This window comes from Micromonospora sp. NPDC051227 (assembly GCF_044455385.1).
Lineage (GTDB): Bacteria > Actinomycetota > Actinomycetes > Mycobacteriales > Micromonosporaceae > Micromonospora.
Genome location: NZ_JBITET010000008.1, coordinates 172,505 through 282,027, shown reverse-complemented (window position 1 = coordinate 282,027; position 109,523 = coordinate 172,505). Strand labels below are relative to the sequence as shown.

Here is a 109,523-nt window from a genome sequence, read left to right as displayed (position 1 = left end):
CCCCGGCGGGGGTGGAACGTGCGGATCGTCCGGCTCGCGGGCGGGACGGCGGGGTCATGGTCGGTGGCGGTCACAGCGACCCGAGCGTACGCGACGCCGCCGGCGGATCGGATGTGATGTGCGACCGGAAATGAGAGGATCCAACTGGTACGGCAGGTCGGGTGCTCCACCGCCCGACCCGGCCGCACGGCGTCGAGAGGGGGCATCGTGAGAGTGACCCGCGGCGTCGTGACCCTGTCGCTGGTGACCGTGCTGGCCGGCCCCCTGCTGGCCGCAGCGCCCGCCCTCGCCACGCCCGCTCTCGCCGCGCCTGAGCCTGCCGCCGTTGCGCTTGCGTCCCAGTCTGCCGTCGCCGTCTTTGCCGTGCCCGAGCAGCCTGCTGCCGTTCCTGCCGTGCCCGAGCAGGCTGCTGTCGTCCCGCCCGCGCCCGAGCAGGCTGTTGCCGTCGCGCCCGCGCCCGAGTGGGCTGTTGCGGTCGCGCCCGCGCCCGCGCAGGCTGTTGCCGTCGCGCCCGCGCCCGAGTGGGCCGTTGCTGTCGCGCCCGAGCAGGCTGTTGCTGTCGCGCCCGCGCCGCAGCCCGAAGGGCTGCCCGGCGGAGCGCCCCAACCGACTTCGGCGATGGACATCTTCGTCGAGGTGAGCCCCAGCACGGTGCAGCCCGGTTACCTGGTCGGCATCCGGGCCAGTTGTCGGGACAACTCGGTGGGCGCCACAGTGGTCTCCGACGCCTTCGGGGCGGTCGGCGTGCAGCCGCAGGGCGGGGTGCTCACCGCCGCGCCGATGGTCCGCGAGCGCACCCGCCCCGGCAACTACCGGGTCAAGCTGGAGTGCCGCGACGGCGAGACCGCCTCGACAATGCTTCAGGTCGTCAAGAAGATCCCCAACCAGCCGAGTCGGGGTCCGGCAACCGGGTTCGGTGGGAGCACCGGCGGGATGACCGGCAAACTGCTGCTGCCCGGCGGTGCGGCACTGATCATCACCGGGCTGGTCCTCGCCGTGATGGCGCTGCGCCGCCCCCGAGCCGCCGCGCGTCGCTGAGGCCCGTCATGGAGATCTTCCGCCCCACGCCGCCGCCGGCCGGTTCACGCCCGCCGGCGGCTGGCCGTCCCGCCTCGCCGCCGGACGCTGCCCGCCAGCCGTTCGCCGGTCGTCCCGCCTCGCCGCCGGACGCTGCCCGCCAGCCGTTCGCCGGTCGCCCCGCCTCGCCGCCCGATGACGTCCGGCTGCCCTTGGATGACGGTTGGCCGGGCTCCGACCGTCCGCCAAAGCCCCACCGTCCGCCGAAGCCCCACCGCCCGCCGAAGCCCCACCGCCCGCCGGATCCCGACCGCCCGTCGGTGGCCGCGCGGCCACCGACCGTCGTTGCCCCCCGGCGTAGTCGTCCCTCCGGTCGCAGCCCCTGGTCCGTACCGTTGGCAGTGGTGTTGGTGTTGGCAGGGGTCTTCGCCACCGGAGCCGGGCTGGCCCGTTCGGTCGGCCCGTTCGACCTGGCCCCGACCGGCGGCGACCGGCCGGCCCGCAGTGAGTCGGTCGGGTTGTCGGCCAGTCGCCCGGTGCGCCTCTCGGTGCCGGCGATCAAGGTGACCGCGCCGGTGGCGCCCGTCGGGCAGGCGCGGGACGGCTCGATCGCCGTACCGCCGTTGGAACGGCACAACGAAACCGGCTGGTACGACCGGGGTCCCACCCCCGGTGAGCCTGGCCCTGCGGTGATCGTCGGGCACGTGGACACGAAGACCGGCCCGTCGGTCTTCTACGACCTGGGCAAGCTGCACCCCGGCGACCTGATCGAGGTGGCCCGGGCGGACGAGTCGGTGGTGGTGTTCCGGGTCGACACCGTCGAACACTTCCCGAAGGACCAGCTGCCCGCCGAGCGGATCTACGGCCACGACGGGCCACCCGGGCTGCGGTTGATCACCTGCGGTGGGCAGTTCATCGGCGGCCGTACCGGCTACGCCGACAACGTCATCGCCTTCGCCACCCTCCAGTCGTCCCGCAAGTCCTGAGGCCGACCCGGCCGGGCTGGCGGGGCCGTCCGCCCGCCTGGTCGTCGGCCTGTCCGGTCGGCCGATCCTCGGCCGCTGCGGTTGATCGACTCGGGATCATTGAAGTCGCGGTATCGGACCGACCGGGACACCCCGGTTTCATTGAACCCGAGTGGATCAAGCCGGCGGGGGCGCGCCGGGCCAGCGTCGGCGAGGGGCGCCGGGCAGCGTCGGCGGCGGGCAACGGACAGCGGCGGCGGGCGCCGGGACAGCGTCGGCGTCAGCCCAGGAAGGCCAGGAGTTGGCGGGTGGTCTCGTCGGGGGCTTCCTCCGGAATGAAGTGCCCGACCGGGACCGGCTCGCCGCGTACGTCGTCGGCCCACTCGCGCCAGATCGCGAGCGGGTCGTCGTAGAGCTTCGCGACCTGGCCGCGTTGGCTCCAGAGAAACAGCACCGGGCAGGTGATCTTCCGGTTCCCGCGATCCGCCTCGTCCTGCTGGTAGTCCAGCGTCGAGGCGGCCCGGAACTCCTCGCAGATCGCGTGCACGGTCGCGGGGTCGCTGAACTGCTTGACGTACGCCGCCCGGACCTCGGCGGGGAAGGCGTCCTGCACCTCGGGCCAGGTGTCGAGCATGAAGTCGACGAGCACCGCGGGCGCCGCGTCGATGAACCGCTCGGGCACCGGCGCGGGCGCCGCCAGGAAGGACCAGACCCAGTAGGAGAGGCTGAACGTCCGGTCGGCGCGGTCGTAGACGTCTCCGATGGGCACCACGTCCATCACGGCCAGCCGCGTGACGGCGTCCGGCTCGTCCAGCGCGAGCCGGTACGCGCAGCGCGCCCCGCGATCGTGGCCGACGAGGCGGAACTGCTCATGGCCCAGACTCCGCATCACCGCGACCTGGTCCCGGGCGATGGCTCGCATGCTGTACGGCTCGTGATCCGGACTGCTCGGAGGCTTACCGCTGTCGCCCCAACCCCGCAGGTCGGTGGCGACGACTGTGTAGTGCTCGGCGAGCCGTGGCGCGACCTGATGCCACATGAGGTGCGTCTCGGGGATGCCGTGCAGCAGCAGAACCGGCGGCCCGCTTCCGCCGCGGCGTCCGTGGATCGTCGCGCCGGGCGTGTCGATGTCGAACTCTTCGAAGCCGTCGAACATGGCCGGACCCCGCACCTTCCTGGGACCGCTCGGCGTGAACGGCCTGTGCCGGCGGGCAGGGCGACTGGTGGCCGGCTGCCGCTCGGGCCGCTTCGACGCTATCAACGGAAACGCCCGGCCCGCCGGCATTTGGCTGAGGCGCGGTGCGGCCCGGCCCCGCGGTGGTGATCGACACGGGATTCTTGATGTCGCGGTATCCCACGGACTCGGACACCCCGGTTTCATTGAACCGGAGTGGATCAAGCCGCGTGGATGGTCAGGGCTGGGGGACGTGCAGGGCCACCTCGAACTCCAGCAGGCTGGCACCGGCGGAGACCGGGGGACGGGGCTTGTCGCCGGGGGCGGCGGCGTGGGCGGCGCGCGACGGGCCGGCGGCCCACGCCTGGTACGCCTCTTCGCTCTCCCACTTCGTGTAGACGAAGTAGCGGGTCTCGCCGGCCACCGGGCGGAGCAGTTCGAAGCCGAGGAAGCCGGGGGAGCTCTCCACCGCGCCGGCCCGGGCGGCGAACCGCTTCTCCAACTCCGCGCCGCTGCCGGCCGGGACCTCGATTGCGTTGATCTTCACGACTGCCATCTGCCCACCCTAGCCACTCAGAACGCCTCGACCGCCGGGACCAGGTCCACGTCGACAACGATCGGCGCGTGGTCGGAGGGGCCCTTGCCCTTGCGGGCCTCCCGGTCCACGTACGCGGAGCGGACCGCTCGGGCGAACGGCGCGGAGGCGTACACCAGGTCGATTCTCATGCCTTTGTTCTGGTGGAACATGCCGGCCCGGTAGTCCCAGTAGGTGAAGGGGTGCGGGCCCTTCATCGGGGTGGGCACGACGTCGCTGAGGCCCAGGTCGCGCAGCGCCGCGAGGGCTGCCCGCTCGGCCGGGGTGACGTGCGTGGAGTGGGTGAAGACCGCCGGGTCCCAGACGTCGGCGTCGGTCGGGGCGACGTTGAAGTCGCCGCAGACCGCCAGCGGCAACCCACCGGCCAGTTCGGCGTCCAGTGCGTCGCGCAGCGCCGCGAACCAGGCCAACTTGTACGCGTAGTGCGGGTCGTCCGGCGTCCGGCCGTTGGGCACGTACACCGACCAGACCCGCACCCCGTCGCAGGTGGCGGAGATGGCCCGGGCCTCCGGCTCGGGGAAGCCGGGTTCACCGGCGAACCCGACCCGGACGTCGCCCAGCCCGACCCGGGACAGGATGGCCACCCCGTTCCACCGGCCGTCACTGTGGCTGGCCACGGTGTAGCCCAGCGCGCCCACCTCGGTCGCCGGGAAGGCGCCGTCCGGGCATTTCGTCTCCTGCAGGCAGACGACGTCCGGCCCGGTGTCGGCCAGCCACTCGAGCAGCCGGGGTAGGCGGGCCTTCACCGAGTTGACGTTCCAGGTCGCCAGGCGCATGCCCCCAGCCTGCCGCATCCGCCGCCGGGACGCCGGGTCAGCTGCCCGGGGTGTCGCCGGGACGGGTCTGTTCGGCCAGGAACCGTTCCAGTTCGGCGCCGAGTTCGTCGGCCGTGGGCAGTGGGCCGGCGTCCGGGGCGAGAAGGCTCTTCTCGCCCCGACCTCGGGCGAACGCGTCGTACTGCTCCTCCAGGGCCTGGACCAGGGCCGCGGCGTCCTCGGTCTGCGCGACCTGCCGGTCGATCTCCACCCGGACCACCTCGGCGGCCGAGCGCAGCCCGTCGCCGGGCAGCAGTAGCCCGGTGCTGCGTGACACCGAGGTGAGCAGCACCTCGGCGGCGGCCGGGTATTCGGTCTGCGCCACGTAGTGCGGCACGTGGGCGGCGAAGCCCAGCGCGTCGCGGCCCTGCTCGCCGAGGCGGAACTCCAGCAGGTGACCGACGCTGCCGGGCACCTGGACGCGTTGTAACCAGGGCTCGTAGCCGGCGATCAGCTCGGGGCGGGTGGCGTGCGCGGTCACCCCGGTGGGCCGGGTGTGCGGGACCGCCATCGGAATCGAATTGAGCCCCACTGTGAGCCGGACGTCCAGCCGGGCGGCGAGCCCGGCGACGGCGGCCACGAAACGCTCCCACTGAAGGTCCGGTTCGGGGCCGGTGAGCAGCAGGAACGGGGTCTCGTCGTCGTCGTGCAGCAGGTGCAGCTCCAGCTTGGGCGCGTCAACGCTCTCCCAGTGGTCCTCGACGAAGGTCATCACCGGTCGTCGCGATCGGTAGTCGAAGAGCTGGTCGACGTCGAACGTGGCGATCGGCCGACCCTCCAGCGAGGTGAGTAGCTGCTCACGCGCCAGTCGGCTGGCGTTTCCGGCGTCCACGAACCCGGTGAGGGCCTGGATCAGGACCGGCTGCCCGAGGTCGGGCAGATCGTCGGTGAGCTGGTAGAGCTCGTGTGGGTCGAGCACCGGTGCGGACCTCCCTGAAATGTGCCTGCGGGGTGCCTCGCGACGGAGGGCACCCGTTCGGGCAACGTACCCGCCATCCTGGTGCATTCCTGCGTCGGGCGATCCGTTGGCCGGGTGGTGGGCGTGACCAGACTAATCGGCTGTTTACGCCATCAGGTCGAGCCTCCTGGCCGATCGACCGAGGGACGGTTCGGCCCAAAGGCCGAGTTTGTCGATCATGTCAGACTCGGCGGTGGAATGTGCCGTCCTGTCCGGGCCGTGCCGGTCCGCGTGTGGCGCCAGGTTCATCCGGTACGCGAGGTCCGTTCCCCGGGCGGGTCACCCCGCCCAGGTCGTCCAGCAGTACGGCTCCGATCTGTGTCGAGCGCCACGTGATCACCGTGCGTGATCAGGGTTTCCGCCTGCCTAGCCTCGGTTGATGCGTGACGACGGCACCCTCGACGACCCGTACGCCCCGAGCAGGCCCACTGCCGATACGGAGGATGGCACCTCAACCGAACGGACAACCACCGCGAGCCGGCTCCGGGCGTACGCCCGGGACCTGACCGGTCGACGCCGGGCACAGCTGGCGCTGGCCACCGGTGTGGTGTGCTGTCTCGGTCTGACCGCCGTCGTCCAGGTTCGTAACGACGACGCCGACGCCGCGACCCGGAGTGGATCGCTCTCCAGTGCCGAGTTGGCGCAGCGCGCCGAGCAGCAGCGCGCCTCCCGTTCCCTCGACCGCACGCCTGCCCCGAGCACCTCCGCCGCCGCCCAGTCCGCCGCGGCGAGCCCCGCCGACCCGGACACCAGCGCGCGGGCACGCACTGTCGCCCCCGCTCGCCCGACCGACCCGGCGCCCGTCGCCGGGCTGGACGAGGACCAGATGGAGAACGCCGAGGCGATCGTCAGTACCGGCCGCAAGATGGGTGTGCCGCGCCGGGGTCTGGTGATCGCGGTGGCCACCGCCATGCAGGAGAGCAATCTCTACAACGTGGCCAGCGGCGTACTGCCCGAGTCGCAGGACTATCCGCACCAGGGCGTCGGCTGGGACCACGACTCGGTCGGGTTGTTCCAACAGCGTTCCAGCAGCGGCTGGGGCCCGGTGGAGCGGCTGATGGACCCCGAGTTCGCCACCCGGCAGTTCCTCAGCGCGCTGGAGCAGGTGCCCGGCTGGCAGCGGATGCGGCTCACCGACGCCGCCCAGGCGGTGCAGGTCTCCGCGTACCCCGAGCACTACCAGCAGCACGAGTGGCGGGCCACCCGGGTCGTTGACGCCATCGTGCCGGCGGGGCGGTAACCTACCGCCCACTATGGACGGTCAGGGTTGAGGCTGTCGCATCCCGGGTACATGTGTTGCGGGTTCGGGGTACACATGACTACGGGACCACCGACAGGAGGACGTTATGTCACTGATGCAGCGGATCAGCGCGTTTCTGAAATCACCGAAGGGGCAGCAGTTGGTCGACCGGGGCCGGCGCGAGATGGCCAAGCCGGGCAACCAGCAGAAGCTGAAGGGGTTGGCAGCTCGGTTCTCCAACCGCCGCCGCTGACCGCTCCATCGGCCGCCCTGTCCACCGTTTCCACCCCTGGGGAGACCTGGTGACCGACACCCCGCCCGTCGGCGGTCAGCCCGCCGCACCTACTCCGCAGCCGTCCGTCGACGTGCCGGCCGGGCCGGTTGACGCCCCCGAGGGTCCGCCGGCCCGGCTCTGGGACCGGATGCGTGACGACCCGCAGTACGCGCCGGAGCACCTTGCCCTGGAGGCGGTGCGCCGCCTCGGGCCGGAAGCCGTGCAGTGGGCCGCCCGTGCCCGGGCCGAGCAGCCCGGGGTTTCCGCCGACGTCCTGGCCGACCAGGCGGCCCGCAAGTTCGTCAACCTGGCCCGACTGTCCGGCGCGGTCTCCGGCGCGGCCGGGCTGCCCGGCGCCGTGATCGACGTGGGCGTGCTGGCATGGACCCAGGCGCGCATGGTGCTGCACATCGCCGCCGCGTACGACGTCGACCCCCTGCACAATGACCGCGCCACCGACCTGCTGGTGCTCCAGCGGGTGCACAAGGTCGCCGAGAGCGCCCGGCTGGCGCTCGGCGTGGCCGCCGGCCGGGAACGCGCCGACGCGCTCTTCGGCCTGGGCGGTCAGCGTCCGCTCGGTCGGGTCATGCTGCAACTCGGCATCCGGCTGGCCCAGATGGCCGGCGTCCGGGCCGCGAAGCGGATGGTCGCCAAGATCGTCCCCGGTGCGGCAATCGTGCTCGGCACCTGGGCCAACTCGTCGGCTACAAAAGACCTCGCCCAGCGATCCCGGGCCCTCTACGGCTCCCGCGGCGACGCCGTCCCGGAGCCGCGCCAACCCTGACGGCCCGTCCGGGGTCGTCAGCCGGCCAGGCCGGAGGAGCGCCAGGTCACCTCAGCGATGCGGCCCTGGCCGGTGGCGTTGGGGTGGAACCAGTCCAGCGGGTTGAGCAGGTCCAGGGTGAACCGGACCTTGTGCAACGCGCCGCCGTCGTGCCGGCACCGTGCCCCGTACGCCCGGCAGGCCGCCTTCAACTCGGCGTTGTACGCGTCGATCCGGTCCCGGACGGCGGCCCGGCGCGCCCGGTCGGCCGGTGCGGTCGAGGTCGCGTCGGCCAGCAGGGCCGGGCAGATTCCCCGCCGCCACGCGCGGGTCGCCCGGGCGTCGTCGTGCCCGACCTCCCAGAGCCGGTACAGGTCGGGAATGCTCACCACCAGCACCCGGGCCTTCGGCCGGCCGGTCCGCAGGACCCGCAGCCCCCGGTCGACGTCGGCCCGGAACCGGGCCACCGGCGTCATCGCGTCCACCCCACCCCGACAGACGTCGTTGGCACCGATCAGCACTGTGACGTAGTCGGGGCGGTCGCGTACCGCCGCCTGGGCCTGACCCGCCAGGGCGTCCGCTCGGGCGCCGGGACGGGCATGGTTGTAGGTCCGGTCGCGGATCGCCGCATTCTGTTCGAGCAGTCGCCGGTAGTGGCTCTGCACCCGCAGCCCGTCCCCGGTCGACCAGGAGTTGCGTTCGCAGGAGGTGAGCACCAGGCAGGAGGCGAAGCCGGTGCTGATCGAGTCGCCGAGGGCGGCGATGCCGCCCGGCCCGCTCGACGGCGGGGCACTCGTGGTGGGGCGGGGTTCCGCGGAGTTGCCGCCCTCGCAGGCCAGCGCTACCAGCGCCGCGAGACAGGCCAGTGCGGCGACCCAGCGTCGAGGCATGACGTCTCCCGTTCCCGCAGCACAGAGCGACAGCTCGGTAACTCTATGCGCAGGATGTGGCTTGCCGGGAAGTTGCTGTCGGCTATGCGGCAGAGTGCCGACGCGGAAGCCGTCGGGGTGCTATGCGTCCCGCCACGGTGCCCGCTGACCGTGCAGCCACCAGTGCAACGCCCGGGTGATCCGGGGGAGCACCAGATAGGTCATCAGCGGGGTCAGGCAGAGCGTCATCAGCAGCACCCGGGCCGCCAGTGGCACCGCGTCGAGAAAGCGGCTCGTCAGCAGGGTGGCGGTCAGGCTCAGGGGGAAGAACGCCAGCCAGATCGTCACCGCCTGCTTCCAGCGGGGCGGCGACGCGGGCGGGGCCGACTCCACCGGGTCCACCGAGTGCTCCAGCGGCCTGTCGAACCAGCCCTCGATCCCGGTACGCCGCTCGACCCGGGTGTGCTCGACGATGCCCTGCGCCGAGCTGAGCCACCAGTGCCGCTGCGGCGACTCCTCCCACCGGCGCAGCGTCTCGGCGTCGGCGAAGCGGTAGAGCATGTGCCACTCCGGCGAACCGGGGCCGCTCTGCACCCATCCGGCGCCGAGGAAGCCGGGGAACGCCTCGGCCAGCGCGGTACCGGCCCGCATCCACGCCACCATCTCGCTGGCCCGGCCGGGGTCGACGCGGCGGGCGATGGAGACGGTCACCGGCACGGCGAGGGTCATTGACATGCGCCCATCCTGCGGTCGACGGGGCCGCGGCGCGAACGGATGTGCCGGAGCACACCGACGCGTGCGGGTGCGCGGGCGCGGGGTACCGGTTAATCCGGCCGATCGGGGGTAGGTCGGTGGGTATGACGAGATCGCAGCCCCGGCGCGCCCGTGGCACGGTCGGCCACGCGAACAGCGCGCTGAACCTTCGGCTCACCCTTGCCAGCTTCGGGCTGGTGATCATGGTGCTCTTCGCGGTGCTGGCATTCTGGGCCGGCATCGCCTGGCTCGGCGTACTCTGCGCGATCTTCGCCGTGGTCGCCGTGGTCGACCTGGTCGTGATCCAGCGCCGCCGCGCCGCCCGCCGCCGCGAGGAGCCGGGCGTACGACACTCGTTGTTCGAGTGACAGGAGGACGGAATGCCCCACATCGCCACCACCAACCCCGCCACCGGACAGGTGCTCAAGACCTATGAGGCGATGTCCACCGAGCAACTCGACGACGCCATCGAGCGCACCGACCTCGCGTTCCGCCAGCTGCGGGCGACGACCGTCGACCAGCGCGCCCAGTGGATGAACGCCGCGGCCGACCTGCTGGACGCCGAGCGCGACGAAATCGCCCGGATCATGACCACGGAGATGGGCAAGACGTACGCCTCGGCGCAGGCCGAGGTGACCAAGTGCGCCACCGCCGCCCGCTTCTACGCCGACAAGGCCCCCGCGTTCCTCGCCGACGAGCCCGCCGACGCCGCCGCCGTGAAGGCCACCCAGGCGTTCATCCGCTACCAGCCGATCGGCGTGGTGCTCGCGGTGATGCCGTGGAACTTCCCGCTCTGGCAGGTGATGCGCTTCGCCGCCCCGGCACTGATGGCCGGCAACACCGGCCTGCTCAAGCACGCCTCGAACGTGCCACAGACCGCGCTGCTGCTGGAGGACGTGTTCCGGCGAGCAGGCTTCCCCGAGGGGGCCTTCACCACAGTGCTGGTCGACTCGGAGGCGGTCGACCACATCCTCAGCGACCCCCGGGTACGCGCCGCGACGCTCACCGGCAGCGAGCCCGCCGGCCGGTCCATCGCCCAGATCGCCGGCCGGGAGCTGAAGAAGACAGTCCTCGAACTCGGCGGCAGCGACCCCTTCGTGGTGATGCCCTCAGCCGACGTGGACCGCGCCGCAGAGGTGGCCACCACCGCCCGCTGCCAGAACAACGGCCAGTCCTGCATCGCCGCGAAGCGGTTCATCGTGCACACCGACGTGTTCGACGCCTTCGCCGAGAAGTTCGCCGCCAACATGGCCGCGCTGCGCGTCGGCGACCCGATGGACCCGAACACCGACGTCGGGCCGCTGGCCAGCGAGCGTGGCCGCGACGAGGTGCACGCGCAGGTCCGCGACGCGGCGGACAACGGCGCGACGGTGCTCTGCGGCGGCGAGCCGCCGAGCGGCGACGGCTGGTTCTACCCGCCGACAGTGGTCACCGACCTCACCCCGCGGATGCGGATGTGGTCGGAGGAGGTCTTCGGCCCGGTGGCCGGTCTGTTCCGGGTCTCGTCGTACGAGGAGGCCATCGAGGTCGCCAACGGCACCAGCTTCGGGCTCGGCTCGAACGCCTGGACCCGGGACCCCGCCGAGCAGGAGCGCTTCGCCACCGACCTGGACGCCGGCAACGTCTTCATCAACGGGATGACCACCTCGTACCCCGAGTTGCCGTTCGGCGGTGTGAAGAACTCCGGTTACGGGCGGGAACTGTCGGCGCTGGGCATGCGGGAGTTCTGCAACACCAAGACCGTCTGGGTGGGCGAGGGTGCCGCCTCGGCCGGCGCCGGCGCACACGCCGAGTAGTTCGGGGCGCGGCACGCGTCAGCCGGCGTCGTCGTGGGTAGGAAGTGTGCCCATGACGTCGTTCGGGTTCCACGCCTCACATGAGCAGATCGGTCCACGCGCCCTGTTGGAGGCGGTGATCCACGCCGAGCGGGCCGGTTTCGACGCCGCCATGTGCTCCGACCACTTCTCCCCGTGGAGCGCCCGGCAGGGCGAGTCCGGCTTCGCCTGGTCCTGGCTGGGCTCGGCGTTGCAGGCCACCGGCATGCCGTTCGGCGTGGTCAACGCGCCCGGCCAGAGGTACCACCCGGCGATCATCGCGCAGGCGATCGGCACCCTCGGCGCGATGTATCCGGGCCGGTTCTGGGCGGCCCTGGGCACCGGCGAGGCCAGCAACGAGCACATCACCGGCGACCCGTGGCCGCGCAAGGACGTACGCAGCGCCCGGCTGCGCGAGTGCGTGGACGTGATCCGGGCCCTGCTGGCCGGCGAGGAGGTCAGCCACGACGGCCTGGTCCGGGTGGATCGGGCCCGGCTGTGGACCCGCCCCGAGCAGCCGCCCGCGCTGGTCGGTGCCGCCGTCAGCGTGGCCACCGCCCGCTGGTGCGCCGAATGGGCGGACGGGCTGATCACCGTGAACGCCCCGGTGGCCCACCTGCGCGAGATGATCGACGCGTACCGGGACGCGGGCGGGCGGGGGCCGCTGCATCTCCAGGTGCACGTCTCCTGGGCGCCGGAGCAGGCCCAGGCCGAGGCCATCGCCCACGACCAGTGGCGCAGCAACGTCTTCGCCCCGCCGGTCTGCTGGGACCTGGAGACGGTCGAACACTTCGACGTGGTCTCCGCCGACGTACCGGCGCAGCGGGTCGCCGAGGTGGTTAACGTGTCGGCGGACCTGGGTCGGCACGTCGGCTGGCTGGAGGAGTACGTGCAGCTCGGCTTCGACCAGATCGCCCTGCACCACGTCGGGCAGGAGCAGCGCGGCTTCATCGACGCGTTCGGTGCGGAGGTGTTGCCGAAGCTGCGCCCGGGCGGCTGATCGAACAGGCGTACCCCTAGGCTCGTACCCCATGGAAAGCCTGTTTCCGGTCGTCGTCTTCCTGGCGATCGCCACCCTGGGTGCCGCGTTGGCCCGCCGACTCGGCCTGCTCGCGCCGATCGTGCTGGTTGTTCTCGGCCTGGGGCTCTCGTTCGTGCCGGGCTTCCCACAGGTGGAACTCGACCCGGAGTTGGTGCTGGTCGGCATCCTGCCGCCGCTGCTCTACGTGGCCGCGCTGGAGACCTCGGTGCCGGCGTTCAAGAACAACATCCGGCCGATCCTGCTGCTGGCGGTCGGCCTGGTGTTGTTTACCGCGTTCGTGGTCGGGCTGGTGCTGCACCTGCTGTTGCCGCAGCTACCGTTCGCGATCTGCCTTGCCCTCGGAGCGGTGGTCGCCCCACCGGACGCCGTGGCCGCCACGGCCGTCGCCCGCCGGGTCGGGCTGCCCCGCCGGGTCGTCACCATCCTGGAGGGCGAGAGCCTGGTCAACGACGCCACCGCGCTGGTGCTGCTGCGGGTCGCGACGATGGCCACCGTCGGCTCGGCCGCCGGCGCCGACAAGATCGCCATCGAGGTGCTGCGGTCCACCGGCGGCGGCATCCTGATCGGGGCGCTCGGGGCGCTGGTGTTCGGCTTCCTGCATCGGCGGATCACCGACCCGTTGCTGGACAACGCGCTGTCACTGATCATCCCGTTCGCTGTGGTGTTCACCGCCGAACACCTGCACGCCTCCGGGGTGGTCGCGGTGGTCGTCACCGGGCTGGTGCTCGGGCACAAGCTGCCCCAGCTGCTGTCGGCGGCGTCCAGGTTGCAGGTCGGCGCATTCTGGCGGCTGGTCCGTTTCCTGCTGGAGGGCCTGGTCTTCCTGCTGGTCGGGCTCCAGCTGCGGGAGGTGCTGCGGGATCTCGACGAGCCGATCGGCTCGCTCATCCTGATCACCTTCGCGCTGCTCGCCACCGTCTTCCTGACCCGGTTCGTCTGGCTCTTCCCGGCCACCTACCTGGCCCGGTTGGTCCCCCGGGTCCGCCGCCGTGACGAGCGCCCGTCACCGAAGTTCCCGATCATCATCGGGTGGGCCGGCATGCGGGGCGTGGTCACCCTGGCCGCCGCGCTGGCCCTTCCACTGACCCTGGCCGGCGACGAGCCGTACCCCAGGGCTTTGTTCATCTGGCTGGCCTTCGCTGTGATCGTCTTCACCCTGGTCGGCCAGGGCGCCACCCTGCCGCTCGTCGCCCGCCGGTTGAAGCTGCCACAGGACGACCCGGTGCAGGACGCGCTCTCCGCGGCCGGGGTGCAGCAGCAGGCCAGCAAGGCCGCCCAGGACCGCCTCGACGAGTTGGCCGACAGCGCCCCGGATGCTGTAGTGGACCGGCTGCGTCGGGCGGTCGAGGACCGCACCAACATGGCGTGGGAACGGCTCGGTGGCACCGAGCGGGAGACCCCGTCGCAGGCGTACGGTCGGCTGCGGCAGGAGATGATCGACGCCGAGCGGGATGTGTTCCGGGCGGCCCGGGACTCCGGTCGGATTCCTGAGGAAGTGCTGGTGCGGGCCTACCGTGACCTGGACCTGGAAGAGTCGTTGCTGCGAGAGGTTGAGAAGTGAGCTGTCAGCACCTGACCGAGGCCGGTGCCGCCGAGCCGCGTACCCCCGACGAGTGCGCGGACTGCGTCGCCATCGGTGACACCTACTGGGTGCACCTGCGCACCTGCCTGAGCTGCGGGCAGGTCGGCTGCTGTGACTCGTCGCCGAACCAGCACGCGAGCAAGCACTTCGCGTCCACCGGCCACCCGGTGATCCGCTCGGCGCAACCGGGCGAGGCCTGGCGCTGGTGCTTCGTCGACGAGGAGATCGGCTGAGCGTTGGCCGACGTTGGGTCGGCGCGCCGGGGCAGGGCGGTCGTCACTGCGCCCGGCTCAGCGGCTGATGCCGTCGACGAGACGTTCGGTGGCGAGGCAGGAGACGAGGCATCGTTCCTTTGCGTCGCCGCTCAGCCTGGCGGTCCAGTCGGTGAGGCCGCCGTCGCCGATCTCCAGGCTGCCGCCCAGGGCGGTGATCCGCAGGGCGCACCCCGTGTAGTAGCCGCGACCGCGAGATCGTTCCGGTTCGTCCACCAGCGGCACCACGTCCCCGGCGAGCGCCGGTCGGACGGTGTCGGCCAGCCGCTCCCGGATGACCCGATCGTCGAAGGCGGTGACGTGCAGCCGAGGCGCGGCCGCCGGTGCCAACTCGGCGAGCACGGCCCGCCAGTAGCTGAGGTGCCGGACCAGCAGCCGGGCCTGCGTGCCGCCCGAGCCAGTGTCCCGGGCGCTGGAGACCAGGGCGAAGAGCCGGAAGTGCGCCGACGCGTCGCCGCCGAAATCCTGCGCCCGCAGCACCCGATGGGCGGCGGCCAGGTGCACCTCGCTCTGTCGGCGGCGACGCACGGCCGCCTCGATGGCGAGGGCGTTGGTGGGGTCGCTCAGCACCTCGCTGGCGCGCATCGTGGTGACGACCCTGTTCTGGCTGACCGGCGCGACCGCCGAGCAGGTGCCGACCGGTACGACCGGCGACAGCTCCACACCGGCGACGTCGGCGGGTAGTAGCTGCCACATCCTGGCCTCCACCTGTGCGAGCACGCGCGGATCGGCGCGGGCCGGGCGGACGAAGCGGTCCTCGCCCCAGCGGCGTAGCACCTCGGGTGGGCGCACGGCCGCCGCCCGGTCGCGGGCCAGGCCCAGCAGCAGAGTACGCAGGTCCGCGCCGGACAGCCCGGCCAACGCGGTCCGCGTCCCGGCCGGCATCGCCGCCCACACCCGACGCTCCGCGCCCGGCAGTTCGTCGCCATCCATGGCGTCACCATGGCTCACTCGGGGCGACCGATCCATCGGTTTTGCGGTGTGCCCGGTGATTCGTTCACGTCATCAGCTCGACAGTGCCAGCCGCAGGCCCTCGCCCACTCGTCCCGAACGGCCTCCGGCGGGCCAGCGGCACCCCATCAAGTGATCATGGAAGCCCTGGTGGCGGCCGTACTCCCGTCTATGCTTCACCGACGTGCGAGCGTCAACGGGGGACGGACATGATTGACACGGTCATCTTCGATGTTGGCGGGACCATTCTCGACGAGTCCCACGAGTTCGCCGCCTGGGCCGACTGGCTCGGCGTGCCCCGGCACACGTTCTCGGCGGTCTTCGGTGCGGTGATCGCCCGGGGTCTGGACTATCAGGAGACGTTCCGGGTCTTCCGGCCCGACTTCGATCTCGCCATCGAGCTCGAGCGTCGGGCGGCTGCCGGCCAGCCGGAGTCGTTCGCCGAGGAGGATCTCTACCCGGACGCGCGGGGGTGCCTGGAGTCCTTGAAGGACCAGGGCCTGTTCGTGGGCCTGGCCGGTAACCAGCCAGCTCATGCGGAGGCGACTCTGCGCGATCTCGACCTTCCGGTGGACGTGATCGGCACGTCGCACGGGTGGGGTGTTGCGAAGCCGTCACCGGTGTTCTTCGAGCGGGTCGTCGCCGCGGGCGGTGGCGTCGCGTCGTCGATCCTGTACGTCGGCGACCGGCCCGACAACGACGTGCGTCCGGCCCTGGAGGCGGGCATGAAGACGTGCCTGATCCGACGCGGTCCGTGGGGGCACATCCTCGATCCCTCCACAGTGGCCGTGCGGTGCCTGTTCCGGATCGACTCGCTGGACGAACTCCCGAGCCTGGTGGCGGAGCACAACGCGGCCGGCGGTTGACCCGCCGGCCGCGCTGATCGTGCGGTCCCCGTGACCGCCCGGGAAGGGCGGCCACCAGGACGTCGGTCAGGTCAGCGAGCAGGCCGCTCCATTGACAGTGACCAGGCCGGGGCTCGGGTTGGCGCCGCCGCCTGTCGTCGCGTTGAAGCCGAACGTCACAGTGCCGCCGGGTGCGATCTTGGCGTTGTACGACTCGTTGCGCGCGGTCACCGTCGCTCCCGACTGGGCGACCTTCGCCAGCCACGCCTCGCGTACCCGCTGGTCACCGGTGAACGCGAAGCGCACGCTCCAGCCGTTGATGGCCGCGGTGCCCGTGTTCTGGATGGTCAGCTGCCCGGTGAACCCGGTGCCGCCCTGCCAGGCGCCGTAGTTGGTGTAGCGGGCCGTGCAGGTGGTGGCCGGCACCGCGCCGGCGTCACCCTGGTCGGCCAGGAACGAGGAGATCCAGGCCAGCGCCGAGTTCCAGTTGATCGCCACCTCGTTGGTCGAGTACGAGTTGATGTCGTCGACGTAGCAGAACATCGGCTCGCAGCCGGCGAGCAGTTGCGCCACGAACGGGTCCTGGAGGGCCGCGTTCGGGCCACCGGCGAGGGAACCGGCGGGCGGTCGGGGCAGGTTCGGGTCGAGCTGGTGGCCGAAGATCCGGCTGTGCTGGTTCTGCGCGGCGTGCTCTCCCCACCCGGTGACGTAGGAGATGTTCAGGGCGTTGCGACCGAGGATGTAGTCCATGGCCTGCACGGCGCCGTCGCGGTAGACGGGGTTGCGAGTCAGGTCGAACGCGGTGGCCAGCACCACGGCGTTGTTGATGACGTTGCTGTTGCCGCCCCAGAAGTAGCTGTTGGCGTCACCGGGCATCGGCAGCCCGTACGCCTGCCGGCGCAGCTCGGCGAGGTAGGTGTCGGCGGCGGCGGTGACCGAGGCGCGGACCCGGGCCAGGTCGGCGGCGGGTAGCCCGTTCGGCACGGTGGCCAGGTCGAGGCGGCCCAGCGCGGCCACGCTCTGCCAGCCGAAGCCCCGGGCGTCGAACACGTTTCCGGTGTGGTGCGGTGACGCGGTCAGGTCGGCCAGGTAGTTCTGCGCCCCGGTGGTCAGGTACAGCTCGGCCGCCGCCCAGTAGAACTCGTCGGTGACGTTGCTGTCGTCGTACGCGCCGCCGCCGGTGCCGTCGGTCGGGCTGGCGTACACCGCCGGGTGGGCCTTGGCCGCGGCGTAGGCGGTCTTCGCGGCAGTGCCGCAGCGGGTCGCGAACGCCGCGTCGTAGGGGGCGAAGAGCCGGGCGCACTGGGCGGCGGTGGCGGCCAGGTTGAGGGTGGCCGCGGTCGACGGCGGGTGCAGCTCGCGCGGCTGCGGGTCGTCCTGCGGGGCGAGGGGCAGCCCGGTCCAGTTCTGATCGTGGATCTTGTGGTGGACCATGCCGGCGAGCGGCTTGCCGGCGGGCACCTGCATGCGCAGCAGGAACTCCAGTTCCCAGCGCGCCTCGTCGAGGATGTCCGGCACCCCGTTGTCGCGCTCGGGCACCCGCAGCGTGCCGTCGGCGAGTTCCGCGCCGCCGTTGGCGGTGGCCGCCGTCTTGGTCCGCTCGAAGGTGTTCAGCAGTTGGTAGGTGGCGATGCCGCCGTTGACCACGTACTTGCCGTGGTCGCCGGCGTCGTACCAACCGCCGCGCACGTCCAGGGAGTAGTCGCAGACACCCGGCTGGCAGGGCACGTTGGTGTCGCCCTGGTTGGGTGCGACACCGAGGTGGCCGGCGGGTCGGGCGTACTCGTCGCCGATCAGGTCACCGTCGATGGCGATGCCGCTGCGCTGGGCATAGAAGAACTGCAACGAGTCGGAGCGCAGCTGGTCGTAGAGGGTGCCGGAGATGTCGAACGGGTGGCTTGTCTCGCCGTCCACGGTGAGCGTGAGCCCGCTGCCGGGGGTGCGGTAGCTGGAGAAGTCGACCGTCTGCACGTTCTGCCCGGAGGCGGCGTCGACACCGCGAGCGGTGGTGGTGCCACTGGCCACGACGGCGCCGGCGGCGTTGCGCAGCTGCCAGGGCAATGCTTCGGTGGCCTCGGTGACGACAGTGGCGTTCTTCGGGCCGCCGGGAAGGTAGCCGACCTGGTTGACGCGCACCCGTGGCCCGGTGTCCGGCTCGTACGGCTCGGGCGGCTCGCCGCCGCGCAGCGAGACGTCGTCCAGGCAGATGGTCTGCGCCTGGGCGGAACCGCCGACCTGGAAGATCAGTTGGGCGCTGGGGTTGTCGTCCGGGACGGTGAAGGTCTGCTCGACCCGCTGGAGGGTGCCGGTCGCTGTGGCGTCCACGGCCGCGTACGTGGTGTACGGGGCGCTGCCGAGCTGCAACACGGCCTTGACCGCGGCGCCGGGAGTTGCGGAGACCGCGAAGCCGAGGGTGTATTCGGCGCCGGCGATCAGCGGCACGCCGTCCTGGCCGATGCCGGCGTCCCACGGGTTGGCCAGCCCGCCCGCGACTGTGGTGCAGAGCTGGCCGTCGGTGACCGCCAGCGCGCCGGTGCCGAAGGAGAACCAGGGGCTCACCCCGGCGCTGAAGTCGCCGTTGTCGATCTGCTCGGGGGCGTCCGGTGGTGGGTCGGCGTGGGCCGCGCCGGCGCCCGCGCCGGTGAGGGCCAGAGTGGTCGCCGCAGCCAACAGGAGGCGGCGTCGGGATGGCGTCACGGGGAGTCCTTCCGGGACGGAAAGTGGGACGTTGGTGGTGGCACTGTGATGCGGAGGTGACCTGGGAGCGCTCCCAGGTATCGGCTCGATGTTTCCAGTGCCGGTACGCCATGTCAATTGATCTGGTTGGATGGGTTTCAGCATCCGACGAGGGCGGTCAGCCCGAGCGGCGCCCCCGACGCGCCGCCACCCGGACGTGAGATTGGCCGCGCCACGCGCCGTCGTCCTGATCTCCTAGAGACAACTGCGCCCTTCTCCTGGCAGGCTGCCTCCCATGACCCTGAAGCTGCGTTCCGTGGGAACGAGCGACCGTGGGCTGATCCGCAGCGGAAACCAGGACGCCCTGCACGCCGGCAACTGGCTCGTCGCCGTCGCCGACGGTATGGGCGGGATGGCCGCCGGCGACCTGGCCAGCGCCCTCACCATCGACGCGGTCGCCCCGCTGGACGTGGAGACACCCGAGGACGCCCTGGTGGCCGCGCTCGAGGGCGGCATCGCGCTGGCCACCTCCCGGATCCGACAGGCGGTCGCCGAGGATCCCGAGCGTCAGGGCATGGGCACCACGCTGACCGCCCTGCTCTTCGCCCGTACCGGCAGCTGCCTGGCCCTCGCGCACGTCGGCGACTCCCGGGCCTACCTGTTCCGCGAGGGAGTGCTCAAGCAGGTCACCCGGGACGACACGTTCGTCCAGATGCTGGTGGATCAGGGCGTGATCACCGCGGACCAGGCCAGCAGCCACCCGCGCCGCGCCGTGGTCACCCAGGCGTTGCAGGGCGACGAGGTCTCCCCGTCGTACGCGACGATGGTGCCCCGGGCCGGCGATCGGTGGCTGCTGTGCAGCGACGGCCTCTCCAACGTGGTCCGTCCGGACACCCTCAGCGAGGTGCTCAGCGGCTATCCGGACCGGGGCGCCTGCGCCGGCAAGCTGATCGACCTGGCCCTGCACGCCGGCGCGCCGGACAACGTCACAGTCGTGGTGGCCGACGTCGTCGAGGAGTAGGCCGGCGCTCAGCGCCGACGTGGCGTGGCGTGCCGGGTGGGTGTCGCCGTTCCCGGATCCTCCGGCCACGGGTGCCGGGGATAGCGCCCGCGCAGCTCGGAGCGGACCTGCGGATAGCCGGTACGCCAGAACGACGCCAGGTCGGCGGTGACCGCCACCGGGCGTCCGGCGGGGGAGAGCAGGTGCAGCAGCACCGGCACCCGACCGTCGGCGATGCGGGGCGCCGCCGGCCAGCCGAACGTCTCCTGGAGCTTCACGGCGAGCACCGGCGCGGCCGGGTCGCCGTAGTCCAGCCGGATCCGAGAACCACTCGGCACCTCGATCCGCTCCGGGGCCAGCTCGTCGAGGCGGGCGGCCTGCGCCCAGGGCAGCAGTCGACGCAGCGCCGACGGCACGTCCACCCGCGCCAGGTCGGCCCGGCGTCGCGCGGCGGCCAGTTCCGGGCCCAGCCAGCTCGGCGCGGCGTCGAGCAACGAGTCGTCGCCGACCTCCGGCCATGGCTCGCCCAGGTGGTGTCGGAGGAACGCGAGCCGCTCGCGCAGCGCCCGAGCAGCTGGCGTCCACGGCAACAGCCCCAGCCCGTCCTGACGCAGGCCGGTCAGCAGCGCGGCGGCCACCTCCGCCCGGTCCGGCCGGTCCAGCCGCCGCTGGACCAGCTCGATCGCGCCCAGCCGGGTCACCTCCCGGGCCACCACGTCCCCGTCGGACCAGCCGACCTCACGGCCCGTGCGTAGCAACGGGCCGGCCGCCTCCCGGGCCGTCGCCTCGTCCACCGGGGAGGCCCGGCGGATGCGGGCCGACGGCGCGCCGGGGGTGCGGTCCGCGACCGCCACCGCCAGCCAGTCGGACCCGGTCAGCCCCGAGCCGGCCGCCAGCTCCGCGGCGGTCCCGCCGGTCATCAGGTACGCCGAACCGCCCGGCCGCCGCACCCGTGCCAACCGTTCCGGGTACGCCAGACCGACGAGCAGCCCGGCGGCGAGATCGTCGCTCAGTCCACCCGAGCCGGTGCGGCCGGCGGCGTCGGCGCGGCCCTTCGGCGGGGCGCCGGGCGGCAGCGCGGCCCGCAGCCGGCGTACCTCGGTGCGCCAGCGGGCGGTCGCGCCCGTGTCCACACCGGTGCGCAGCCGACGCCAGCCGGCGACCAGATCGTCACCGGGGCTGGCCGCGCTCTCCTCGGCGAGCAGGGCGACCACCTCGGCGGCCCGGTCGGCGCCGACCCGGCCGGCGCCGTCGAGCAGCGCCCGGGCCAGCCGTGGGTGCGCCCCGGCGGCGGCGATCGACCGCCCCCGCGCCGTGATCCGACCGTCGGCGTCGACAGCGCCCAGGGTCTCCAGGGTGTCCCGGGCCACCGTCATCGCGGCTGCCGGCGGCGCGTCGGGCAGCGCGAGCCCGACGCCGTCCGGTGCGCCCCAGGCGGCCAGCTCCAACGCGAAGCCGGTCAGGTCGGCGGTGGCGATCTCCGGCTCGGCACGGGCGGGCAGCCGCTCGTGGGTCGCCGCCGACCAGCAGCGGTAGACGTACCCGGGGGCCTCCCGGCCGGCCCGGCCGGCCCGCTGGGTGGCGGCGGCCCGGGAGACCGGCACGGTGACCAGCGCGCCCAACCCACGGGCCAAGTCGATCCGGGGCACCCGGGACAGCCCGGCGTCCACCACGATCCGCACACCCGGGACGGTCAGACTGGTCTCGGCCAGCGCGGTGGCCAGCACCACCCGTCGTCGGTCCGCGCGACGCAGAGCGGCGTCCTGCTCGGTGCCGCGTTGACGGCCGTGCAGCGGCAGCAGCGCGACCGCGTCCCGCAGGTCGGCCAGCCGGCCGGTGACCGCCGCGATCTCGCCGGCCCCGGGCAGGAAGACGAGCACGTCGCCCTCGTGCTCGCGTAGCGCCCGCCGGACGGTGGCGGCCACGTGGTCGAGCAGGGCCCGGTCCACCGGCCCGGCCCCGGGCGGGGCGATCGGGCGGGCCGGGGGCACCCAGATCCGCTCTACGGGGTGCAACGCCGAGTCGGCCCGTACCACAGGGGCCGGGGCCGGCCCGCCCAGTAGCGCGGCGAACCGGTCGGTGTCCGGGGTCGCCGACATCGCCAGCAGCCACAGGTCCGGCCGGAGGGTGGCGCGCGCCTCCACTGTGAAGGCCAGCGCGAGATCGGCGTCGAGTTGGCGTTCGTGGCACTCGTCGAGCAGCACGGCACCAGTGCCGGGCAGCTCCGGGTCGTGGTGCAGCCGGCGGACCAGCAGGCCGGTGGTGACCACCTCGATCCGGGTGGCCCGGCCGACCCGGCGCTCGCCGCGCACCGCGTAGCCGACCCGCTCACCGACCCGCTCGCCGAGCAGCTCGGCCATGCGCCGGGCAGCGGCACGGGCCGCCACCCGGCGGGGTTGGGCGATCACCACCCGACCGGTCACCCGGTCGGCCACGGCCAGCGGCGCGAGGGTCGTCTTGCCGGTGCCCGGCGGGGCCACCAGCACACCGGCGCCGGCCGCGTCGAGAGCCGCGACCAGCGCCGGCAGCACCGGACGGACCGGCAGGTCAACTGTTACGTCGGAGAGCACGGCCCAGTCTCGCACCGGGACGGGTGCGTCAGGAGCGACGGACCTCGCCGACGCCGAGCACGAAGGCCCGCCAGGCCGGCGCACCGAAGGCGAGCACCGGGCCGGAGCGGTCCTTGCTGTCCCGGACGGCGACCTGACCGTCGACTGTCGCGACCTCCACGCAGTTGCCGTTGCCGCTGCTGCGCGTGCTGGTGCGCCAATCCGCTCGGGTCAGGTCGTACGCCGTCATCCGCGGTACCTCTCGTCTGCGTCGGCGTGCCGCAGAAGCGGTCACGCAAAGTTACGAGAAGCATGCTCAAGACGGGTCAACGACGCCGTCGGATCGAGCGCCATCCGGCACAGCTCCTCGTGCAGAAGGCTATACCCGAGCACATGATCGGCTTCCTCCAGAGCCAGCCCCATCGTGAGGTTATCCAGGTAAACCACTGACGCGTCGGCGGCATCGGCGAAGTTGAGGATCACGTACGGGGTGCTCATGGCCGGATGCCCGCCAGCCGTGAAGGGAAGTACCTGAATTGTCACGTTGGGTAGTTGAGCGATCCGACCCATGTGGACGAGTTGCTCGGCCATAACTGCGGCGCCGCCAACCGGGCGCAGGAGCACCGCCTCGTTGAGGATCACCGACAGGTCGACCGGGTCCTCGCGGCGCAGCACCTCCTGTCGGCGCAGTCGGGCGGCGACCTTGCGCTCCAGGCCGTCCTCGCCGGCGGTGCGCCGGAAGATCTCCCGGGCGTACGCCTCGGTCTGCAACAGCCCGGGCACCGACTCGGCCTCGTACGTGCGCAGCGCCGCCGCCTCGGCCTCCAGGCCGACGTAGAACTCGAACCACTCGGGAAGCACGTCGCTGTAGTTCTGCCACCAGCCGCGCTGCTGCGCCCCCCGGGCGATCTCGATCAGCGCCTCGGCATCCGAACCGGTCACCTGGTACAGCGCGAGAGCGGCCCGGACGTCGCGCGGTTTGATGCCGATCTGCGCGGTCTCGATCCGGGAGAGGTTGCTCTTCGACATGTCGAGCTGACGGGCGGCCACATCGAGGGTCATGCCCGCCCGTTCCCGAAGTTGGCGGAGTTCCCGGGCGATGCGGCGGCGCCGCACGGTAGGGCTGGCGGCGGGCCGGATGGCGGGAGTGGCGGTCACCGTCCGAGTCTGCCACGACAAGATCCGCAGGTCGCACATGCACGGAGTGCAACTTTCAAATCTGGGAGTTGCGTTGCAGTAGCTGTCGGTGCATCCTTTCCCGGTCGCGATCACTGTGGACACACCTGTGCGGGAGGACCGTTGCTCATCGCCGACGAGTTCTTCCTGATCGCACACAACGACAGTCGCGGCAAGGCCAAACTGCACCCGGCGGCGACCGGGCTCGGCCTGGCCGGCGGGCTCCTCGGCGAGCTGATCCTTTATGGACACATCACCGTCACGGCCGGGCAGATCACCGTCATCGACCGGCGTCCGCCGGCCGACGCCCTGGCGCACACGGTGCTGGACCAGTTGGTCGGTGAGCCCCAGCACCGGGAGCTGCGCACCTGGCTGAGCTTCCTGGCGCAGAGCGCCACGACCTCGGTGGGGGAGCGGTTGGCCCGCGCCGGGGTGCTGCGCCGCCAGGAGAGTCGCCGGCTGCTGCGTACCACGGTCAGCTACCTGCCGATCGACCTCAACGCGGTGGCCTGGCCGGCCACCCGGCTACGGGCCCTGCTGGACCGGCCGGAACCGCCGGGCGTGCCGGACGCCCTGCTGCTCGGCCTGGTCGTGGCCGCGGGGCTGACCCGCGAGGTGCTGTGGAGCGCCGGCCCCCGCGCGCACCACCGGTTGAACGTCCTCATCCCCGCGCTGCCGGCGCCACTCAAGGAACTCGTCGGGCACACCGAGGCCGCCGTCGGCGCCGCCGTGCTGCGCGGCGTCCCCTGATCCCCCGGTAACCCCCAACCCTCCCCTCGACAATCGGAGTAGTCGTATGCCCCCGACATCGACAGTCGACCGACCCAGCAACGTCTCCGAAGCCCTGGCCCGAGGCCGTCTCGGCATCCCCTCGGTGATCTTCTTCGTCCTCTCCGCCGCCGCGCCGCTGACCGTGGTGGCCGGCGTCGTCACCACCGGCTACGGCGTCATCGGGGTGACCGGCATCCCGCTGGCCTTCCTGCTGATCGCCGCTGTGCTCGCGCTCTTCTCGGTGGGTTACGTGGCGATGTCCCGCCGGGTGGAGAACGCCGGCGCCTTCTACGCCTACGTCTCCCGTGGCCTCGGCCGACCGGCCGGCGTGGGCGCCGCCTGGGTCGCGCTGATCGCGTACAACGCGTTGCAGGTCGGGCTGTACGGCACCATCGGCGTGGCGGCCGAGCCGGTGCTCGACCGGCTCTTCGGCGGGCACCCGCACTGGGCCGTCGTGGCCCTGGTGGCGTGGGCGTTGGTCGGCCTGCTCGGCCTGCTCCGGGTCGACCTCAACGGCATGGTCCTGGCCGCGCTGCTGGTCGCCGAGATCGTGGTGGTCCTCGTCTTCGATCTGGGACAGCTCGGCAACCCGGCCGAGGGTGGGGTCAGCTTCGCCCCGTTCTCACCGGACAACCTCTTCGTGCCGGGGGTCGGCGCGGTGCTGGTGCTCGCCGTCCTCGGCTTCGTCGGCTTCGAGTCGGCGGTGGTCTTCAGCGAGGAGAGCAAGGACCCGAAGCGGACGGTGCCGCTGGCCACCTACCTCTCGGTGGCGATCATCGCCGGGCTGTACGCGCTGTCGTCATGGACCATGACCGTCGCGGTCGGGCAGGACCAGATCGTCGCCGAGGCCGGCGAGCAGAGCGTCGGGCTCATCTTCAACCTGGCCGCCGCGCACCTCGGCGACACCGCGGTCACCATCGGGCAGGTGCTCTTCCTGACCTCGGTGCTCGCCGCGATGATCTCGTTCCACAACACCACGGCCCGCTACACCTTCGCGCTCGGTCGGGAGCGGGTGCTGCCGGCGGTGTTCGGGCAGACCTCGGCCCGTACCGGGGCGCCGCGGGCCGCCTCGGTGGCGCAGAGCGTCCTCGGACTGCTGGTCATCCTGCTGTACGCGGTCAACGGCTGGGATCCGGTGGTCCAGCTCTTCTTCTGGGTCGGCACCACCGGCGGCTTCGGTGTCCTGCTGCTGATCGCCACCACCTCGGTGGCGGTGATCGCCTACTTCGCCCGCTCCGCCGGGGGCGAGAACCTCTGGCGACGGGCCATCGCGCCCGGCCTGGCCACCATCGCGCTCTTCGTGATCATCTGGTTGGCCGTGTCGAACTTCGCCAACCTGCTCGGCGTCGCGCCGGACTCGACGCTGCGCTGGGCGCTGCCCGCCGCGTACCCGGTGGCCGCCCTGCTGGGCATCGGTTGGGCCCTGCTGCTGCGCAGCAACCGCCCGGACACGTACGCCCGGATCGGCCTGGGGGCGGCGAGCGCCGCGGCCGCCGTCAAGCCGGAGGCGCCGGCCGCCGTGGAGGTGACCCGATGAGCGTGGTCATCGAGCAACTCGGGCCGGAGGAGACCACCCTCGTGGCGGGTCGGATCGCCGAGGCGTTCACCGTCCTGGAGGTGACGTACTGGCTGGTCCCCGACCCGAGCAAGCGGGAGGCGGTACTGGCCGGAGACTTCGAGATCCTGGTCGGGCACGCGATGCGGCACGGCATCGTCCACGCCACAGCGGACCGGGCCTCGGTCGCGGTCTGGTTTCCGTCTGTCGGCCAGCCGGCGCCGCCGCCGGCGGACTACGACGCCCGACTGGCCGCCGCGTGCGGCGAGTGGACCGACCGGTTCCAGCACCTCGACGAGCTGTTCGCGGCGAACCACCCGCATCCGGACCACCACCACCTCGCGTTCCTGGCGACCCGGCCAGACCGGCAGGGGCAGGGCTTGGGAAGCGCGCTGATGCGCCACCACCACGCCTGGCTGGACGCCAACGGGATGCCGGCGTACCTGGAGGCGAGCAGCCCGCGCAGCCGGGACCTGTACGCGAAGCACGGCTACCTGGCCGGCGAGCCGTTCCGGGTGCCCGACGGAACGCCGTTCTGGCCGATGTGGCGCGAGCCGGTCGGGCACTGAGCCGGTCGGGTCGACGCGACGAACACGCCCTGTGGTCGCACTGTAACGCACACGTGACAATCGGACAGCACGGAGGGCCGGGTCAATGGACCCGGCCCTCCGTGCGTCAACCGGTCAGTACGTGCCGTCGAGCTGGCCGCGCAGCTTGGTCAGCGCGCGGGTCAGCAGCCGCGAGACGTGCATCTGCGAGACGCCGATCTGGTCGGCGATCTGCGACTGGGTCAGGTTGCCGTAGAAGCGCAGCGTGAGGATCTTCTGCTCGCGCTCGTCGAGGGTGGCCAGCGCCGGGCCGAGGGCGACCCGCAGCTCGGCCAGCTCGAACTCGCTGTCCTCGCCGCCGAGCATGTCGCCCAGCTCGGTGGCGCGCTCGCCGTCGCCGGTCGGGGTGGACAGCGACACCGCGTTGTACGCGCGGGCACCCTCCAGGCCCTCCAGCACCTCTTCCTCGGTGAGCTTGAGGTGCGCGGCGATGTCGGCGACCGTCGGCGAGCGGCCGAGGGTCTGCAGGAGCGAGCTGTTGGCGTCGGAGATGGCCAGCCGCAGCTCCTGGAGCCGGCGGGGCACCCGGATGTCCCAGGTGCGGTCCCGGAAGTGCCGCTTGAGCTCGCCGATGATGGTGGGGATCGCGTAACCGGCGAAGTCGACACCGCGCTCGGGGTCGAACTTGTCGATGGCCTTGATCAGGCCGATCGCGGCGGTCTGCGCCAGGTCGTCGTTCGGCTCGCCGCGCCCGCTGTAGCGGTGGGCCAGGTGGTTGGCGAGCGGCAGCCAGGCCTCGATCGCCCGGTCCCGCAGAGCGGCGCGCGACGGGTGGTTGGCGGGCAGCGCCGCCATCGCGTTGAGCAGGTCGGCGGCGCTGTCGGTGAGAGCGCGCGGGTCGAGCTTGGTGGTGGCCTTGACGGCGGCGCTCGGCTGCTCGGTGATCGTTGGCGCGGTCATGGGTGGTCCTCCCTGCACCTCGTCCGCTGACGAAAAAGACGTGACGCTTTGGTTTAGCTTCGAATGGGCTGTTCGGGAGTCACCTTAACCTGATCGTCTCCCCGAAATCTAGCCGAAAGGTTGATGTACTTAAGGCGTGTTCGATCACAAAAGGGGCAAGTGGCGCGGAAGTTGGGGTGGCTGTGAGGATCCTTACCCGCTTTTTCGGCTGCGGACCGCTGCCCGGTCGTCGGGTTAACCCGGCCGATCGGCCCCCGCGCCGCGTCGGCTGGTCAACAGGAAATCCGACAAGTCGGCAGGAGTGTCGACTATCCGTCCTTGTCCCGCTGGTGGGACCGGCCGTAGCGTCGCGTGTACACACCCGGTTCGGAGGCACCGTGCTCGATCCAGCCGCTCCCCAGCTTGTCGTGAACAGTCGCACCATCTACTTCAGCTGGCTGCCGGCGGACCCCGACGCGGTCGCCGCGCTGGTCCCTCCGGGGCTCTGCCCCCGCCCCGACCGGCAGGTCTTCCTCAACCAGTACATCGTCGACGATGAGACGCAGACCTCCGGCTTCGGCGCGTACTCGCTGACCTACCTCGGCATCTCGCTGCTGGGCGTCGACGCGCCGGGCGGCCTCAACGCCGGTGGCTGGTGGACCCACTACGTGGCCTCCAGCCGGCGGGTCCGCGAGTACGCCCTCGCCCGTGGTGCCCCGGTGCTCGCCGGGCGCACCCGGATCGACGTCAACGGCGAGGACCTGCTCTCCGAGACGGAGATCGACGGCACACCGTTGGTCCGGGCCCGGTGTCGGGTGGGGGAGACCGGTCACGTGATCAGCAGTGGGCACCACCGCTACTTCACCCGGCGCGACGGCCAACTGCTCAGCTCGGCCTACCCCTTCGTCGCCGAGCCGGTCGCCCCGTTCGAGATCGAGTCGGTGGAGTTCCTCCAGCCCGGGCACCCGATGTACGCGCTGCGCCCGGCCAACCCGCTGACCATCGGCTTCGGCTACTACTCACCGCGCTCGTCGTTCGCCTACCCCGGCGGGCTGAACGTGCACGCGGTCGCCGCGCCGGAGCCGGCCCGACCGCGTCACCAGGTGCCGGCCAGCCTCGCCCGCAGCGGCCTGCCATCCGGGTCGTAGACCAGCCGGTACACCGGCAGCGCCCAGGCCCGGGTGTACCACGGCAGCCGTTCGGGGCGGTGCGGGCGCAGCCGCCCGGGCGGCCGTTCTCCCACCTGGCCGTCGTCGTACCACTGCTGTAGCGCGTCGGCGGCGGCCGTGACGGCCGCGACGGCGTCCGCCGGGTCCAGCAGGTCGGCGTCGTCCGCGCCGTCCGGGTCCCGGTCCAGGTGCTCGCGCCACAGCCGCAGTCGCAGGTCCCGGGCGAAGCTCCGCGCGCCGTCGCCCCGCCCAGCGGGGTCGGTGGGCTCCCGCTGGTCGGGGGTGTCGTCGAGCACTGCGCAGGACAACTCGCTGTCGTGCGTCCAGGACCGCCGGTTGAAGTTGTCGCTGCCCACGCTGGCCCAGACGTCGTCGACCACGCAGATCTTCGCGTGCACGTAGACCGGGCCGCCTGCGTGGTTCTCCACGTCGAACACGTGCACCCGGTCCGGTGCGGCCCGCTCACACAGTGACAGCGCCTGCTCGCGCCCGACCATGTTCGGCGGCAACGCCAGCTTGCCGTCCACGTCCGGGTGACGGGGGACGACGGCGATCAGGTGCAGGTCCGGGTTGTCCCGCAGCGCGTGCGCGAACAGGTCCGCGACCTCGGTCGACCAGAGGTACTGATCCTCCAGGTAGATAAGCCGGCGGGCCCGGCGTACCGCCTTGGTGTAACCCCGGGCCACGGTCCGCTCCCCGTCCGGTGCGAACGAGTAGCGCGGGCGGACGGCGGGGTAGGTGCGCAGCACCTGGATCTGGTGCGGACCGCAGGGTGGCGGATCGGCCGGCTGTTCGGGCAGCGGGTCGGGGCGCAGGTCCGAGCCGCGCAGCCGGTCCCGCAGGTAGGCGATCGGGTTCTCCGAGTCCAGCGGCATCGGGTCGGTCCAGCGTTCGCGGAACAGGGTGTCCAACGCGCCGACCACCGGACCGCGCACCGCGAGCTGCACGTCGTGCCAGGGGGGATTGGGTCCGTACCGGGGGGACATCTGCACCGGTTGCGGGTCGCCGTGGTGCGCGGAGTCGTCGCGGCGGCTGTGGCACAGGTCGATCCCGCCGGCGAAGGCGACGTCCCGCTCGGGCGCGCCCTGGTGCCGCAGCACCACGAGCTTCTGATGGTGCGAGCCGCCGCGCCGAACCCGTTGGTCAAGCAGCACCTCGCCACCGGCGGCCGAGATCGTCTCGCTGAGGTCGCGGTTCTCCGCCTCGCTGTACGCCAGGACGTCGAGGTGCGAGCGCCAGATCAACCCCTTGACCACCACACCGCGCTGCGCGGCCTGCGAGAAGAGTTGGGCCACTGTCGGACCGTCCGGGCGCAGTCGCTGATCCGGGTCACCCCGCCAGTCGGTGAAGAACAGGTGGTCGCCGGGGCCCAGGGCCTCGACCTCGTCGACCAGCCGGTCGAAGTACGCGGCACCGTGAATCAACGGCTCGGCGAGGTTTCCCGTGGTCCATACGGGTATGCCAGAGACCGGGTTGGCGCGTTCCTCAGCGGTGAGGAACCAGTCCTGCAACGGCACCGTCCAGCCCCCCTGGAGGTCGGCAACGTCCTCACGGTAGGACCCCCGATGCGGGTCCGCACGCCAGGCCCCCAGACCGGTGACCTGGCCAACGCCATCGGAAGCGACGCGACAACAGCCGAGGAGGCCACACCATGCCCCGCGACACGACGAATCCCGTGACCGAGAACCGCGAGCCGGCGGTGGAGAGCGAACGGGGTGCGCTGGTAGCGGTGTTGGTGATGGTAATTCTGGGCGTTGCCGGGATTTTCGCGGTCTCCTGAGGCGGCGCCGACGCCCCCGGGGTGACCCGGAGGCGTCCGGCGCCGACCTCAGCGGTCGGCAGTGGTCAGGGCCGGGTGCCCTGGCCGCCGGTGTGCGGGAGCCGCTCGGTGGGGATCACGCCGAGGCGGCCGGCCTGGAAGTCCTCGAACGCCTTGAGCAGTTCGTCCCGGGTGTTCATCACGAATGGGCCGTACTGTGCCACCGGCTCCCGGATCGGCTGACCACCCATGATGTAGAGGTCCAGTGCCGGGGTGTTGCTGTCCTGCGCGGTGTCGGCGCTGAACCGCAGCGCGTCACCCGGGCCGTGCACCGCGAGCTGGCCGGTACGCACCGGCCGCCGGTCGGTGCCGACCGTGCCGCGACCGCCCAGCACGTACACCAGGGCGTTGAAGTCGGGCCGCCAGGGCAGGTCGACCTGCGCGCCCGGCTGGACGGTGACGTGCGTGATGGTGATCGGGGTGGAGGTCGAACCCGGGCCGCGGTGCCCGGCGACCTCGCCGGCGATGACCCGGATCAGCGCGCCGCCGTCGGGCGTGGTGAGCAGCGCCGACTCCCGACCCCTGATGTCCTGGTAGCGGGGCGGGTTCATCTTGGCCGAGCGGGGCAGGTTGACCCACAGTTGCGTGCCGTGGAAGAGCCCGCCGCTCATCACCAGGTGCTCCGGCGGCGCCTCGATGTGCAGCAGGCCGCTGCCCGCCGTCATCCACTGGGTGTCGCCGTCGGTGATGGTGCCGCCACCGCCGTTGGAGTCCTGGTGGTCGAAGACGCCGTCGATGATGTACGTGACGGTCTCGAAGCCGCGGTGCGGGTGCCACGGGGTGCCCTTGGGCTCGCCCGGCGCGTAGTCGACCTCGCCCATCTGGTCGAGGTGGATGAACGGATCCAGGTCGGTGGTCGACACCCCGGCGAAGGCGCGACGGACCGGGAAGCCCTCACCCTCGAAGCCGCTGGGCGCCGTGGTCACCGTGCGGACCGGGCGGATCGTGGCGGCCTCGTCGAGGCGGGGCAGGCGGGGCAGGACGAGAACGTTGTCGACGGTGATCGCGGGCATGTCGGGGCTCCTAGCGTGAGGCGGGGGTGGTCGAGCTGACCCGCGATGCCCGCAGGCGCTCGCCGAGCCGGTCGAAGACCCGGGTGAGGCAGGCGACCTCGGCATCGTCGAGGTCGTCCATGAGATGGGTACGCACCGACGCCAGATGGTGGGGTGCGGCTTCCCGCAGGGCGAGCAGCCCGGCGGCGGTGAGCACCGCCTCGCTGCCGCGCCGGTCGTCCGGGCAGGGCTCCTTGCTGACCAGGCCACGACGCTGCATGGAGGAGACCTGGTAGGTGAGGCGGCTGGGCGAGAAGATCAACCGGCTGGCCAGCTCGCCCATCCGTAGCCGCTGCCCGGGTGCCTCGGAGAGCAGGACCAGCACGTGGTAGTCGGCGAAGCTGAGGTCGCTGTCGACCCGCAGGTCCTCTTCCAACTGGGTGTAGAGACGCTGGCTGGCCTCGATGTAGGCGCGCCAGGCGGCCTCTCGGGTGCTGTCCAGGCTCTCGGTCATGTCCACGACGATAGCACTCTTTCAAAATTTAAATACCGTCGTTAAGCGTCGCCTGGGTCACTTCCCCACGACCTGACCGCTGGATCGTGCAGCTTTGAAGGAAACCCGCGCTAATCAGGCGGCGCGTAGGCCTCGGGTTGTGCCAGACTCCGGCCTCGTGGAACACGTGGAACTCTCCGCCGCCGACCTGTTGCTGCGCCCCTGGCGCGACGCGGACGCTCCGGCGGTGCGCGACGCCCTCCGGGACCCGGCGATCGCCCAGTGGAACCCGCAGGGCGGCGACCCGATCGACGACGAGGTCGCGCTGCTCTGGGTGCGTCGCCGGGCCGACTGGTCCACCGGTGGTCACGCCTCGATGGCGGTCACCGCGGCGGACGACGGCAAACTGCTCGGCTCGGTGTCGCTGCACCGCATCCACGACGGCGACGCGTCCATCGGCTACTGGACGGTGCCCGCGGCGAGGGGGCGTCAGGTGGCGGTCCGCGCCGTCGTCCGGCTCACCGACTGGGCGTTCGCGGATCTCGGGCTGCACAGGGTGGAGCTGTGTCACGCGGTGGCCAACCCGGCGTCCTGCCGGGTCGCCGACCGCGCCGGCTACCCGGCCGAGGGGACCCTGCGCGAGTCGTACCGGTACGGCGACGGCCGCCGCTACGACGAGCACCTGCACGCCCGCCTGGCCACCGACCGTTAGCCGGAGGTGGACCGGGGCCCGAACACGCTCCGGTCCCGGCCGCGAAGGTCGTCTCGAACCGTCACTCGGTGACCTTGCCGAGGAATGTCGCGAGGGCGGTCCTGACGCGCTCGATCCGCTCCGGCAGGGGCAGCGGCTCGGGCGCGGGGGGCCCTGCGTGCTTCTTCCCCCGTAGGTACAGCGAGCAGGCCAGGTCGGAGCACAGGTAGGTGCCCACGGAGTCGCCCTGCCGTCCGCTCGGGCCGGCCTTGGGGGCGGTCATCAGCGAGACGCCACCGCCGAGGTGGGTGGTCAGGCAGAACGAGCACATGCTGTGCCGCACGCGCCCCATCTGGTGCGTGGCGGCCCGCAGCACCACCCCGGCCAGCCTGCCGTCGGTCTCGGCGACCAGGTAGGCCCGCTGCGGCGCGGAGGGATCCCGCCAGCCGAGAAAGTCGAGGTCGTCCCACTGGCGCGTTTCAAGATCGTTCGGTACGGCCAGCCGCTTCGCCTCGCCCTTGCTGCAATTGACGAAGGACGCGCGGATGACAGATTCGGTCAGGACCAACATAGGTAGTAGCCTAGCTCTCTTAGGCAAGCGATTATTACGGCTAGGTTTGGAGTGTGCCGCATGGCACGTGCCGGGGTGACCATCGAGCGCCTGACGCTGGCCGCGGCCGAGCTGGCCGACGAGGTGGGCGTCGAGAACGTCACTGTTGCCGCGCTCGCGCGCCAGTTCGGGGTGAAGGACGCCAGCCTGTACTTCCACCTCAGGAACGCCCACGAACTGCGGGTCAGGATCGCTCTGCTGGCACTGGCGGAGCTGGCCGACCGGGTCGCCGCCGCGCTCGCCGGCCGGGCCGGCAAGGACGCGCTGGTGGCGTTCGCCAACGCGTACCGCGACTACGCGCGAGAGCACCCGGGCCGCTACGCGGCCATGCAGACCGACCTCGATCCGGAGACGGCCGCCGCGAGCGCGGGCGTCCGGCACGCCGAGATGACCCGGGCGATCCTGCGCGGCTACCGGCTCTGCGAGCCCGACCAGACCGACGCGGTGCGAATGATGCACAGCACGTTCCACGGGTTCGTGAGCCTGGAGAAGACCGGCGGCTTCCGCCACACCCCGCGTCTCACCGACGACTCCTGGTCGCGCGCCCTGGACGCCCTCGACGCCGTCCTCACCAACTGGCCGTCGCGCTGAGCTGCCGCAGAGCCACGGCATAGGCTCGGTGGCGTGGATGATCTGGAGCTGGCCGACTGGCGGGAGCGGGTGGCCCGGCTGTACCTGTCCGACGTCGACCTGGCCGGCTTCCGCGCCGGCCGCGACGAACTCTTCGCCACCCACCCGCAGAGCCCGATACCGGTGGCGGAGCGCCCCGACTTCGTCGGGGTGCGCTACTTCCCGCCCAACCCCGACGCCGTGGTCGAGGCGCCCCTGCGGTCGGCCAGCGGTGAGCTGCGCATCGACACCGGTGGCCCGGACGGGGTGGTCGCGTACCGGCGGGTCGCGGTGGCCGAGACGCCGTGGGGGCCGCTGACCCTGTGGTGGATCGAGGCGTACGGGGGCGGACTGTTCGTTCCGCTGCGCGACGGCACCAGCGGGCGGGAGAGCTACGGCGGAGGCCGGTACCTCACCGACACGGTGAAGGGCACCTTCGGCCGGGGCGTCGAGCTGCTGCCCGGCGACCGGGTCCGGCTGGACGCCAACTACCTCTACAACCCGAGCTGCGCCTACGACGACCGCTGGGCCTGCCCGCTGGCGCCACCCGAGAACCGGGTCGAGGTCGAGATCCGCGCCGGCGAGCTGACGTACCACGACTGAACGGCCGCCGCCCCGGCGTGTTGCCGGGACGGCGGTCGATCGTCGCTCAGCGGGCGTTCGCCGCCGAGCCGGACATCTGCATCCGACCGAGCAGCTGCCGCGCCTGGTCGGCGAGCTGCGCGTCGACGGTCACCGCGTACTGGCCGGCGCGCAATGAGCTGGCCGAGGTGAAGTCGCGCTGGCCGCCCGTCATGGCGTGCGCGACCGCGCCGAACACGGCACCCCAGATCGCACCGATGACCAGCCCGACCAGGATCACCGCCAGCCAGTTGCCGACGGTGAAGATGCCGAACAACAGGCCGATGAAGAGCCCGAACCAGGCTCCGGTACCGGCGCCGAGCAGACCGGCTCGACCGGTGGTCATTCGCCCGAGCACCGTCTCCACCAGGGTGAGGTTGGTGCCGACGATGGCGCTGTGCTCCACCGGAAAGCGGTTGTCGGCCAGGTAGTCGACGACCCGCTGCGCGGTCGGATAGTCCGGGTACGAGCCGATCGTCACGGTCGGCGGGCCGGCCTCCGGCCCGTGGCCGTCCCCGGCCGGTGTCGACAGGCGGCCGGCCGGCCCGGATGGAAGCAGGTCGCCACCCTGTGTGCCGGACCGCCAGGCGGCGGTCGGCCCCGAAGCTGACGTCATGAGCATCCTCCCTCGTCAGCTCGCCGGGTTCCCGTCCAGGCCGACCGGTAACGCGGTCTGGACCGTCGGACAGGAGGGGAATGGGCGCGGACTGCCCGGGTAGGCAGTCAGGTGGAGAGCGGACAGATCAGCGACTACGGTTTCCTCGCCGACGGCCGCAGCGCGGCGTTGGTGGACGCCTCGGGCTCGGTGAACTGGTGGTGCCCGGGCCGGTTCGACGCCCCGTCGGTCTTCGGGCGGCTGCTCGACGACAGCGCCGGACACTGGTCGATCCAGCCCGAGGGCGACTACCGCGTCGAACGCTGCTACGTCGAGGACACCCTGGTGTTGCGGACGGTCTTCCGCACCGCCCAGGGGGAGGTCGCCCTGACCGACGCGCTCGCCTTCGAGCCCGGCTCGCGCGGTCACGACATCGGTCTGCACTCGCCGCAGGTGCTGGTCCGTTCGGTGGAGGGGCTGTCCGGTTCGGTGCCGATGCGGGTGCACTACCGGCCGCGCTTCGAGTACGGCCGCACCATCGCGTACCTGATCGAGCGGGAGGACATGCTGGAGGCCATCGCCGGCGCCGCCCGACTCACCCTGCGCGGCAGCGAGCGGTTGACCGCCGGCGACGGCGAGGCCACCGGGACGTTCACCGCCCGCGCCGGCACCAAACACACCTTCACCCTCGGGTACGCCCCGACCTACGACGCCCCGCTGCCGGAGGTGCCGGACGCCGACCAGACCATCGCCGACACCGTCGACGGCTGGCGGTCCTGGACGGCCGAGCACCCGTACGACGGGCTCTACGCCGAGGAGGTGCGGCGCAGCCGGCTGGTGGTCCAGGGCATGACGTACCGGCCCAGCGGAGCGGTGGTGGCCTCGGTGACCACCTCGCTGCCGGAGGAACTCGGCGGGGATCGCAACTACGACTACCGCTACGTCTGGGTGCGCGACTTCAGCCTGACCCTGCGGGCGCTGTGGCGGACGGCGTGCCTCGACGAGGTGCAGCGACAGTTCTCCTGGTTGGGTCGGGCGATGGGCCGCGTCGACGACAAGCCGGTGCCCATCATGTACGGGGTGCTGGGGGAGCGGGATCTCACCGAGCACCGCCTGGAACAGCTCGGCGGCTACCGCGACAGCCCACCGGTGGTGATCGGCAACGACGCGTGGCAGCAGCGGCAGACCGACATCTTCGGCGAGGCGTTGGATGCCGCCTGGTTGATGCGTGACAAGCTGGAGCCGATGGGCCTGGAGGTGCAGCACGTGCTCCGGGTGCTCGCCGACCAGGCCGAGCGGGACTGGTCGTTGCCCGACGCGGGCATGTGGGAGGAGCGCGGCACCCAGCACCACCACGTGTCCTCGAAGGTGCAGTGCTGGGTCGCCCTGGATCGGGCGGTGCGCTTCGGTGACAAGCTCGGCGAGCCGCAGGACGTGGCCCGCTGGGCTGCCGCCCGCGACGCGGTGCGCGCGGAGGTGCTCGAGCGGGGCTGGAACGAGCGGCTCCAGTCGTACACCGGGAGTTTTGAGACCGACGACCTGGACGCGTCGGTGTTGGTGATGCCGCTGGTCGGTTTCCTGCGGGCCGACGAACCGCGGATGCGCTCTACGATCCGCGCGGTGGAGCAGCGGCTCTCCCACGACGGCCTGCTGCGGCGCTGGGACGGCGACCCGGCGGGGTTTCTCATCTGCTCGTTCTGGCTGGTCTGTTGCCTGGCGCTGGCCGGGGAGCGGGACCGGGCGCACGAGCTGTTCCGGGGGTTGGCGGGTCGGGTCAACGACCTCGGCCTGTTCGCCGAGCAGATCGACCCGCTGACCGGGGAGCAGCTGGGCAACTTCCCCCAGGCGTTCTCCCACATCGGCCTGATCAACGCGGCCGGTGTGCTGACCGACGTCGAGCGGGACCCGACGCTGCGCCAGTGCGGTATGCCCCCGGCGTACTTCTCTCCGGTGCGCCAGTGAGCCGGACTTTCCGCCAGATCGTGACAACTTTCTATCTGGTGACGCGAAGTTCTATCGCCTTCCAGTGAAAGGCGTTAATGTCCGGGTAACACCGCGGTGCTCCTCCAGTCGGCGGGAGCGGCACCGAGATCCCCCGGACAGCTGGAGGTCTCGTGTCCCGCACTCTGCGTCGACGGCTCGTCAGCGCCACCACCCTGCTCACCGTCCTGGTCACCCTCTGCCTCGTCCCGCAGGCAAGCGTTCTACCGGCCGCCGCGTCCCCGGCCCAGGCCGCCGCCCTCGCCCCGCCCGCCACCATCGGTTTCGAGAAGGTCGCCCTCGACGGCGGCCTCTCCATGGGCGAACCGATCGAACTGGCCGTCGCACCCGACGGCAAGGTTTTCTACATCAACCGGGGCACCAGCAGCGCCGGTGGTCAGGTCCGCCTCTACAACCCGGCGACCAGGTCCACCACCGTGGCGCTGACCCTGCCACTGGACGCCCGCTTCGAGGACGGCCTGATCGGCATCACAGTGCACCCGAGCTTCGCGAGCAACCGCTGGGTCTACCTCTTCTACTCGCCCAAGGTCACTCCGTTGGTCAACCGGATCAGTCGGTTCACCTTCAACCCGTCCACGCTGCTGCTCGACCCGGGCAGCGAGGACGTGCTGATCGAGTGGCCCACCGAACGCGATCTCTGCTGCCACTCGGCCGGCTCGATGAGCTGGGACACCGCCGGCAACCTGTACTTCGCCGTCGGCGACAACACCAACTCCGGCGGCGACTCCGCCGGGATGGCCCCGATCGACGAGCGGACGAACCGCAACGCCCAGTACGACGCCCAGCGCACCTCGGGCAACACCAACGACCTGCGCGGCAAGATCAACCGGATCCACCCGGAGAACGACGGCAGCTACACCGTCCCCACCGGCAACCTCTTCGCCGCCGGCACCGCGCGAACGCGCCCGGAGATCTATGTGATGGGCGTGCGCAACCCGTACCGGATCTGGGTGGACCGCAAGGCCAACAACACCCTCTACTGGGGCGAGGTCGGCCCGGATGCCGGCACCGACCTCGCCAACCGTGGCCCGGCGGCCTACGACGAGTTCAACCGGGCCAACGGGCCCGGCAACTACGGCTGGCCGTACTGTGGCGGCCCCAATGTCGCCTACAACGACTGGGACTTCGCCACCGCCACCCCGCGTGGCTGGTTCCCCTGCGGCGGCTCGACCGGCCCGGTCAACAACTCACCCCGCAACACGGGCGTCCAGCAGCTTCCGCCGACGAAACCGGCGCTGGTATGGGAGCAGCACGGCGGCAGTGAGGACTGGCCGGCGCTGGACAACCCGGGTGGGTGCGGGTCGCCCAACCACGTCGAGGTCTACCACTACGACCCGAACCTCGTCTCGGACGTGAAGTGGCCGGCCTACTACGACAACAAGTGGCTGATCTCCGAGTACTGCCGCAACTGGATCAAGGAGGTCCAGTTCGACAACGGCAACCCGTCCACCGGGGCGCCGACCGTCATCGAGCCGGTGCTCGCCGGCATGAAACTCGTCCACCCGATCGACTGGCAGTTCGGCCCGGACGGCTCGCTCTACCTGCTGGAGTACGGCAGCGGCTACTTCTCCGGCGCGGTCGACGCCGGTCTCTACAAAATCAACTACGTCCAGGGTGGCCGGTCACCGGTAGCCAGGGCCACCGTCAACCGGGACAACGGACTCGCCCCTCTCTCGGTGACCTTCTCCAGCGCCGGCAGCTCGGACCCGGACGGCGACCCGCTGACGTACGCCTGGGACTTCACCAACAACGGCAGCACCGACTCGACCGCCGCGAACCCGTCCTTCACGTACTCCGCCAACGGCAGCTACAGCGCCCGGCTCACGGTCAACGACGGCACCGGTCGCAGCGCCACCACAGTGGTCTCGGTGGTGGTCGGCAACAACCGGCCGACGGTCACGTTGACCGGACTGCCCGCCGGCGGGCTCTTCGACTGGGGACAGGACCTGGCGGTGGGCGCCACGGCCAGCGACCCGCAGGACGGCACGCCGGCCTGCTCGGCGGTGGTCGTCCGGGCCGCGCTGGGCCACCAGGAGCACGCCCACGAGGAGGGGGAGGGGACGGGCTGCGGCGCGACCTTCAACACCGGCCCGGTGCACGCCGGCCCCGACTCGGTGCTGTTCTTCGTCCTGCGGGGCAGCTACACCGATCGCGGCGCGACCGGCTCGGCCGCACTCACCGGTGAGCAGGAGATCAGCCTCTACCCGAAACAGTGGCAGGCCGAGCACTTCGTCCAGCTCAACGGCCCCAAGGTGATCGACCAGGCGGCGGCCGAGGGTGGCAAGCGGCTGGGTGACGTCCAGAACGGCGAGAGCGTCCGGCACCACGCGGTGAGCCTCAAGGGGATCACCGGCGTCCGGGCCCGGGTCTCCTCTGGCGGCCCCGGCGGCACCCTCGCCTTCCGGTACGACTCACCCACCGGCACCGAGGTCGCCCGGATCGCGGTGCCGAACACCGGCGGCTGGGACAACTACACCGAGTTGAGCGCCACGGTGACCAGGCCAGACGACGGCACCCACGACCTGTACCTGGTCGTCACCGGCGGCAGCGGGGCATTGCTGGACGTGGACAGCTACACCTTCACCGGCCCGGGCGTCGGCACCGGCGGGGCGCGCACCGGTGAGGTGAAGGCCCTCGGCAAGTGCGCGGACATCGCCTCCAGCCAGACCGCGAACGGCACCAAGGTGCAGACCTGGACCTGCAACGGCACCGCCGCGCAGCGCTGGACCCTGCCCGGCGACGGTACGGTGCGTGGGCTCGCCAAGTGCCTGGACGTGAAGGCGAGCGGCACCACCGACGGCACCCTCGTGCAGCTCTACGACTGCAACGGCAGCGGGGCCCAGCAGTGGGCCGCCCAGCCGGACGGCAGCCTGCGCAACCCCCAGTCCGGACGTTGCCTGGACATCCCCAACTCGGACCTCACCGACGGCCGCCAACTGCGGATCTGGACCTGCAACGGCACCGGGGCGCAACGCTGGACCCTGCCGTGACCGCCCCCTGATCGGCTCGGCACCCGTACCCGAGCGTCGATGACGCACGGGGCCGGGCGGCGGAGGCGGAGCCCGGCCGTCCACCCACGTGCCCCGGGTGGGCGGCCGGGACTCGGGGGACAATGCCGGTATGCGGCTGGTGATCACGGCGGACACCCACGTACCGAAGCGGGCCCGGGACCTACCCGGGCCCCTCTGGGCGGCCATCGAGGCGGCCGATGTCGTGGTGCACGCCGGCGACTGGGTGGACGAGGCCCTGCTCGACGCCATGACCGCGCGATCGCGCCGACTGATCGGGGTGTACGGCAACAACGACGGCCCGGCGCTGCGCGCTCGGCTGCCGGAGGTGGCCCGGGTCGAGCTCGACGGCCTGCGGGTCGCGGTGGTGCACGAAACCGGGCCCCGGACCGGCCGGGAGAAGCGGTGCGCGGCCCGCTTTCCCGACGTCGAATTGCTGGTCTTCGGGCACTCGCACATTGCCTGGGACACCGAGGCGGTCGGTGGGCTGCGCCTGCTGAACCCCGGCTCACCCACCGACCGCCGCTCCCAACCCCACGCCACCTACCTCACCGCCGAGGTGCACGCCGGCACCCTCACCAAGGTCCGCCTGCACCGTCTGCCCCGCCCCTGACCCTGATCCTGACCCCGCCCCTCACCCGCGATCTTGCACTTGCTGTCGACGATTTGCGCCTCGCGCGCCCTTTGTCGCGACAGGAAGTGCAAGATCGCGTGGAGGGGGTCGGGGTTACTGGCCTCGGCCCGTTTCGGCTTGGAGCTCGTCGATGCGCTTGGACGCCTCGGCCTTGGTCAGGTCGTCCGGGAGGTCGGCGTGGGCTTCCCGGGCCAGCGTGCTCAGGTAGGACTCCTGGGCGGCGGTCGGCGGCTCGTCCCCGGTGACCCACTCGTCCGGGTCCTTGATCGCGGCGTTCTGGTCGGCTTGTTCGGTGCGGCGGTCGGTCATCATCATCACCCTTTCTTTCGAACAGGTGTGCCAGTACCCCGATCATCCGTGGTTCATGCCCGAACGCCGCCACCTACGATCATCGGATGACGGAGGACCGGTCGAACGTGGTGGTGGTCGGGGCGGGCATCGCCGGGGTGGCCTGTGCGGTCGAGTTGACCCGGGCCGGGGTGCCGGTGCAGGTCCGGGAGCGGGGGCACGTGTGCGGTGGCCGGATGGCCAGCAGACGATTCCAGGGTCGGCCCGCGGACATCGGCGCCGCCTACTTCACCGCCACCGACCCGGACTTCGCCGCACTGGTCGAGCAGTGGCGCGCCGCCGGGCTGGTCCGCGAATGGACCGACACCTTCCAGGCGTACGACCGGAGTGGCAACCGCGAGGTGCCCGGGCCGATGCGCTTCGCCGCCCCCCGTGGGCTGCGCTCGTTGGTCGAGCACCTGGCCGGCTCGGCACCGGTGACCGTCGACCGGCTGGTGCTCACAGTGGAACCCGGCCCGGTCGTCGACGGGCAGTCGTGTGCGGCGGTCGCCCTGGCCATGCCGGGCCCGCAGGCCGCCCTGCTGCTCGACCCGGCCCTGACCGACGCCACCCGGGTCGTACAGGCGCAACGCTGGTCGCCGTCGCTGGCCGCGGTGCTGCGCTTCCCGACCCGGCGCTGGCCGGACTTCCGGGGCGCGTTCGTCAACGAGCACCCGGTCCTCAACCTCGTCTGCGACGACGGCGACCGGCGCGGTGACGGCGCTCCGGTGCTGGTCGCGCACACCGTGCCGGAGTTCGCGGCCGGTCACCTGGCCCAACCCACCGGGGCCGGCCCGGCCATCGAGCAGGCCGTCCGGGACCTGCTGGGGCTGCCCGAGCAGGCCGTCGACGTGCACGTGCACCGTTGGACGTACGCGAAGCCGACCAGCCACGCCGGCGGCGCCACCCACCACCTCGACGCCGACGGAATCGGCCTGGCCGGCGACGCGTTCGGCAAGCCCCGGGTGCAGAGCGCCTGGCGCTCCGGGCGGGACCTCGGCCGTGCGCTGGCCGCCCGCCTGGCCTGAGCCACCCGCTCAGGCGTGTCGCCTGGCCTGAGCCACCCGCTCAGGCGTGTCCGGCTGCCGCCACGGGCCGAGCGTCGGCGTCCCGCTCGGCCGGGTCGGAGGTCCGCTCTCCCTCGCGGTCCAGCAGCTGCATGACCGGGGTAGCCGCGACGCCGTGCACCACGACGGAGACGAGCACCACCAGCCCGACGGTCGCCCAGAGCAGCTCGGCCTGCGGGAAGTCGGCCTTGGTGGTGGCGTACGCAAGGTAGTAGAACGAGCCGACGCCGCGGATGCCGAACAACGAGATGACCCAGTGCTCGGCCGGGCGTCCGGGAGCGCCGCGCAACGACAACCAGCCGATCAGCGGCCGCACCAGGAACACCAGCGCCAGCCCGACGGCGGCTGCCGGCCAGGTGAGCGGGCCCAGCAGACCACCCACGATCGCGCCGCCGAGCAGCAGCAACAGCACCAGGGTGAGCAGCCGTTCGACCTGCTCGGCGAAGTCGTGCAGCACCGAGTGGAACTCGTGGGTCCGCTCGGCGGCCCGGATGGCCCGGGCGGCCACGAACACGGCCAGGAAGCCGTACCCGCCGACCACCTCCACCAGCCCGTACGCCAGGAACGTGGCGGCCAGCGCCAGGAAGCCCTCGGCGTGCCGGGCCAACCGCAGCTCACTGGGCGCGCGGAAGAACAGCTTGCCGAGCAGCCAGCCGATGAGCAGGCCACCGCCGACGCCGACGCCCACCTTCCAGAGCACGTCCACGGTGAACCACTCGGCCAACCAGTCGCTCGGGGCGAGGCTGGTCGAGGCGATGGCGATGGCCGCGTAGACGAACGGGAACGCCAGCCCGTCGTTCAGGCCGGCCTCCGAGGTCAGCGCGAAGCGGACCTCGTCCTCGGAATCCTCCACGTCGGTCGGCTCGCCGACCTGCACGTCGGCGGCGAGCACCGGGTCGGTGGGCGCCAGCGCGGCGCCCAACAACAACGCGGCGGCCGGCACCAGCCCGGCCCACCACCAGCCGAGCACTGCCACCGCCGCGATGCACAGGGGCATCGCGATCGCCAGCAGCCGCCAGGTGGACGACCACCGCCGCCAACTCAACGGCCGGTCGATCTTCAGCCCGGCGCCCATCAGCGCGACGATCACCCCGATCTCGGTGAGGTGGGTGGTCAGCTCCGGGTGGGCCAGGGGGTCCGGCGACGGCAGCCCGACCGGCAGCAGGAACACCAGCATGCCGAGGGCGAGGAAGGCGATAGGCATGGACAGCGGGCGCCGCTCCAGCACCCGCGGCAGGATGCCGGCGAGCAGAGCGCCCAGACCCACCAGCGCGAACGCCACATCTACCGGCTCCACGGCACCACCCTTCAACCGCGCCCGCGGGGCGCGGGGCAGGTGGTGACAGTCCTTGCCCCGCAAGGTCTCCGGCTATGCGCGTCCGCGCCGGTGGACCGGAGTGATGCTCATCGCGGCCGAGTGAGCGGTGAGTCCGCCAGTTCGTTCAACAGCGCGGCCGGGTCGTCGTACACCGACACGGCACCCGCGCCGGCGAGCTCGCCGCGACTGGTGCCACCGCAGGTCAAGCCCACACACGGAATGTTCAGCTTCCCGGCCGCGGCGACGTCCCACACCGAGTCGCCGACGAAGACCACCCGCTCGGCGGCCAACCCGGACTGATCCAGTGCGGCGACCAGGATGTCCGGTGCCGGCTTGCTCTGCTGGGCGTCCGCGGAGGAGGTGACCGTGTCGATCACGTCATCGGCGGCCAGCGCCCGACGAAGCGCGCCCACCTCGGGTTCCGAGGCGGAGGTGGCCAGCACGACCCGCAACCCCCGCTCGGCGCAGGCACGCAACAGGTCGGCCGCCCGGGGTAGTGGCGTGAGCCGTTCCCAGTACTCGGCGTAGAGGGTGTCGTGCGCGTCGCGCAGCTTCGAGTCGGCGTCGCGGTCCCGCTCCGGGCCGAGGAGATGATCCAGGAGCTTGTCCGATCCCATCCCGATCGAACGGTGCACCATCGCCATCGGCACCGGCTGATCGGTCTGGCGTAACGCCTCCCACCAGCTCACCGTGTGCAGGTAGGTGGTGTCGACCAGGGTGCCGTCGACATCGAAGAGGATTCCGGCGAGCCGGTCGGTAGCCATGGGTGTCCTCCTACCCCGTGCCGGGGGTGCTCTCACGGGTGCGGCGGCGTGAGGATCTCGAACCAGACGGTGGAGCCGCGCACCGACGGGTCGGTGCCCCAGGCGTCGCTGAGTTCCTCGATCAGGCCGAGGCCGCGCCCGCGACTGCTCAACGTGTCGGTACGGGCTCGGGTCACGGTGCCCCGGGTGCCGGAATCCGCGACCGAGACGAGCAGCCGCTCGGCGCTGAGGTCGATCTCCACCCGGGCGGCCGTGCCGGCGTGCAGCAACGCGTTGGTGGTCAGCTCGCTGGTGCAGAGCACCGCCGCCCCGATCACCGGCTCGGGCACCTGCCATTCGGTGAGCTGGCCGGTCAGCCAGTGCCGGACCCGGCTGGGGGCGGTCGGCTCGGCGGGAACCTCCATGCTCGCCGAACGACTCGGTTTCAGCGCGTGCTCGACGGCCAGCACGGCCACGTCGTCCTCCGTACCGCCCGGGACCGCCGCGGTGGCCACCGCGCAGAGCGCACGGGGGTCGCCGCTGCCGGCCTTGGCAATGGCGTCGCTCAGGGTGGCCAGCCCGGCGCTGAGGCTCTGCCGGCGACGCTCCACCACCCCGTCGCTGAACAGCAGCAGGGTGTCGCCGGGGCGGAACGGGACGGTCGTGGTGCCCCGCCGGCCGCCCAACCCCAGCGGCGGCCCGGGGGGGACGTCGACGTACTCGGCGTGGAACCGACCTTCCGGGCCGCCGCGGCGGATCACCGGCGCGGGGTGACCGGCGCTGGACAGGGTCAGCTCCCGCCGCTCCGCGTCGATCACCCCGAACGCCACGGTGACGAACAGCTCGTGGGTGCCGGCCTCCGCGCCGAGGCTGGTCACCAGCCGGTCCAGGCCGGCCAGGACCGCGTCGGGCGCCGGGTCGGCCAGGGCCAGCGCGCGCAGCGCGGCCCGGACCTGCCCCATCCGCGCGGCGGCCTGCACGTCGTGCCCGGCGACATCGCCCAGCACCACGCCGAGTGAGCCGTTGGGCAGCAGGAACGCGTCGTAGAAGTCACCGCCGGCCGCGTTGCCGTCCACGCCCGGGTCGTAGCGGGCCGCGATCCGCAACCGGGGCAGATCCGGCAGGTGCTCCGGCAACATGCTGCGCTGCAACAGTTGGGCCGTGCCGTGCTGAGTCTCGAACCGGCGGGCCCGCTCGGCGGCCTGGCCGATCAGCTCGGCCGAGGCGGCGAGCAACGCCCGTTCGGCGGGGGACCAGGTGTGCGGAACCTGGTAGCCGACCGCCAGCCCGCCGCGGACCACCGAGGTGCCCAGCGGCAGGGCCGCCATCGCGCGGACCTTCTGGTCGTGGCGGTCCACGGCGGTGTCCCGCAGCGGCTGCCCGTCGCGGGTGAACGACGGGGCGCTGGAGCGGGCCGCCTGCACCACCGGGGCCGACCAGTCCGCCGGCGCGCGCCGCCAGAGCGGGGGAAGCCTCTCGTCGGCCTCGTCCAACAACTCGCCACGGACCCGACGCACCATGCGCCAGCCGCCGCCGCCCTCGTCGACAGCGAACGAGGCCTGGTCGGGGTCGAACGTGCTGATCGCGTACCGCAGCGCCACCCGGGCCACGTCGTCGAGGGTGAGGGTGCCGGCGAGCGCCGCGGCCACCTCGCTGAGGCTCTGCAACTGCTCGGTGACGTGGGTGGTCTCGGCCGCGACCGTCAACACGCCGACGATCTGCCCGGCGCTGTCGCGCACCGGTGAGTAGCTCCGGGTGAAGACCGCCTGCTCCACCGTCGCGGAGTGCCCACGAACCAGCGGCAGGGTGGACTCCCTCTCCAGGAAGGGCTCGCCCTGCCGGTAGCAGCGCTCGATCACCGCGCCGACGCCGGGCAGCGCCCAGATCTCCGCGAACACCTCGGCGGCCGGACGACCGAGGGCGCTCGGGTGCTTGGTGCCCAGCAGCTCGGCGTAGCTGGCGTTGTAGAGCAGGACGAGGTCGTCGCCGTACGCCAGGGCCATCGGCATCGGCGAGGCGAGGACCAGCTCCACCACGGCTTGGAGGGCGACGTCCCAGTCGTCGGCCGGGCCCAGCGGCGTGTTGGCCCAGTCGTGGGCGAGCACGCCGACGGCCGGGCCGGACCCGGTGGGCGCGCCCGGGCCCGGAGTTGCTGGCGTGGGGACCCGCCCGACCGTTCCTGGCATGTTCGCAGCCTAGTCGGCCGACCGGAAAAGGCATCCGACCATGGCGGCGGGCCGTGGCCGAGTCCGTTGCCGTGGCCGTTCGGGCAGTTCAGGGCCCCTGTCCGGAGGTCTGTCGGGAAAAACGCCGTGCGCTGCGTGGACTGCTGGACCGGTTGCCGGGTATGCGCCCGGCGCAGTCCATGCGACAGGAGGGACATCATGCTGAAAACCCTCGCGGTCCGGCAGGCCGACATCGGCGATGCCATCGCCGACACCTGGAGGTCGGTGCTGCTCTTCATCCCGAAGGCAGTGGCCTTCATCGTCATCCTCGTGGTCGGCTGGCTCATCGCCAGAGCCGTCCTCAAGATCGTGGATACGGTGCTGGAACGGGTGCACTTCGACCAAGCGGTCGAACGTGGTGGCATCAAACGGGCCCTGGAGAGAACGAAGTACGACGCCAGCGACATCCTGGCCAGACTGGCGTACTACGCCGTACTGCTGTTCACGTTGCAGTTCGCCTTCGGAGTCTGGGGGCCCAACGCGATCAGTGACCTGATCAGCGGCGTAGTTTCCTGGCTGCCGCGAGCGTTCATCGCGATCGTCATCGTGGTGATCGCGGCCGCGATCGCCAACGCCGTCCGGGATCTGGTCACCGGGGCGCTGGGAGGGCTCTCGTACGGCAAGGTTCTGGCCGACCTGACGGCGATCTTCATCATCGCGCTCGGTGTGATCGCCGCACTGAACCAGGTGGGTATCGCCACCACGGTGACCACTCCGGTGCTGATCGCGGTGCTCGCCACGGTGGCCGGCATCCTGATCGTCGGCGTCGGCGGTGGTCTCGTGAAGCCGATGCAGAACCGCTGGGACGGCTGGTTGCAGCGGGCGGCGCAGGAGGCTCGGGCGGTGCAGCAGCAACGTCAGGCCGCGTCGGCCGGGCGTAGCGACGTGGAGCGGCAGATGGCCGACCGCGGGGGTGACCGCACCCAGGCCATGCCTCGGGTGGACGAAGCCCAGCAGTACCGCTCGTAGCGGGCGGAACGGGACGACGGGTGGGAGGGTGTTCCGCGTACGGCGCGGGGTGCCCTCCCTCCCGTGTCAGTGCCGGTCGAGTGCGCGAGCCAGCGCGCAGACCGCGACCAGCCGGGTGAGCAGCCACTCCGGGTGGCTCCAGTCCACCGGCCCGCTGGGCGGCGTCCACCCGTGCTCCAGGGCGGCGGCGCGCACCCCCTCGGCGTAGCCGGCGAGCGCCGCGGAGGTCAGCGGCGTGCGGTCCCCGTCGAGGCTGTCCCGGACGGCCGCCGCATGCTGGTCGACGAGGGCCAGCAGCCCCGGTCGCGCGGCGGCGGCGGCGAGCCCGACAGTGCCCACGGAGACGGTGAGGGCGGCCAGGGTGGACCGCGCCGAGTCGACGGCGGTACGGGAGGCGACCCGGTTGAACGGCACACGCATGGTGACCGAGGCTAACCGACCGGTGACAGTGTCGACCTCGGCCGCTCGGCGGATGTCGGCTGCCCCACTGGGGCGGTCGCCGCTGACCTGGGGGATTGATCCGGCACAGACGGGGCAGCAGAAGGACACCCCACTGATGACGGCACCCGGCACGGAGGCACGGATGGGACAGCAGGCGGACGGACCCGACGAGCGGCACCGGCGGCCGGACGGCGTCAGCGACGCTACGGTCGCCGCGCTCGGCAAGCTCAGCGAGGCGCTGGAGTGTGTGGAGCGGGCCCGGGGGCACCTCTACTCGGTGCACCAGTTGATCGGCCGTGCCGACCTGATGCTCGACGACGCGGTGGAGCAGTTTCGCGCCGCCGGGCATCCGCGTCTCGCCGACCGGATCGCCACGGAGCTGCGTGGCCGCAACGTCATCGCCGGACGGTGGACTTTTCAGATCGTCGAGGACTTCGACGACGGTTACCACGCGCTGTTCCGGGAGTTGGACCAGCAGGCCCGCGACGAGTTGGTGGGTGGGCGGCGCCACCTCTACGAGGCGGAGATGAAGGAACGCCGCCGTAGCCGGGGCCGGCCGGGCCACGAGGCCCGGCCGGGCGGCGCAGGCTAGTCGCTTGTCGCGTTGGCCGGGCGACGCCGTGCCGCGTCGTCAGCGATGATCACGGTGGCCACCATCAGCGCGACGCAGAGGCTGAACAGCCACGACTCGTCGGCGACGAGCCAGGCGGAAACGGGCGCCTGGAGCGCGGCGAGCAGGAAGCCGAGCCAGGCGAGCCGACGCTGACGCGTGGAGAGGATTCCGGAGCCTTGATGCATCCCGAAATTCTTACGCGAACCGGTTGGCTTGCCGTCCTCCGATCGGCCGATTCTGGATGAGCTGTCCGCTTTCTCGACCGTACGGACACGACTTCTTCGCGCCGAGGGCGATCGGGTGCCGGCAGCGCTAGGGTGCCTCTGCGGCAGGATGGTGCCTCGTGTCCACCCCGCCCGCGCGCCCCCGCGCCTCGCTGCTCCTGCTGGCCTACCTCGCGTTCGTCAGCCTCGGCCTGCCCGACGGCCTGCTCGGCGTCGGCTGGCCCTCGATCCGGGGCGACTTCGACGTACCGACCGAAGCGGTCGGCTGGGTGCTCACCGCCGGCACCGTCGGCTACCTCACCTCCAGCGTGCTGGCCGGCTTCACACTGGCCCGGATCGGCGTCGGCGCGCTGCTCGCCGTCAGCACCCTGCTGGCCAGCCTGGCGCTGACCGGCTACTCGGTGAGCCCCGTGCTGGCGGTGCTGGTGGGCTGTGCGCTGCTGCTCGGGCTCGGCTCCGGCGCGGTCGACTCCGGGCTCAACGCGTACGCCGCCGGGGCCTTCGGGCCCCGCCACATGAACTGGATGCACGCCTTCTTCGGCCTCGGCGTGGCCATCGGTCCACTGATCATGACCGGGGTGCTGAGCGCCGGGCTCGCCTGGCGCTGGGGGTACGGCATCGTGGCCGGCGCCCAACTCGTCCTTGCCATCGCGTTCGCGCTCACCGTGCGGGCCTGGCACCGCGCCCCGGCTGCCACCGCGCCCACCGAGGCGGGCGTCGCTGTTCCGGCCCCGCCCGCCGGGCCGGCACCGACCGTCCGGGTCCCGGTCCGGGACACGCTACGGCTGCCGGCGGTCTGGTCGGGGACGCTCGCCTTCGTGCTGTACGTGGCGATCGAGGTGTCCGCCGGGCTGTGGGCGTTCCTGCTGCTGACCGAGGGGCGCGGGCTCAGCGCGGCGCTGGCCGGCGGCTGCGTCTCCGCGTACTGGGGCAGCCTCTTCGTCGGCCGGGTCGTGCAGGGTCTGGTGGCCGAGCGCCTGGGGGCGGGCCTGGTGTTGCGCGTCAGCCTGGCCGGCATGGCCGTCGGCGCGGCGCTGATCGCCGTACCCGGGCCGGCCGTCCTGGCGGTGCTCGGCCTGGTCGTGGTCGGTTTCGCCGCCGCTCCGGTGTTTCCGCTGCTCACCCTCACCACCGCCGAACGGGTCGGCGCGAAGCACGCGGACCGGGCCATCGGGCTGCAGATCGGCGCTGCGGGCATCGGCGCGGCGCTCGTCCCGGCCGGGCTGGGCGTGCTGATCGGCCAGACGTCGGTGCAGGTGCTGGGCTCGGCCCTGCTGGCGCTCGCGCTGGTGCTGCTCGCGCTCTACGAGTGGGGTGCGCGCCGACCCAGCGCCGGGCCCCCCGCGCCGGTGGTGCCCGGCCAGGCCGGGAGCGAGGGTCAGACGTCCGGCCCGGTCCGGCCGGTGGTGGAAGGGCGGTAGGCGCGCTGCGGGTCGGTGGCCTCCCGGCTGTTGCCGCTCTGGGCCTGCCCCTCGCGGTCCGTCGCCGCCGGCCCGTGCCCGAACGCGGCTTCCTCGCCAGCGTCGTTACCCGTCACGTCGTCGGCCTGCCCGTCGAGGCTGGAGCCGGACACGGCGCGCTCCAGCTCCTCCAACGGAAGCCGCTCCTCGTCCCGCCACACCCTGATCTTGTCGTCCGTCATACCAACAGCCGTACCCGGGCACGATGATCGCAAACGGCGACCAGGCCCGGACACGGCGACGGCCGCCGGGATTCCGGCGGCCATCGGTGTCACTGCTCAGGGTCACGGCTGCGGACGGTCCACCTGTCCGCGCCAGGCGCCGGTCTCCTGACCACGCCGCTCGATGTAGGTCTTGAACCGTTCCAGGTCCCCCTTGGCCCGCCGGTCGACGATGCCGAGCTTGTCGCCGGCCTGCTCGACCACGCCGTGCGGCTCGAACTCGAGCTGAAGGGTGACCCGGGTCTTGTCCTGGTCCAACCGGTGGAAGGTCACCACACCGGCCTGCTGGGTGCCGTCGGTCGAGCGCCAGGCGACCCGCTCGTCGGGGAGCTGCTCGGTGATCTCGGCGTCGAACTCACGCTTCACCCCGGCGATGTCCACCGTCCAGTGGGTCATCGTGTCGGAGAGCTGCCGGACCTCCTGCACACCCTCCATGAACTGAGGGAACTCCTCGAACTGCGTCCACTGGTCGTACGCGGTGCGTACGGGCACGGAAACGTCCACATGTTCGGTAACGCCACTCATCGGGGAAACCTCCTTCAGCCGCGGGTGGATTGCCGGATCGGGGGCGATCCGCTCACCAGCGAGTTGTCTCGTTCTTGTTGCCCAGTGCCGCCCAGACCTCGGAGACCGTCTGGTAGACGGTGCCCTCGGGCAGCCGTTCCAGCGCCGCGACGATGTCGTCCGGCGCCTCGTTCTCCCGGGCGCTGGCAATGAGCACCAGACGGTCGCCCGGCAGCGCGCTCATCGAGATGAACCGGCCGAGCCGGCTGCGCTGCTCGACGTCCGTGGAGCTCATGCCCTGCGGGGTGCCGGTGCGCAGGTCGCCGGCCGGGGCGGTGGTCGTCTCCGGCTGGTCCTCGCCAGCCGATTCCGGCACCCGCGACTCGTCGACCCGAGAGCCACCGGTCCCCGGCCCCTGTACGAGGCCGCTGACCTCCTGACTCATCTGTTCGTCGATCCTCGGTCCGTGCTTGCTGTTCCCACGCTCCATGCCTTCTGCGCTACCCGGCACCCCACCCGATAAACCGGCACCGGGCCACGAACCGGCCCTCGGCCGGGCGGCGAACCGGACCCCGCGACCGATCGGGAACTCAGTCGCCAGCGGGCTTGCGGGGCGGGAGCACCGGCTCCTCCGGGTCCCGGTCGCCGGCCTGCAACTGCCGCCCGCGCTGCACCTCGGCGTTGATCTGCACCCCCAGCATCAGCGCCGAGTTGGACAGGTAGAGCCAGACCAGGAACGCGATGGCCGCCCCCAGGCTGCCGTAGGTGGTGTTGTACGAGGCGAAGTTGGCCACGTACAGGCCGAAGCCGAAGGAGGCCGCCGCCCAGGAGATCAGCGCCACCGCGCCGCCCGGGGTCAGCCAGCGGAACCGGGGCTGGCGCACGTTCGGCGCGATCCAGAACAGCAGGGACAGCAACGCCATCATGATCATGGCGAGAACCGGCCACTTCGCCACGCTCCACACCGTGCGGGCCAGACCACCGGCGTTGATCAGGTCCCCGACCGCATCGGTGACCGGCCCACTGACGATCAACGCGAAGGCGACCACCGCGAGCAGCACCAGCGAGATCGCCGCCAAGCCGATCTGCAACGGCCGGAGCTTCCAGACCGGCCGGCCCTCGGTCACGCCGTAGACGGCGTTCGAGGCCCTGGTGAACGCGCCGATGAAGCCCGAAGCGGACCACAGCGCGCCGAGCAGGCCGAAGCTCAGCAGCAGCTTGGGGTTGCTCTGGTCGAGCACCACGGTCCGGATCACCCCGACCACGCCGCCCTCGTCGTTGGTCAACACCGACCCGGCGCCCACCTGGTTGGCCAGGTCGGCCACCGTGTCCAGGGTCCGCTCCCCGTCGGAGACCAGACCGACCAGCGCCACCACCACGATGGCGGACGGAAAGAGCGCCAGCACGCCGTAGTAGGTCAGCGCGGCAGCCCAGTCGGAGCAGTTGTCGTTGACGAAGCCCTGCACGCTGCGGACCAGCACCCCGCGCCAGGTCCGCCAGCTCAGCTGCCGCATCCGCCGGGGAACCCCCGGGCGCGGTGTGCCGTCGAGCGTCGTACCCGGCTCCGTGGTCGTCATGCCCGCTCCCTGCGCCCCGGCCGCCGGATGACCGGTCGTCCGGTCTGGCCTGGACGCGGCGGTACCCGGATGGGGAAATCGACAAACCCACCCGCTGCCCGGCCGACGCCACTATGGTTTGCCGCCGCGTCACGCGGGAACGGTCACTGTGACCCTGTCGACACGGAGGAGGACGAGATGCCCGGGCGCGAGGACCTGCCCAGCACGCTGCGGCGCTCTCCGGATAAGGCGCAGCGCACCTGGGAGAAGACGCACGACTCGGCGGTCGAGACCTACGGCGAGGGGGAGCGGTCGCACCGCACCGCCTTCGCCGCCGTGAAGCATGAGTTCGAGAAGGTGGGCGACCACTGGGAGCCGAAGGGCCGCAAGGGCCCCAGCGACCAGCAGGCCGCCGGTGGCGGGCCCGAACGGCGGGCACCCACCGCTGGTGGGGTGGACGCCAACGCCACCAAGGACCACCTGATGTCGGTGGCCCGCAAACTCGACGTACCCGGCCGGTCCAGCATGACCAAGCCGGAGCTGGTCACGGCCATCGAGAAGGCCAACGACCGCGCCACCCGCAAGGCCCGCGGCGACTGACCGGCGCCGCACCGGAGCACAACCGACGCGGTACGGGCGGACGCGCCATCCCTGCGTCCGCCCGTACCGTTCACCAGTGCCCGCCGCCCGGCGCCTCGATGTGCACCGCCTTCGTAGCGGTGAACTCGTCCAGCAGTTCGGGGCCGTACCCGAAGCCCTGCCCGCTGGCCCGGCGCGGATGCGCGGCACCCCCGGGCGCACCCCCGAACACCGCGTTGACCTTGACCGTGCCCACCGGCAGCTCCCGCCACGCCCGCTGCGCGTGACTCATGGACGGGGTCAACACCGTTGCGGCCAGCCCGTACGGGGAGTCCGCCGCGCAGCGCAGCGCCTCGTCGAACGAGTCGACGACCACCACCGGGGCGACCGGCCCGAAGGTCTCCTCCCGGACCAGTGGCATGTCGTGGCGGCAGTCGGTGACGACTGTGGCCGGGTAGAACGCTCCCGTCCCGTCCGGCACCTCGCCGCCCACCCGCACCCGGGCGCCGTCCGCCACCGCGGCCGCCACCTGCCCGTGCACGTGCTCCCGGTGCCGCCGGTCGACCAGCGGGCCCAGCTCGGTGCCCGGGTCCCGGCCCGGCCCGACCCGCAGCGCTCCGGCGTGGCGTACCAGCGCGGCCACGAAGTCGTCGGCCACCTCACGGTGCACGTAGAGCCGCTCCACCGCCACGCAGATCTGACCGGCGTTGGCGAACGCGCCGAGCGCCGCCTGCTCCGCCGCCCACTCCGGGTCGATGCCCGCGTCCACGATCAACGGGTCACTACCGCCGTTCTCCAGGAGCACCTTCGCCCCGGTGTGGGCCGCGGCGGCGGCGATCGCCCGCCCGGTCGCTGTGGAACCCACGTGGGCCACCACGTCGACGTCCTGCGCCGCCAGTGCCGCACCCACCTCCGGGCCGCCGGTGAGCAGTGACAACACCCCGGCCGGCAGTGCCTGGTCCAGTGCTCGGGCCAGCAGCCAACCCGTCGCCGGTGTCCGTTCGCTCGGCTTGTAGAGCACCACGTTCCCGGTCACCACTGCCGCGCCGAGTAGTCCACAGGAGACCGCCACCGGGTCGTTCCAGGGGGTGATCGCCGCGACCACCCCGCGTGGCTGTGGGGTCAGGAAGTCCAGCGCGTCGGTTTCGCCGTTCAGCGTGCGCCCGCCGCGCAGCGGTGCCAGTTCCGCATACTGTCGCAGGGTGCCGATCCCCGCCTCGACGCCGCCGCGGGCGTCCGCCAACGGCTTGCCCATCTCCGCGGTGACCGCCGCCGCCAACTCCTCGGTGACCGCCTCGACCGCGTCCGCGGCCCGGTGCAGCGCCGCCGCCCGTTCCGCCGGCGCGGTCGCCGCCCACTGGGCCGCCGCGTTGCGGGCCGCCTGCGTCGCCTTGCCCACCTCGTCGGCCGTGGCCACCGGCACCGTGCTCACCGGCGCATCGTCCGCCGGATCACGCACGACCAGTTCGCCGCCGTCGCCGCCCGCACCCCACACCCCGCCCACCAGCTGCGCAACCGTGTACATGCGGCGCTGGATGCCCCGGCCTCGACGAGGCAAACGCGTTTCGCCCGGTTGCGCGCCGGGTAGGCGGATCCGATGACAACCACCGCCGCGCAGAGCGCGGACGCGGTCATCGTCGGAGCCGGACACAACGGCCTGGTTGCGGCCAACCTGCTGGCCGACGCCGGCTGGGACGTGGTGGTGCTGGAGGCGACAGCGGTGCCCGGCGGCGCGGTCCGCTCCGCCGAGGTCACCGCGCCCGGCTACCTGAGCGACCTCTACAGCTCGTTCTACCCCCTCGGGTACGCCTCACCGGTGCTGGGCGGCCTGGACCTGGGTCGGCACGGGCTGTCCTGGCGGCACTCGCCGGACGTGCTGGCGCACCTGCTGCCCGACGGTCGGGCCGCGGTGATCAATCGGGACCCGGACGTCACCGCCGCGTCGCTGGAGCAGTTCGCCCCCGGGGACGGCAAGCGGTGGCTCAACGCGTACACCGACTGGCTCGACGTGGCCGAGCCCATGCTGGAGGCGATCACCTCGCCGTTCCCGCCGGTACGCGGCGGGCTGGGCCTGCTGCGCCGGTTGCGCGTCGCCGGCGCGCTGCGACTCGCGCGGCGGCTCGTCGTGCCGGTCCGCAAACTTGGCGACGAACTCTTCGACGGCCCCGGTGGGCCGGCCCTGCTGGCCGGGTGTGCCCTGCACACCGACCTCTCCCCGGAGGAGGCCGGCTCCGGGGTGTACGGCTGGCTGCTGGCCATGCTCGGCCAGCAGGTCGGCTGGCCGGTGCCCGACGGCGGCGCGCAGCGGATCACCAACGCGCTGGTGGATCGGCTACAGGGGCGCGGCGGGACGATCATCTACGGCGCTCGGGCCGAGCGGGTGCTCACCGCCCGGGGCCGGGCCATGGGGGTCCGGACCGTCGGGGGCGCGCTGTGGCGGGCCCGGCGGGCGGTGCTCGCCGACGTCCCGGCGCCGGCGCTCTACCTCGACCTGGTCGGCGCGGCGGCGTTGCCGTTCAGGCTGGTGGAGGACCTGGCGCACTTCCGCTGGGACGGCTCCACGCTGAAGGTGGACTGGGCGCTCTCCGCGCCGGTGCCCTGGACGAACCGCCAGGTGGCCGGCGCGGGCACCGTGCACCTCGGCGCGGACCTGAACGGGCTCACCCACTACGCCAGCGAGTTGGCCCGCGGCGAGCTGCCCCGCGACCCGTTTCTGCTGCTCGGGCAGATGTCGGTGGCGGACCCGAGCCACTCCCCGCCGGGCACCGAGTCACTCTGGTCGTACACCCATCTGCCGTTCCGGCGGAACTGGCGGGCCGAGGAGGTCGCCGGGCACGTGCAGCGGATGGAGGACGTGCTGGAGGCGGCGGCACCGGGTTTCCGGAGCCTGATCGTGGGCCGCCACGTGGCCGGGCCGGCCGACCTGGAGAAGGGCAACCCGAGCCTGGTGGGTGGCACGCTCGGCGGCGGGACCGCCGCCGCGTACCAGCAGCTCTTCCTGCGCCCCATCCCTGGCCTGGGCCGGGCGGACACCCCGGTGGACCGGCTCTTTCTGGCCAGCGCGTCGGCGCACCCCGGCGGCGGTGTGCACGGCGCACCGGGCGCGAACGCGGCCCGCGCCGCGCTGGCCCGCGACCGCGCGCTCACCGGCCGCGCCTACGCCGCGGCCATCTCCACCGCCCATCGCGCCATCTACCCCGACTGAAGCCCACCCCCACCCTTGGGTCTCGGTGATCAAAAGGTTTGCGTCGTCAGCCTCGGCGGATCTGACGCAAACCTCTTGCTCAACCAGACGGGGTGGGGGCCGGGTTAGCGGGTGATGTTGCGGTGTTTGCTGCGGAGGCGGAAGGGCATGAGGGCGCTCTCCACCTTGGTCGCGGTGGTCATCTTGGAGACGCCGTCGCGCCGCTCCTCGAAGCGGATCGGCACCTCCAGGATGGTGTGCCCCAGCTTGGTGGCGAGGTAGTGCATCTCCACCTGGAAGCTGTAGCCGTTGGACTGCACCCGCTCCAGGTCGATGTCCCGCAGGGCTTCGACCTGCCAGATCTTGAAGCCGGCGGTGAGGTCCCGGATGCGTACCCGCAGCAGGGTGTGCACGTAGAGGTTGGCCCAGCCACTGAGCGCCCGGCGGTAGAGCGGCCAGTTCTCGTCAAGCTCGCCGCCGGGCACGTACCGGGAACCGATCACCACGCTGGCCTGGGTGGAGAGCAGCGCGCCGAGCATTCCCGGGAGCGCCTCGGGCGGGTGCGAGAGGTCGGCGTCCATCTGCGCCACGTACTCGGCGCCGCCCTCGATCGCCCGGGTCATCCCGTCCACGTACGCCCGGCCGAGGCCCTCCTTGCCGGCGCGGTGCACGACCTCGATCCGGTCGGGGTGCTCGATGGCCAGCTTGTCCGCCACCTCCCCGGTGCCGTCAGGGGAGTTGTCGTCGGCGACGAGGATGCGCAGCCCCGGCAGTGGCAGCGCGAGCAGCCGCTCGACCAGCGCCGGGAGGTTGCCCGCCTCGTTGTACGTGGGCACCACGACGGTCAGGCGTGCGTCGCGCCACGGCGTCGGCAACTGCACCGGCTTGATCATGTCGGTCATCCTCGGTTTGCGGACAAGGGTCATGGAAAGGGTATCTAGTTCCCGCATTCGGTCTGAGGGAGGCACCCCTTCCGGGCGCTGCGGGCCCTCGCCACCCATCGCGCGCAGGCGTCGAAGCCCTGATCAGAGGCTCGCGGTGGTCAGCGACGACGGCGAGCGACAGCGCTGAGGGCGAGCGCCGCGACGGCGAGCGCGACACCGGAGAGCGCTGGTTTGTGCGTGCCGACCCAGAGCGCCGCGGAACGGTCCCGCGCCTGTTCGCGGAACACGCCCGCCGTGCCCCGGTCCGTGTCCGCATCGCCGGGGTGATCCAGATTGTCCCGCCAGGTCGCCGGATCGATCTCCTCGCCGGTCTGCTGGCTGTCGTAGCCGTCGCGGGCCAGCTTGCGGTCCAGCAGGCCGGGGAACAGGGCGTCGCCCACCCGAGCCTGCCAGGTCGGGCCACCCACGTTCAGCTCCCTGGTGCCACGGTCGGCAGCCCAGACGATGGCCCGGGCGGCCAGCTCCGGAGTGAAGATCGGCGGCACCGGTTGCGGATGCCGGGGCAGCCGGGTGCGAACCCAGGAGAACTGCGGCGTGTTGACCGCGGGCAGCTGCACCATTGACAACTTCACCCCCGGGCAGTCGTGCAGCAGCTCGGCGCGCAGCGAGTCGTTGAACCCCTGGACGGCGTGCTTGCTCGCGCAGTACGCCGACTGCAGGGGGATCCCCCGGTAGGCCAACGCCGAGCCCACCTGCACGATCGTGCCCTGCCCGTGCGCGCGCATGTGCCGCAGCGCGGCGAGGGTGCCGTGCACCGTGCCCAGGTAGGTGACCTCGGTGACCCGACGGAACTCGCGCGCCGGAATCTCCCAGGCCGGCGCGAACACCGACGCCATCGCGTTGTTGATCCACACGTCGATGCCGCCCCAGCGGTGCACCACGTCGTCGGCGGCCTGCTGCACCGCGCCCGCGTCGGCCACGTCGACCCGGTACACCCGCACGTCGGTCGCGCCGCGCAGTCGGCATTCCCGCTCGGCGGCGACCAGACCCGCCTCTCCCCGGGCCAGCAGCGCCAGCCGGGCGCCGCGCGCCGCGTACGCGTGGGCGACGGCCCGACCGACGCCGGCGCTCGCCCCGGTCACCACCACGGTCCGGGTCACAGTCACCCCTTCTGCCGAGTGGCGATGTCGGAGAGTCGGGCCAGCGTCTCCCGGTTACGCCGGTGCAGCACCAGATCGTTGACCTTGTTGTGAACCCAGCGCAGCGGGCCGGCGGCGAAATCCTCCCCGATCCGGATGCGGGTGGCGTTCTCGCCGACCGGCTCCAGCGTGAAGGCCACGATCGCCTCGCCGGCCGGCCAGAGACCGGCCTTCAGCACGAGCCGGTGCGGCGGTTCGCAGAACAGCACGGTCGAGGCGTCCTGCAAGGAGAACGGCCACGGCCCGGCCTTGTGGTGCAGTTGGCTGCCTACCCGGGGCCAGGCGTCGTCCACGTCTCGCACGTGTGTCGTCCCGACCACCCAGTCGCTGTACGTCCATCCGTCCGCGAGCACGTCGAACACCTGCTGCGGGGAAGCCTCAATCACTTTCTCCACAATCGCCACCGGGATCTCATACCCGGAGCACGGCACGGGCTAACTGCTGACCTGGTTAGCTTCTCTGAGACGGCGGGTAAGGCCGACCCGGGGCATCGCTGGCGGCGCTGGCCCACCCCCTCCACGGCGACGTTTACTCCTCGGGGCGCAGGGAACCCGCCGGCTGTGCGACAGGACCAGGAGGATCCGTATCAGCGCAGGTCAGCCCAGGTGTACCCCGCTGCTGACCGCGCCGGTTCCGGGTCTGTCGCAAGTCCCCGAGCGGTGCTCTACGACGCGGTGCTGCTGGACCGCGACGGCACCCTGATCGAGGACGTGCCGTACAACGGCGACCCGGAGAAGGTGCGGCCGGTGCCGGGCGCGCGGGCGGCGCTGGACCGGCTGCGCGCGGCCGGGCTGCGGCTGGCGGTCGTCACGAACCAGTCGGGCCTGGCCCGGGGTTACTTCACCGGTGAGCAGATGCGGGCCGTGCACGCCCGCGTCGAGGAGCTGCTGGGCCGGTTCGACGCGTGGCTGGTCTGCCGGCACGACGACGCCGACGGCTGTGACTGCCGCAAGCCGGCGCCGGGCCTGGTGTACGCCGCCGCCCGGGAGCTGGGGACGACGCCGTCCCGCTGCGTACTCGTAGGCGACATCGGCCGGGACGTCGGCGCCGCCATGGCCGCCGGGGCCGCGGGGGTGCTGGTGCCCACCCCGATGACCCGGCCGGAGGAGGTCGCGGCCGCCGGGTGGGTGGCCACCGATCTGCCGGCGGCGGTGGCGGAGATCCTGCGCCGCCAACAGGCCGTGCAGCCCTCGACCCCGCCCACCGAACCGGTACGGACGGCGCTCGTCGTCCGCTCGGATTCGGCGGGTGACGTGCTGGTCACCGGCCCGGCGATCCGCGCCGTCGCGGCCGGAGCGGAGCGGGTGGTGCTGCTGTGCGGGCCGCGCGGCCGGGCCGCCGCCGACCTGTTGCCCGGCGTCGACGAGATCATCGAGCATCCGCTGCCGTGGATCGACCCCACGCCGGGGCCGGTCGACCCGGAGGCCATGCGGAGCCTGTCCGCGCAGCTGGGCGTGGTCGGCGCGGACCAGGCGGTGGTGTTCACCTCGTTCCACCAGTCCGCCCTGCCGCTGGCGCTGCTGTTGCGGATGGCGGGAATCGACCGGATCGCGGCGATCAGCGACGACTATCCGGGCTCGCTGCTGGACATCCGGCACCGGGTGCCGGTGGGCGTCCCCGAACCCGAACGTGCCCTCTCCCTGGCCGCCGCCGCCGGCCATCGGCTGCCCGACGGCGACGAGCCGGTCCTGCGGCTGCGCCGAGACGCCGTGCCGCCGCGCCCGGCCGACCTCGGCGATGCGGGTTACGTGGTGCTGCACCCCGGGTCGGCCGCGTCGAGCCGGGCCTGCCCGCCCGAGGTGGCCACCCGGATCGTCGGGGCGCTGGCCGACGCCGGGCACCGGGTGCTGGTCACCGGCGGCCCGGACGAGCGCGCGGTCACCGCCCGGGTCGCCGCGGCCGGCGGCACCGACCTGGGCGGCCGCACCGACCTGGCCGGGCTGGCCGCGATCGTCGCGGACGCCGGCGCGGTAGTGGTCGGCAACACCGGGCCCGCGCACCTGGCGGCCGCCGCCGGTGTGCCGGTGGTGAGTCTCTTCGCACCGACCGTTCCGTTCGGCCAGTGGGGGCCCTACCGGGTGCCGACCGTTCGGCTCGGCGACGCCGCCGCTGTGTGCCGGGACACCCGGGCGGCCAGTTGCCCGGTCCCCGGGCACCCCTGCCTCAGTGGCGTCGACCCGGGCGACGTGGTCGACGCGCTCCGGACCCTCGCCGTCAGCGGTGGTGGCGGCCGATGAACATCCTGCTCTGGCACGTGCACGGCTCCTGGACCACGTCGTTCGTGCACGGCAGCCACCGCTACCTGATTCCCACCACACCCGACCGCGGCCCGTACGGCCTCGGCCGGGCCCGCACCTACCCGTGGCCGGACAGCGCGGTCGAGGTCAGCCCGGAGGAGTTGCCGAGCGCGGACGTCGACCTGGTCATCCTGCAACGCCCCGAGGAGATCGACCGGGCCGAGCAGTGGCTTCGTCGTCGCCCCGGCCGCGACCTTCCTGCGATCTACGTGGAGCACAACACCCCCAAGGGCGACGTGCCGAACACCCGCCACCCGATGGCCGACCGCGACGACCTGCTCATCGCCCACGTCACCGGGTTCAACCAGATCTTCTGGGACACCGGCGCCACCCGCACCACAGTGGTCGACCACGGCATCGTCGCCCCCTCCGCCTCCTACAACGGCGAGCTGGACCGGCTCGCCGTGGTGATCAACGAGCCGGTTCGACGAGGTCGGGTCACCGGCACCGACCTGCTGCCCCAGTTCGCCGAGATCGCTCCTCTGGACGTGTTCGGCATGGGCGTCGCCGGCCTGGCCGACCACCTCGGGCTGCCCGCCGATCGGCTGACCAGCCACGACGACGTGCCCCAGGAGCGGATGCACACCGAACTGGCCCGGCGACGGGCGTACCTGCACCTGTGCCGGTGGACCTCCCTCGGGCTCAGCCTCATCGAGGCGATGGCGATCGGCATGCCGATCGTCGCGCTCGCCACCACCGAGGCGGTGATGGCGGTGCCCCCGGAGGCGGGGGCGCTCGCCACCCGGACCGACACCCTGCTCGACGCCGCCCGCCGGTTCATCGCCGAACCGGCTACCGCGCGGCAGGCCGGAGCGGCGGCGAGAACCGCCGCGCGCGACAGGTACGGCCTCGACCGTTTCCTCGCTGACTGGGACCGGCTGCTGGAGGAGGAAGTATGCGGATCGCGATGATCTCGGAGCACGCCAGCCCGCTCGCCGTCCTCGGAGGGGAGGATGCCGGCGGCCAGAACACGCACGTCGCGGAGCTGTCCGCCGCGCTCGCCGCCGCCGGGCACGAGGTGCGGGTCTACACCCGCCGCGACGCGCCCGACCTGCCGGTGACCGTCCGCAGCCCGGACGGGTACGACGTGGTGCACGTGCCGGCCGGCCCGGCCGAGCCGGTGGCCAAGGACGCGCTGCTGCCGCACATGCGGGAGTTCAGCAACTGGCTGATCGAGCGGTGGCGCGGCGGCGACTGGGTGCCCGAGGTGATCCACGCGCACTTCTGGATGAGCGGCCTGGCCGGGCTGACCGCCGGCCGGCAGACCGGGGTGCCGGTGGTGCAGACGTACCACGCGCTGGGCACTGTGAAGCGCCGCTACCAGGGTGTGCAGGACACCAGCCCGGCCCGACGGGTCTCCTACGAGCGGGAGCTGGGCCGCTCGGTGGACCGGATCGTCGCTCAGTGCCGCGACGAGGTGGGCGAACTGGTCCGGATGGGTGTGCCCCGGTCCCGGATGACAGTGGTGCCCTCCGGGGTCAACCTCGCCACCTTCGCCCCGCTCGGACCGGCCGCCGACCGGGAACCGGGACGGGCCCGCATCCTCACCGTGGGTCGGCTTGTCGAGCGCAAGGGCTTCCAGACCGTGATCCGCGCGATGGCGTTGGTTCCGGACGCCGAGTGCGTGGTCGTCGGCGGCCCGCCCGAGGGGCTGTTGGAGACCGACCCGTACGCCCGCCGGCTGCGGGCCCTCGCGGAGTCGTGCGGGGTGGCCGATCGGGTGCACCTGGTCGGCGCGGTGCCCCGGGAGGAGATGGGCCGCTGGTACCGCTCGGCGGACCTGCTGGTCGCGGCGCCCTGGTACGAGCCGTTCGGGTTGACCCCGCTGGAGGCGATGGCCTGTGGGGTGCCGGTCGTCGGCACGGCCGTGGGCGGCATCCGGGACACAGTGGTCGACGGGACGACCGGTGACCTCGTGCCAGCCCGGGACCCGCACGCGTTGGCCGCCGCGATCCAGGGGTTGCTCGACGACCGGATCAGGCGTTTCGCGTACGCGACGGCGGCGCGTGAGCGGGCCCGGGAGCGGTACTCCTGGGCGGCCACCGCCGAGCGGCTGGTCGAGGTCTACAGCCAGGTGGCCGCCGTGCGCCGGCCGACCCGGGTGGTGGCCTGATGCCGACGGGCAGCCTGCTCGACACCCACCTGACGAATCTCGCCGCGGCGCTGGTGCCGTACCGACGGTGTGAGCGACAGCTGGCGCGCTGGGGCGCGGACCTGGCCCGCCGGCTGGCTGGCGGGGGGCGTCTGCTGGTGGCCGGCAACGGCGGCAGTGCCGCCGAAGCCCAGCACCTCACCGCCGAGCTGGTGGGCAAGCTGCACGACGACCGACAGCCGCTGTCCGCGATTGCGCTGCACGCCGAGACGAGCGCGCTCACCGCCATCGCCAACGATTACGGCTACACCGACGTGTACGCCCGCCAGGTGCGCGCCCACGGCCGTCCGGGCGACATCCTGCTGTTGCTGAGCACCAGCGGAACCAGCCCCAACCTGATCGCCGCCGCGCAGGCGGCCCGCGACGTCGGGGTGAGCACCTGGGCGCTCACCGGCACCGCGCCCAACCCGCTCGCCGACGTCTGCGACGACGTGCTGGCCGTCGCGTCCCCGGACACCCAGGTCGTCCAGGAGCTGCACCTGGTGACCAGTCATCTGCTCTGCGAGTACCTCGAACAGGAGTTGCCCGCCGCGCTGGCGGCAGTCGCCGATCCGACCGTCGTCCACCCCGGGCCCGGGGAGCCCGCACCGGCCGGTCGGCTGCCTTCCGCGCCGGTACGCACCGGGGTCGAGGTGGTGCTCGACGGGGGGCCCGGACAGCAGGTCGACGCGTGAGCCGGCCAGCAGGTCGAGGCGTGAGGATGAGGAGGCAAGCGTGAGGGGACCGGTGGTGGTGCTCGGGGACACCCTGCTCGACCGGGATGTGGAAGGTGTGGTGAACCGGCTCTGCCCGGATTCCCCGGTGCCGGTGCTCGACGAGACCGTGGCCACCGACCGACCGGGGGGCGCCGGGTTGGCGGCGGTGTTCGCCGCCGCGCAGGGCGCCGAGGTGGTGCTGGTGACCGCGCTCGCCGACGACGCCGGCGGGGCCCGGCTGAGCGCGCTGCTCGCCGCCGCAGGCGTGCAGGTGTACCCACTGGCCCTCTCCGGCGCGACGCCGGAGAAGATCCGGTTGCGGGCCCGGGGGCGGGTTCTGCTGCGCCACGACCGGGGCGGCGCGTCCGGGGAGCCGGGTCAGCCCTCCGACGAGGTGCTCCGGGTGATCGCCGCGGCGTCGGCGGTGCTGGTCAGCGACTACGGCCGGGGGGTGGCCCGGCAGCCCGCGCTGCGCGACGCGTTGGCCGCCACCCGCGCACCGGTGGTGTGGGACCCGCATCCGCGCGGCCCGGCGGCCGTGCCCGGCGTACACCTGGCCACCCCGAACGAGTCCGAGGTGCGCGAGCTGGTCCCCGCGCTGCCCGGCGCCTCGCGACTGGCCACCGCCTCCCGGGGCGCCCAGGGGCTACGGCGGCGCTGGCGGGCCGGCGCGGTCGCGGTGACGCTGGGCGGCGACGGCGCGCTGCTCTGCCACGCCGGGTCGACGCCACTGGTGGTGCCGACGCCAGGTAGCGCCGAGGGGGACACCTGCGGTGCCGGGGACCGGTTCGCGGCGGCGGCCAGCCTCGCACTGGCCCAGGGCGCGCTTGTCTCCGAGGCGGTGCAGGTGGCGGTCGCCGAGGCGTCCGCGTACGTGGCCGGTGGGGGAGTGGCCACGGCGCTGCCTCCGCCGGCCCCTACGGTGCGGGCCAGGAGTGCGCCGGGGCCGCGAGCCCTCCAGCCGTCACCACGAGGTGGTGCGGTGGCCGACCGGGTTGGGGTCGCCGCTGTCGCCACGCTCCTGGGTGAGGTACGCGCCGCGGGTGGCACTGTGGTGGCGACCGGCGGTTGCTTCGACCTGCTGCACGCCGGGCACGTGGCCACCCTGGAGGCGGCCCGGCAGCTCGGCGACTGCCTGATCGTCTGCCTGAACTCCGACGCCAGCGTGGCCGGGTTGAAGGGGCCGGACCGGCCGGTGCAGTCCGAAGCTGACCGCAGCCGACTGCTGGCCGCCCTGAGCTGCGTCGACGCGGTCCTCATCTTCGACGAGTCGACCCCGGAGACGGCGCTGTCCTGGGTACGCCCCGACGTGTGGGTCAAGGGCGGCGACTACGCCACCGGCGGTGGGGACGCGAGCGTCACCCTGCCGGAGGCGGAGGTCCTGCGCCGCTGGGGTGGGAACACCGTGGTGGTGCCCTACCTGGACGGTCGTTCCACCACCGACCTGATCGTCCGCACGCTTGCGGAGCGGACCCGATGACCGCCACGCGGCCCGGCGCCGGGCCCACCGTCCTGGTCACCGGCGGCGCCAGCGGCCTCGGCGCCGCAGTGGTCGCCGCGGTGGCCGCCTCCGGTGGCCGACCGCTCGTGCTGGACCGGCAACCGCCGGCCGACGGGGTGTCCTGGACCGAGTGCGACCTGGCCGACACGCGAGCCGCCGAGGTGGCCACCCAGCACCTCGCCGAGCAGGCCGGTGGCCTGGACGCGGTGGTGACCGCCGCCGGCACGGACGTGCCGGGCCGACTCGCCGACCTGCCGGGGGAGACCTGGGACCGGATCGTCGCCGTCGACCTGCTGGCCACCGCGGCGGTGATCCGGGCCGCGCTGCCGTTCCTGCTGACCTCCCGAGGCCGCATCGTCACCGTCGCCTCAACCCTGGGCGTCAAGGCGGTCAGCGACGCCACCGCGTACTGCGCGGCGAAGTTCGGCGTGGTGGGGTTCACCCGAGCCCTCGCCGCCGAGCTGGCCGGTCAGGTCGGCGTCACCCTGCTCATTCCGGGTGGGATGCGCACCGCGTTCTTCGACGAACGTGACCCGCAGTACAAGCCGGGGCCGGACGCGAACCTCAACGAACCCGCCGACACCGCCGCCGCGATCATGTTCGCGCTCAACCAGCCGCCCGGTTGCGCGGTGCGCGAGATGGTGGTCTGCGCCGAGCAGGAAACCTCGTACCCGTGATCCTCGTGCTGCGCGCTCTCGGCGTCGGCGATCTGGTGACCGCGGTGCCCGCGCTGCGGGCGCTGCGGGCCGCGTACCCGTCGCGGGAGCTGGCGCTCGCCGCGCCCAACTGGCTGGCCCCGCTGGTCGACCTGGTCGGTGGCGTCGACCGGCTGGTGGACACCGCCGGGCTGGATCGCCCCCTCCGGGTGGGGTCTGCCCCGCGGGTCGCGGTCAACCTGCACGGGCGCGGCCCGCAGTCGCACCGGCTGCTCGCGGCCACGCGGCCCGGTCGGCTGCTCGCCTTCGCCAGCTCGGACGCCGGCTGCGCCGCCGGCCCCCGCTGGGCCGTCGACGAGCATGAGGTGGACCGGTGGTGCCGGCTGCTGTCCTGGTACGACATCCCGGCCGACCGCGCCGACCTCAGCCTGCGTCGGCCCGGGGTGGCGGGGCTGCCCAGCGGTGTCACGGTGCTGCACCCGGGCAGCAAGATCCCGGCCAAGCGGTGGCCCGCCGAGCGGTTCGCCGCGCTGGCCCGGGCACTGACCGACCAGGGGCACCGGGTGCTGCTCACCGGCTCGACCGACGAACGGGCGTTGGCGGCCCGGGTGGCCGAGGCGGCGGGCCTGAGCTCGGACGCCGTGCTGGCCGGCCGGACCGACCTCGGCGCGCTCGCCGCGCTGGTGGCCGACGCCCGGCTGGTGGTCAGTGGGGACACCGGGGTCGCCCACCTGGCCACCGGGTACGGCACCCCGTCGGTCGTCCTCTTCGGGCCGGTGCCGCCGGCGCACTGGGGGCCTCCACCGGATCGGCCACGGCACCGGGTGCTCTGGGCCGGCGAGGCGGATTGGCCCAAGTGGGACGGGGTAGGGAGCCACCCGACGATGGCGGCTCTGCGCCTTGACGAGGTGCTGGCCGCCGTGGCCGAGGTGGAGAGGGTGGTGCGGGTCTCCGGTGCGGTTGCGGCGTAGCGACCCGGGTCGACCGGGGTACGGACGGCGTCGGCGCGGACGGGGTTGGCTCTTCGTCGACCCGTCCGGGGCTCCGGTGCGGGATCCGGATGTCCTGGCCCGGCTGCGGGAGTTGGTCATCCCGCCGGCCTGGCAGGACGTGTGGATCGCGCCGCACCCGAACGGGCACATCCAGGCGATCGGGATCGACGCGGCCGGGCGCAAGCAGTACGTCTACCACCCGCGGTGGCGGGAGAAGCAGGACGAGGCGAAGTTCGACCACATGCTGGAGGTGGCCCGGCGGCTGCCGGCGCTGCGCGAGCGGGTGGGGCGCGACCTGGACGGCCGTGGACTGGGCCGGGACCGGGTGCTGGCGACGGTGACCCGACTGCTGGACATGGGGATGTTCCGGGTCGGCAGCGACCAGTACGCGAACGGCGACGACCCGACGTACGGGGTGGCCACCCTGCGCCCCGAGCATGCCCGATCCCGGCGCGGCTGCGTGGTGTTCGCGTTTCCGGCGAAGGGAGGCATCGAGCAGGTACGTCGGATCGAGGACCCGGAGCTGTGCCAGGTGCTGGTGAATCTGCGCCGTCGTCGGCGACGGGCGGAGCGGCTGTTCGGCTACTGGGACGGCCGGGAGTGGCGCGACGTGCGCAGCGACGAGGTCAACTGCTACCTGCGCGACGCCAGCGGTGGGGAGATGACGGCGAAGGACTTCCGCACCTGGCACGCCACAGTGCTCGCGGCCACCGAGTTGGCCACCGTCGGCCCGGCCCGCTCGGTGACCGCCCGGCGTAAGGCGGTGGTCGCCGTGATGCGTGAGGTGGCGGAGCTGTTGGGCAACACGCCGACGGTGGCTCGCGCGTCCTACGTGGACCCCCGGGTGGTCGACCTCTACCACGACGGGGTGGTGGCGTCGGTGGATCCGCGGGCGCCTCGCGAGGAGGCGGAGCAGGTCGTCCTGAAGCTGCTGGAGGGGGCCTGACCGGCCCCGTCGGCGGTTCTGGGGGGAAGCGCGACGGAGCCGGAGCCTCGGGCGTCAGCGGGATGCCACCGGGCGGCCGCCCGCCGCTCGCGCGGCGGGCGCCTCGCCACGGCCCCCGTTGGCGGCCCACCAGGTGATGGCCGGCCGCGTTGGTGTCAGTCTGCCGGCAGCGAGTTGACAGTGGACGCCTGGCGGTTGACGATCCGCGCCAAATCCGAGCCACTGTCACGGTGTTCCTGCGGGGTGGTGCCGAACGCGGCCCGGAATACCCGGCTGAAGTGAGCCTTGTCGGAAAAACCCCACCGCGCCGCCACGGTCTGCACGGGCTGCGTGCGCAGCGCCGGGTCGATCAGGTCGCGCCGGCACCGGGCCAGTCGCAGATCCCGGATGTACGACGCCACAGTGGCGTCCTCGGCCTCGAACAACCGGTGCAGGGACCGTACCGAGATGTGGTGGGCGTCGGCGACGACCTGCGGGCCGAGTGTCGCCTCGCCGAGGTGGCGGTGGATGTACGACTGCACCTGGGTGAGCAGCGCCCGGCGGCGGACCTCGTTGGGCACGGCGTCCTCGGCGACGAGGTGCCGGCCGAGCATGGTGGTGGCCAGGTCGAGCCCCACCGCGCCGAGCCGGCTGGCGTCGGCGGCATGGTACTGCTCGGGGTGCCCGGTGACCTGGAGCAGGAACTGCGCCAGCAGCGCCCCGATCCCCTCGCTGCCCGACATCCGGCCGCCGTAGAGCGCGGCCATCCGCTGCGGCGGTAGGGGCAGGGCGGCGTGCGGGATCATTGTGACGATCGAGGTGGCCTGGTCCCGGTCCGGCTCGGTGGCGTGGTGGCAGACGTCGTGCGGCCGGGACCCGTCGTAGAAGGTGAACTCGCCGGCCAGGATCTCGCTGCGGCGACCGTCCTGGCTGGACGCGCCGATGCCGCCGGTGGTGAGGGCGAGGATGTACAGCTCCGGGTCGGACTGACGGACCAGCTTCCGGGTCCGGGTGGCGTCCAGGGACGGGTATTCGTACTGCACCAGCTGGATCGGGCCGAGCGCTATGAAACTGGCGCGGGCGGCGAAGTCGTCGCTGTGCGCGGACTGGATGCGCAGCGGCGCCGAGGTGCGTGCGACCAGGTCCAGCCACATGCCGAACCGTTCGCCCGGTGGCAGGACTGTGGTGTCGATGATGTCTCTCGGCAGCATGGGGCTCCCTCAGCCCGCCCGGCGTTGGATCAGCGCCTCGACGCCGTCGAGGATCCGGTCCAGGCCGAAGACGAACTCGTCGTCGGGGTCGTCGTCCTGGTGGAGCACACCGGCGTTCAGCACCCGGTGCAGCGCGGGGAAGCGGGCCGGGTCGATGAGCCGGGCCACCAGCCGACCGTACGCCGGCATCATCTCGCTGGGCTCGACGCCGGCCGCCCGGCTGCCCTCGGCGACCTGCGAGGTGAGGGTGGCCTCGTTGCGGACGTACCCGGTGATCAGCAGGAGCACCGACATCTTTTCGCCCTCGCCGAGCGTGGTGCCGTCGAGGCAGCGCAGCCCGTCCTCCATCCAGCCGAGCTGCTGCGGGGTGATCGGTGGGCCGCTGATCGGCACGTGCAGCAGCCAGGACCGCCGCCGCAGCACCTCGTGCTCGGCCCAGGCCCACCGGGTGAGGCCGGCGCGCCAGTCGTCCTCCGACGCGGGTGGGCCGGGGGAGGGGCCGTACCCGGTGTCCACCATGAGCATCAGCAGCTCGTCCTTCGAGCCGACGTACCGGTAGAGGGCCATGGTCGCGGCGCCCAACTCCTTGGCCACCCGGCTCATCGAGACGGCCGCCAGGCCGTCGACGTCGGCCACGCGTACGGCGGCGTCCACGATGGCGGGCACGCTCATTCCCGGCCGGGGGCCCTTGGGTGGCCGCTCCCGCAGCCCCCACGCGCTTTCGATGGACGCCGGGAGTACGGGCCCGCTGTCGTCTGTCTTCGCCGCCACATTTCCTCCTTGCCCCGTCATCCTAGTTCTGCGTATGGTCTACGCATAAAAGCGTACGCCATACGCAGAAGGGGAACTGATCATGACGATCACCACCACACCGGCACCGCGGGCGGGCCGGCGGGAGTGGATCGGGCTCACGGTGCTGATGCTGCCGCTGCTCCTGGTCTCGATGGACGTGTCGGTGCTCTACTTCGCCGTCCCGTTCATCAGCGCGGAGCTGCGTCCCAGCGCCACTGAGCAGCTCTGGATCTTCGACATCTACGGCTTCGTGCTGGCCGGGCTGCTCATCACCATGGGTGCCCTGGGTGACCGGATCGGCCGACGCCGCCTCCTGTTGATCGGCGCCACCGCGTTCGGCGCGGCGTCGCTGCTGGCCGCGTACGCCGACAGCACCGCGACGCTGATCGCCGCGCGTGCCGTGCTCGGCGTCGGTGGGGCCACTCTGATGCCCTCGACGCTCGCCCTGGTGCGCAACATGTTCCACGACGCCAAGCAGCGCGGGACCGCCATCGGCATCTGGACCGCCACCCTCACCGGTGGCATCGCCATCGGCCCCGTGCTCAGCGGCATCCTGCTGGAGCACTTCTGGTGGGGCTCGATCTTCCTGATCAACATCCCGGCGATGCTGATGCTGCTCCTGCTCGTGCCGCTCCTGGTGCCCGAGTTCCGCAACCCGGCGACCGGGCGGTTCGACCTGATCAGCGCGGCACTGTCGCTTGGCGCGCTACTGCCGGTGATCTACGGCATCAAGGAGATGGCCCGCGACGGCCTCAGCCCGGTGCGGGTCCTTTCCATCGTCGGCGGTCTGCTGGTGGGGGCGATCTTCCTGCACCGGCAGCGGACCAGGGCGTACCCGATGGTCGACCTCGCGCTCTTCCGCCGTCGCGGCTTCGCCGGGTCGCTCGCGGTCAACCTGCTGGCGATGTTCGCCATCGTCGGCTTCGCCATCTTCACCACCCAGCACCTTCAACTGGTGCTCGGCCTGAGCCCGCTGCGGGCGGCGCTGTGGAGCCTCGTGCCGTCCCTCGCCGTGGGTGGAGTCGCGCCGGCCGCCGCCGCCCTGGCCCAGCGCGTCGAACGGGCGTACCTGATCGGTGCGGGGTTCGGCATCGCCGTGGTCGGCTTCGTGGTGTTGACCCGGGTCACCCCGGAGACGCCGCTGTGGCTGCTGCTCGTCGGCGCCAGTGTCTACGCGGGCGGCCTGGTGATGGTGATGTCCCTCGTCACCGAGCTGGTCCTCGGCGCGGCGCCACCCGAGCAGGCCGGTGTCGCGTCGGCGCTGACCGAGTCCAGCAGCGAGCTGGGCGGTGCGCTGGGAATGGCGATCCTGGGCAGCGTGGGCGCGGCGGTCTACCGCCGCGAGATCGTCGACGGCCTGCCGGCCGGGCTGCCCGCCGACACCACCGCCGCGGCCCAGGAGACCCTGGGCGGTGCGCTCGCGGTCGCCCAGGGGCTGCCGGCGGATCTGGCCGACGCGGTGCGGCACGCCGCCGCTGTCGCGTTCACCGACGGGCTGCACCTGGCCGCGTACGCCGCCATGGTGGTGATGCTGCTCGGCGCGGTCACCGCGCTTCTCGCGCTGCGCGGCGTCCGACCGGCCGACTCCACGACGCTGGCCGTCGAGCCGACCGGTCCGGCCGGTACCTCGTTGTCGTCGGTCAGTCGATGAGCACGTGCGCGAGCCGGTCGCGGAAGCGCCGCTCGGAGTCGCTGACCGACTCGCCGCCGATGCCCAGCAGCCCACCGCTGGACGCGGCGCCCACCACCTGCTCGGCGATCTTCACGAGCCAGTGCTTGTACGCGCCGGCCTCCCCCTCGTCGACCCGCGCCGCCAACAACGCGCCGGCCTGGCCGGCCCGCAGCAGCACGTCGTCGATGTACGCCCCGGGGTCGGCGGGCGCGATGGCCGGCAACTCCTCGCCGGTGTCCGGGTCACCGACCCGGGTGACGATCTCGCCGGCCACGGCGGCGACCAGCGGGCTGGCCGACTCCCGGCCGGCGGCGATGGTCTCCAGCCCGGCCGCGTTCTCCGCCATGGTCCGGCGGGTGCCGTCGGACTCGGCGGCGCTCGCCGCGGTCAGCACCGACTGCGGCAGGCCGACCAACAGCCCCCACTCCCCGTCGGAGAAACCGAAACCGGTGTACGCCGGCTGCTCGATCACGGCAATGCCCCTTCCGCCCTGCTCTGCTTTGTCAATCGGTGCTCTGCTTGCTCGATCCACCGGGCCCGAAAGCGGCACCCGGGTCAGGCTAGTCCAGGGTCAGCAGGCCCTGTTCGGACACCACGCGCACCGACAACGTCTTGTACCCGACCTCATCGAAGAGAACCGTCATCTTGTCCTCCTCGTACGACAGCACCAGGCCGGACCCCCACTCCGGGTGCCGCACCTGGCTGTGCACCGGGAACGGCCCGACCGCGCCCTGGTCGGCCACGCTGGTCCCGTTGTGGCAGTTGTCGCAGTGGCCGCAGACCTGCGTCATCTGCTCGCCGAAGTAGGCCAGCAACGTCTGCCCCCGGCAGGCGGTGGTCTCGGCGAAGGCCCGCATCATGTCGGTGCGGGACCGGGTCACCGTCTGCTGGCGCTCCGCCTCGGCCAGCGCCGCCGCGGCGGCGTCGGTCGGGGTGGGGGAGTAACGGGGCGCGCCGATGCGCTGCCGGGCGCGTGGCTCGGCCGCCCCGACCTGCTCCAACAGGGAGAGGTACTGGCCCAGCTTGCGCGGCCCGAGGCCGGAGGCCTCGCGCAGCTCGGTCTTGGTGGCCGGCTTCTTGCGCAGCAGCGCGGCCAGGTCGCGCAGCTCGTCGACGTCGGGCAGGCCGCCGCTGAAGAACCGTTGCAGGCCCACGTCCTCGGCCTGCCAGAGCAGCAGCACCCGGGCCGGTTGCCCGTCGCGGCCAGCCCGGCCGATCTCCTGGAAGTAGCTGTCCGGCGAGTCGGGCAGTGCCGTGTGCACCACCCAGGCGATGTTCGGCTTGTCGATGCCCATGCCGAACGCCGAGGTCGCCACCATGATCGGCACCTGGTCGGCGAGGAACGCCTCATGCAGTTCGTGGCGTGCGCCGGCCGCCATCCCACCGTGGTAGAACTGCGCCGGGTAGCCGGCGTCGGTCAACCGGGTGGCCAGCTCCTCGGCGGCACGGCGGGTGGGCACGTAGATGATCCCGGGTCGCTCATCGTCGCTCAGCAGCGCGATCAGTCGCCGCCACCGGTAGTCCTCGGTGGGGCAGTGCGCGACCTCGACGAACAGGTTCGGCCGGTCCAGCCCGGAGACCACCACCTCCGGGTCGCGCAGCCGCAGCCGGGCGATGATGTCGTCGCGTACCGGAGGGGAGGCGGTGGCGGTCAGCGCGACCACCGGCGGCCGACCGATGCCGTCGATGAGGTGCCCGAGCGCCAGGTAGTCGGGGCGGAAGTCGTGCCCCCACGCCGAGATGCAGTGCGCCTCGTCGATCGCCACCAGGGCCGGCTTCAGCTCGGCGACCTCGGCCATCCGGTCGGGATTGCTGAGCTGTTCCGGGGTGATGAAGAGGAACTCCGCCCGGCCCTCGCGGATCTCGGTGATCGCCTCGGCCTGCTGGCCGGGCGACTCGTTCGAGCTGATCCGCACCGCCCGCAGCTCCGGGCGTTGCCGCTCGTTGAGGGAGGCGATCTGGTCCTGCTGAAGGGCCAGCAGTGGCGAGATCACCACGGTGGGGCCGGGGATCAGGCTGGCCGGGATCTGGTAGATCGCCGACTTGCCGGCTCCGGTGGGCAACACCACCAGGGCGTCTCGCCGCTTCATCACGGCGCGCATGGCGGCCAGTTGGTTGGGCCGCAGCGCCTTCCAGCCGAAAAGGCTGCGGGCCGCGCGGCGCAACGTCATCGAGTGCGTGGACAGTTTCATCGAGGGCCGGAGGTACCCGAGCCCATGACCGCCGAAACGCGTTCGGGCGATCACAGGCAGGGCGCCGGCCATGCCCTCGACGGTCGGCTCGTTGATCGCCGCCTCAGCGCAGCCGAGGCAGGACCTCGCGCTGGTAGAGGTCGAACAGACCCTGGTAGTGCGGGCCGGTGTTGGCCACGTAGACCTCGTCGAAGCCGGCCTTGGCGTACTTGTCGATCATCTCCAGGTGGGCCTCGGCGCTGTTGCCGCAGACGAACGCCTCCTTCAGCATCTCCGGCTTGACCAACTCGGCGGCCTGCTCGAAGTGCCGCGGTGAGGGCAGCACCTGGGACAGCTCACCCGGCACGCCCGCGTTGGGCCAGCGCTCGTACGCGATGCGCAACCCATCCTCCTCGCTGTCCGCGTACGCCGCCTTGAAGCCGGCCTGGCACGGCTTGTCGCCGCCGCCGTTCTCGCGGAAGCGGCGGACCATCTCGCCGTCGGGCATGGTGCTCACGTAGCCGTCACCGATCCGCGCGGCCAGGTCGATGGACTTCGGCCCGAAGCCGGAGACGTAGATCGGCGGGGGAGCGTCGGGCAGCGTGTAGATCCGGGCCTGCTCCACTGTGTAGTGCTTGCCGTGGTGGCTGACGAAGCCGCCGCCCCACAGCGCGCGCAGCACCTCGACGGCCTCCTCCAGCATCTCCAGCCGGACGTCGGCCTGCGGCCAGGCGTCGCCGAAGATGTGCTCGTTGAGCGCCTCGCCGGTGCCGACGCCGAGCACGAACCGCCCACCGTGCAGCACCGCGCTGGTCGCCGCCGCCTGCGCGATCACGGCCGGGTGGATCCGCAGGGTCGGGCAGGTCACCGCCGTGGTCACCGGCAGCGAACAGACCTGGCTGAGCGCGCCGATCATCGACCAGACGAACGGGCTCTGGCCCTGTGCGTCCACCCACGGGTGGTAGTGGTCGGAGATCCACAGCGCCTCGAAGCCGGCCCGTTCGGCACCGCGCGCCTGCTCCAGCAACTCGGCTGGCGTGAACTCCTCACTGGACAGAAAATATCCGATCTTCATGGCCTACCCCTTCGGCACGCGGACCTGCTGATGGGGAGAGCCGTACCCCGGTCGTGGTCGACCACACCCGGCCCGTGGGCCCGGATCGGCACGGGTCGCTCAGCGTCGACCGAACATCGCCCGGATCGCGGCGAGGAGCAGCAGGGCGCCGACCACCAGGCCGAGCAGGCGTACGCCGGGGATGTCGGCCGGGCTTGTCGCGTCGGCCAGCAGGACGGGATCCATCCCCGCACTCTCCCCGGGGAGCGGGCCGCCAGGCAACTGTAAGGTTTATTGACTATTGAATCGCTCAGTGTGACCATGGCAGGACCGCCTGCCGGTGGCGGTGCGCCGAGGGCGCGCGAGAGATGGGGTACGGGGGCCGCATGAGCGAGCGCAACCAGCGGGTCGACGGGGGCGCACCGTCGCCGGTGATCGACATCGATCACTGCAAGGGGGCGGAGTGACCACGACCAACGGGCACCTCCCGGCGCTCGCCACCGCCGTCCTGCAACCCGGCTTCGTCGGCACCACCCCACCACCGTGGGTGTGCCGCTGGCTCGGCGAGGGTCTCGGCTCGGTGGTGCTCTTCGCCCGCAACGTCGTCGACACCGAGCAGGTGGCCGCGCTCACCGCGACGCTGCGCGCGGAACGGCCGGACGTCATAGTGGCGATCGACGAGGAGGCCGGCGACGTCACCCGGCTGGAGTCGGTGCACGGCAGCTCCCGGCCCGGCAACTTCGCCCTCGGCGCGGTCGACGACCCGGAGCTGACCGAAGCCGTCGCCCGGGACCTCGGCGCCGAGCTGGCCGCGGCGGGGATCACCCTGAACTACGCCCCGGACGCCGACGTCAACTCCAATCCGGCGAACCCGGTGATCGGCGTCCGTTCCTTCGGTGCCGACCCGGTGCTTGTCGCGCGGCACACCGCCGCCTGGGTTCGCGGGCTCCAGGCCGGCGGCGTCGCGGCCTGCGCCAAACACTTCCCCGGGCATGGCGACACCCGGGTCGACTCACACCACGACCTGCCCCGGATCGCCGCCGACCGGGACCGGCTGGACGCCTGCGAACTGGCCCCGTTCCGCGCCGCCGTGGCCGCCGGGGTGCAGGCGGTGATGACCGGTCACCTGCTGGTGCCCGCACTCGACCCACACCTGCCGGCGACGCTGAGTCAGCGCATCCTCGGCGGGTTGCTCCGCGACGAGCTGGGCTTCTCCGGCGTGGTGGTCACCGACGCGGTGGAGATGCGCGCCGTCGCCGACCGGTACGGCTTCGCCGGGGCTACGGTCCGCGCCCTCGCCGCCGGGGCCGACGCCATCTGCATCGGTGGCGAACGGGCCGACGAGCAGGCCGCCCGCGAGCTGCGCGACGCCATCGTGGCCGCCGTCGTCTCCGGTGAGCTGCCCGAGGAACGTCTCGCCGAGGCCGCCAAGCGCGTCGGTCAACTCGCCGCCTGGACGGTGGCCGCCCGCAGCGCCGGCTCGGCCGGAGCGCGCGCCGCCACCGACGTCGGGCTGGTCGCCGCCCGTCGGGCCGTCCGGGTCACCGCCGCCCCGGGCGCGACGGCCGCGCTGCCCCTGACCCACGCGGCACACGTCGTCGAGTTCGAGCCGCTGCGCAACATCGCCATCGGCGCCGAGACCCCGTGGGGCATCGGCGGTCCACTGACCGAGCTGCTGCCCGGCACCAGCACGGTCCGCTACGCCGAAGCCGACGTGCCGGCGGACCCGGGCGCCGGTGCCGGCAGCCGCCCCCTGGTCCTGGTCGTCCGTGACCAGCACCGGCACGACTGGATGCGCGCCGCCGTGCACCGCGCGTTGGCAGCCCGGCCGGACGCGGTCGTGGTCGAGTTGGGCGTGCCCGAGCTGGTCACCGGGGCGGTGCACCTGGCCACCCACGGCGCCACCCGGGCCAGTGGACAGGCTGCCGCCGAGGTGCTCACCGGGGCCCGCTGACGGACCGCCCTACGGGAGGTCGGCGACCAGGTCGGCGTACTCGGGGTGCTTGTCGATGAACGCGGACATGAAGGGGCACTGCGGCACCACTGTCGTGCCGCGGGCCCGGAGCTGGTCCAGGGTGCCGCGGACCAGCGTGCCGCCCACCCCCTTGCCCTGAAAGCCCCGGTCCACCTCGGTGTGGGTGAAGACCAGGACCTCCCCGCGCGGCAGGTACGCGGTGAAGCCGGCCAGCGCGTCGTCGACCAGGATCTCGAAGCGGCGCTTCGCCGGGTTGTCCTCGACCAGGGTGCTCATCCGGCCATTCTCCCCGCCTGCTCGGCCAGCGAGTCGAGTTCGCCGAGCAACCGGTCCACCTCGTCGGCCGTGTTGTAGTGGTAGATGCTGGCCCGCACCGCGCCGCCGCTGTCGCGTAGACCCATGAGCTGGAAGTACTCGTAGGCGTAGTAGTCGCCGACGGAGAGGCAGAACCCGGCGGCGCCCAACGCCTCCTGGGTGGCCGCCGGGGACATCCCGGCGACCCGGAACGACACCGTCGGGCAGCGCCGCGCCGGCGAGCCGTAGACGGTGATCGCCGGCCGCTGCGCCAGCCCGGCGACCAGCCGGTCCAGCAGTGCCTCCTCGTGCGCCTGGGCGGCGGCCAGCCCGGCCCGCAGCCGTGCCCGCCGGTCCCCGACCGCGTCCGGGTCCAGCCCCGCCAGGTGATCCACCGCGGCGGCCACGCCGGCCAGCAGCGGGAAGCTCGGCGTGCCGTACTCGAACCGGTCCGGCACCGCGTCGGAGGACGGCACCAGCTTCGCCGGGCGCAGCGCCGCCCACCGGGCCGGGTCCGCCACCATCGCCGCCAGGTGCGGGCCGGACCACTTGTACGCGCTGGTGACCAGCACGTCGGCACCGAGCGAGCCCAGGTCGGTCGGCCCGTGCGGCACCGAGTGCACCCCGTCGACGTAGACCAACGCGCCGACCGCGTGCGCGGTCTTGGCGATCGCCGCCACGTCCGGCATGGTGCCGATGGCGTTGCTGCCGGCGGTGACCGCGACCAACCGGGTCCGCTCACCCACCAGGTCCGCGTACTGGGCCGCGGGCAGCTCACCGGTGTGCCGGTCGACCTCGGCCCAGCGCACCGTCGCGCCGGCCGCCTCGGCGGCCTGCACCCACGGCCGTACGTTCGCGTCGTGGTCGAGCCGGGAGACCACCACCTCGTCACCCGGGCGCCAGGCCGCGCCGAGCGTGCGGGCCAGGGTGTACGTCAGCGCGGTAGCGCTCGGGCCGAGCACCACCCCGGCCGGGTCGGCGCCGAGCAGGTCGGCCACCGCCGAACGGGCCTCGGCCACCAGCTCCAACGACCGGCGACCCGCAACGTTGGCGGCGCTGCGATTGCCGACCGCCGACCGCATGGCGTCGGCGACCGCGTCGATCACACCGGCCGCGGTCTGGGTGCCCCCGGCGCCGTCGAAGTGGACGAAGCCCTCGGTCAGGGCGGGGTAGGCGGCCCGGGTGCGGGCGATGTCGAACGGCATGTCCGGGACCCTAGCCGGTGCTCCTCGTACCCTTTCCGGCCGCCAGGTGATCACCGTTCGGCGGCGACGTCGCGGATGTCTCGTACTCTTGGCGAGGTGACGAACCGACCCGCCACCATGCCCATTCCCTCCGTCCGCCGCGCCGCCGGTCTCTTCGCCGGTCTGGCGCTCGGCCTCGCCGTGCTCGCCGGGTGCAGCTCCCAGGGAGCCTCCACCGACTGCGGGCTGGACGCCTGCACCGTCACCTTCGAGCGGGGTGTCGACGCGAGCGCCACCATCCTGGGCGTCGAGGCCAAGCTGGTCGGCGCCGAGGGTGACCAGGTGACCGTCGAGGTCGCCGGCGAGCAGCTCACCCTGACCACCGGCCAGCAGGCCGCCGAGGCCGGGGGCTTCGCTGTCACCCTGGACAGCGTGACCGACCAGCAGGTCAAGATTCGCGTATCGCGCAACCCGGGCAGCTGACCTGGGCGGGCGGCGGTGGCCGACGTTTGGGAATCTTCCGAATCGGAGATTGTGACGCCATGTCACTCACCCGTAGCGCCGAAGCCACCGCCTCCCGAACGGCGGACAGCCGGTGGCTGGAACTCCTCGCCCGGGCCGGCTTCATCGGCTACGGCATCGTCCACCTCCTCTTCGCCTGGTTGGCGTTGCAGATCGCGTTCGACAGGTCAGCCGCCGACGGCGACCAGTCCGGCGCGCTGCGTACCCTCTCCGCACAGCCCCTCGGCAAGTTCCTGGTCATCGCCGTCGCTGTCGGCCTGCTCGCGATGGCTATCTGGCAGGCGCTGGAGGCGGCGGTCGGGCACCGCGCCGAGCGCGGCAAGGAGCGGGTCATGGAACGGCTCGCCTCGGCCGGCCGGACCATCGTCTACCTCTACTTCGCCTGGACCGCCTTCAAGGTCTTCAAGGATGCCGGGTCGAACAGCGCCGACCAGCAGGAGGCGTTGACCGGCAAGCTCATGACCTCCAGCGGGGGTCGCTGGCTGGTCGGCCTGGCCGGGCTGGTGCTCGCCGCGATCGGTGTCGGGCTGGTGATCTACGGGATCGTCAAGCGCTTCGAGAAGCACCTCAAGACCGGCGAGATGAGCCCGAAGACCCGCCAGCTCGCCCGCCGGCTGGGCATGGCCGGATACATCGCCAAGGGCGTCGCCTACGGCATCGCCGGTCTGCTGATCATCGTGGCGGCGGTGAAGTACGACCCGGAGAAGGCCCGTGGCCTGGACGCCGCGCTGCACACCCTGCGTGAGCAGTCCTACGGCACGTTCCTGCTGACCCTGGTGGCCCTCGGCATCGCCGCCTTCGGCGTCTTCTGCTTCCTCCAGTCCCGGTACCGCAAGGTCTGAGCTGGTCGATTCCCGGGCCGTCGGGCACTCTTGGGCCTTTGCCCGAGTGCCCGACGCCTGGTCGAAGGGGAGCACCGAAGCCGTGCAGAACTATCTCGAAACGGCCGTCGCCGCGCTCGTCGCGGCGGCGGTCGCCCTGTTCCTGGTTGAGGTCGTCCACCGGTTGACCCGGCGGTTCGGCCGCCGGTCACTGCTGTTGACCGAGTTGACCGACCACGCGCACCGCCCGTTCCAGGTCGCCGGAACGGTCCTGGCCGTGCAGTTCGCCGTCCGCTTCACCACCGGGTACGCGGTCGGCGAGAGCTGGCGGCAGTTGCTGCTGCACCTGCTCATCCTCGGCGTCATCGCCACAGTGGCCTGGCTGGTCGCCTGCCTCCTGGTCGTCGTGGAGGACACCGCGCTGGCCCGGTTCCGGGTCGACGTACCGGACAACCGGCACGCCCGTCGGGTACGGACCCAGGTGGTGATGCTGCGCCGCCTGACCATCGCTGTGATCGTCATCCTGACCGTGGGCGTGATGCTGATGACGTTCCCCAGCGTGCGGGGCATCGGTGCCGGTGTGCTGACCTCGGCCGGTGTGGTCGGTGTGGTGGCCGCGCTCGCCGCGCAGAGCCTGCTCGGCAACGTCTTCGCCGGCCTCCAGCTCGCCTTCAGCGACGCCGTCCGGCTTGACGACGTGGTCGTCGTCGAGGGGGAGTGGGGTCGCGTCGAGGAGCTGACCCTCAGCTACGTCGTGGTGCAGATCTGGGACGACCGCCGGTTGATCCTGCCCACCTCCTACTTCACCAGCAAGCCGTTCCAGAACTGGACCCGGACCGAGGCGGCGGTGCTCGGCACCGCCGAATTCGACGTCGACTGGGCGGTACCCGTGCAGACCATGCGCGAGGAGTTGCGCCGCCTCGTCGAGGGCACCGAGCTGTGGGACGGGCGGGTCTGCGTCCTCCAGGTCACCGACGCCACCGGCGGGACGGTGCGGTTGCGCGCACTGGTCAGCGCCGCTGACGCGGGCAGCCTGTGGGATCTGCGCTGCCTCGTGCGGGAGCACCTGGTCGCCTGGATCCGGGACAACCGCCCGACCGCGATGCCCCGGCTACGCACCGAGCTGGGCGACTCCAACAGCAACCTGTCCTGGCAGTGGGTGCAGCCGAGGCGACCGGCCCGCCGCCCGTCCGACACCGAGGCGCCCGACGACGCCCGTGTCTTCGGCGGCAGCAACGACGGCGACGCCCGCAGCGAAGCCTTCGTAGGCCCCGAAGAAACCCGCCCCTGAACCGCCCCGCTGGCCTTCATGATCACCGCAGTGGGGTGGGTGGATGGGGTCTGGGAGGTTTGGTTGCCGTTGGGTGGGGGATGTGCTGCCGGACGTCTCTGGCGTGATCGCGGCGGCTGGCCGCGTATTGGCGGCGCGGCGTCCGGACAACGGGGACGGTGAGCTGCTTGGCGCGCTTTAGGATTGACGAGCGGCGACTTCGGGCATACAGCGCGGTGATGAGGAAAGGAGGACAGCATGGCTGACGTGGCGAAAGCCCGCACATCCCAGAATGGGAGCGAGCCCTCCACCGCCGAGTTGGTGCAGCGGGCCACCGAGCAGGTCTCCCGTCTCGTACGGGACGAACTGGCGCTGGCCCGAGCGGAGTTGACCCAGAAGGGCAAGCACGCCGGCATTGGCATCGGGCTCTTCGGCGGCGGCGGCGCACTGGCGTTCTTCGGCCTGGGCGCGTTGGTCGCCACGGCGATCCTGCTGCTCGACCTGGTGTTGCCCGCCTGGGCCGCTGCGCTGATCGTGGCGGTGGCCTGCTTCCTGGTGGCCGGCATCCTCGCCCTGGTGGGCAAGAAGCAGGTCAGCCGTGCCGTCCCACCGGTGCCGGCGGCGACGGTCCGCAGCCTCCGGGCCGACATGGACACTGTCACCGCCGCGGTGAAGGACAGGGGGCGGCAATGACCGGCAACGGAACCGGCGACACGGAGGCTCTCCGCGAGGAGATCCGTCGCACCCGGGTCGAGTTGGGCGAGACGATGGAGGCGTTGGCCGCCAAGGCCGACGTCAAGGCGCGTCTCAAGGAGTCCGCCGAGCAGGCGAAGGAGCGGATGCGGGAGCAGGCGGCGCAGACCGTCGCTCGGGTCCGCGGGCAGGCCGCGCGTGGTGCCGGAATGGCCCGCGCGCAGGCGTACGAAAAGGGCGAGTTGGTACGCGCACAGGCGTACGACAAGGGCGAGTTGGTGCGCCGCAACCCGGTGCCGTGGGCGGTCGTCGCGGCCGGTGCGGTGGCCACCGTGGTGGTGCTGATGATCGTGCGGGGGAGGCGTAGGTGAGCAAGAGTATCGGCAGGGTCGCGTACCGGCCGGTCGGCGTGTTGATGGGTATCGCCGCCGGCGCGGTGGCCGGGGCGATCTTCCGGCAGGTCTGGAAGGTCACCGCGGGCGACGGTGAGGCGCCCAACGCGACCGACGAGGATCGCGGCTGGGGCGAGATCCTGGCCGCCGCGGCGTTGCAGGGGGCCATCTTCGCGGTCGTTCGGGCCGCCGTGGACCGGGGCGGCGCGGTCGGCGTCCGTCGGATGACCGGCAGCTGGCCGGACTGACCGCACAGCGACTTCAGCCCCCTTCCCGCATCGATGGGAAGGGGGCTTTCGCATGGCTTCGGACGCCGCCCAGCGGCACTGAGGCATCCGTCAGGTCACATGTCGGAGAAATTAGTCGGAGAGGTCGTGACAGACTTTTTGCGTACGTGATTTGCTGGTCCCCGCTGTTGCGAGATGGCGTGGGTTGAGAGAAGTCTCCTTCGTGGGGCTGCCTCAGGCGCCGCTGCTCAAAAACGGCCAATCGGCCGGACGGCGTGCACGGCCGCCAGTTTTTAGAGGGAGAAACACATGGCTCAGGGAACCGTGAAGTGGTTCAACGCTGACAAGGGCTTCGGCTTCATCACCGTCGATGGTGGGGGTGCCGACGTGTTCGTCCACTTCTCGGCCATCCAGTCCAGCGGCTACCGCTCGCTGGAGGAGAACCAGCGGGTGGAGTTCGAGATCGCTCAGGGTCAGAAGGGCCCGCAGGCTGAGCAGGTCCGTCCCATCTGAGTAGGACGGCCGGCCCCCGCCGGCCAGTGGGACGATCCGGCTCAAGGGTCGCGGTAAAGCCCCGCATCCCGGTTGGGATGCGGGGCTTTCGCCTGCTCGGGCTCCCCGGTGCGGCGTCCGGTCAGCGTCGACGCGAGCGCAGGCCGAGCCAGATCACCACCAGCCCCGCCGCCGCCACGAGCGGGCCGATCACCGCCCAGATCTTCTCGTCGGTCATCACGCTGCCGCTGACGTAGCCGAGGCCCTGGACCGTCCACACCGCACCGATCACCACGGCCAGCAGGCCGAGGGTGAGCGGAAGCCAGCCCCTCATCGCGTCCCCTCTCCGCCGCCCGAGGCGGCGCGCCGCAGACCAGCATCGCCGGCCGGGCGGCGCGACGCGAGCACCCCGGGCGCGCGGGTCACCACCGGTCGTGCACCTGCGGGCGGATCAGCTCGTCGTAGGTCTCGCGCACGGCTGCCAACTGCTCGTCGGTGAGCGGGGACAGGGCCGCCGCGGCGGCGTTGCGTCGGGCCTGGTCGGCGTCGCGGGCACCGGGGATGACCACTGTGACGCCCGCCTGGTCCAACACCCAGCGCAGCGCGAACTGCGCCATCGTGCGGTCCGCGTCGACAAGCGGGGCCAGCCGGCGTACGGCGGCCAGACCTCGGTCGAAGTCGACTCCGGAGAACGTCTCCCCGACGTCGAAGGCCGCGCCGTGCCGGTTGTAGTTGCGGTGGTCGTCGGCGGGGAACTCGGTGTGCTCGTCGTAGCGGCCGGAGAGCAGGCCGCTGGCGAGCGGCACGCGGGCGATGATGCCGACCCCGGCTGCCGCCGCGGCGGGCAGCACACGCTCCAGGGGCTTGTGGCGAACCGCGTTGAGGATGATCTGCACGCTGGCCACCCCCGGTCGGGCGATCGCGGTGAGGGCCTGGTCGCAGGTCTCGACGCTGACCCCGTACCCGGCGATGGCCTTCTCGGCGACGAGGGTGTCCAGGCCGTCGAAGACCTCGTCGGAGGAGAAGACCTCGGTGGGCGGGCAGTGCAGCTGGACCAGGTCCAGGGTGTCCATGCCCAGGTTGGCCCGGGAGCGGTCGGTCCACTGCCGGAAGTTGGCCAGGGTGTACGCCTCCGGCCGCTGCTCGACGCGGCGGCCCATCTTGGTGGCGACGGTCAGCCCGGCGTCGGGTCGGGTGCGCAGGAAGCGGCCGATGAGCTGCTCGCTGCGACCGTCGCCGTACACGTCGGCGGTGTCGAGGAAGGTGACCCCGGCGTCCACGGCGGCGGCGAGCACCGCCATGGCGTCGTCCTCGCTGACGGTGCCCCAGTCGGCGCCGAGTTGCCACGCGCCCAGGCCGACCGCGCCAACGGTCCGGCCGAGCCGGTTGAAGCTGCGCTGTTCCATGCCCCGAGCCTAGTGATCGGGTTGCCACCCTGCCACGCGGAGCCGTACCTTCAGCAGTACGGACGTACGGTTAGGGAGGCGACCATGTGGGACCCGACGACCTATCTGCGCTTCGGCGACGAGCGGTCCCGGCCGTTTCACGACCTCCTCGCCCGGGTTCCGGCCGAGCGACCCCGGACGGTTGTCGACCTCGGCTGCGGCCCCGGTCAGCTCACCGCCGTCCTCGCCGAGCGCTGGCCGACGAGTCGGGTGCTCGGCCTCGACTCCTCACCCGACATGATCGAGCGGGCCGAGGCCCTCGGCGCGCCCGTCGACTTCGCCGTCGCCGACCTGCGCGACTGGGGTCCGACCGGCGACGAGGACGTGGTGGTCAGCAACGCGGCGTTGCAGTGGGTCCCCGGCCACCAGGAGCTGCTGCGCCGCTGGGCCGCCGAGCTGCCCGCCGGCGCCTGGCTCGCCATGCAGGTCCCCGGCAACTTCGCCGCCGACTCGCACCGCGCCCTGCGGGAGGTCGCCAACCGGCCGACCTGGCGGGCCGACGTCGCGCCGCTGCTGCGCGCGGACCCGGTCGACGACCCGGCCGACTACGCGGCGCTGCTGACCGCCGCCGGCTGCGCGGTGGACGCCTGGGAGACTACCTACGTGCACCTGCTGCCGGCTCGACCCGCCGCCGAGCACCCGGTGCTGGCCTGGATGGAGGGCACCGCGCTGCGCCCGGTCCGGGCCGCACTGGACGCCGCCGGCTGGTCCGCCTTCCGGGCCGAGCTGGGAGTACGGCTCACCGCGGCGTACCCGGTGCGGCAGGGTCAGGTGTACTTCCCGTTCCGCCGCGTCTTCGTCGTCGCCCGCACCGGCGACCATGCCCAGGAGAACCCGTGACCGACCTGCCCACCTTCATCGCCGGCCTGCCCAAGGTGGAGCTGCACGTGCACCACGTCGGCTCCGCCTCGCCCCGGATCGTCGCCGAGTTGGCCGCCCGCCACGAGGGACGCACCCCCGTGCCGGCCGACCCGGACGCGCTGGCCGCCTACTTCGAGTTCCGCGACTTCGCGCACTTCATCGAGGTCTACCTGAGCGTCGTGGACCTCATCCGCGACCCGGAGGACGTCTGGATCCTCACCCACGAGGTCGCCCGGGAACTGGCCCGCCAACAGGTCCGGTACGCGGAGCTGACCATCACCCCGTACTCGCACGTCCGACGGGGCATTCCCGCGCCGGCGTTCTGCGAGGCCATCGAGGACGCCCGCAAGCGCGCCCTGGCCGACTTCGGCATCGAGCTGCGTTGGTGCTTCGACATCCCCGGCGAGGCGGGCCTGCCGGCGGCCGAGGAGACGCTGCGCATCGCGCTGGACGAGCGCCCGGACGGGTTGGTCAGTTTCGGTCTGGGTGGCCCGGAGATCGGCGTACCCCGACCGCAGTTCCGGCCCTACTTCGACCAGGCCCGCGCCGCCGGGCTGCGCTCGGTCCCGCACGCCGGGGAGACCACCGGGCCGCAGACCGTCTGGGACGCGCTGAACGAGTTGGGCGCCGAACGGATCGGGCACGGCATTTCCGCCGCCCAGGACCCGCAGCTGCTGGCGTACCTGGCCGAGCGGCAGATCGGGATGGAGATTTGCCCGACGTCCAACGTCCGTACCCGGGCGGTGGCCACCCTCGACGAGCACCCGTTGCCCCGACTGGTCGAGGCCGGGCTGCTGGTCACCATCAACTCCGACGACCCGCCGATGTTCGGCACCACCCTCAACGACGAGTACGCGGTGGCCGCCCGCCTGCTCGGCGTCGGTGCCGAGGGCCTGGCCGGGCTGGCCCGCAACGCGGTGACCGCGTCCTTCCTGGACGCTGCCGGCCAGCAGCGGATCCTCGCCGAGATCGACGCGTACCTCGCCACCGCCGGCTGAGCTGGTCGGCCGGGCTGGTCGGCCGCTCGGGTGTCGGCTGGGCTGGTCGGCCGGCTGGGCCGGTTGGTTGAGCAGGGCGCGCGGCGGGAGCGTGGGTGTGGGGGGACCTGTGACTCCCGCCGCGCGCGCGGCTCCACCGGCCGTGGGTGCGTGGTGCGCTCAGCCGGTGGAACTGGTGGGTTCGTGCTCTGATCCTGTCAGCCCGAGGCCGATCCAACGCGGTCGTTAACCGCGATCTAAGGAAGACTTGCGCCGGCGCACAGCCCGGGTTCGGCCGGGTCAGTCGTCGGTGGGGCGCTGGCGGGGCCAGCGACGTCCGGTGGCCTTCGTGTCCCGGGCGTCGCGGGCCATCCGGCCGACCAGGCCGAAGCGGCTGACCTGCCGGGGCGTCGCCTCCGGGTCGGCGAGCAGCATCACCACACTGGCCCCGCCCAGCCGGGCGCGGTCGATGCTCACCGAGCCGTTGGCCTGCAACGCGACCCGCTTGGCGATGTCCAGCCCGAGCCCGGTCGAGCCCTGGTCACTGGCGCCCCGGCGCAGCGCCCGGTCCGGGTTGGCGATGCCGGGGCCGGCGTCGTCGATCCGGATCGCCACGTAACCGTCGCGCCGGGACACCGCCACCTCGAACGCGGTGCCCTGCGGCGTGTAGCGGAAGACGTTGCCGATGACCGCGTCCAGTGCGGCGGCCAGTTCGGCCCGCGGCACCGGCGCCGGGATGCGCAGCTGGGCGCCGTTGACCCGGTGCGGCCGGTTCTGGTCGCCGGCCAACGCCGCCCAGAACACCATCCGGTCGCGGACCACCTCGCTGACGTCGCACATCGCCGGCCCGGCCTCGAGCGCCACCGTCTTACGGGTGGTCTTGATCAGCACGTCGATCTCACCCTCCAGGGTGACGATCGCCTGCCGGATACGCCGGATCCCGCGCAGCCGGTCCAACTCCGCCGGGCTGAACGAACCCACGCTGGTGTCGTCGGACTCCAACGCCTCCGCGTCCAACCGCAGAACCGTCAACGGGGTACGCAGACGATGTGACAGGTCGGCCACCAACTCCCGCTCGTCGGTGCGGGCGGCGTCCAACCGGTCCGCCATCCGGTTGAAGGCGTACCCGGCCTCGGCCAGCTCGCGCGGACCGGTCGGCTCGACGCGTACGCCGAGGTCGCCGTCGCCGACGGAGAGCGCGGCCTTGACCAGACCCCGGGTCGAGTCCACCGCGCGGGCAGCTACCCGGTCGACCACCAGCACCGCCGCGCCGGCCATCGCCGCGCCGACCGCGAACAGCAGCAGCCAGGTGCCGCCGGCGCCCTCGCCCAGCGTCGACTCCGGAAGGAACACCTCGACCACTGCCGTCCGGTCACCGAGGACGACCGGGTCGAGCCGGGCCACACCCCCGTCGACGTCGACGACCAACGACTGGCGCTCGGAGCGGGCCCGGTCCAGGTCGCTGCCGCTGGCCCGACCGGCGGACTCGTCCAGCCCCAACCCGTGCACCACGGGCCGGGTGGGTGCGCCCTCGGCGCTGGCCACCACGGCACGCTCGACGACCGCCGGGTCGGTGCTCACCGCCAGGGCGCCGGTCACCAGCGCGCTGCGCCGCGCCGCGTCGGCGATCGCCTCGTCCCGGCTCTGCTCCCGCAGGCTGAGCCCGAGCGGGATCAGGAACGCGAGCGCCACGAGACTGCACATGCCGGCCGTGAGCAGGGCCAGCGCCGTCCTCAGTCCGGTGCCACCAGCCGGAATCCGACCCCCCGCACGGTGCGCAGGTAGCGCGGCTTCGCCGCGGACTCGCCCATCTTTCTGCGGAGCCAGTACAGGTGAACGTCGATGGTCTGATCCTCGCCGACCGATGGCTGCCGCCATACCTCCTCCAAGAGTTCCCGGCGGGACACTACCCGCCCAGGTCGTGCGGCGAGATACGCCAACAGGTCGAATTCCTTGCGGGTCAGCGCCAGCGGCTCCCCGTCGAGCTGGGCGCTGCGCTCACCCACGTCCACCCGCAGCCCGCCGACGCTGTGCACCGCGGGCTGCACGGACCGACTGGCCCGGCCGGCCCGGCGCAGCACGGTGGTGATCCGGGCGTCCAGGTGCGCGCCGGTGAACGGCTTGACCATGTAGTCGTCGGCGCCGGCGCGCAGCAGCTTGACCACCGACTGCTCGTCGTCGCGTGCGGTGGCGATGATGATCGGAACGTCGGTGATGCCGCGCAGCATCCGCAGCGCGTCCGAACCGTCCAGGTCGGGTAGGCCGAGGTCGAGCACCACCAGGTCGGGTGTCTCCGCGGCGACCCGACGCAGGGCGTCCAACGCCGTACCCACGGCGTGCACGGCATGCCCCCGGTCGGTGAGGGACCGCAGCATCGCGCCGCGTACGACGTGATCGTCTTCGACCAGGAGCACGGAGGCCACGACAAGACCGTACTTGGCCTGGCAAGTTGATCGCGTTGCGGCGTGCCTGGCGACCGGGCAAGCTGGTACGACGATGTCGTTCACCCTGTTCGCCGATGCCCGCCTGGCGCTCGCCCGGGACAGCCTCGCCGGTCTCTCCACCGGCGACGCGCTCGGCGCGCAGTACTTCCTGCCGGGGCCCGCGCCCGTGGATCTCGCCGACGACGCGCTGCCGCCAGCGCCCTGGGAATGGACCGACGACACCGAGATGGCCTGCTCGGTCCTCGCCCAGTTGGCCGACTCCGGCGGCATCGACCGGGACCGGCTCGCCCTCTCCTTCGCCGAGCGATGTACCGAGCGGCGGGGCTACGGCGCGGGCGCGATGCTGATTCTGGAGCTGATCCGCACCGGCACCCCGTGGCCGCTGGCCGCCGCCTCCGCCTTCGACGGGCAGGGCTCCTGCGGCAACGGCGCGGCGATGCGGGTCGGCCCGCTGGGGGCTTACTTCGCCGACTCGACGGCGCGCGCCGCGGCACAGGCCCGCGCGTCCGCCGAGGTGACGCACGCGCACCCGGAGGGGATCGCCGGCGCGGTCGCCATCGCCGTCGCCGCCGCGCTGGCCGCCCGAGCCCGCCTCGACGGGCACCGGCCGACCCCGGAGCGGCTGCTCGCCGGGATCGCCGCCGCGCTCGACCCGGGCACCGAGGTGCACCGGGGCGTACACCGGGCCGCCGGGTTGCTCGGCCGGCCGTTGCCCCGGGTGGTGACGGCGCTCGGCAACGGCTCCCGGGTGACCGCCCAGGACACCGTCGGGTTCACCCTCTGGGTGGCCGCCACCCACCTCGACGACTATCCGGCGGCCATCGAGACCTGCGTACGGGCCGGTGGGGACGTGGACACCACGGCCGCCATCGCCGGAGCGGTGGTGGCGGCGCACACCGGCGTCGGCACCCCGGGCGGGGTGCCCGAAAAGTGGCTGGCCGCCCGCGAGCCGCTACCTACCTGGCTCCCCTGACCCCCGAAAGCTGCCCTGGCCAACCGGGCTGCCCTGCCTGCGCCTGCGCCTGCGCCTGCCCTGCGCTGCTCGGCGCCTGCGCCTGCGCCTGCCCTGCCCTGCGCTGCTCGGCGCCTGCGCCTGCGCACGATCAACTCGGCTTCCTGGAAATCGGGTCGTCCGGGCGGCGGGGATGCCGCGGTTTCCTGAAAGCCGAGTCGATCACCGCTAAATCGGGCTGTCCGTGCGGCGGAGATGCCACGGTTTCCGTGAACCCGAGTGGATCACCGCGATGCTGCGGGAACAGCGGGCTGCGGGTCGGCGGACCGCGGGTCAGCGGCCTGGGGGTCGGCGGACCGCGGGTCAGCGGGCTGCGGTTCGGCGGACCGCGGGTCGGCGGGTTGCGGGTCGGCGGGCGTCGGGTCTGGCGTTGCGGTGTCGTCTCCGCGGCCGGTTATCTCGGCCAGCGTCGCGGCCTCGTCCGGGCCGCCGGTCACCTCGGCGAGCGCGGTGGCCTCGCCCGGGTCGCGTCGGCGCCAACGGCTGACGAGCCAGCCGATCGCCGCGCCGCCGCCCAGCCCGGCGAGCAGGCCGGCGGCCAGCATCCCGTCGGCGCTGCCCTCGTCGGCGCCGTCCGCCGGGGCCGGCGGTGCGGCGTCCACACCGCTGTCCGCTGCGGCCGGTGCGCCGGCCGCCGGGCCGGCGTGCCCGCCGTGTGCGGCCGGACCCGCCGCGCCGGGCGCCGCCGGCAGCAGGGCGAGAGTCGGGGCCCGGTGCGGGCCGGCGGCGTCCGCCCACCGGACCACAGTGCCATCGGCGTACGTCTGGACGACCTCGAAGGTGAGCCGCTCGGCCTGCGGCATCGGCCCCATGGAGAGCGCCAGCCGAGCCGGCCCGGGGTCACTCTCACCGACCCGGACCCAGGTCACCGCGGTCGTGACAGTGCTCACCCCGGAGGAGTGGATACCGGCCACCGGCGTGTCCAGGGTGCGGGAGCTGATCCGGGGCGCCCAGCCGTTCACCGACATGGGGTAGACCTCGGCGATCGGCGCGTCGGCCGGCAGTCGGACCTCGATCTGGTTCGTCTTCGTGCCGGCCCGCTCCTCCGGAACGCTGAACTCCAGTCGTACCGCGTCGCCCTGCCGGGCCTCGGTCGGGGTGGTCGTCACGTCCGCCGCGTACGCCGTGCCAGGCCAGAGCAGCAGCCCAGCGGCGGTCACCGCGGTCGCCGCCACGATCCGCCGCAGACGGCCACCGCCGTACGTGCTCGCCATCTCGTGCCCCCATCCGTGTCGACGCGGCCGGCACCGGTTTCCGGCCACACCTTCTAGTTCGGCTGCGAGGCGCGAAAGGTTCAACGTCGGCGGTAAGGAGGTGCCCTTCCCGGTCGGAGGCGGGGCGACCGATAGCATCGGCAGGAGCCGAGGATCGGCACCGTTTCGTACCACTTGGAGGAGTCACCGTGTCCGCACCCCGTACCCCCGCCGTGGCCGACCCCGTCGTCGTCGCCGCCGGGACCACGGCGGCCGACGCGGTGGCCGCGGCCGGACTGCCCGCGAACGGCCCCAAGGCGATCGTCGTGGTCCGCGACCCGCAGGGCCAGCTGCGCGACCTGGACTGGACGCCGACCGAGGAGACCGTCGTCGAGCCGGTCAGCCTGGATTCGCCCGACGGGCTCAACGTGCTGCGCCACTCCACCGCGCACGTCCTCGCCCAGGCCGTGCAGGACATCTTCCCCGAGGCCAAGCTGGGCATCGGCCCGCCCATCGAGAACGGCTTCTACTACGACTTCGACGTCGACAAGCCGTTCCAGCCCGATGACCTCAGCAAGCTCGAGAAGCGCATGCAGGAGATCATCAAGTCCGGGCAGCGGTTCCGTCGCCGCCGCTTCGGCAGCCTGGACGAGGCACGCTCCGAGCTGGCCGACGAGCCGTTCAAGCTGGAGTTGATCGAGGTCAAGGGTGAGGGCCTGGACACCGACGAGGTGATGGAGGTCGGCGGCGGCGAGCTGACCATCTACGACAACCTCGACGCCAAGGAGGACAAGGTCTGCTGGTCGGACCTGTGCCGGGGTCCGCACCTGCCGACCACCCGACTGATCGGCGCGTTCAAGCTGATGCGCTCCGCCGCCGCGTACTGGCGGGGGTCGGAGAAGAACCCCCAACTACAGCGGGTGTACGGCACCGCGTGGCCGACCCGCGACGAGCTCAAGGCGTACCTGAAGCTGTTGGAGGAGGCCGCCCGGCGCGACCACCGCAAGCTCGGCGCGGACCTCGATCTGTTCAGCTTCCCCGACGAGATCGGCTCCGGCCTGGCGGTCTTCCACCCCAAGGGCGGCATCATCCGCCGCGAGATGGAGCACTACTCCCGCCAGCGGCACGAGGCGGCGGGGTACGAGTTCGTCAACACCCCGCACATCACCAAGGCGCAGTTGTTCCAGACCTCCGGTCACCTGCCGTACTACGCGGACACCATGTTCCCGCCCATGCAACTGGAGGGCGCGGACTACTACCTCAAGGCGATGAACTGCCCGATGCACAACCTGATCTTCAGGTCGCGCGGGCGGTCGTACCGGGAGTTGCCGCTGCGGATGTTCGAGTTCGGCACTGTCTACCGGTACGAGAAGTCCGGCGTGGTGCACGGCCTGACCCGGGTCCGTGGCCTGACGCAGGACGACTCGCACATCTACTGCACCCGTGAGCAGATGGCCGGCGAGCTGTCCACGCTGCTCAGCTTCGTGCTCGACCTGCTGCGCGACTACGGCTTGGACGACTTCTACCTGGAGCTGTCGACCCGGGACGACTCGCCCAAGTTCATCGGGGCCGACGAGGACTGGGCCGAGGCCACCGAGGCGCTGCGGACCGCCGCCGAGACCTGCGGCCTGGACCTGGTTCCCGACCCGGGCGGCGCGGCGTTCTACGGGCCGAAGATCTCCGTGCAGGCCCGTGACGCCATCGGCCGGACCTGGCAGATGTCCACCATCCAGGTCGACTTCAACCAGCCGGAGCGGTTCGCGTTGGAGTACCAGGCCGCCGACGGTAGCCGGCAGCGGCCCGTGATGATCCACCGTGCGCTGTTCGGGTCGATCGAGCGGTTCTTCGGGGTGCTCACCGAGCACTACGCGGGCGCCTTCCCGGCCTGGCTGGCGCCGGTGCAGGTGGTGGGCATCCCGATCCGCGAGGACCACACCGACTACCTGCACGGCTTCGTCGCGGCGCTGCGCGCCGAGGGCATCCGGGCCCAGGTGGACGCGGGTGACGACCGCATGCAGAAGAAGATCCGGACGGCGCAGCAGCAGAAGATCCCGTTCATGGTGATCGCCGGTGACGACGACGTGGCCGCCGGTACTGTCTCCTTCCGCTACCGCGACGGCTCCCAGCGCAACGGGGTGCCGGTCGCCGAGGCCGTGACCCACGTGCTGGACGTGGTCAGCTCACGGACAAACGTCGGCCCGTCCGCCGCCGCGGAGTAGTAGCGACGCGTGCCCGGCCGGCCGCGCCGGCCGGGCACGCACGGCTGTCAGATGCCGCAGTTGGGCGCTGACCAGCCTCCGACCGCCGCCACGTGGGTGTGGTCGTTGTGGTCGGGGTAGCCGGGGCCGAGGATCTGCCCGAAGCCGTGGTAGCGGGCCTGCTGCGCCAGCCGGCAGAACGACGGGGACCCGACCAGGTCGACCCCGTCGCCGTACAGGTGTCGGCTGTTCGACGCTCCGCCGACGGCGCTGTTGCAGGCGTAGCTGCGAAAGCTGCTGCTGATCGCGATGGACACGTCGCCGAGGGCGTGCCGCATTGCCTGGAGCTTCCACATCGAGACGAGCGCGTTGAACCGGGCGGTGCTCGCCGAGACGGCGCCGCCGGACCAGTCACTGTTGCACTTGTTCAGCTCGGGGTAGCTGAAGTTGGCCGGGGTGCAGTCGTCGTCCTGGAGGGCGTAGAGCCGGTTGAACGTCTGTGGGCCGGCGATGCCGTCCGCGGGCAGCCCGTACGCCTGCTGGAAGCGGATCACCGCCGACCGGGTGGCCGGGCCGTACGCGCCGTCGAGGGTGAGCACCGCGCCGTAGCCGGGGTAGCCGGCGACCCGGATCTGGAGTTGCCGGACATCCTCGCCGGACGCCCCCTGGGACAGGGTGCGTCCCCAGGTGTAGCAGCCGTCCGCCTGGGCCGCGCCGGCAGTGAGGGTGACGCCGGCCACTGTGGTGGCGGCGGTCAACGCCAGTGCCGCGAGGAACCTGCCGAGCCGTCGGAACATGTAGCCCTCCATCAATGCATGGAAGTACGTGAATGCATGGAAGTTTCACGCCTCGACTTTGATCCGTCAAGAACTTGCAGTCCCGGATTTCCCGAAGGCGGGTGTCGCGGCGTGCCCGCACGGCTCCGTAGGATCGGCTCGTGACAGGGGCGGAACGGCACACGGACAGTGACGGCATGGCGGACGGCCTGGAGCGGCTCTGGACGCCACACCGGATGACCTACATCTCCGGTGAGGACCGCCCGGCCGAGGGGTACGAGAAGCCCACCGGCTGCCCCTTCTGCCGAGGGCCGCAGCTGCCCCCGGAGGAGAGCCTGGTGGTGGCCCGGGGCGAACACGTCTTCGTGGTGCTCAACCTCTACCCGTACAACCCGGGGCACCTGCTGGTCTGCCCCTACCGGCACGTCGCCGACTACACCGACCTGGACGTGCCGGAGACCACCGAGCTGGCGTCGTACACCCAGACCGCCATGCGGGTGATCCGCAAGGTCAGCAACGCTCACGGCTTCAACCTGGGCATGAACCAGGGCGGGGTGGCCGGCGCCGGCATCGCCGCGCACCTGCACCAGCACGTCGTGCCGCGCTGGGGCGGCGACGCGAACTTCATGCCGGTGATCGGCCGCACCAAGGTCCTGCCGCAGCTGCTCGGCGACACCCGCGACCTGCTCGCCCGCGCCTGGCCGTCCTGACCGCCGCCCGCTGCGCCGCGCCGGTCGCGCGGCCTCCGCGCCGGTCCGGCTAGTCGGCGCGCAGCAGCGTGGTCAGCTCCGACCAGCTCTCCACCCGGCGTACGCGGGGCAGCAGCGCGGCGTGTGCGGCGACCTCGGCCTTTCGGGGCCGGAACAGGAAGCGGTGCGGCACCGAGTCGAGATAGCCGAGCACCTCCAGCTTGTCGTCCACGAAGTGGGTCAGGCCGAGGCGTCTGGCGATCGGCGCCTTGTCCGCTCGCGTGCGGCAGAAGTGCACCCGCTCGACCGCGATGCCGGTGCGGCCCGGAAAGTCGTGGTGGGCCAGCCACTCCCGGGTACGCCGCTCGGTGGCCTCCCCGCACTTGGACACCAGGTGCACCTCGTCGAACGCCGGGCCGAGCGCCGCGAGCGCGTCGAACGCCCCGACGACGGCCGGGGTGCGCAGGTAGTGAGCGCCGAAGAACGACGTGTCCGCGTCGTCGTCGGCCGGCTCGATGATGACTCCGCCGATGTCCACCCCGAGCCGTCGCATGGCATTGATCATGCCGCACCGTGACCGTCTCCATGCACCCGCGTGTCCGCCCGCGGATCTGCTGCGCCCCGGCCTGCCGAAGGTGGCACGATCGGCCGATGGCAGTCACGACACGGGTGTTGGGGCGTAGCGGCATCGAGGTCAGCGCCCTCGGCATGGGGTGCTGGGCGATCGGCGGGCCCTGGGCGGAGGGCACCCAGCCGCTGGGCTGGGGCGCGGTCGACGACGACGAGTCGGTGCGGGCGGTACGCCGGGCCCTCGACCTCGGCATCACCCTCTTCGACACCGCCGACACGTACGGGGCCGGGCACGGTGAGCGGGTGCTCGGTCGTGCGCTCGCCGGTCGCCGCGACGACGCCGTGATCGCCACCAAGTGGGGTTACACCTTCGACGAGGCCGGCCGGCAGGCCACCGGCGAGGACGCGTCGCCCGGGTACCTGCGCAGTGCAGTGACCGCCTCACTGCGCCGGCTGGACACCGATCGGATCGATCTCTATCAGCTGCACCTTGCCGACCTGTCGGTGCCGAGGGCGCAGGCGCTGATCGGGACCTGTGAGGACCTGGTGGCCGAGGGCCTGATCCGTGCGTACGGGTGGAGCACCGACCGCACCGACCGGGCGGCCGCGTTCGGTCAGGCCGCCGCCGGTGCCACCGCCGTGCAACACGCCCTGTCGGTGCTGCGTGACGCCCCCGAGCTGCTCGCCGTCTGCGACAAGTACGACCTGGCCAGCGTCAACCGAGGTCCACTCGGGATGGGGCTGCTCACCGGCAAGTACTCGGCCGGGTCGACACTGCCCCGCGACGACGTACGCGGGCTGGCCCCGGGCTGGTTGGAGTGGTTCCGGGGCGGCCGGCCGGCACCGGAGTGGCTGCGCCGGGTCGGTGCGGTCCGTGCCGCGCTCACCGCCGACGGGCGCACCCTCGCCCAGGGCGCGTTGGGCTGGATCTGGGCGCGTAGCGGCCGCACCATCCCGATCCCGGGCTGCCGTACGGTCGCCCAGGTCGAGGAGAACGCCGCCGCGCTGCACCGGGGCCCGCTGCCGGCCGACCAGTTCGTCGAGGTGGAGCGTCAGCTTGCCGCCGTCCGCACCGCGGCCCTCCGCGACGCCGACCGCCCCCACTGGCCCCGCCCCACCCACCCCACAGTCCACCCGTAACCCGCCCCGTCCCCACCCCGATCCCGCCCGCCCCTGCCCGCCCCCGCCCCCGCCCACCCGCCCCGCCCCGCCCCCGCCTGCCCCGCCCCGCCCCCGCCCGCCCCGCCCCGCCCCGAGCCTGCCCGGGTCGATCATGGAGTTGTGGTGCCCCGCGAATCGGGCATAGACCAATGTTCTGCCCACCACAACTCCATGATCGACAAGCGAAGCCACCCCAGCCCTCGGCGATCTTGCACTTCCTGCGGGGATTCATGCCGCAATAGCGACATGAGGGCAACAGAAAGTGCAAGATCGCTGGGGCTGGGGCTGGGGCTGGGGCTGGGGCTGGGGCTGGGGCTGGGCGGGGCGGGGGTTAGGGGAGTTGTTCCTTGCGGGTCTGGTCGGCCAGGTGGGCGGGCATGGGGTCGTGGCGGACGAAGTGACGGCGGAAGGTGCCGGTGCCGGCCGTCATGGAGCGCAGCTCGACGGCGTACCGAAGCAGCTCGGTGGCCGGCACTTCGGCGCGGACGAGGGTGCGGCCCTCGGTGTCCGGGTCCGGTTCGGTGCCGAGCACCCGGCCGCGCCGGCCGGACAGGTCGCCCAGCACCGTGCCCACCGAGCCGTCGGGCACCCGGATGGTGACCTCGTCGATCGGCTCCAGCAGGGCCGGCTGGCCACGCTCTGCGGCGTCGCGCAGCGCCAGCGCGCCGGCTGTCTGGAAGGCCGCGTCGGAGGAGTCGACGCTGTGCGACTTGCCGTCGACCAGGGTCACCCGCAGGTCCACGACCGGGTGCCCGGCGACCAGCCCGCGCTCCAGTTGGGCGCGGACGCCCTTCTCCACCGACGGGATGTAGTTGTGCGGCACCGCGCCGCCGACCACCCGGTCGACGAACTCGAAGCCGCTGCCACGGGGCAGCGGCTCGACGTCGATGTCGCAGACCGCGTACTGGCCGTGGCCGCCGGACTGCTTGACGTGGCGACCGTGCCCCTTCGCGGGCACGGTCAGGGTCTCGCGCAGCGACACCTTGACCGGCTCGGTGTCCAGCTCGACGCCGCCGGCACGCAGCCGGTCGAGCACCACGTCCGCGTGCGCCTCGCCCATGCACCAGAGCACCAGCTGGTGGGTCTCCGGGTTGCGCTCCAGCCGCAGGGTGGGGTCAGCGGCGACCAGGCGGGCGAGATTGCGGGCCAGGGCGTCCTCGTCGGCGCGGCTCCGGGCGACGATAGCCACCGGCAGCAGCGGCTCCGGCATCTCCCAGGGGGCGATCAGCAGCGGGTCGTCAGCGGTCGAGATGGTGTCGCCGGTCTCGGCGCTGCCCGACTTGGTGATCGCGCAGATGTCACCGGCGACGCAGAGCGACACCTCCCGCACTGTGGCGCCCAGCGGGGTGTAGATGTGCCCGACCCGCTCGTCGGCGTCGTGGTCGGGGTGCCCTCGTTCGGCCATGCCGTGCCCGGAGACGTGCACGGTCTGGTCGGGGCGCAGCGTGCCGGAGAAGACCCGGACCAGCGAGACCCGACCGACGTGGCGGTCGATGGTGGTCTTGACGACCTCGGCGACCAGCGGCCCGGCCGGGTCGCAGCTCAGAGGCGGACGCGGCGAGCCGTCCACGCCGGTCACTGCCGGCAGCTCGTGCTCCAGCGGCGACGGGAACGCGGCGGTCAGCACCTCCAGCAGCACGTCCAGCCCGACACCGGTCTGGGCGCAGACCGGCACCACCGGGTAGAAGTGGCCCCGGGCGACGGCCTTCTCCAGGTCGTCGATGAGCACCTCGTCGCTGATCTCCTCGCCGTCGAGGTAGCGGTCCATGAGGGTCTCGTCCTCGCTCTCGGCGATGATCCCCTCGATCAGCTCGTCGCGGGACTCGTCGATGGCCCGCTGGTGCTCCGGGTCCGGGTCGCGGACGTCGGCGGGCAGCCCGGCACTGTAGTCGAAGACCCGACGGGTGATCAGGCCGAGCAGCCCCTCGGTGGAGACCCCGTCGTCGCCGAGCATCGGCAGGTAGAGCGGCATCACGTTGTCACCGAAGAGGCGCTGGCAGAGCGCCACCGTCTCGTCGACGTCGGCGCGAGGCTGGTCCAGTCGGGCCACCGCGACCGCGCGGGGCATGTCGACGGCGGCGCACTCCTCCCAGAGCGCGACGGTGGCCGCGTCCATGCCGCCCGCGGCGGAGACCACGAAGAGCGCGGCGTCGGCGGCCCGCAGCCCGGCGCGCAGCTCACCGACGAAGTCGGCGTACCCGGGGGTGTCCAGCAGGTTGACCTTGATGCCGTTGTGCAGCAGCGGCGCGCAGGACAGGCTGACCGAGCGCTGCTGGCGTACGGCGGCGGGATCGTGGTCGCCGACAGTGGTGCCGTCGACCACGGTGCCGGCGCGGCCGATCGTGCCGGTCGCCGCGAGCAGGGCCTCGACCAGTGTGGTCTTGCCCGCCCCGGAGTGCCCGACGAGCACCACGTTGCGGACCCGCTCGGGCTCGGTCACCACCGGCGTGCCGCCGGTGGAACCCTTCTCGTGACTCTTCTGCGCCATGGGGCGCACCTCCCTCAGCCGGTGGTGGTGGCGACCGCCGCGCGAGGTGGAAGCGGCCCGGGGCGAGTGCGCGGCGATATCCTCCGGTGGTCTGCTGCACAGCGGGAACGGGACGGGCGGACGGGTGAGCTGGCTCACCTCCCGGCTCGATCTCACACCCGTTGCCGGGTAGGCACAAGCCTCCCCCGGGCGGGTCGGCGGTACCGTCCGTATCGCCGGAGCTGGGCGGACCGTTATCGTGGGGACCGCCATGGCGAAGATCTTCCAAGTGTCGGCCCGCGCGGGGATGACCCGCGTCGTAGAGCCGATTGCCCGCGCCCTGCTGCGCGCGGGCGTCACCCCCAATGCCGTCACCGTCGCGGGCACCGTTGGTGTGCTCGTCGGCGCGCTCGGCTTCGGTGCCCGCGGCCACCTGGTCGCCGGCGCGTTGATCGTCACCCTGTTCGCGCTCACCGACCTGCTCGACGGGACGATGGCCCGGATGAGCGGCGGCTCCACCAAGTTCGGCGCCTTCCTCGACTCAAGCATGGACCGGGTCGCCGACAGCGCCGTCTTCGGCGCTGTCGCGTACTGGTTGGCCACGCAGGGCGACCACTCCGGGGTGGCCGCCGCGTTGGTCTGCCTGGCCGTCGGAGGCCTCGTCTCCTACGTCAAGGCCCGCGCCGAAGGGCTCGGCATGACCTGCAACGTGGGCATCGCCGAACGCACCGAGCGGCTGCTGATCGTCGGGGTCGGCGGCATCCTCACCGGTGTCGGTGTCGATCCGGCCCTGGAGATCGCGCTCTGGCTGCTCGCCGCCGTGTCGATCTTCACGGTGGGGCAGCGGATGACGCACGTCTACCGTCAGGCCCAGCAGCTCCAGCCGGACGGCCAGGCGTGAGGCGCGTGCCGGCGACCCGCCGTCGGACGACCGGCGGCCGAGTCGCGTGAACCTCACCGAGCTGGGCTACCTCGCCGGTTGGCGGGTGGTCCGCGCGCTACCCCGGCCGTTGGTGGCGGCGGCGTTCCAGGCGGGCGCGGACCGCGCCCACCGCGCCGGCGGCGGGGGTACGGCCCGACTGCGCGCGAACCTGCGCCGGGTGGTCGGCCCGGAGCTGCCCGACGCCGAGTTGGACGATCTCGTCAAGCGCGGGTTGCGCTCGTACGCCCGGTACTGGATGGAGGCGTTCCGCCTGCCCGCCCTGAGCCGGTCGCAGATCCTGTCCGGTTTCCGGCTCGACGGCGCCGAGCTGCTCGCCGCCGACGTGGCCGCCGGTCGGGGCGCGGTGGTGGCCCTGCCGCACGCCGGTAACTGGGATGCCGCGGGCGCCTGGGTGGCGGCCACCGGTTGGCCGATCACCACTGTCATGGAGCGGCTCAAGCCGGAGGGCGTGTACGAGCGTTTCATGGCCTTCCGGGCGAGTCTGGGGATGGAGATCCTGCCGACCCACGGGGGGCCGCGTCCGGCGTTCGACGTGCTGCTGGACCGGCTGCGGGCCGGTGCGGTGGTGCCGTTGCTGGCCGACCGGGACCTCTCCGCCCGAGGGGTGGAGGTGGACTTCTTCGGCGGCAAGACCCGGATGCCCGCCGGGCCGGCGTTGCTCGCGCTGCACACCGGCGCGCCGCTCTACGTGGCCTCGCTCTGGTACGAACCGGATGCCGCCTGCGCGTCGCTGGCTGGTCCGTTGCCGGTGCCGGGCCCCGAGGCGGGGCCGCTGGACCAGCGGGTCCGGTCGCTGACCCAGCTGATCGCCGACGGTCTGGCGGCGGGTATCGCCCGGCATCCGGAAGACTGGCACATGTTGCAGCGGATGTGGCTGGACCAGGCGAGGTCGGGGGAGGGCGCGGCGCTGCCCTCGTCGGCCTCCGGCCCGGCCTGAGGAGGTGGGCTGACGGATGCGGATCGGCATCGTGTGCCCGTACTCCTTCGACGTGCCCGGTGGGGTGCAGAACCACGTCATGGACCTCGCCGAGGCGCTGATCGCGCTGGGCCACGAGGTCAGCGTGCTCGCGCCGGCCGACGAGGATTCGCCGCTGCCGGAGTACGTGGTGTCCGCGGGGCGGGCCGTTCCGCTTCCGTACAACGGTTCGGTGGCCCGGATCGCGTTCGGCCCGGTGTCGACCGCCCGGGTGCGGCGGTGGATCACCAACGGCGACTTCGACGTGCTGCACGTGCACGAGCCGCTCACGTTGAGCCTGTCGCTGCTGGCCGTGCTCTCCGCCCGTGGCCCGGTGGTGGCCACGTTCCACACCGCGATGACCCGTTCCCGGGTCCTCGCCGCCGCGCAGGGTGTGCTCCAGATCGTGTTGGAGCGGATCACGGCCCGGATCGCGGTGAGCGCGCTGGCCCGTAAGGTGCAGGTCGAGCACATGGACGGCGGTGCGGTGGAGATCCCCAACGGGGTGGCGGTGGCCAAGTTCGCCGACGCCGAGCCGTTGCCGGGTTGGCCGGGGGAGTGCGCGGCTGGCACCGGTGGGACGCTCGGCTTCCTGGGCCGGTTCACCGAAACACGCAAGGGCTTCCCGGTGCTGCGCGACGCGTTCGTGACGCTGGCCGCCACCCGGCCGGGTCTGCGGTTGCTCGTCGCCGGCCCGGGTGACCCCGACGACCTGTACGACCAGTTCCCCGCCGAACTGCACGAGCGGATCACGTTCCTCGGCCTGGTCAGCGAAGCGGACAAGGCGCGCATGCTGCGCAGTGTGCACCTCTACGTCGCACCGAACACCGGCGGCGAGTCGTTCGGCATGATCCTCACCGAGGCCCTGGCGGCGGGTACGACGGTCATCGCCAGTGACCTGGACGCGTTCCGGCGGGTGCTCGACGGTGGGCGGGCCGGTCGGCTCTTCCCCACGGGTGACCCGGAGGGGTTGCGTGATGTGCTCAGTGAGCTGCTGGACGACCCGGTCGGGCGGGCCACGCTGAGTGCCTGCGGCGATCAGGTGGTCGCGAATTTCGACTGGCCCGTGGTTGCTCGGCGCGTCCTGGAGGTATACGCAGCGGCGATCGAGGCAACCGACGGGCGGGTCATCGACCAGGAATGGGTGGGGCTGGGCTGAGCCGGTGTGACGGATGGTGCGGAGGTGACCGGAGGGACCGGTCCGCCCGCGCCCAATCGGACGAAACGGAGCAGCACTACGATGCCGCACATGTGGTGGGTGGTGGCCGCGAGCGTGGTCGTGGGGCTGGTCGCGGCGTACCTCATCTGGACCGCCGGCCGGGTGGAGCGGCTACAGGGCCGCGCGGAGCTGGCGGCCCGGGCCCTCGACGCCCACCTGCTGCGCCGCGCGGCGGCAGCTGCGGTCCTGGCTGAGCGGCGTTTCGGCGTCGAGCTGTACGCGGCGGCCCGGATCGCCCTGGACGCCAGCCCGGACGAGCGGGAGGCGGCGGAGAACGACCTGACCCGGCAGTTGCGCGGCGTCCAGTTGGACCCGGGCGACCCGGACTGCGTGGCGGTCATCGCCGCGAGTCGTCGGCTCGCGTTGTCCCGGCAGGTGCACACCGACCTGGTCCGGGACGCCCGCTCGGCGCGCAGCCGGCCGCTGGTGCGCCTGTTGCGGATGGGGCGGGGCCGGGAGTGGCCGCGCTACTTCGACATCGACGACCCGACTCTCGTCGTGCCGGCGGACGTCCCAGCCGCCTGACCTCCGACTGTCGCCGCCTGCTCCCGGACGGGTACGGGCGAGCCGGTGACCACTGCCACAGTGCAGGCCACCGGGGGTCTGATTGGCTGTCGGTGCGGCGTTGAACCGCGCGTAGCATTTTCGCTGCCACCCCCAGAGCATGTCCAAGGAGCGATGACCCGTGCCCGAAAACACCGCCTCGAACACCGGTACCGCCCCCGTCGTCGGCACCGCCCGCGTGAAGCGTGGCATGGCCGAGATGCTCAAGGGCGGCGTGATCATGGATGTCGTCAACGCCGAGCAGGCCAAGATCGCCGAGGACGCCGGCGCCGTCGCCGTGATGGCCCTGGAGCGGGTGCCCGCCGACATCCGCGCGCAGGGTGGGGTGTCCCGGATGAGCGACCCCGACATGATCGACGGAATCATCGAGGCGGTTTCCATCCCGGTGATGGCCAAGGCCCGCATCGGCCACTTCGTGGAGGCGCAGATCCTCCAGTCGCTCGGCGTGGACTACGTCGACGAGTCCGAGGTGCTGACCCCGGCCGACTACGCGAACCACATCGACAAGTGGGCGTTCACAGTGCCCTTCGTCTGTGGCGCGACCAACCTGGGCGAGGCGCTGCGCCGGATCACCGAGGGCGCGGCGATGATCCGCTCCAAGGGCGAGGCGGGCACCGGTGACGTCTCCAACGCCACCACCCACATGCGGAAGATCCGCCAGGAGATCCGCCGGCTGGCCTCGCTGCCGACCGATGAGCTGTACGTCGCGGCCAAGGAGCTGCAGGCCCCGTACGAGCTGGTCAAGGAGGTCGCCGAGAGCGGCAAGCTGCCGGTGGTGCTGTTTACCGCGGGCGGGATCGCCACGCCGGCCGACGCGGCGATGATGATGCAGCTCGGCGCGGAGGGCGTCTTCGTCGGCTCCGGCATCTTCAAGGCGGGCAACCCGGCTCAGCGGGCCGCCGCGATCGTCAAGGCGACCACCTTCCACGACGACCCGGACGTGCTGGCCAAGGTCTCCCGGGGTCTCGGCGAGGCGATGGTCGGCATCAACGTCGACGAGATCCCGCAGCCGCACCGGCTGGCCGAGCGCGGTTGGTGAGCGCGAGGAGTGAGCCGCTCTTGCGAGCCCCGCAGTCGCGAGGGAAGGAAGGGTTGGTGAGCGCGAGGAGTGAGCCGCTCTTGCGAGCCCCGCAGTCGCGAGGGAAGGAAGGGTTGGTGAGCGCTCTTTCCGGGCGGCGTGACGCGGAGAGGAATGGTGCGACCATGACGGCACCCGTGATCGGTGTGCTCGCGCTCCAGGGCGACGTCCGCGAGCACGTGGCGGCGCTGGCCGCGGCGGGCGCGGACGCCCGCCCGGTCCGCCGTCCGGCGGAGCTGGACGCGGTCGGCGGGCTGGTCATCCCCGGCGGCGAGTCCACCACCATGAGCAAGCTCGCCGACATCTTCGAGATGCGCGAGCCGATCGACAAGCGGATCGCCGACGGCATGCCGGTCTACGGCTCCTGCGCCGGCATGATCATGTTGGCGACGGAGGTGCTCGACGGTCGACCCGATCAGCGGGGTTTCGCCGGCATCGACATGACCGTCCGGCGCAACGCGTTCGGCCGGCAGGTCGACTCGTTCGAGGCGCCGGTGACCGTCGTCGGGGTGCCGGGCGAGCCGTTCCACGCGGTGTTCATCCGCGCGCCGTGGGTCGAGCGGGTCGGTGCCGGCGTCGAGGTCATCGGGGTGGTGTCCGACGGCCCGGCTGCCGACCGGATCGTGGCGGTCCGACAGGGCAACCTGGTGGCCACCTCGTTCCACCCGGAGCTCACCGGTGACCTGCGGGTGCACGCGTACTTCGTGGACCTGGTCCGCGCTGCTTCCTGAACCGGCGGGTGACCGCGCCGAGCTGTCCATGATGCTCGCCGCGGTCGCGGCCCGACCGGGTTTTTGTCCCGTCTGCCCTGGTCCGTCGGGGCCGGGCGGTCTTGCCGTGCGCGGTGCATGACAGGGACCCGGGGGACGTCGGTAGGATTGCGGAGATTCGGCAGGGCCATCTGCCCGCCACGGCTTCCACCAGAGCTGACCGGCACCTCCGCGTGCGCCGGCGGGAGCGGGGCGTGAGCGGTGCGGTCGATGCAGACGGCGGGTAGCAACGGAGGTAGAAGATGTCCGGCCACTCAAAGTGGGCGACGACCAAGCACAAGAAGGCCGTCATCGACGCCAAGCGCGGCAAGATGTTCGCCAAGCTGATCAAGAACGTCGAGGTGGCCGCGCGGACCGGCGGCGGTGACCCCTCCGGTAACCCGACGCTCTTCGACGCCATCCAGAAGGCGAAGAAGAGCTCGGTGCCGAACGACAACATCGATCGCGCCGTCAAGCGTGGCTCCGGTCTGGAGGCCGGCGGCGCCGACTGGCAGACGATCATGTATGAGGGGTACGGCCCGAGCGGCGTGGCCATGCTCATCGAGTGCCTCACCGACAACCGCAACCGCGCGGCGACCGAGGTACGGACCGCGCTGACCCGCAACGGCGGCTCGCTCGCCGACGCCGGCTCGGTGTCGTACATGTTCTCCCGCAAGGGCGTGGTGATCGTCCCCAAGGAGGGCACCAGCGAGGACGACGTGATGCTGGCAGTCCTCGACGCCGGCGCCGAAGAGGTCAACGACATCGGCGAGGCGTACGAGGTGGTCTCCGAGCCGACCGACCTGATCCCGGTGCGCACGGCGTTGCAGGACGCCGGCATCGAGTACGAGTCGGCCGAGTCCTCCCTGATCCCCAGCGTCAACGTGCCGCTGGACGAAGAGGGCGCGCGCAAGATCTTCAAGCTGATCGACGTCCTGGAGGACTGCGACGACGTCCAGAACGTCTACGCCAACTTCGATGTCAGCGACGACGTGATGGCGGCGGTCGACGCCTGACCCCGCCCCGCTCCCGCTTCACCCCGCCGCGATCTTGCACCTTTGACCCGACAGACGGGGTCACGCAGGGCATATCGTCAACAGGAAGTGCAAGATCGCGGTGGGGATTGCCGGCGGCGAACGAGGAGGTGCCATGGTGGTGACGGAGCCGTTCGCGCCCGGCGACACCGTGGTGCGGCGTGAGGTGCTGCGGGGTGAGGTCTGGTTCGGCTGCCCGACGATCTGCGTCGAGGATTCGCCCGACCTGCTCGCCCTCTACCTCCCACCGGGGGCCGAGTTCGGCTTCCCGGACACGGGCGTCTTCCCCTGCGGTCGGCACCCGTGGGAGGCCGCCGGGCACCGCTCCTGGTCCGGGCACGGCAAGCTGATGCTGCAACGCGCCGGTGAGGCGCACTCGATCGACGTGTTCTGGACCGGGCCGGGGCGCGACTTCGCCGGCTGGTACTTCAACCTCCAGGACCCGGTGCGGCGTACCCCGATCGGGGTGGACACCCTTGACCACGAGCTGGACCTGTGGTGGGCCGCGGACGCCGACCGGTACGTCTGGAAGGACGTGGAGATGTTCGCCCAGCGCCTCGTCGAGGGGCGCTACCCGGGCATGGGAGACGCCATCCAGGCTGAGGGTGACCGGATCGCCGCTCTGCTCGACGGCGGTGAGCGCTGGTGGGACCCGTCGTGGGCCACCTGGCAGCCCGACCCCGCCTGGACTGCGCCGCCGCTGCCCGCCGGTTGGGATCAGGTGCCACCCGCGCCCTGAGCGGCGCCGACGTCAGTTGCCGGGCAGCTTGTTGACCAGGAACACCTGATCCGGGCCGCCGGTGCACGGCTCGACCAGCGCCGCGTCGGACACGTCGCTGTCGTCGTCGCGCAGGCCGACGCACAGCTCGCTCCGGTCGGGCCGGATGCGGTACGCGCCGGGCGTCGCCCCGGCCGGTTCGAAGTGGAACACCTGCTTCGACCTGCTCGCGCTGCAATCCTCCTCGTTCCAGGGTTCGAGCAGGTCCCGGCCGGGATCCTCGTCGCGGACGGTGAGGCAGCCCTTCCCGAGCACCGGGTGGACCCAGTGGATGAAGAACATTCCGTCGGCCACCGGTTCCAGCGAGGTGTCCGGTGGGGTGGCCTCCGTGCAGGGCCGCTGGACGGCTATCTCCTTGGTGTACTGGCCGGTGCGATCGCGACCCTCGGTGAGGCAGAGGTGCGGGCTGCGGACGGGGCGGATCTGGCTGGGCCCTGCGCTCGGCGAATGGGCACCGGCACCCGCCGATGCGGTCGGATCGGTGGTTTGCGCGGCCTTCCTCTGCTCATCGTCGCGGCGCTCGACCCAGAAGCCCACGCCGAGCGTGGCCAGCAGGGCGGCGACGACGAGCAGCGCCAGCGGCGCGGGCCGTGCGAACCATCGTGGGCGAGCCGGGCCGGAGTGCTCCGGGGCCACGGTCGGGACCGCGTCGACCGGCGGTGGGTCCGCTGCCGGCGACGGCGGGGCCAACTGACCTGCCGCGAGGCGGTGCCGGGCCCGTAGCCACGTCTCGACCTGATCTTCCGCGCCGCACGCCCGCACGAACGCGGCCACCACCTCGGGGCGCGGCAGTGTGGACCGGCGCAGAATGTCCGCCGCGGTGCTGCGGGCCAGCACGTCACCCGTCGACGCGGCACGCTGCTCCAGTTGCCGGTAGGTGAGCCCTGACCGGTCTTTGAGCTGGCGCAGCATCTCGACGAACTCGGCCGGGTCGGACGCGTCGTCCGGGCGTAGCTCCCCCGTGGTCATTTCCCGATTCTCCAGACCCCGCGGACGCGAGGGCAAATCGGGTCCCGGCAACTGTCCGAGATGGTCGGACAGGATCCGGACATGCTGCCCTGAGCTGCCCGGACAGCCCAGCGCGGCGACCAGGGCATTGTCCTGGCCGACCGGGTTACCTAGCGTCTTTTCTCGATGGCCGCGCCGCTGACCGGCGTACGGCCGACGGGCTCGCGCCGGCACGGGTTCGGGCCCGACCACACCAACGACACGGGGAGATTCGATGGATGACACTGTCCGGGATCCGGTGCCGCAGGCGGCCACGGCGGGGGAGTACGTGGCGTTGCTCAGGGAGGTGCGGCGGCGTTCCGGTCTGACCTATCGGGAGCTCGCCCGACGAGCCTCGGCGACCGGGCACTGGCTGCCACCGAGCACCCTCGCGACGATGCTGGGGCGGACGACGCTGCCCCGGGAACGCACCGTCGTCGCGCTGCTGACCGCCTGCGGCACCCCGGCAGCCGAGGTCGAGAGGTGGCTGGAGACACGGCGGGACCTCGAGGCTCGCCTCGGCGAGCAGGGTCGAGGGGACAGTGACGCGGCACGGACCCCTGCCGGCCCGTCCACGGCCGTCGGGGCGAACATCCGCCCGAGCGTCGGCTCGGTTCCACAGCTACCCGAGGCGCCCTGGCCGGCCCGTCGCTGGCTTCGGCTGGCGCTGCTGGCGGTGCTCGGCGTCCTGACGGTCGGGGCGGCCGGGGCGCTGCGACCCCTCGCCCCTCCCACAGTGGACGGCTCGCCGACCGCTGGGTGCCCGGAGGTGCTGCGCCAGGGCATGTACGGCCCCTGCGTGCTGAGCCTCCAGGAGCACCTGGTGGCCGACGGACTCACAGTGCCGGTCGACGGCTGGTTCGGCCCGGACACCACCAGCCGGGTGATGGTGGTCCAGGCGTTTGGCGCTCTGCCGGTCAGTGGCACCGCGGACGAGCGGTTGTTCGACGAGTTGGCGGGCGATCGCAAGGTGCCCGCCAGTTGGTCGGAGGACCGGATCGGCAAACATCTGCGGCGGACGTTCCCGGAGGACCCCGCCGGGGCGGTGCAGGTGGCGCGCTGCCTGTCCGGCTTGGACCCGTACCGGGTGGAGGTCGGCGAGGACGGCACGCGGCGCTGGGGGTTGTTCCAGTTCAGTGACATGGATGTGTCCCGGTTCGGCGTCGACCGCCAGACGGCGCTGGACGCGGCGTGGAACATCAGGACGGCACGGGAGGTCTGGTCTCGTACCGGCGACTTCAGCCACTGGAACTGCGCGGCGTAGCGGTCACGCGTGACGCTCCCCGCCCGGTACACGAACCGGACGGGGAGCCCCCCGTTATCCCGACTGACGATTCACTGTCGCAGGCGGTTGGCGAAGACGTACGCGCCCACGGAACGGCCGGTGGCGAGCCCGGCGTCCGCGTCGAACCGATAGTGCACGCCGAGGTAGATCCGGCTCAGCGCGTTCTCCTCGGCGGCGTGGTCGAAGCCGGTCATGTGCCGGACCACGTCCACGGCGTGCGGATCGTCAGTGGTGGCGTCGAAGGCGATCGCATCGGTGCCGAAGAACCTCTTCATCACCGCGGACCAGGCCCCCGCGAAGGTGGCGTGCCCGGAGATGTAGGCCGGGAAGGCCGGCGTGTACGGCACCCCCTCGCGGGTCTGCGACAGCGGCTGCCAACCGGGGCCCTCCGTCGCCTCGATGGCGCTCACCGGCCGCCACAGGTCGACAGGCGTCTGGTACTTGGCGTCCCAGGCGGCGATGGCGGCGTCGGCGAGGGCGAGGGCGACCAGCCCGAAGAGCCGGGCGTTGGCCAGGATGCCGAGCTGACGCTGCTCCGACACGATCCGGGTGTGCGAGAAGAGCTGACCCGGTGGCTTGTACGTGCCTCCCAGGTCGTTGGCCCAGAAGAACGCGATCTGCGTCTGCTCGGGGGTCCGCAGCGACGACGTCCGACCGCCGTAGTCGCGGATCTCCTGCACCTGGGTGCGGTACTCCTGCTTGCTGAGCAGGTCGGCGTACCCGGTGGCGCCGGCCGGTAGGCCGGGCCGGAACTGCTGGCCCGAGGTGAGCGCGAACGGGGTGACCGAGCCCCAGTTCGGGCTGACCGCCGCCTTGCCGTTGGTCGGCCGCCACGCGCCGGGCACGTTCTCCTGCACGGGATAGGGCGCGTTGTTGTCGGAGCCGTCGTTGGCGCGAACCTGGAGGTTGGCGGCGGCGGCCGCCGCGCCGACTGTCTCGCCCCGCGCCACCTCGGCGTCGTTGACGCCGGACGGCCGGCGCTTGACAGCGTCGCCGAGGGCAACGGTGAAGGAACGACCGTGCCGGGTGTACAGCGCGGTCAGCACGTCGTACGCCGCCTTGTCGATGGCCGCGTGCACTGACGGCGCCACGACGTTGTCCATGGTCCCCGGGTAGCTGACCGGCACTCGCACCCGGTAGGGGTTGCCGACCCCGGTGACCGAGACGGCGGCGTCGTGCATCGCCGCGTGCAGGATGGCGGCCTCGCGGGACGAGGAGGTGGGTGGCAGGTCCAGCGCCTTGTAGGTGGACAGCAGGACACCGTTCCAGTACAGGATCGGGTCGGTGGCCGGGTTCACGGCCAGCGGGGTGAGCGAGATGTTGTCCAACCGGACCGTCGAAGCGGCCTGGCCCCCGAAGTGGAACAGCAGCACCGCCTTCGGGTCGCCGAACGGGGACACGAAATCGAAGGTGAACCGGCTCATCGAGGACGTCAGCGCGACGCTCTGGTCGACGGCGGAGGTGAAGGGCGTGTCCGCCCGGGAGACCGAGACCCGCAGGGAACGGCTGACATCGGCCGCGGCGTCGAACTGCAACCGGTACGACTGCGCGGCCGTCACCCCGAACTCGAAGTGACCGACCAGGTCCTCCCAGACGGGCTTGCCCACGGTCGCGCTGGTGCGGACGCGCAGTTGCCCAGCGTTGACAGTGGTGCTGGTCGAGGCGAGTCGGGTCCACCAGGGCTGGGTACTGCCGTTGTCGAACGTGCCGTTGAGGATGAGGTCGCCCGGTGCGGCGGTGGCCGGCGCGGGGTGGACGAGGGCGGTGAGGGTGCTGGCGAGGGCGACCGCGAGCACGACGCTGAGCAGACGACGGAGTTGCCGTGCGTTGATCGGTGGAGACATCGAGAGCCTTTCCGGTCCGGAAACCGGCGACGACCAGGTCGTTGCCGTGAGGATCGGCTCAACGTAGGAGTGTTCGCGCTGTTCACGGCCACCGAACGGCGCTCGGAACGGTGCCGCACGGCAGCGGGCGCCGGCATCCGGTCAGGACACTGACGCCCGTGCTGTGTGGACCGTTGGCTCAGCCGATCGTCTCCCGCTCCCGCCAGGCGGTACGCAGCGAGGTCCGGCCGTTGGTGCGCAGCAGCGAGCCCTCGTACACCCGGGCTCCGGCGAGGAGAAACGCGCCGGCGGCGAGCACCAGGAGGACCAGTGAGACGATCGGCTCCCAGCCGGCCGCGTCACCGGTGAAAAGCCGCAGCGGCATGGCCGTGGGCGACGAGAACGGCAGGTAGGACAGCACCCGCATC

General features: G+C 72.3%; 112 protein-coding genes (2 of these 112 running past the window's edge). 61 read left to right on the top strand and 51 right to left on the bottom strand.

What is annotated here, in order from left to right; genetic code table 11:
• Positions 1–74, bottom strand: the 5' portion of a protein-coding gene (gene trmB, locus ACIA47_RS21470) for a tRNA (guanosine(46)-N7)-methyltransferase TrmB (protein ID WP_396710106.1). The gene continues 634 nt to the left of window position 1, outside the view; 74 of the gene's 708 nt are visible here — the first part of the coding sequence; it begins with the start codon at positions 72–74; its stop codon lies beyond the left edge, outside the window.
• 130 nt (positions 75–204) lie between these two features.
• Here trmB and ACIA47_RS21465 point away from each other — a divergent pair, with 130 nt between their 5' ends.
• Together ACIA47_RS21465 and ACIA47_RS21460 are read left to right on the top strand one after the other, a co-directional pair.
• Positions 205–1,038 (top strand): hypothetical protein, encoded by an 834-nt coding sequence (locus ACIA47_RS21465; protein ID WP_396710156.1) that lies wholly within the window; start codon positions 205–207, stop codon positions 1,036–1,038.
• A 299-nt stretch (positions 1,039–1,337) separates the two neighbouring features.
• Positions 1,338–2,003, top strand: a complete 666-nt coding sequence (locus ACIA47_RS21460) for a class F sortase (protein ID WP_396710104.1) — start codon at positions 1,338–1,340, stop codon at positions 2,001–2,003.
• 259 nt (positions 2,004–2,262) lie between these two features.
• Here ACIA47_RS21460 and ACIA47_RS21455 read toward each other — a convergent pair whose 3' ends face one another.
• From ACIA47_RS21455 to ACIA47_RS21440, 4 genes are all read right to left on the bottom strand, one after another.
• Positions 2,263–3,138, bottom strand: coding sequence for an alpha/beta fold hydrolase (locus ACIA47_RS21455; RefSeq protein WP_396710102.1), 876 nt, complete (start codon positions 3,136–3,138; stop codon positions 2,263–2,265).
• A 256-nt stretch (positions 3,139–3,394) separates the two neighbouring features.
• A complete protein-coding gene (locus ACIA47_RS21450; RefSeq protein WP_203122435.1) occupies positions 3,395–3,712 on the bottom strand; it encodes an antibiotic biosynthesis monooxygenase in 318 nt (105 codons plus the stop codon).
• 17 nt (positions 3,713–3,729) lie between these two features.
• Positions 3,730–4,527 carry an exodeoxyribonuclease III gene (locus tag ACIA47_RS21445; RefSeq protein WP_396710100.1) on the bottom strand — a complete coding sequence of 266 codons (798 nt, stop codon included), beginning with the start codon at positions 4,525–4,527 and terminating at the stop codon, positions 3,730–3,732.
• Between the two features lie 37 nt (positions 4,528–4,564).
• Positions 4,565–5,485 (bottom strand): PAC2 family protein, encoded by a 921-nt coding sequence (locus ACIA47_RS21440; protein WP_355423646.1) that lies wholly within the window; start codon positions 5,483–5,485, stop codon positions 4,565–4,567.
• A gap of 418 nt (positions 5,486–5,903) precedes the next feature.
• Here ACIA47_RS21440 and ACIA47_RS21435 point away from each other — a divergent pair, with 418 nt between their 5' ends.
• The 3 genes from ACIA47_RS21435 (at position 5,904) to ACIA47_RS21425 (ending at position 7,822) form a co-directional block, all read left to right on the top strand.
• Entirely contained in the window at positions 5,904–6,764 is an 861-nt protein-coding gene (locus ACIA47_RS21435; RefSeq protein WP_396710098.1) for a peptidase M23, read from the top strand.
• Positions 6,765–6,870: 106 nt separating this feature from the next.
• Positions 6,871–7,017 (top strand): hypothetical protein, encoded by a 147-nt coding sequence (locus ACIA47_RS21430; RefSeq protein ID WP_203122442.1) that lies wholly within the window; start codon positions 6,871–6,873, stop codon positions 7,015–7,017.
• A gap of 49 nt (positions 7,018–7,066) precedes the next feature.
• Positions 7,067–7,822, top strand: coding sequence for an EcsC family protein (locus ACIA47_RS21425; protein WP_203122444.1), 756 nt, complete (start codon positions 7,067–7,069; stop codon positions 7,820–7,822).
• Between the two features lie 17 nt (positions 7,823–7,839).
• On the opposite strand, the gene ACIA47_RS21420 is transcribed toward ACIA47_RS21425, so the two are convergent.
• Both ACIA47_RS21420 and ACIA47_RS21415 read right to left on the bottom strand, forming a co-directional pair.
• Positions 7,840–8,691, bottom strand: coding sequence for a GDSL-type esterase/lipase family protein (locus ACIA47_RS21420; RefSeq protein WP_396710095.1), 852 nt, complete (start codon positions 8,689–8,691; stop codon positions 7,840–7,842).
• 120 nt (positions 8,692–8,811) lie between these two features.
• Positions 8,812–9,405 (bottom strand): antibiotic biosynthesis monooxygenase, encoded by a 594-nt coding sequence (locus ACIA47_RS21415; RefSeq protein WP_203122448.1) that lies wholly within the window; start codon positions 9,403–9,405, stop codon positions 8,812–8,814.
• Positions 9,406–9,527: 122 nt separating this feature from the next.
• On the opposite strand from ACIA47_RS21415, the gene ACIA47_RS21410 reads away from it, so the two are divergent.
• Genes ACIA47_RS21410 through ACIA47_RS21390 form a run of 5 tightly spaced genes read left to right on the top strand, consistent with a single transcriptional unit; the run spans position 9,528 to position 14,094 of the window.
• Positions 9,528–9,791 carry a DUF6343 family protein gene (locus ACIA47_RS21410; protein ID WP_091401582.1) on the top strand — a complete coding sequence of 88 codons (264 nt, stop codon included), beginning with the start codon at positions 9,528–9,530 and terminating at the stop codon, positions 9,789–9,791.
• Between the two features lie 12 nt (positions 9,792–9,803).
• Positions 9,804–11,219, top strand: a complete 1,416-nt coding sequence (locus ACIA47_RS21405) for an NADP-dependent succinic semialdehyde dehydrogenase (RefSeq protein WP_396710092.1) — start codon at positions 9,804–9,806, stop codon at positions 11,217–11,219.
• 52 nt (positions 11,220–11,271) lie between these two features.
• Positions 11,272–12,237, top strand: a complete 966-nt coding sequence (locus ACIA47_RS21400; RefSeq protein ID WP_396710090.1) for a TIGR03885 family FMN-dependent LLM class oxidoreductase — start codon at positions 11,272–11,274, stop codon at positions 12,235–12,237.
• A 31-nt stretch (positions 12,238–12,268) separates the two neighbouring features.
• Positions 12,269–13,840 carry a Na+/H+ antiporter gene (locus ACIA47_RS21395; RefSeq protein WP_396710088.1) on the top strand — a complete coding sequence of 524 codons (1,572 nt, stop codon included), beginning with the start codon at positions 12,269–12,271 and terminating at the stop codon, positions 13,838–13,840.
• Positions 13,837–14,094, top strand: coding sequence for a UBP-type zinc finger domain-containing protein (locus ACIA47_RS21390; RefSeq protein ID WP_091401591.1), 258 nt, complete (start codon positions 13,837–13,839; stop codon positions 14,092–14,094). Before ACIA47_RS21395 ends, ACIA47_RS21390 begins: the two co-directional genes overlap by 4 nt.
• Positions 14,095–14,151: 57 nt before the next feature.
• On the opposite strand, the gene ACIA47_RS21385 is transcribed toward ACIA47_RS21390, so the two are convergent.
• Positions 14,152–15,066 (bottom strand): hypothetical protein, encoded by a 915-nt coding sequence (locus tag ACIA47_RS21385; protein ID WP_396710085.1) that lies wholly within the window; start codon positions 15,064–15,066, stop codon positions 14,152–14,154.
• Between the two features lie 227 nt (positions 15,067–15,293).
• Between ACIA47_RS21385 and ACIA47_RS21380 the strand changes: the two genes are divergently transcribed.
• Positions 15,294–15,950 carry an HAD family hydrolase gene (locus tag ACIA47_RS21380; protein ID WP_396710083.1) on the top strand — a complete coding sequence of 219 codons (657 nt, stop codon included), beginning with the start codon at positions 15,294–15,296 and terminating at the stop codon, positions 15,948–15,950.
• Positions 15,951–16,016: 66 nt separating this feature from the next.
• Here ACIA47_RS21380 and ACIA47_RS21375 read toward each other — a convergent pair whose 3' ends face one another.
• Positions 16,017–18,626 carry a glycoside hydrolase family 9 protein gene (locus ACIA47_RS21375; RefSeq protein ID WP_396710081.1) on the bottom strand — a complete coding sequence of 870 codons (2,610 nt, stop codon included), beginning with the start codon at positions 18,624–18,626 and terminating at the stop codon, positions 16,017–16,019.
• Between the two features lie 274 nt (positions 18,627–18,900).
• On the opposite strand from ACIA47_RS21375, the gene ACIA47_RS21370 reads away from it, so the two are divergent.
• Entirely contained in the window at positions 18,901–19,626 is a 726-nt protein-coding gene (locus ACIA47_RS21370; RefSeq protein WP_203122460.1) for a protein phosphatase 2C domain-containing protein, read from the top strand.
• An 8-nt stretch (positions 19,627–19,634) separates the two neighbouring features.
• On the opposite strand, the gene hrpB is transcribed toward ACIA47_RS21370, so the two are convergent.
• Genes hrpB through ACIA47_RS21355 form a run of 3 tightly spaced genes read right to left on the bottom strand, consistent with a single transcriptional unit; the run spans position 19,635 to position 23,270 of the window.
• A complete protein-coding gene (gene hrpB, locus ACIA47_RS21365) occupies positions 19,635–22,175 on the bottom strand; it encodes an ATP-dependent helicase HrpB (protein WP_396710079.1) in 2,541 nt (846 codons plus the stop codon).
• Positions 22,176–22,203: 28 nt separating this feature from the next.
• Positions 22,204–22,404 carry a DUF397 domain-containing protein gene (locus tag ACIA47_RS21360; protein WP_112583435.1) on the bottom strand — a complete coding sequence of 67 codons (201 nt, stop codon included), beginning with the start codon at positions 22,402–22,404 and terminating at the stop codon, positions 22,204–22,206.
• Positions 22,405–22,445: 41 nt separating this feature from the next.
• Entirely contained in the window at positions 22,446–23,270 is an 825-nt protein-coding gene (locus tag ACIA47_RS21355; protein WP_396710154.1) for a helix-turn-helix domain-containing protein, read from the bottom strand.
• A 183-nt stretch (positions 23,271–23,453) separates the two neighbouring features.
• Here ACIA47_RS21355 and ACIA47_RS21350 point away from each other — a divergent pair, with 183 nt between their 5' ends.
• The 3 genes from ACIA47_RS21350 to ACIA47_RS21340 are packed head-to-tail and all read left to right on the top strand — an operon-like array spanning position 23,454 to position 26,225.
• Complete coding sequence (locus tag ACIA47_RS21350; RefSeq protein WP_203120641.1) at positions 23,454–24,080, top strand: GPP34 family phosphoprotein; 627 nt, start codon at positions 23,454–23,456, stop codon at positions 24,078–24,080.
• A 46-nt stretch (positions 24,081–24,126) separates the two neighbouring features.
• Positions 24,127–25,638, top strand: coding sequence for an APC family permease (locus tag ACIA47_RS21345; RefSeq protein ID WP_396710076.1), 1,512 nt, complete (start codon positions 24,127–24,129; stop codon positions 25,636–25,638).
• On the top strand, positions 25,635–26,225 hold the full coding sequence (locus tag ACIA47_RS21340; RefSeq protein WP_091401614.1) for an N-acetyltransferase: 591 nt from the start codon (positions 25,635–25,637) through the stop codon (positions 26,223–26,225). The genes ACIA47_RS21345 and ACIA47_RS21340 overlap by 4 nt, the downstream gene beginning before the upstream one ends.
• Before the next feature lie 114 nt (positions 26,226–26,339).
• Here ACIA47_RS21340 and ACIA47_RS21335 read toward each other — a convergent pair whose 3' ends face one another.
• Positions 26,340–27,164 carry a SigB/SigF/SigG family RNA polymerase sigma factor gene (locus ACIA47_RS21335; RefSeq protein ID WP_091401616.1) on the bottom strand — a complete coding sequence of 275 codons (825 nt, stop codon included), beginning with the start codon at positions 27,162–27,164 and terminating at the stop codon, positions 26,340–26,342.
• 377 nt (positions 27,165–27,541) lie between these two features.
• Between ACIA47_RS21335 and ACIA47_RS21330 the strand changes: the two genes are divergently transcribed.
• On the top strand, positions 27,542–28,291 hold the full coding sequence (locus tag ACIA47_RS21330; RefSeq protein ID WP_396710073.1) for a hypothetical protein: 750 nt from the start codon (positions 27,542–27,544) through the stop codon (positions 28,289–28,291).
• Here the strand turns inward: ACIA47_RS21330 and ACIA47_RS21325 are convergent.
• The gene (locus tag ACIA47_RS21325) at positions 28,240–29,829 is read right to left on the bottom strand and encodes a phospholipase D-like domain-containing protein (protein WP_203120643.1); all 1,590 of its coding nucleotides are present in this window, start codon (positions 29,827–29,829) and stop codon (positions 28,240–28,242) included. The two genes, ACIA47_RS21330 and ACIA47_RS21325, sit on opposite strands and share 52 nt — an antisense overlap.
• 134 nt (positions 29,830–29,963) lie before the next feature.
• Here ACIA47_RS21325 and ACIA47_RS21320 point away from each other — a divergent pair, with 134 nt between their 5' ends.
• Entirely contained in the window at positions 29,964–30,092 is a 129-nt protein-coding gene (locus tag ACIA47_RS21320; protein ID WP_256441970.1) for a hypothetical protein, read from the top strand.
• Between the two features lie 65 nt (positions 30,093–30,157).
• Here the strand turns inward: ACIA47_RS21320 and ACIA47_RS21315 are convergent, their stop codons facing one another.
• Both ACIA47_RS21315 and ACIA47_RS21310 read right to left on the bottom strand, forming a co-directional pair.
• Positions 30,158–31,144, bottom strand: coding sequence for a pirin family protein (locus ACIA47_RS21315; RefSeq protein WP_396710070.1), 987 nt, complete (start codon positions 31,142–31,144; stop codon positions 30,158–30,160).
• A gap of 10 nt (positions 31,145–31,154) precedes the next feature.
• Complete coding sequence (locus tag ACIA47_RS21310; protein ID WP_112583452.1) at positions 31,155–31,637, bottom strand: MarR family winged helix-turn-helix transcriptional regulator; 483 nt, start codon at positions 31,635–31,637, stop codon at positions 31,155–31,157.
• Between the two features lie 157 nt (positions 31,638–31,794).
• Here ACIA47_RS21310 and ACIA47_RS21305 point away from each other — a divergent pair, with 157 nt between their 5' ends.
• Complete coding sequence (locus ACIA47_RS21305; protein ID WP_396710068.1) at positions 31,795–32,328, top strand: GNAT family N-acetyltransferase; 534 nt, start codon at positions 31,795–31,797, stop codon at positions 32,326–32,328.
• Positions 32,329–32,389: 61 nt separating this feature from the next.
• On the opposite strand, the gene ACIA47_RS21300 is transcribed toward ACIA47_RS21305, so the two are convergent.
• A complete protein-coding gene (locus tag ACIA47_RS21300) occupies positions 32,390–32,878 on the bottom strand; it encodes an FBP domain-containing protein (RefSeq protein ID WP_396710066.1) in 489 nt (162 codons plus the stop codon).
• A 75-nt stretch (positions 32,879–32,953) separates the two neighbouring features.
• On the opposite strand from ACIA47_RS21300, the gene ACIA47_RS21295 reads away from it, so the two are divergent.
• Positions 32,954–33,508 carry a TetR/AcrR family transcriptional regulator gene (locus ACIA47_RS21295; RefSeq protein WP_396710064.1) on the top strand — a complete coding sequence of 185 codons (555 nt, stop codon included), beginning with the start codon at positions 32,954–32,956 and terminating at the stop codon, positions 33,506–33,508.
• 33 nt (positions 33,509–33,541) lie between these two features.
• Positions 33,542–34,129 carry a DUF1684 domain-containing protein gene (locus tag ACIA47_RS21290; protein WP_396710062.1) on the top strand — a complete coding sequence of 196 codons (588 nt, stop codon included), beginning with the start codon at positions 33,542–33,544 and terminating at the stop codon, positions 34,127–34,129.
• Between the two features lie 46 nt (positions 34,130–34,175).
• On the opposite strand, the gene ACIA47_RS21285 is transcribed toward ACIA47_RS21290, so the two are convergent.
• A complete protein-coding gene (locus tag ACIA47_RS21285; RefSeq protein WP_203120647.1) occupies positions 34,176–34,763 on the bottom strand; it encodes a general stress protein in 588 nt (195 codons plus the stop codon).
• A 111-nt stretch (positions 34,764–34,874) separates the two neighbouring features.
• Between ACIA47_RS21285 and ACIA47_RS21280 the strand changes: the two genes are divergently transcribed.
• The 3 genes from ACIA47_RS21280 (at position 34,875) to ACIA47_RS21270 (ending at position 40,364) form a co-directional block, all read left to right on the top strand.
• The gene (locus tag ACIA47_RS21280) at positions 34,875–36,704 is read left to right on the top strand and encodes a glycoside hydrolase family 15 protein (protein WP_203120648.1); all 1,830 of its coding nucleotides are present in this window, start codon (positions 34,875–34,877) and stop codon (positions 36,702–36,704) included.
• Between the two features lie 152 nt (positions 36,705–36,856).
• Entirely contained in the window at positions 36,857–39,733 is a 2,877-nt protein-coding gene (locus ACIA47_RS21275; protein ID WP_396710059.1) for a ricin-type beta-trefoil lectin domain protein, read from the top strand.
• 130 nt (positions 39,734–39,863) lie between these two features.
• Complete coding sequence (locus ACIA47_RS21270) at positions 39,864–40,364, top strand: metallophosphoesterase family protein (protein ID WP_396710057.1); 501 nt, start codon at positions 39,864–39,866, stop codon at positions 40,362–40,364.
• 114 nt (positions 40,365–40,478) lie between these two features.
• Here the strand turns inward: ACIA47_RS21270 and ACIA47_RS21265 are convergent, their stop codons facing one another.
• Positions 40,479–40,697 (bottom strand): DUF3072 domain-containing protein, encoded by a 219-nt coding sequence (locus ACIA47_RS21265; RefSeq protein WP_091402204.1) that lies wholly within the window; start codon positions 40,695–40,697, stop codon positions 40,479–40,481.
• Between the two features lie 104 nt (positions 40,698–40,801).
• Here ACIA47_RS21265 and ACIA47_RS21260 point away from each other — a divergent pair, with 104 nt between their 5' ends.
• The gene (locus ACIA47_RS21260; protein ID WP_396710151.1) at positions 40,802–41,740 is read left to right on the top strand and encodes an NAD(P)/FAD-dependent oxidoreductase; all 939 of its coding nucleotides are present in this window, start codon (positions 40,802–40,804) and stop codon (positions 41,738–41,740) included.
• A 40-nt stretch (positions 41,741–41,780) separates the two neighbouring features.
• Here ACIA47_RS21260 and ACIA47_RS21255 read toward each other — a convergent pair whose 3' ends face one another.
• The 3 genes from ACIA47_RS21255 to ACIA47_RS21245 all read right to left on the bottom strand — a co-directional run bounded on the left by ACIA47_RS21255 (position 41,781) and on the right by ACIA47_RS21245 (position 46,026).
• Positions 41,781–43,076, bottom strand: coding sequence for a cation:proton antiporter (locus tag ACIA47_RS21255; RefSeq protein WP_396710055.1), 1,296 nt, complete (start codon positions 43,074–43,076; stop codon positions 41,781–41,783).
• A gap of 107 nt (positions 43,077–43,183) precedes the next feature.
• Positions 43,184–43,861, bottom strand: coding sequence for an HAD family hydrolase (locus tag ACIA47_RS21250; RefSeq protein ID WP_396710053.1), 678 nt, complete (start codon positions 43,859–43,861; stop codon positions 43,184–43,186).
• A 32-nt stretch (positions 43,862–43,893) separates the two neighbouring features.
• On the bottom strand, positions 43,894–46,026 hold the full coding sequence (locus ACIA47_RS21245; protein ID WP_396710051.1) for a SpoIIE family protein phosphatase: 2,133 nt from the start codon (positions 46,024–46,026) through the stop codon (positions 43,894–43,896).
• 198 nt (positions 46,027–46,224) lie between these two features.
• On the opposite strand from ACIA47_RS21245, the gene ACIA47_RS21240 reads away from it, so the two are divergent.
• Entirely contained in the window at positions 46,225–47,034 is an 810-nt protein-coding gene (locus ACIA47_RS21240; RefSeq protein WP_203120652.1) for a hypothetical protein, read from the top strand.
• Positions 47,035–47,100: 66 nt separating this feature from the next.
• On the opposite strand, the gene ACIA47_RS21235 is transcribed toward ACIA47_RS21240, so the two are convergent.
• The gene (locus ACIA47_RS21235; protein WP_112583451.1) at positions 47,101–47,454 is read right to left on the bottom strand and encodes a DUF6401 family natural product biosynthesis protein; all 354 of its coding nucleotides are present in this window, start codon (positions 47,452–47,454) and stop codon (positions 47,101–47,103) included.
• Positions 47,455–47,617: 163 nt separating this feature from the next.
• Here ACIA47_RS21235 and ACIA47_RS21230 point away from each other — a divergent pair, with 163 nt between their 5' ends.
• Positions 47,618–48,067 (top strand): hypothetical protein, encoded by a 450-nt coding sequence (locus tag ACIA47_RS21230; RefSeq protein ID WP_396710048.1) that lies wholly within the window; start codon positions 47,618–47,620, stop codon positions 48,065–48,067.
• On the opposite strand, the gene ACIA47_RS21225 is transcribed toward ACIA47_RS21230, so the two are convergent.
• Positions 48,064–48,273, bottom strand: coding sequence for a hypothetical protein (locus ACIA47_RS21225; protein WP_091401653.1), 210 nt, complete (start codon positions 48,271–48,273; stop codon positions 48,064–48,066). The genes ACIA47_RS21230 and ACIA47_RS21225 overlap by 4 nt on opposite strands.
• 158 nt (positions 48,274–48,431) lie before the next feature.
• Between ACIA47_RS21225 and ACIA47_RS21220 the strand changes: the two genes are divergently transcribed.
• Positions 48,432–49,733 carry an MFS transporter gene (locus ACIA47_RS21220; RefSeq protein ID WP_396710046.1) on the top strand — a complete coding sequence of 434 codons (1,302 nt, stop codon included), beginning with the start codon at positions 48,432–48,434 and terminating at the stop codon, positions 49,731–49,733.
• On the opposite strand, the gene ACIA47_RS21215 is transcribed toward ACIA47_RS21220, so the two are convergent.
• The 4 genes from ACIA47_RS21215 to ACIA47_RS21200 form a co-directional block, all read right to left on the bottom strand.
• Positions 49,691–49,954, bottom strand: coding sequence for a hypothetical protein (locus ACIA47_RS21215; protein WP_396710044.1), 264 nt, complete (start codon positions 49,952–49,954; stop codon positions 49,691–49,693). The two genes, ACIA47_RS21220 and ACIA47_RS21215, sit on opposite strands and share 43 nt — an antisense overlap.
• A gap of 102 nt (positions 49,955–50,056) precedes the next feature.
• The gene (locus ACIA47_RS21210) at positions 50,057–50,518 is read right to left on the bottom strand and encodes an SRPBCC family protein (protein ID WP_091401658.1); all 462 of its coding nucleotides are present in this window, start codon (positions 50,516–50,518) and stop codon (positions 50,057–50,059) included.
• A 52-nt stretch (positions 50,519–50,570) separates the two neighbouring features.
• Positions 50,571–50,987 carry a DUF2795 domain-containing protein gene (locus ACIA47_RS21205; protein ID WP_396710042.1) on the bottom strand — a complete coding sequence of 139 codons (417 nt, stop codon included), beginning with the start codon at positions 50,985–50,987 and terminating at the stop codon, positions 50,571–50,573.
• 100 nt (positions 50,988–51,087) lie between these two features.
• Positions 51,088–52,074, bottom strand: a complete 987-nt coding sequence (locus tag ACIA47_RS21200; RefSeq protein ID WP_396710040.1) for a YihY/virulence factor BrkB family protein — start codon at positions 52,072–52,074, stop codon at positions 51,088–51,090.
• Between the two features lie 177 nt (positions 52,075–52,251).
• On the opposite strand from ACIA47_RS21200, the gene ACIA47_RS21195 reads away from it, so the two are divergent.
• Positions 52,252–52,653: a ChaB family protein gene (locus tag ACIA47_RS21195; RefSeq protein WP_203120655.1), complete on the top strand. Its 402-nt coding sequence runs from the start codon at positions 52,252–52,254 to the stop codon at positions 52,651–52,653.
• A 70-nt stretch (positions 52,654–52,723) separates the two neighbouring features.
• On the opposite strand, the gene ACIA47_RS21190 is transcribed toward ACIA47_RS21195, so the two are convergent.
• Complete coding sequence (locus ACIA47_RS21190; protein ID WP_396710038.1) at positions 52,724–54,157, bottom strand: aldehyde dehydrogenase family protein; 1,434 nt, start codon at positions 54,155–54,157, stop codon at positions 52,724–52,726.
• A gap of 72 nt (positions 54,158–54,229) precedes the next feature.
• Between ACIA47_RS21190 and ACIA47_RS21185 the strand changes: the two genes are divergently transcribed.
• Complete coding sequence (locus ACIA47_RS21185; protein WP_396710036.1) at positions 54,230–55,837, top strand: phytoene desaturase family protein; 1,608 nt, start codon at positions 54,230–54,232, stop codon at positions 55,835–55,837.
• 104 nt (positions 55,838–55,941) lie between these two features.
• Here ACIA47_RS21185 and ACIA47_RS21180 read toward each other — a convergent pair whose 3' ends face one another.
• From ACIA47_RS21180 to ACIA47_RS21170, 3 genes are all read right to left on the bottom strand, one after another.
• Positions 55,942–56,709, bottom strand: a complete 768-nt coding sequence (locus ACIA47_RS21180; protein ID WP_396710034.1) for a polyprenol monophosphomannose synthase — start codon at positions 56,707–56,709, stop codon at positions 55,942–55,944.
• Positions 56,710–56,858: 149 nt separating this feature from the next.
• On the bottom strand, positions 56,859–57,860 hold the full coding sequence (locus ACIA47_RS21175; RefSeq protein ID WP_396710032.1) for an SDR family oxidoreductase: 1,002 nt from the start codon (positions 57,858–57,860) through the stop codon (positions 56,859–56,861).
• 2 nt (positions 57,861–57,862) lie between these two features.
• Positions 57,863–58,285, bottom strand: coding sequence for an SRPBCC family protein (locus ACIA47_RS21170; RefSeq protein WP_396710030.1), 423 nt, complete (start codon positions 58,283–58,285; stop codon positions 57,863–57,865).
• 174 nt (positions 58,286–58,459) lie between these two features.
• Here ACIA47_RS21170 and ACIA47_RS21165 point away from each other — a divergent pair, with 174 nt between their 5' ends.
• Genes ACIA47_RS21165 through ACIA47_RS21130 form a run of 8 tightly spaced genes read left to right on the top strand, consistent with a single transcriptional unit; the run spans position 58,460 to position 67,138 of the window.
• The gene (locus ACIA47_RS21165) at positions 58,460–60,136 is read left to right on the top strand and encodes an HAD-IIIA family hydrolase (protein WP_396710028.1); all 1,677 of its coding nucleotides are present in this window, start codon (positions 58,460–58,462) and stop codon (positions 60,134–60,136) included.
• Positions 60,133–61,107, top strand: a complete 975-nt coding sequence (locus ACIA47_RS21160) for a glycosyltransferase (RefSeq protein ID WP_396710026.1) — start codon at positions 60,133–60,135, stop codon at positions 61,105–61,107. Before ACIA47_RS21165 ends, ACIA47_RS21160 begins: the two co-directional genes overlap by 4 nt.
• A complete protein-coding gene (locus tag ACIA47_RS21155; protein WP_396710024.1) occupies positions 61,092–62,309 on the top strand; it encodes a glycosyltransferase in 1,218 nt (405 codons plus the stop codon). Before ACIA47_RS21160 ends, ACIA47_RS21155 begins: the two co-directional genes overlap by 16 nt.
• A complete protein-coding gene (locus ACIA47_RS21150) occupies positions 62,306–63,022 on the top strand; it encodes an SIS domain-containing protein (protein WP_396710149.1) in 717 nt (238 codons plus the stop codon). Before ACIA47_RS21155 ends, ACIA47_RS21150 begins: the two co-directional genes overlap by 4 nt.
• A gap of 40 nt (positions 63,023–63,062) precedes the next feature.
• Entirely contained in the window at positions 63,063–64,523 is a 1,461-nt protein-coding gene (locus tag ACIA47_RS21145; protein WP_396710021.1) for a PfkB family carbohydrate kinase, read from the top strand.
• The gene (locus ACIA47_RS21140) at positions 64,520–65,221 is read left to right on the top strand and encodes an SDR family oxidoreductase (RefSeq protein ID WP_210785226.1); all 702 of its coding nucleotides are present in this window, start codon (positions 64,520–64,522) and stop codon (positions 65,219–65,221) included. Before ACIA47_RS21145 ends, ACIA47_RS21140 begins: the two co-directional genes overlap by 4 nt.
• Positions 65,218–66,171, top strand: a complete 954-nt coding sequence (locus tag ACIA47_RS21135) for a glycosyltransferase family 9 protein (RefSeq protein WP_396710019.1) — start codon at positions 65,218–65,220, stop codon at positions 66,169–66,171. The genes ACIA47_RS21140 and ACIA47_RS21135 overlap by 4 nt, the downstream gene beginning before the upstream one ends.
• Positions 66,155–67,138: a DNA topoisomerase IB gene (locus ACIA47_RS21130; RefSeq protein WP_396710016.1), complete on the top strand. Its 984-nt coding sequence runs from the start codon at positions 66,155–66,157 to the stop codon at positions 67,136–67,138. Before ACIA47_RS21135 ends, ACIA47_RS21130 begins: the two co-directional genes overlap by 17 nt.
• Positions 67,139–67,293: 155 nt before the next feature.
• Here the strand turns inward: ACIA47_RS21130 and ACIA47_RS21125 are convergent, their stop codons facing one another.
• Positions 67,294–68,328, bottom strand: a complete 1,035-nt coding sequence (locus ACIA47_RS21125; RefSeq protein ID WP_203123051.1) for a helix-turn-helix domain-containing protein — start codon at positions 68,326–68,328, stop codon at positions 67,294–67,296.
• A gap of 9 nt (positions 68,329–68,337) precedes the next feature.
• Complete coding sequence (locus ACIA47_RS21120) at positions 68,338–69,099, bottom strand: TetR/AcrR family transcriptional regulator (RefSeq protein WP_203123049.1); 762 nt, start codon at positions 69,097–69,099, stop codon at positions 68,338–68,340.
• An 82-nt stretch (positions 69,100–69,181) separates the two neighbouring features.
• Here ACIA47_RS21120 and ACIA47_RS21115 point away from each other — a divergent pair, with 82 nt between their 5' ends.
• Entirely contained in the window at positions 69,182–70,771 is a 1,590-nt protein-coding gene (locus ACIA47_RS21115) for an MFS transporter (RefSeq protein ID WP_396710013.1), read from the top strand.
• Here ACIA47_RS21115 and ACIA47_RS21110 read toward each other — a convergent pair.
• The 4 genes from ACIA47_RS21110 to ACIA47_RS21095 all read right to left on the bottom strand — a co-directional run bounded on the left by ACIA47_RS21110 (position 70,761) and on the right by ACIA47_RS21095 (position 74,263).
• Positions 70,761–71,264, bottom strand: coding sequence for a hypothetical protein (locus ACIA47_RS21110; protein WP_396710011.1), 504 nt, complete (start codon positions 71,262–71,264; stop codon positions 70,761–70,763). The two genes, ACIA47_RS21115 and ACIA47_RS21110, sit on opposite strands and share 11 nt — an antisense overlap.
• 88 nt (positions 71,265–71,352) lie before the next feature.
• Positions 71,353–72,984, bottom strand: a complete 1,632-nt coding sequence (locus ACIA47_RS21105) for a RecQ family ATP-dependent DNA helicase (RefSeq protein ID WP_396710009.1) — start codon at positions 72,982–72,984, stop codon at positions 71,353–71,355.
• Between the two features lie 103 nt (positions 72,985–73,087).
• Positions 73,088–74,038, bottom strand: coding sequence for a TIGR03557 family F420-dependent LLM class oxidoreductase (locus ACIA47_RS21100; RefSeq protein ID WP_396710007.1), 951 nt, complete (start codon positions 74,036–74,038; stop codon positions 73,088–73,090).
• Positions 74,039–74,137: 99 nt separating this feature from the next.
• Entirely contained in the window at positions 74,138–74,263 is a 126-nt protein-coding gene (locus tag ACIA47_RS21095) for a hypothetical protein (protein ID WP_255750123.1), read from the bottom strand.
• 217 nt (positions 74,264–74,480) lie between these two features.
• Between ACIA47_RS21095 and ACIA47_RS21090 the strand changes: the two genes are divergently transcribed.
• Positions 74,481–75,971 (top strand): glycoside hydrolase family 3 protein, encoded by a 1,491-nt coding sequence (locus ACIA47_RS21090; protein ID WP_203123041.1) that lies wholly within the window; start codon positions 74,481–74,483, stop codon positions 75,969–75,971.
• A gap of 9 nt (positions 75,972–75,980) precedes the next feature.
• On the opposite strand, the gene ACIA47_RS21085 is transcribed toward ACIA47_RS21090, so the two are convergent.
• On the bottom strand, positions 75,981–76,268 hold the full coding sequence (locus tag ACIA47_RS21085; RefSeq protein ID WP_203123038.1) for a GNAT family N-acetyltransferase: 288 nt from the start codon (positions 76,266–76,268) through the stop codon (positions 75,981–75,983).
• Positions 76,265–77,491: a cysteine desulfurase-like protein gene (locus ACIA47_RS21080; protein WP_396710004.1), complete on the bottom strand. Its 1,227-nt coding sequence runs from the start codon at positions 77,489–77,491 to the stop codon at positions 76,265–76,267. The genes ACIA47_RS21085 and ACIA47_RS21080 overlap by 4 nt, the downstream gene beginning before the upstream one ends.
• 96 nt (positions 77,492–77,587) lie before the next feature.
• Here ACIA47_RS21080 and ACIA47_RS21075 point away from each other — a divergent pair, with 96 nt between their 5' ends.
• The 7 genes from ACIA47_RS21075 (at position 77,588) to ACIA47_RS21045 (ending at position 81,908) form a co-directional block, all read left to right on the top strand.
• Complete coding sequence (locus ACIA47_RS21075; RefSeq protein ID WP_203123035.1) at positions 77,588–77,953, top strand: hypothetical protein; 366 nt, start codon at positions 77,588–77,590, stop codon at positions 77,951–77,953.
• A gap of 59 nt (positions 77,954–78,012) precedes the next feature.
• Positions 78,013–78,834, top strand: a complete 822-nt coding sequence (locus tag ACIA47_RS21070) for a DUF1206 domain-containing protein (RefSeq protein WP_203123033.1) — start codon at positions 78,013–78,015, stop codon at positions 78,832–78,834.
• A gap of 82 nt (positions 78,835–78,916) precedes the next feature.
• A complete protein-coding gene (locus tag ACIA47_RS21065) occupies positions 78,917–80,104 on the top strand; it encodes a mechanosensitive ion channel domain-containing protein (protein ID WP_203123030.1) in 1,188 nt (395 codons plus the stop codon).
• A gap of 237 nt (positions 80,105–80,341) precedes the next feature.
• On the top strand, positions 80,342–80,776 hold the full coding sequence (locus ACIA47_RS21060) for a phage holin family protein (RefSeq protein WP_203123027.1): 435 nt from the start codon (positions 80,342–80,344) through the stop codon (positions 80,774–80,776).
• Entirely contained in the window at positions 80,773–81,147 is a 375-nt protein-coding gene (locus ACIA47_RS21055; protein WP_396709999.1) for a DUF3618 domain-containing protein, read from the top strand. The genes ACIA47_RS21060 and ACIA47_RS21055 overlap by 4 nt, the downstream gene beginning before the upstream one ends.
• Positions 81,144–81,416, top strand: coding sequence for a DUF4235 domain-containing protein (locus ACIA47_RS21050; protein WP_030338235.1), 273 nt, complete (start codon positions 81,144–81,146; stop codon positions 81,414–81,416). The genes ACIA47_RS21055 and ACIA47_RS21050 overlap by 4 nt, the downstream gene beginning before the upstream one ends.
• Positions 81,417–81,704: 288 nt before the next feature.
• Entirely contained in the window at positions 81,705–81,908 is a 204-nt protein-coding gene (locus tag ACIA47_RS21045; protein WP_088962828.1) for a cold-shock protein, read from the top strand.
• Positions 81,909–82,029: 121 nt separating this feature from the next.
• On the opposite strand, the gene ACIA47_RS21040 is transcribed toward ACIA47_RS21045, so the two are convergent.
• Positions 82,030–82,221: a hypothetical protein gene (locus tag ACIA47_RS21040; protein WP_196922219.1), complete on the bottom strand. Its 192-nt coding sequence runs from the start codon at positions 82,219–82,221 to the stop codon at positions 82,030–82,032.
• Positions 82,222–82,309: 88 nt separating this feature from the next.
• Positions 82,310–83,293, bottom strand: coding sequence for an aldo/keto reductase (locus ACIA47_RS21035; protein ID WP_091401706.1), 984 nt, complete (start codon positions 83,291–83,293; stop codon positions 82,310–82,312).
• 84 nt (positions 83,294–83,377) lie between these two features.
• On the opposite strand from ACIA47_RS21035, the gene ACIA47_RS21030 reads away from it, so the two are divergent.
• Both ACIA47_RS21030 and ACIA47_RS21025 read left to right on the top strand, forming a co-directional pair.
• Positions 83,378–84,172 (top strand): trans-aconitate 2-methyltransferase, encoded by a 795-nt coding sequence (locus ACIA47_RS21030; RefSeq protein ID WP_396709996.1) that lies wholly within the window; start codon positions 83,378–83,380, stop codon positions 84,170–84,172.
• The gene (locus tag ACIA47_RS21025; RefSeq protein ID WP_396709994.1) at positions 84,169–85,191 is read left to right on the top strand and encodes an adenosine deaminase; all 1,023 of its coding nucleotides are present in this window, start codon (positions 84,169–84,171) and stop codon (positions 85,189–85,191) included. Before ACIA47_RS21030 ends, ACIA47_RS21025 begins: the two co-directional genes overlap by 4 nt.
• Before the next feature lie 279 nt (positions 85,192–85,470).
• Here ACIA47_RS21025 and ACIA47_RS21020 read toward each other — a convergent pair whose 3' ends face one another.
• Positions 85,471–86,874: a HAMP domain-containing sensor histidine kinase gene (locus ACIA47_RS21020; protein ID WP_181539338.1), complete on the bottom strand. Its 1,404-nt coding sequence runs from the start codon at positions 86,872–86,874 to the stop codon at positions 85,471–85,473.
• A 29-nt stretch (positions 86,875–86,903) separates the two neighbouring features.
• A complete protein-coding gene (locus tag ACIA47_RS21015; RefSeq protein ID WP_091401712.1) occupies positions 86,904–87,593 on the bottom strand; it encodes a response regulator transcription factor in 690 nt (229 codons plus the stop codon).
• 73 nt (positions 87,594–87,666) lie between these two features.
• On the opposite strand from ACIA47_RS21015, the gene ACIA47_RS21010 reads away from it, so the two are divergent.
• Complete coding sequence (locus ACIA47_RS21010; RefSeq protein ID WP_396709991.1) at positions 87,667–88,587, top strand: ADP-ribosylglycohydrolase family protein; 921 nt, start codon at positions 87,667–87,669, stop codon at positions 88,585–88,587.
• A 263-nt stretch (positions 88,588–88,850) separates the two neighbouring features.
• On the opposite strand, the gene ACIA47_RS21005 is transcribed toward ACIA47_RS21010, so the two are convergent.
• Positions 88,851–89,840, bottom strand: a complete 990-nt coding sequence (locus ACIA47_RS21005; protein WP_396709989.1) for a DUF1775 domain-containing protein — start codon at positions 89,838–89,840, stop codon at positions 88,851–88,853.
• A gap of 188 nt (positions 89,841–90,028) precedes the next feature.
• Between ACIA47_RS21005 and thrS the strand changes: the two genes are divergently transcribed.
• Complete coding sequence (gene thrS / locus ACIA47_RS21000) at positions 90,029–92,038, top strand: threonine--tRNA ligase (RefSeq protein ID WP_396709987.1); 2,010 nt, start codon at positions 90,029–90,031, stop codon at positions 92,036–92,038.
• Between the two features lie 47 nt (positions 92,039–92,085).
• Here thrS and ACIA47_RS20995 read toward each other — a convergent pair whose 3' ends face one another.
• Entirely contained in the window at positions 92,086–92,814 is a 729-nt protein-coding gene (locus ACIA47_RS20995) for a D-Ala-D-Ala carboxypeptidase family metallohydrolase (RefSeq protein ID WP_112583447.1), read from the bottom strand.
• A gap of 176 nt (positions 92,815–92,990) precedes the next feature.
• Here ACIA47_RS20995 and ACIA47_RS20990 point away from each other — a divergent pair, with 176 nt between their 5' ends.
• Positions 92,991–93,503 (top strand): HIT domain-containing protein, encoded by a 513-nt coding sequence (locus ACIA47_RS20990; RefSeq protein ID WP_181518504.1) that lies wholly within the window; start codon positions 92,991–92,993, stop codon positions 93,501–93,503.
• 49 nt (positions 93,504–93,552) lie between these two features.
• On the opposite strand, the gene ACIA47_RS20985 is transcribed toward ACIA47_RS20990, so the two are convergent.
• Entirely contained in the window at positions 93,553–94,047 is a 495-nt protein-coding gene (locus ACIA47_RS20985) for a hypothetical protein (RefSeq protein WP_396709985.1), read from the bottom strand.
• A gap of 86 nt (positions 94,048–94,133) precedes the next feature.
• On the opposite strand from ACIA47_RS20985, the gene ACIA47_RS20980 reads away from it, so the two are divergent.
• Positions 94,134–95,192 carry an aldo/keto reductase gene (locus ACIA47_RS20980; protein WP_396709983.1) on the top strand — a complete coding sequence of 353 codons (1,059 nt, stop codon included), beginning with the start codon at positions 94,134–94,136 and terminating at the stop codon, positions 95,190–95,192.
• A gap of 352 nt (positions 95,193–95,544) precedes the next feature.
• On the opposite strand, the gene ACIA47_RS20975 is transcribed toward ACIA47_RS20980, so the two are convergent.
• Positions 95,545–97,701 (bottom strand): elongation factor G-like protein EF-G2, encoded by a 2,157-nt coding sequence (locus tag ACIA47_RS20975; RefSeq protein ID WP_396709981.1) that lies wholly within the window; start codon positions 97,699–97,701, stop codon positions 95,545–95,547.
• Positions 97,702–97,951: 250 nt separating this feature from the next.
• Between ACIA47_RS20975 and pgsA the strand changes: the two genes are divergently transcribed.
• From pgsA to ACIA47_RS20935, 8 genes are all read left to right on the top strand, one after another.
• Positions 97,952–98,581, top strand: a complete 630-nt coding sequence (gene pgsA / locus ACIA47_RS20970) for a phosphatidylinositol phosphate synthase (RefSeq protein WP_091401726.1) — start codon at positions 97,952–97,954, stop codon at positions 98,579–98,581.
• 46 nt (positions 98,582–98,627) lie between these two features.
• Entirely contained in the window at positions 98,628–99,560 is a 933-nt protein-coding gene (locus tag ACIA47_RS20965; protein WP_396709979.1) for a phosphatidylinositol mannoside acyltransferase, read from the top strand.
• 16 nt (positions 99,561–99,576) lie between these two features.
• A complete protein-coding gene (locus ACIA47_RS20960; protein ID WP_396709977.1) occupies positions 99,577–100,737 on the top strand; it encodes a glycosyltransferase family 4 protein in 1,161 nt (386 codons plus the stop codon).
• 81 nt (positions 100,738–100,818) lie between these two features.
• Positions 100,819–101,322 carry a hypothetical protein gene (locus ACIA47_RS20955; protein ID WP_091401731.1) on the top strand — a complete coding sequence of 168 codons (504 nt, stop codon included), beginning with the start codon at positions 100,819–100,821 and terminating at the stop codon, positions 101,320–101,322.
• A 160-nt stretch (positions 101,323–101,482) separates the two neighbouring features.
• Positions 101,483–102,400, top strand: a complete 918-nt coding sequence (gene pdxS / locus ACIA47_RS20950) for a pyridoxal 5'-phosphate synthase lyase subunit PdxS (protein WP_091401733.1) — start codon at positions 101,483–101,485, stop codon at positions 102,398–102,400.
• A gap of 164 nt (positions 102,401–102,564) precedes the next feature.
• The gene (gene pdxT, locus ACIA47_RS20945) at positions 102,565–103,170 is read left to right on the top strand and encodes a pyridoxal 5'-phosphate synthase glutaminase subunit PdxT (RefSeq protein WP_203119150.1); all 606 of its coding nucleotides are present in this window, start codon (positions 102,565–102,567) and stop codon (positions 103,168–103,170) included.
• A gap of 281 nt (positions 103,171–103,451) precedes the next feature.
• Complete coding sequence (locus tag ACIA47_RS20940; protein WP_124771632.1) at positions 103,452–104,204, top strand: YebC/PmpR family DNA-binding transcriptional regulator; 753 nt, start codon at positions 103,452–103,454, stop codon at positions 104,202–104,204.
• 133 nt (positions 104,205–104,337) lie between these two features.
• Entirely contained in the window at positions 104,338–104,961 is a 624-nt protein-coding gene (locus tag ACIA47_RS20935; RefSeq protein WP_396709974.1) for a DUF402 domain-containing protein, read from the top strand.
• 12 nt (positions 104,962–104,973) lie between these two features.
• On the opposite strand, the gene ACIA47_RS20930 is transcribed toward ACIA47_RS20935, so the two are convergent.
• Positions 104,974–105,969: a helix-turn-helix domain-containing protein gene (locus tag ACIA47_RS20930; RefSeq protein ID WP_396709972.1), complete on the bottom strand. Its 996-nt coding sequence runs from the start codon at positions 105,967–105,969 to the stop codon at positions 104,974–104,976.
• Positions 105,970–106,222: 253 nt separating this feature from the next.
• Here ACIA47_RS20930 and ACIA47_RS20925 point away from each other — a divergent pair, with 253 nt between their 5' ends.
• Positions 106,223–107,251, top strand: coding sequence for a helix-turn-helix domain-containing protein (locus ACIA47_RS20925; protein ID WP_396709970.1), 1,029 nt, complete (start codon positions 106,223–106,225; stop codon positions 107,249–107,251).
• Between the two features lie 71 nt (positions 107,252–107,322).
• Here the strand turns inward: ACIA47_RS20925 and ACIA47_RS20920 are convergent, their stop codons facing one another.
• Both ACIA47_RS20920 and ACIA47_RS20915 read right to left on the bottom strand, forming a co-directional pair.
• Positions 107,323–109,116, bottom strand: a complete 1,794-nt coding sequence (locus tag ACIA47_RS20920) for a carbohydrate binding domain-containing protein (protein WP_396709968.1) — start codon at positions 109,114–109,116, stop codon at positions 107,323–107,325.
• A gap of 178 nt (positions 109,117–109,294) precedes the next feature.
• Positions 109,295–109,523, bottom strand: the end of a protein-coding gene (locus tag ACIA47_RS20915; RefSeq protein ID WP_396709966.1) for an ABC transporter permease. The gene runs 833 nt beyond the window's last position; the window shows 229 of its 1,062 coding nt (coding positions 834–1,062); the start codon falls outside the window, past its right edge; its stop codon occupies positions 109,295–109,297.

What these genes read in the sequence shown, in the direction of transcription:
- ACIA47_RS21455 (WP_396710102.1), bottom strand. Translation starts at nt 3,138, where the DNA reads ATGTTCGACGGCTTCGAAGAGTTCGACATCGACACGCCCGGCGCGACG.
- ACIA47_RS20920 (WP_396709968.1), bottom strand. Translation starts at nt 109,116, where the DNA reads ATGTCTCCACCGATCAACGCACGGCAACTCCGTCGTCTGCTCAGCGTC.
- ACIA47_RS21380 (WP_396710083.1), top strand. Translation starts at nt 15,294, where the DNA reads ATGATTGACACGGTCATCTTCGATGTTGGCGGGACCATTCTCGACGAG.
- ACIA47_RS21040 (WP_196922219.1), bottom strand. Translation starts at nt 82,221, where the DNA reads ATGAGGGGCTGGCTTCCGCTCACCCTCGGCCTGCTGGCCGTGGTGATC.
- ACIA47_RS20985 (WP_396709985.1), bottom strand. Translation starts at nt 94,047, where the DNA reads ATGATCAATGCCATGCGACGGCTCGGGGTGGACATCGGCGGAGTCATC.
- ACIA47_RS21400 (WP_396710090.1), top strand. Translation starts at nt 11,272, where the DNA reads ATGACGTCGTTCGGGTTCCACGCCTCACATGAGCAGATCGGTCCACGC.
- ACIA47_RS21415 (WP_203122448.1), bottom strand. Translation starts at nt 9,405, where the DNA reads ATGTCAATGACCCTCGCCGTGCCGGTGACCGTCTCCATCGCCCGCCGC.
- ACIA47_RS21270 (WP_396710057.1), top strand. Translation starts at nt 39,864, where the DNA reads ATGCGGCTGGTGATCACGGCGGACACCCACGTACCGAAGCGGGCCCGG.
- ACIA47_RS21450 (WP_203122435.1), bottom strand. Translation starts at nt 3,712, where the DNA reads ATGGCAGTCGTGAAGATCAACGCAATCGAGGTCCCGGCCGGCAGCGGC.
- ACIA47_RS21115 (WP_396710013.1), top strand. Translation starts at nt 69,182, where the DNA reads ATGACGATCACCACCACACCGGCACCGCGGGCGGGCCGGCGGGAGTGG.
- ACIA47_RS21080 (WP_396710004.1), bottom strand. Translation starts at nt 77,491, where the DNA reads ATGCCGTTCGACATCGCCCGCACCCGGGCCGCCTACCCCGCCCTGACC.
- ACIA47_RS21185 (WP_396710036.1), top strand. Translation starts at nt 54,230, where the DNA reads ATGACAACCACCGCCGCGCAGAGCGCGGACGCGGTCATCGTCGGAGCC.
- ACIA47_RS20925 (WP_396709970.1), top strand. Translation starts at nt 106,223, where the DNA reads ATGGATGACACTGTCCGGGATCCGGTGCCGCAGGCGGCCACGGCGGGG.
- ACIA47_RS21385 (WP_396710085.1), bottom strand. Translation starts at nt 15,066, where the DNA reads ATGGATGGCGACGAACTGCCGGGCGCGGAGCGTCGGGTGTGGGCGGCG.
- ACIA47_RS21435 (WP_396710098.1), top strand. Translation starts at nt 5,904, where the DNA reads ATGCGTGACGACGGCACCCTCGACGACCCGTACGCCCCGAGCAGGCCC.
- ACIA47_RS21310 (WP_112583452.1), bottom strand. Translation starts at nt 31,637, where the DNA reads ATGACCGAGAGCCTGGACAGCACCCGAGAGGCCGCCTGGCGCGCCTAC.
- ACIA47_RS21235 (WP_112583451.1), bottom strand. Translation starts at nt 47,454, where the DNA reads ATGCGTGTGCCGTTCAACCGGGTCGCCTCCCGTACCGCCGTCGACTCG.
- ACIA47_RS21205 (WP_396710042.1), bottom strand. Translation starts at nt 50,987, where the DNA reads ATGGAGCGTGGGAACAGCAAGCACGGACCGAGGATCGACGAACAGATG.
- ACIA47_RS21240 (WP_203120652.1), top strand. Translation starts at nt 46,225, where the DNA reads ATGCTGAAAACCCTCGCGGTCCGGCAGGCCGACATCGGCGATGCCATC.
- ACIA47_RS21055 (WP_396709999.1), top strand. Translation starts at nt 80,773, where the DNA reads ATGACCGGCAACGGAACCGGCGACACGGAGGCTCTCCGCGAGGAGATC.
- ACIA47_RS20940 (WP_124771632.1), top strand. Translation starts at nt 103,452, where the DNA reads ATGTCCGGCCACTCAAAGTGGGCGACGACCAAGCACAAGAAGGCCGTC.
- ACIA47_RS21230 (WP_396710048.1), top strand. Translation starts at nt 47,618, where the DNA reads ATGGGACAGCAGGCGGACGGACCCGACGAGCGGCACCGGCGGCCGGAC.
- ACIA47_RS21335 (WP_091401616.1), bottom strand. Translation starts at nt 27,164, where the DNA reads ATGACCGCGCCAACGATCACCGAGCAGCCGAGCGCCGCCGTCAAGGCC.
- ACIA47_RS21010 (WP_396709991.1), top strand. Translation starts at nt 87,667, where the DNA reads ATGTCGTTCACCCTGTTCGCCGATGCCCGCCTGGCGCTCGCCCGGGAC.
- ACIA47_RS21060 (WP_203123027.1), top strand. Translation starts at nt 80,342, where the DNA reads ATGGCTGACGTGGCGAAAGCCCGCACATCCCAGAATGGGAGCGAGCCC.
- ACIA47_RS21125 (WP_203123051.1), bottom strand. Translation starts at nt 68,328, where the DNA reads ATGCTGCCGAGAGACATCATCGACACCACAGTCCTGCCACCGGGCGAA.
- ACIA47_RS20990 (WP_181518504.1), top strand. Translation starts at nt 92,991, where the DNA reads ATGGCGGACGGCCTGGAGCGGCTCTGGACGCCACACCGGATGACCTAC.
- ACIA47_RS21215 (WP_396710044.1), bottom strand. Translation starts at nt 49,954, where the DNA reads ATGACGGACGACAAGATCAGGGTGTGGCGGGACGAGGAGCGGCTTCCG.
- ACIA47_RS20995 (WP_112583447.1), bottom strand. Translation starts at nt 92,814, where the DNA reads ATGTTCCGACGGCTCGGCAGGTTCCTCGCGGCACTGGCGTTGACCGCC.
- ACIA47_RS21265 (WP_091402204.1), bottom strand. Translation starts at nt 40,697, where the DNA reads ATGATGACCGACCGCCGCACCGAACAAGCCGACCAGAACGCCGCGATC.
- ACIA47_RS20935 (WP_396709974.1), top strand. Translation starts at nt 104,338, where the DNA reads ATGGTGGTGACGGAGCCGTTCGCGCCCGGCGACACCGTGGTGCGGCGT.
- ACIA47_RS21285 (WP_203120647.1), bottom strand. Translation starts at nt 34,763, where the DNA reads ATGACGTCAGCTTCGGGGCCGACCGCCGCCTGGCGGTCCGGCACACAG.
- ACIA47_RS21225 (WP_091401653.1), bottom strand. Translation starts at nt 48,273, where the DNA reads ATGCATCAAGGCTCCGGAATCCTCTCCACGCGTCAGCGTCGGCTCGCC.
- ACIA47_RS21070 (WP_203123033.1), top strand. Translation starts at nt 78,013, where the DNA reads ATGTCACTCACCCGTAGCGCCGAAGCCACCGCCTCCCGAACGGCGGAC.
- ACIA47_RS21445 (WP_396710100.1), bottom strand. Translation starts at nt 4,527, where the DNA reads ATGCGCCTGGCGACCTGGAACGTCAACTCGGTGAAGGCCCGCCTACCC.
- ACIA47_RS21405 (WP_396710092.1), top strand. Translation starts at nt 9,804, where the DNA reads ATGCCCCACATCGCCACCACCAACCCCGCCACCGGACAGGTGCTCAAG.
- ACIA47_RS20960 (WP_396709977.1), top strand. Translation starts at nt 99,577, where the DNA reads ATGCGGATCGGCATCGTGTGCCCGTACTCCTTCGACGTGCCCGGTGGG.
- ACIA47_RS21160 (WP_396710026.1), top strand. Translation starts at nt 60,133, where the DNA reads ATGAACATCCTGCTCTGGCACGTGCACGGCTCCTGGACCACGTCGTTC.
- pgsA (WP_091401726.1), top strand. Translation starts at nt 97,952, where the DNA reads ATGGCGAAGATCTTCCAAGTGTCGGCCCGCGCGGGGATGACCCGCGTC.
- ACIA47_RS21320 (WP_256441970.1), top strand. Translation starts at nt 29,964, where the DNA reads ATGCCCCGCGACACGACGAATCCCGTGACCGAGAACCGCGAGCCGGCG.
- ACIA47_RS21370 (WP_203122460.1), top strand. Translation starts at nt 18,901, where the DNA reads ATGACCCTGAAGCTGCGTTCCGTGGGAACGAGCGACCGTGGGCTGATC.
- ACIA47_RS21195 (WP_203120655.1), top strand. Translation starts at nt 52,252, where the DNA reads ATGCCCGGGCGCGAGGACCTGCCCAGCACGCTGCGGCGCTCTCCGGAT.
- ACIA47_RS21020 (WP_181539338.1), bottom strand. Translation starts at nt 86,874, where the DNA reads ATGTGCAGTCTCGTGGCGCTCGCGTTCCTGATCCCGCTCGGGCTCAGC.
- ACIA47_RS21030 (WP_396709996.1), top strand. Translation starts at nt 83,378, where the DNA reads ATGTGGGACCCGACGACCTATCTGCGCTTCGGCGACGAGCGGTCCCGG.
- ACIA47_RS21300 (WP_396710066.1), bottom strand. Translation starts at nt 32,878, where the DNA reads ATGTTGGTCCTGACCGAATCTGTCATCCGCGCGTCCTTCGTCAATTGC.
- ACIA47_RS21200 (WP_396710040.1), bottom strand. Translation starts at nt 52,074, where the DNA reads ATGACGACCACGGAGCCGGGTACGACGCTCGACGGCACACCGCGCCCG.
- ACIA47_RS21045 (WP_088962828.1), top strand. Translation starts at nt 81,705, where the DNA reads ATGGCTCAGGGAACCGTGAAGTGGTTCAACGCTGACAAGGGCTTCGGC.
- ACIA47_RS21410 (WP_091401582.1), top strand. Translation starts at nt 9,528, where the DNA reads ATGACGAGATCGCAGCCCCGGCGCGCCCGTGGCACGGTCGGCCACGCG.
- ACIA47_RS21360 (WP_112583435.1), bottom strand. Translation starts at nt 22,404, where the DNA reads ATGACGGCGTACGACCTGACCCGAGCGGATTGGCGCACCAGCACGCGC.
- pdxT (WP_203119150.1), top strand. Translation starts at nt 102,565, where the DNA reads ATGACGGCACCCGTGATCGGTGTGCTCGCGCTCCAGGGCGACGTCCGC.
- ACIA47_RS21100 (WP_396710007.1), bottom strand. Translation starts at nt 74,038, where the DNA reads ATGAAGATCGGATATTTTCTGTCCAGTGAGGAGTTCACGCCAGCCGAG.
- ACIA47_RS21095 (WP_255750123.1), bottom strand. Translation starts at nt 74,263, where the DNA reads ATGGATCCCGTCCTGCTGGCCGACGCGACAAGCCCGGCCGACATCCCC.
- ACIA47_RS20930 (WP_396709972.1), bottom strand. Translation starts at nt 105,969, where the DNA reads ATGACCACGGGGGAGCTACGCCCGGACGACGCGTCCGACCCGGCCGAG.
- ACIA47_RS21140 (WP_210785226.1), top strand. Translation starts at nt 64,520, where the DNA reads ATGACCGCCACGCGGCCCGGCGCCGGGCCCACCGTCCTGGTCACCGGC.
- ACIA47_RS21345 (WP_396710076.1), top strand. Translation starts at nt 24,127, where the DNA reads ATGCCCCCGACATCGACAGTCGACCGACCCAGCAACGTCTCCGAAGCC.
- ACIA47_RS21005 (WP_396709989.1), bottom strand. Translation starts at nt 89,840, where the DNA reads ATGGCGAGCACGTACGGCGGTGGCCGTCTGCGGCGGATCGTGGCGGCG.
- ACIA47_RS20980 (WP_396709983.1), top strand. Translation starts at nt 94,134, where the DNA reads ATGGCAGTCACGACACGGGTGTTGGGGCGTAGCGGCATCGAGGTCAGC.
- ACIA47_RS20975 (WP_396709981.1), bottom strand. Translation starts at nt 97,701, where the DNA reads ATGGCGCAGAAGAGTCACGAGAAGGGTTCCACCGGCGGCACGCCGGTG.
- ACIA47_RS20955 (WP_091401731.1), top strand. Translation starts at nt 100,819, where the DNA reads ATGCCGCACATGTGGTGGGTGGTGGCCGCGAGCGTGGTCGTGGGGCTG.
- ACIA47_RS21315 (WP_396710070.1), bottom strand. Translation starts at nt 31,144, where the DNA reads ATGCCCGCGATCACCGTCGACAACGTTCTCGTCCTGCCCCGCCTGCCC.
- ACIA47_RS21395 (WP_396710088.1), top strand. Translation starts at nt 12,269, where the DNA reads ATGGAAAGCCTGTTTCCGGTCGTCGTCTTCCTGGCGATCGCCACCCTG.
- ACIA47_RS21430 (WP_203122442.1), top strand. Translation starts at nt 6,871, where the DNA reads ATGTCACTGATGCAGCGGATCAGCGCGTTTCTGAAATCACCGAAGGGG.
- ACIA47_RS21340 (WP_091401614.1), top strand. Translation starts at nt 25,635, where the DNA reads ATGAGCGTGGTCATCGAGCAACTCGGGCCGGAGGAGACCACCCTCGTG.
- ACIA47_RS21155 (WP_396710024.1), top strand. Translation starts at nt 61,092, where the DNA reads ATGCGGATCGCGATGATCTCGGAGCACGCCAGCCCGCTCGCCGTCCTC.
- ACIA47_RS21250 (WP_396710053.1), bottom strand. Translation starts at nt 43,861, where the DNA reads ATGGCTACCGACCGGCTCGCCGGAATCCTCTTCGATGTCGACGGCACC.
- ACIA47_RS21210 (WP_091401658.1), bottom strand. Translation starts at nt 50,518, where the DNA reads ATGAGTGGCGTTACCGAACATGTGGACGTTTCCGTGCCCGTACGCACC.
- ACIA47_RS21180 (WP_396710034.1), bottom strand. Translation starts at nt 56,709, where the DNA reads ATGATCAAGCCGGTGCAGTTGCCGACGCCGTGGCGCGACGCACGCCTG.
- ACIA47_RS21245 (WP_396710051.1), bottom strand. Translation starts at nt 46,026, where the DNA reads ATGCCAGGAACGGTCGGGCGGGTCCCCACGCCAGCAACTCCGGGCCCG.
- ACIA47_RS21085 (WP_203123038.1), bottom strand. Translation starts at nt 76,268, where the DNA reads ATGAGCACCCTGGTCGAGGACAACCCGGCGAAGCGCCGCTTCGAGATC.
- ACIA47_RS21190 (WP_396710038.1), bottom strand. Translation starts at nt 54,157, where the DNA reads ATGTACACGGTTGCGCAGCTGGTGGGCGGGGTGTGGGGTGCGGGCGGC.
- ACIA47_RS21105 (WP_396710009.1), bottom strand. Translation starts at nt 72,984, where the DNA reads ATGAAACTGTCCACGCACTCGATGACGTTGCGCCGCGCGGCCCGCAGC.
- ACIA47_RS21035 (WP_091401706.1), bottom strand. Translation starts at nt 83,293, where the DNA reads ATGGAACAGCGCAGCTTCAACCGGCTCGGCCGGACCGTTGGCGCGGTC.
- ACIA47_RS21420 (WP_396710095.1), bottom strand. Translation starts at nt 8,691, where the DNA reads ATGCCTCGACGCTGGGTCGCCGCACTGGCCTGTCTCGCGGCGCTGGTA.